At 74.4% G+C, this 115,343-nt stretch carries 90 protein-coding genes and 3 pseudogenes (1 of these 93 running past the window's edge); 61 read left to right on the top strand and 32 right to left on the bottom strand.

The annotated features are described in order from the left end of the window. Positions 1 to 902: 902 nt before the first annotated feature. The 3 genes from NX801_RS03180 to NX801_RS03190 all read left to right on the top strand — a co-directional run bounded on the left by NX801_RS03180 (position 903) and on the right by NX801_RS03190 (position 5,319). Complete coding sequence (locus NX801_RS03180) at positions 903 to 1,907, top strand: SCO0930 family lipoprotein (protein WP_258785262.1); 1,005 nt, start codon at positions 903 to 905, stop codon at positions 1,905 to 1,907. Between the two features lie 413 nt (positions 1,908 to 2,320). Further along, complete coding sequence (locus tag NX801_RS03185; protein ID WP_258785264.1) at positions 2,321 to 3,133, top strand: SAM-dependent methyltransferase; 813 nt, start codon at positions 2,321 to 2,323, stop codon at positions 3,131 to 3,133. Positions 3,134 to 3,162: 29 nt separating this feature from the next. Beyond that, positions 3,163 to 5,319, top strand: a complete 2,157-nt coding sequence (locus tag NX801_RS03190) for a putative bifunctional diguanylate cyclase/phosphodiesterase (RefSeq protein ID WP_258785643.1) — start codon at positions 3,163 to 3,165, stop codon at positions 5,317 to 5,319. Positions 5,320 to 5,429: 110 nt separating this feature from the next. Here the strand turns inward: NX801_RS03190 and NX801_RS03195 are convergent, their stop codons facing one another. After that, positions 5,430 to 6,368: a LysR family transcriptional regulator gene (locus NX801_RS03195; RefSeq protein WP_258785265.1), complete on the bottom strand. Its 939-nt coding sequence runs from the start codon at positions 6,366 to 6,368 to the stop codon at positions 5,430 to 5,432. Between the two features lie 88 nt (positions 6,369 to 6,456). Between NX801_RS03195 and NX801_RS03200 the strand changes: the two genes are divergently transcribed. The 5 genes from NX801_RS03200 to melC2 all read left to right on the top strand — a co-directional run bounded on the left by NX801_RS03200 (position 6,457) and on the right by melC2 (position 11,563). Next, positions 6,457 to 7,161: a succinate dehydrogenase cytochrome b subunit gene (locus NX801_RS03200; RefSeq protein WP_258785266.1), complete on the top strand. Its 705-nt coding sequence runs from the start codon at positions 6,457 to 6,459 to the stop codon at positions 7,159 to 7,161. Beyond that, complete coding sequence (locus NX801_RS03205) at positions 7,161 to 9,197, top strand: fumarate reductase/succinate dehydrogenase flavoprotein subunit (protein ID WP_258785267.1); 2,037 nt, start codon at positions 7,161 to 7,163, stop codon at positions 9,195 to 9,197. The genes NX801_RS03200 and NX801_RS03205 overlap by 1 nt, the downstream gene beginning before the upstream one ends. Beyond that, positions 9,194 to 9,940: a succinate dehydrogenase/fumarate reductase iron-sulfur subunit gene (locus NX801_RS03210; protein WP_258785270.1), complete on the top strand. Its 747-nt coding sequence runs from the start codon at positions 9,194 to 9,196 to the stop codon at positions 9,938 to 9,940. The genes NX801_RS03205 and NX801_RS03210 overlap by 4 nt, the downstream gene beginning before the upstream one ends. A gap of 343 nt (positions 9,941 to 10,283) precedes the next feature. After that, positions 10,284 to 10,718 (top strand): apotyrosinase chaperone MelC1, encoded by a 435-nt coding sequence (gene melC1 / locus NX801_RS03215; protein WP_258785272.1) that lies wholly within the window; start codon positions 10,284 to 10,286, stop codon positions 10,716 to 10,718. Between the two features lie 17 nt (positions 10,719 to 10,735). Continuing rightward, entirely contained in the window at positions 10,736 to 11,563 is an 828-nt protein-coding gene (melC2, locus tag NX801_RS03220) for a tyrosinase MelC2 (protein WP_258785274.1), read from the top strand. Positions 11,564 to 11,588: 25 nt separating this feature from the next. Here the strand turns inward: melC2 and NX801_RS03225 are convergent, their stop codons facing one another. Both NX801_RS03225 and NX801_RS03230 read right to left on the bottom strand, forming a co-directional pair. Beyond that, a complete protein-coding gene (locus tag NX801_RS03225) occupies positions 11,589 to 14,024 on the bottom strand; it encodes an excinuclease ABC subunit UvrA (RefSeq protein ID WP_258785276.1) in 2,436 nt (811 codons plus the stop codon). 264 nt (positions 14,025 to 14,288) lie between these two features. Then, complete coding sequence (locus tag NX801_RS03230) at positions 14,289 to 15,254, bottom strand: LysR family transcriptional regulator (protein WP_258785278.1); 966 nt, start codon at positions 15,252 to 15,254, stop codon at positions 14,289 to 14,291. A gap of 126 nt (positions 15,255 to 15,380) precedes the next feature. On the opposite strand from NX801_RS03230, the gene NX801_RS03235 reads away from it, so the two are divergent. From NX801_RS03235 to NX801_RS03245, 3 genes are all read left to right on the top strand, one after another. Further along, entirely contained in the window at positions 15,381 to 16,466 is a 1,086-nt protein-coding gene (locus NX801_RS03235) for a YncE family protein (RefSeq protein ID WP_258785280.1), read from the top strand. A gap of 307 nt (positions 16,467 to 16,773) precedes the next feature. Further along, positions 16,774 to 17,073, top strand: coding sequence for a hypothetical protein (locus tag NX801_RS03240; protein ID WP_258785282.1), 300 nt, complete (start codon positions 16,774 to 16,776; stop codon positions 17,071 to 17,073). 54 nt (positions 17,074 to 17,127) lie between these two features. After that, the gene (locus tag NX801_RS03245) at positions 17,128 to 17,532 is read left to right on the top strand and encodes a RidA family protein (RefSeq protein ID WP_258785283.1); all 405 of its coding nucleotides are present in this window, start codon (positions 17,128 to 17,130) and stop codon (positions 17,530 to 17,532) included. A 208-nt stretch (positions 17,533 to 17,740) separates the two neighbouring features. Here the strand turns inward: NX801_RS03245 and NX801_RS03250 are convergent, their stop codons facing one another. Further along, positions 17,741 to 18,772, bottom strand: coding sequence for an MsnO8 family LLM class oxidoreductase (locus tag NX801_RS03250; protein ID WP_258785285.1), 1,032 nt, complete (start codon positions 18,770 to 18,772; stop codon positions 17,741 to 17,743). A 175-nt stretch (positions 18,773 to 18,947) separates the two neighbouring features. Here NX801_RS03250 and NX801_RS03255 point away from each other — a divergent pair, with 175 nt between their 5' ends. Then, positions 18,948 to 19,163 (top strand): dodecin, encoded by a 216-nt coding sequence (locus tag NX801_RS03255; protein ID WP_258785287.1) that lies wholly within the window; start codon positions 18,948 to 18,950, stop codon positions 19,161 to 19,163. Between the two features lie 138 nt (positions 19,164 to 19,301). Further along, on the top strand, positions 19,302 to 19,958 hold the full coding sequence (locus NX801_RS03260; RefSeq protein WP_258785297.1) for a maleylpyruvate isomerase N-terminal domain-containing protein: 657 nt from the start codon (positions 19,302 to 19,304) through the stop codon (positions 19,956 to 19,958). A 70-nt stretch (positions 19,959 to 20,028) separates the two neighbouring features. On the opposite strand, the gene NX801_RS03265 is transcribed toward NX801_RS03260, so the two are convergent. From NX801_RS03265 to NX801_RS03290, 6 genes are all read right to left on the bottom strand, one after another. Next, on the bottom strand, positions 20,029 to 20,463 hold the full coding sequence (locus NX801_RS03265; RefSeq protein WP_258785300.1) for a VOC family protein: 435 nt from the start codon (positions 20,461 to 20,463) through the stop codon (positions 20,029 to 20,031). A gap of 416 nt (positions 20,464 to 20,879) precedes the next feature. Further along, positions 20,880 to 21,845 carry an L-histidine N(alpha)-methyltransferase gene (egtD, locus tag NX801_RS03270; RefSeq protein ID WP_258785309.1) on the bottom strand — a complete coding sequence of 322 codons (966 nt, stop codon included), beginning with the start codon at positions 21,843 to 21,845 and terminating at the stop codon, positions 20,880 to 20,882. Then, positions 21,842 to 22,597: an ergothioneine biosynthesis protein EgtC gene (egtC, locus tag NX801_RS03275; RefSeq protein ID WP_258785320.1), complete on the bottom strand. Its 756-nt coding sequence runs from the start codon at positions 22,595 to 22,597 to the stop codon at positions 21,842 to 21,844. Before egtC ends, egtD begins: the two co-directional genes overlap by 4 nt. After that, positions 22,597 to 23,922 carry an ergothioneine biosynthesis protein EgtB gene (egtB, locus tag NX801_RS03280; protein ID WP_258785322.1) on the bottom strand — a complete coding sequence of 442 codons (1,326 nt, stop codon included), beginning with the start codon at positions 23,920 to 23,922 and terminating at the stop codon, positions 22,597 to 22,599. Before egtB ends, egtC begins: the two co-directional genes overlap by 1 nt. Next, the gene (egtA, locus tag NX801_RS03285; RefSeq protein ID WP_258785324.1) at positions 23,919 to 25,274 is read right to left on the bottom strand and encodes an ergothioneine biosynthesis glutamate--cysteine ligase EgtA; all 1,356 of its coding nucleotides are present in this window, start codon (positions 25,272 to 25,274) and stop codon (positions 23,919 to 23,921) included. The genes egtB and egtA overlap by 4 nt, the downstream gene beginning before the upstream one ends. 968 nt (positions 25,275 to 26,242) lie before the next feature. Continuing rightward, a complete protein-coding gene (locus tag NX801_RS03290; protein WP_258785326.1) occupies positions 26,243 to 26,776 on the bottom strand; it encodes a type II toxin-antitoxin system PemK/MazF family toxin in 534 nt (177 codons plus the stop codon). Positions 26,777 to 26,924: 148 nt separating this feature from the next. Between NX801_RS03290 and NX801_RS03295 the strand changes: the two genes are divergently transcribed. The 4 genes from NX801_RS03295 to NX801_RS03310 all read left to right on the top strand — a co-directional run bounded on the left by NX801_RS03295 (position 26,925) and on the right by NX801_RS03310 (position 31,073). Further along, complete coding sequence (locus NX801_RS03295; RefSeq protein WP_258785327.1) at positions 26,925 to 27,725, top strand: VOC family protein; 801 nt, start codon at positions 26,925 to 26,927, stop codon at positions 27,723 to 27,725. A gap of 200 nt (positions 27,726 to 27,925) precedes the next feature. Then, positions 27,926 to 28,945, top strand: a complete 1,020-nt coding sequence (locus tag NX801_RS03300) for a LacI family DNA-binding transcriptional regulator (protein WP_258785336.1) — start codon at positions 27,926 to 27,928, stop codon at positions 28,943 to 28,945. 376 nt (positions 28,946 to 29,321) lie between these two features. Continuing rightward, positions 29,322 to 29,654 (top strand): hypothetical protein, encoded by a 333-nt coding sequence (locus tag NX801_RS03305; protein WP_309505773.1) that lies wholly within the window; start codon positions 29,322 to 29,324, stop codon positions 29,652 to 29,654. A 234-nt stretch (positions 29,655 to 29,888) separates the two neighbouring features. Beyond that, complete coding sequence (locus NX801_RS03310) at positions 29,889 to 31,073, top strand: thiolase family protein (protein ID WP_258785338.1); 1,185 nt, start codon at positions 29,889 to 29,891, stop codon at positions 31,071 to 31,073. A 282-nt stretch (positions 31,074 to 31,355) separates the two neighbouring features. On the opposite strand, the gene trxA is transcribed toward NX801_RS03310, so the two are convergent. After that, positions 31,356 to 31,724 (bottom strand): thioredoxin, encoded by a 369-nt coding sequence (gene trxA / locus NX801_RS03315; protein WP_258785340.1) that lies wholly within the window; start codon positions 31,722 to 31,724, stop codon positions 31,356 to 31,358. A 150-nt stretch (positions 31,725 to 31,874) separates the two neighbouring features. Between trxA and NX801_RS03320 the strand changes: the two genes are divergently transcribed. From NX801_RS03320 to NX801_RS03370, 11 genes are all read left to right on the top strand, one after another. After that, positions 31,875 to 33,359 (top strand): dihydrolipoyl dehydrogenase family protein, encoded by a 1,485-nt coding sequence (locus tag NX801_RS03320; RefSeq protein ID WP_258785341.1) that lies wholly within the window; start codon positions 31,875 to 31,877, stop codon positions 33,357 to 33,359. A 668-nt stretch (positions 33,360 to 34,027) separates the two neighbouring features. Further along, positions 34,028 to 35,158: a Rossmann-fold NAD(P)-binding domain-containing protein gene (locus NX801_RS03325; RefSeq protein ID WP_258785645.1), complete on the top strand. Its 1,131-nt coding sequence runs from the start codon at positions 34,028 to 34,030 to the stop codon at positions 35,156 to 35,158. Next, positions 35,151 to 36,332 (top strand): saccharopine dehydrogenase C-terminal domain-containing protein, encoded by a 1,182-nt coding sequence (locus NX801_RS03330; RefSeq protein ID WP_258785343.1) that lies wholly within the window; start codon positions 35,151 to 35,153, stop codon positions 36,330 to 36,332. The genes NX801_RS03325 and NX801_RS03330 overlap by 8 nt, the downstream gene beginning before the upstream one ends. Before the next feature lie 332 nt (positions 36,333 to 36,664). Further along, complete coding sequence (locus tag NX801_RS03335; RefSeq protein ID WP_258785344.1) at positions 36,665 to 42,049, top strand: DUF6603 domain-containing protein; 5,385 nt, start codon at positions 36,665 to 36,667, stop codon at positions 42,047 to 42,049. Beyond that, positions 42,046 to 44,445, top strand: coding sequence for a hypothetical protein (locus tag NX801_RS03340; protein WP_258785346.1), 2,400 nt, complete (start codon positions 42,046 to 42,048; stop codon positions 44,443 to 44,445). Before NX801_RS03335 ends, NX801_RS03340 begins: the two co-directional genes overlap by 4 nt. Beyond that, positions 44,442 to 48,446, top strand: a complete 4,005-nt coding sequence (locus NX801_RS03345) for a hypothetical protein (protein WP_258785347.1) — start codon at positions 44,442 to 44,444, stop codon at positions 48,444 to 48,446. The genes NX801_RS03340 and NX801_RS03345 overlap by 4 nt, the downstream gene beginning before the upstream one ends. Then, positions 48,443 to 49,522, top strand: a complete 1,080-nt coding sequence (locus NX801_RS03350; RefSeq protein WP_258785348.1) for a hypothetical protein — start codon at positions 48,443 to 48,445, stop codon at positions 49,520 to 49,522. The genes NX801_RS03345 and NX801_RS03350 overlap by 4 nt, the downstream gene beginning before the upstream one ends. 24 nt (positions 49,523 to 49,546) lie before the next feature. Next, entirely contained in the window at positions 49,547 to 50,698 is a 1,152-nt protein-coding gene (locus NX801_RS03355) for a hypothetical protein (protein WP_258785349.1), read from the top strand. A gap of 349 nt (positions 50,699 to 51,047) precedes the next feature. Then, positions 51,048 to 52,784 (top strand): PP2C family protein-serine/threonine phosphatase, encoded by a 1,737-nt coding sequence (locus NX801_RS03360; RefSeq protein ID WP_428986057.1) that lies wholly within the window; start codon positions 51,048 to 51,050, stop codon positions 52,782 to 52,784. A gap of 464 nt (positions 52,785 to 53,248) precedes the next feature. After that, the gene (locus NX801_RS03365) at positions 53,249 to 54,250 is read left to right on the top strand and encodes a cobalamin B12-binding domain-containing protein (protein WP_258785646.1); all 1,002 of its coding nucleotides are present in this window, start codon (positions 53,249 to 53,251) and stop codon (positions 54,248 to 54,250) included. A gap of 25 nt (positions 54,251 to 54,275) precedes the next feature. After that, positions 54,276 to 54,689: an STAS domain-containing protein gene (locus NX801_RS03370; protein WP_258785351.1), complete on the top strand. Its 414-nt coding sequence runs from the start codon at positions 54,276 to 54,278 to the stop codon at positions 54,687 to 54,689. 182 nt (positions 54,690 to 54,871) lie between these two features. Here the strand turns inward: NX801_RS03370 and NX801_RS03375 are convergent, their stop codons facing one another. From NX801_RS03375 to NX801_RS03390, 4 genes are all read right to left on the bottom strand, one after another. Continuing rightward, positions 54,872 to 55,270, bottom strand: a complete 399-nt coding sequence (locus NX801_RS03375; protein ID WP_258785352.1) for an ATP-binding protein — start codon at positions 55,268 to 55,270, stop codon at positions 54,872 to 54,874. Between the two features lie 101 nt (positions 55,271 to 55,371). Beyond that, positions 55,372 to 55,722 (bottom strand): STAS domain-containing protein, encoded by a 351-nt coding sequence (locus tag NX801_RS03380; RefSeq protein ID WP_258785353.1) that lies wholly within the window; start codon positions 55,720 to 55,722, stop codon positions 55,372 to 55,374. A 125-nt stretch (positions 55,723 to 55,847) separates the two neighbouring features. Beyond that, a complete protein-coding gene (locus tag NX801_RS03385; protein ID WP_258785354.1) occupies positions 55,848 to 56,321 on the bottom strand; it encodes a hypothetical protein in 474 nt (157 codons plus the stop codon). A gap of 124 nt (positions 56,322 to 56,445) precedes the next feature. Beyond that, positions 56,446 to 56,793 carry a tetratricopeptide repeat protein gene (locus tag NX801_RS03390; RefSeq protein WP_258785355.1) on the bottom strand — a complete coding sequence of 116 codons (348 nt, stop codon included), beginning with the start codon at positions 56,791 to 56,793 and terminating at the stop codon, positions 56,446 to 56,448. A gap of 169 nt (positions 56,794 to 56,962) precedes the next feature. Here NX801_RS03390 and NX801_RS03395 point away from each other — a divergent pair, with 169 nt between their 5' ends. Further along, positions 56,963 to 57,928 (top strand): pirin family protein, encoded by a 966-nt coding sequence (locus NX801_RS03395; RefSeq protein ID WP_258785357.1) that lies wholly within the window; start codon positions 56,963 to 56,965, stop codon positions 57,926 to 57,928. 197 nt (positions 57,929 to 58,125) lie between these two features. Here NX801_RS03395 and NX801_RS03400 read toward each other — a convergent pair whose 3' ends face one another. After that, entirely contained in the window at positions 58,126 to 58,947 is an 822-nt protein-coding gene (locus tag NX801_RS03400) for a PIN domain-containing protein (protein ID WP_258785360.1), read from the bottom strand. Between the two features lie 687 nt (positions 58,948 to 59,634). Next, positions 59,635 to 60,327 (bottom strand): class I SAM-dependent methyltransferase, encoded by a 693-nt coding sequence (locus NX801_RS03405; RefSeq protein WP_258785361.1) that lies wholly within the window; start codon positions 60,325 to 60,327, stop codon positions 59,635 to 59,637. 161 nt (positions 60,328 to 60,488) lie between these two features. Here NX801_RS03405 and NX801_RS03410 point away from each other — a divergent pair, with 161 nt between their 5' ends. From NX801_RS03410 to NX801_RS03425, 4 genes are all read left to right on the top strand, one after another. Continuing rightward, entirely contained in the window at positions 60,489 to 60,590 is a 102-nt protein-coding gene (locus NX801_RS03410; RefSeq protein ID WP_428986058.1) for a DUF5999 family protein, read from the top strand. Beyond that, positions 60,587 to 60,781, top strand: coding sequence for a hypothetical protein (locus NX801_RS03415; RefSeq protein WP_258785363.1), 195 nt, complete (start codon positions 60,587 to 60,589; stop codon positions 60,779 to 60,781). The genes NX801_RS03410 and NX801_RS03415 overlap by 4 nt, the downstream gene beginning before the upstream one ends. Positions 60,782 to 60,898: 117 nt before the next feature. Continuing rightward, positions 60,899 to 61,723, top strand: coding sequence for an endonuclease/exonuclease/phosphatase family protein (locus NX801_RS03420; RefSeq protein WP_258785364.1), 825 nt, complete (start codon positions 60,899 to 60,901; stop codon positions 61,721 to 61,723). Between the two features lie 28 nt (positions 61,724 to 61,751). Beyond that, complete coding sequence (locus tag NX801_RS03425) at positions 61,752 to 62,072, top strand: MazG-like family protein (protein ID WP_258785365.1); 321 nt, start codon at positions 61,752 to 61,754, stop codon at positions 62,070 to 62,072. Between the two features lie 611 nt (positions 62,073 to 62,683). Here the strand turns inward: NX801_RS03425 and NX801_RS03430 are convergent. The 3 genes from NX801_RS03430 to NX801_RS03440 all read right to left on the bottom strand — a co-directional run bounded on the left by NX801_RS03430 (position 62,684) and on the right by NX801_RS03440 (position 66,218). After that, the gene (locus NX801_RS03430; RefSeq protein WP_258785648.1) at positions 62,684 to 63,781 is read right to left on the bottom strand and encodes a zinc-dependent alcohol dehydrogenase; all 1,098 of its coding nucleotides are present in this window, start codon (positions 63,779 to 63,781) and stop codon (positions 62,684 to 62,686) included. 161 nt (positions 63,782 to 63,942) lie between these two features. Next, on the bottom strand, positions 63,943 to 64,947 hold the full coding sequence (locus NX801_RS03435) for a cupin domain-containing protein (protein ID WP_258785366.1): 1,005 nt from the start codon (positions 64,945 to 64,947) through the stop codon (positions 63,943 to 63,945). Positions 64,948 to 65,003: 56 nt separating this feature from the next. After that, positions 65,004 to 66,218, bottom strand: a complete 1,215-nt coding sequence (locus NX801_RS03440) for a multidrug effflux MFS transporter (protein WP_258785367.1) — start codon at positions 66,216 to 66,218, stop codon at positions 65,004 to 65,006. A gap of 87 nt (positions 66,219 to 66,305) precedes the next feature. Between NX801_RS03440 and NX801_RS03445 the strand changes: the two genes are divergently transcribed. Beyond that, the gene (locus NX801_RS03445) at positions 66,306 to 66,809 is read left to right on the top strand and encodes a MarR family winged helix-turn-helix transcriptional regulator (protein ID WP_258785369.1); all 504 of its coding nucleotides are present in this window, start codon (positions 66,306 to 66,308) and stop codon (positions 66,807 to 66,809) included. Positions 66,810 to 67,447: 638 nt separating this feature from the next. Here NX801_RS03445 and NX801_RS03450 read toward each other — a convergent pair. Then, positions 67,448 to 67,876: a hypothetical protein gene (locus NX801_RS03450; RefSeq protein ID WP_258785370.1), complete on the bottom strand. Its 429-nt coding sequence runs from the start codon at positions 67,874 to 67,876 to the stop codon at positions 67,448 to 67,450. Positions 67,877 to 68,142: 266 nt separating this feature from the next. Here NX801_RS03450 and NX801_RS03455 point away from each other — a divergent pair, with 266 nt between their 5' ends. Both NX801_RS03455 and NX801_RS03460 read left to right on the top strand, forming a co-directional pair. After that, entirely contained in the window at positions 68,143 to 69,072 is a 930-nt protein-coding gene (locus tag NX801_RS03455; RefSeq protein WP_258785375.1) for a helix-turn-helix domain-containing protein, read from the top strand. Then, positions 69,069 to 69,941, top strand: a complete 873-nt coding sequence (locus tag NX801_RS03460) for a helix-turn-helix domain-containing protein (RefSeq protein WP_258785376.1) — start codon at positions 69,069 to 69,071, stop codon at positions 69,939 to 69,941. The genes NX801_RS03455 and NX801_RS03460 overlap by 4 nt, the downstream gene beginning before the upstream one ends. Positions 69,942 to 71,262: 1,321 nt before the next feature. Here NX801_RS03460 and NX801_RS03465 read toward each other — a convergent pair. Beyond that, on the bottom strand, positions 71,263 to 71,823 hold the full coding sequence (locus NX801_RS03465; protein ID WP_258785377.1) for a hypothetical protein: 561 nt from the start codon (positions 71,821 to 71,823) through the stop codon (positions 71,263 to 71,265). A 132-nt stretch (positions 71,824 to 71,955) separates the two neighbouring features. Continuing rightward, positions 71,956 to 72,129, bottom strand: coding sequence for a hypothetical protein (locus NX801_RS03470; protein ID WP_258785378.1), 174 nt, complete (start codon positions 72,127 to 72,129; stop codon positions 71,956 to 71,958). A gap of 258 nt (positions 72,130 to 72,387) precedes the next feature. On the opposite strand from NX801_RS03470, the pseudogene NX801_RS03475 reads away from it, so the two are divergent. From NX801_RS03475 to NX801_RS03520, 10 genes and pseudogenes are all read left to right on the top strand, one after another. Then, a pseudogene (locus NX801_RS03475) lies at positions 72,388 to 72,492 on the top strand (SDR family NAD(P)-dependent oxidoreductase); the annotation flags it as partial. Beyond that, positions 72,483 to 72,796 (top strand): annotated as a pseudogene (locus tag NX801_RS03480) (MFS transporter); the annotation flags it as partial. The pseudogenes NX801_RS03475 and NX801_RS03480, both read left to right, overlap by 10 nt. Before the next feature lie 118 nt (positions 72,797 to 72,914). Then, positions 72,915 to 73,862: pseudogene (locus NX801_RS03485) on the top strand (helix-turn-helix domain-containing protein); the annotation flags it as partial. Between the two features lie 293 nt (positions 73,863 to 74,155). Next, positions 74,156 to 74,746 carry an RNA polymerase sigma factor gene (locus NX801_RS03490; RefSeq protein ID WP_258785649.1) on the top strand — a complete coding sequence of 197 codons (591 nt, stop codon included), beginning with the start codon at positions 74,156 to 74,158 and terminating at the stop codon, positions 74,744 to 74,746. Further along, positions 74,743 to 75,834, top strand: coding sequence for a CU044_5270 family protein (locus NX801_RS03495; RefSeq protein WP_258785379.1), 1,092 nt, complete (start codon positions 74,743 to 74,745; stop codon positions 75,832 to 75,834). The genes NX801_RS03490 and NX801_RS03495 overlap by 4 nt, the downstream gene beginning before the upstream one ends. Before the next feature lie 221 nt (positions 75,835 to 76,055). After that, on the top strand, positions 76,056 to 76,451 hold the full coding sequence (locus NX801_RS30970) for a hypothetical protein (RefSeq protein ID WP_428986050.1): 396 nt from the start codon (positions 76,056 to 76,058) through the stop codon (positions 76,449 to 76,451). A gap of 230 nt (positions 76,452 to 76,681) precedes the next feature. Then, positions 76,682 to 78,031 (top strand): NsdA family TPR-like regulatory protein, encoded by a 1,350-nt coding sequence (locus NX801_RS03505; RefSeq protein WP_258785380.1) that lies wholly within the window; start codon positions 76,682 to 76,684, stop codon positions 78,029 to 78,031. A 950-nt stretch (positions 78,032 to 78,981) separates the two neighbouring features. Beyond that, positions 78,982 to 80,412 (top strand): acyltransferase domain-containing protein, encoded by a 1,431-nt coding sequence (locus NX801_RS03510; RefSeq protein WP_258785381.1) that lies wholly within the window; start codon positions 78,982 to 78,984, stop codon positions 80,410 to 80,412. Between the two features lie 31 nt (positions 80,413 to 80,443). Continuing rightward, complete coding sequence (locus NX801_RS03515; protein WP_258785382.1) at positions 80,444 to 85,438, top strand: SDR family NAD(P)-dependent oxidoreductase; 4,995 nt, start codon at positions 80,444 to 80,446, stop codon at positions 85,436 to 85,438. Next, positions 85,435 to 86,235, top strand: coding sequence for a glucose 1-dehydrogenase (locus NX801_RS03520; protein WP_258785383.1), 801 nt, complete (start codon positions 85,435 to 85,437; stop codon positions 86,233 to 86,235). Before NX801_RS03515 ends, NX801_RS03520 begins: the two co-directional genes overlap by 4 nt. A gap of 283 nt (positions 86,236 to 86,518) precedes the next feature. Here the strand turns inward: NX801_RS03520 and NX801_RS03525 are convergent, their stop codons facing one another. Continuing rightward, positions 86,519 to 87,262, bottom strand: coding sequence for a glycoprotein (locus tag NX801_RS03525; RefSeq protein ID WP_258785384.1), 744 nt, complete (start codon positions 87,260 to 87,262; stop codon positions 86,519 to 86,521). After that, positions 87,262 to 87,789: a sigma factor-like helix-turn-helix DNA-binding protein gene (locus NX801_RS03530; RefSeq protein ID WP_258785385.1), complete on the bottom strand. Its 528-nt coding sequence runs from the start codon at positions 87,787 to 87,789 to the stop codon at positions 87,262 to 87,264. Before NX801_RS03530 ends, NX801_RS03525 begins: the two co-directional genes overlap by 1 nt. Before the next feature lie 839 nt (positions 87,790 to 88,628). On the opposite strand from NX801_RS03530, the gene NX801_RS03535 reads away from it, so the two are divergent. The 5 genes from NX801_RS03535 to NX801_RS03555 are packed head-to-tail and all read left to right on the top strand — an operon-like array spanning position 88,629 to position 95,203. Then, a complete protein-coding gene (locus tag NX801_RS03535) occupies positions 88,629 to 89,576 on the top strand; it encodes an AfsA-related hotdog domain-containing protein (protein WP_258785386.1) in 948 nt (315 codons plus the stop codon). Then, a complete protein-coding gene (locus NX801_RS03540) occupies positions 89,573 to 90,316 on the top strand; it encodes a methyltransferase family protein (protein ID WP_258785387.1) in 744 nt (247 codons plus the stop codon). Before NX801_RS03535 ends, NX801_RS03540 begins: the two co-directional genes overlap by 4 nt. A gap of 14 nt (positions 90,317 to 90,330) precedes the next feature. Continuing rightward, a complete protein-coding gene (locus NX801_RS03545; RefSeq protein WP_258785388.1) occupies positions 90,331 to 93,267 on the top strand; it encodes a PEP/pyruvate-binding domain-containing protein in 2,937 nt (978 codons plus the stop codon). Beyond that, positions 93,264 to 94,151, top strand: a complete 888-nt coding sequence (locus tag NX801_RS03550; RefSeq protein WP_258785389.1) for a hypothetical protein — start codon at positions 93,264 to 93,266, stop codon at positions 94,149 to 94,151. The genes NX801_RS03545 and NX801_RS03550 overlap by 4 nt, the downstream gene beginning before the upstream one ends. Then, positions 94,148 to 95,203, top strand: a complete 1,056-nt coding sequence (locus NX801_RS03555; protein ID WP_258785390.1) for an NAD-dependent epimerase/dehydratase family protein — start codon at positions 94,148 to 94,150, stop codon at positions 95,201 to 95,203. Before NX801_RS03550 ends, NX801_RS03555 begins: the two co-directional genes overlap by 4 nt. Positions 95,204 to 95,324: 121 nt before the next feature. Here NX801_RS03555 and NX801_RS31120 read toward each other — a convergent pair whose 3' ends face one another. From NX801_RS31120 to NX801_RS03575, 5 genes are all read right to left on the bottom strand, one after another. After that, a complete protein-coding gene (locus tag NX801_RS31120; RefSeq protein WP_486388547.1) occupies positions 95,325 to 95,402 on the bottom strand; it encodes a hypothetical protein in 78 nt (25 codons plus the stop codon). Positions 95,403 to 95,615: 213 nt separating this feature from the next. Next, complete coding sequence (gene argG / locus NX801_RS03560) at positions 95,616 to 97,040, bottom strand: argininosuccinate synthase (protein ID WP_258785391.1); 1,425 nt, start codon at positions 97,038 to 97,040, stop codon at positions 95,616 to 95,618. A gap of 250 nt (positions 97,041 to 97,290) precedes the next feature. Then, on the bottom strand, positions 97,291 to 98,595 hold the full coding sequence (locus NX801_RS03565) for a cysteine desulfurase (protein WP_258785392.1): 1,305 nt from the start codon (positions 98,593 to 98,595) through the stop codon (positions 97,291 to 97,293). Next, the gene (locus tag NX801_RS03570) at positions 98,582 to 99,988 is read right to left on the bottom strand and encodes a family 2B encapsulin nanocompartment shell protein (protein ID WP_258785393.1); all 1,407 of its coding nucleotides are present in this window, start codon (positions 99,986 to 99,988) and stop codon (positions 98,582 to 98,584) included. Before NX801_RS03570 ends, NX801_RS03565 begins: the two co-directional genes overlap by 14 nt. Before the next feature lie 382 nt (positions 99,989 to 100,370). Then, complete coding sequence (locus NX801_RS03575) at positions 100,371 to 102,581, bottom strand: MMPL family transporter (RefSeq protein ID WP_258785394.1); 2,211 nt, start codon at positions 102,579 to 102,581, stop codon at positions 100,371 to 100,373. Positions 102,582 to 102,656: 75 nt separating this feature from the next. Between NX801_RS03575 and NX801_RS03580 the strand changes: the two genes are divergently transcribed. The 8 genes from NX801_RS03580 to NX801_RS03615 all read left to right on the top strand — a co-directional run bounded on the left by NX801_RS03580 (position 102,657) and on the right by NX801_RS03615 (position 110,953). Beyond that, positions 102,657 to 103,265 (top strand): MarR family winged helix-turn-helix transcriptional regulator, encoded by a 609-nt coding sequence (locus NX801_RS03580; protein WP_258785395.1) that lies wholly within the window; start codon positions 102,657 to 102,659, stop codon positions 103,263 to 103,265. 53 nt (positions 103,266 to 103,318) lie between these two features. Beyond that, positions 103,319 to 104,509, top strand: coding sequence for an NAD(P)/FAD-dependent oxidoreductase (locus NX801_RS03585; protein ID WP_258785396.1), 1,191 nt, complete (start codon positions 103,319 to 103,321; stop codon positions 104,507 to 104,509). A gap of 218 nt (positions 104,510 to 104,727) precedes the next feature. Further along, positions 104,728 to 105,021: a (2Fe-2S)-binding protein gene (locus NX801_RS03590; RefSeq protein WP_258785650.1), complete on the top strand. Its 294-nt coding sequence runs from the start codon at positions 104,728 to 104,730 to the stop codon at positions 105,019 to 105,021. Then, positions 105,008 to 106,444 carry an FAD/NAD(P)-dependent oxidoreductase gene (locus tag NX801_RS03595; protein WP_258785397.1) on the top strand — a complete coding sequence of 479 codons (1,437 nt, stop codon included), beginning with the start codon at positions 105,008 to 105,010 and terminating at the stop codon, positions 106,442 to 106,444. Before NX801_RS03590 ends, NX801_RS03595 begins: the two co-directional genes overlap by 14 nt. Positions 106,445 to 106,611: 167 nt before the next feature. Then, entirely contained in the window at positions 106,612 to 107,517 is a 906-nt protein-coding gene (locus NX801_RS03600) for a dihydrodipicolinate synthase family protein (protein ID WP_258785398.1), read from the top strand. Between the two features lie 62 nt (positions 107,518 to 107,579). After that, positions 107,580 to 108,581 carry a proline racemase family protein gene (locus NX801_RS03605; protein WP_258785399.1) on the top strand — a complete coding sequence of 334 codons (1,002 nt, stop codon included), beginning with the start codon at positions 107,580 to 107,582 and terminating at the stop codon, positions 108,579 to 108,581. Between the two features lie 93 nt (positions 108,582 to 108,674). After that, a complete protein-coding gene (locus NX801_RS03610; RefSeq protein WP_258785400.1) occupies positions 108,675 to 110,069 on the top strand; it encodes an aldehyde dehydrogenase family protein in 1,395 nt (464 codons plus the stop codon). 185 nt (positions 110,070 to 110,254) lie between these two features. Continuing rightward, entirely contained in the window at positions 110,255 to 110,953 is a 699-nt protein-coding gene (locus NX801_RS03615; RefSeq protein WP_258785651.1) for a GntR family transcriptional regulator, read from the top strand. 25 nt (positions 110,954 to 110,978) lie between these two features. On the opposite strand, the gene NX801_RS03620 is transcribed toward NX801_RS03615, so the two are convergent. Both NX801_RS03620 and NX801_RS03625 read right to left on the bottom strand, forming a co-directional pair. After that, on the bottom strand, positions 110,979 to 112,526 hold the full coding sequence (locus tag NX801_RS03620; RefSeq protein WP_258785401.1) for an FAD-dependent monooxygenase: 1,548 nt from the start codon (positions 112,524 to 112,526) through the stop codon (positions 110,979 to 110,981). Positions 112,527 to 112,591: 65 nt separating this feature from the next. Beyond that, on the bottom strand, positions 112,592 to 113,233 hold the full coding sequence (locus NX801_RS03625) for a TetR/AcrR family transcriptional regulator (RefSeq protein ID WP_258785402.1): 642 nt from the start codon (positions 113,231 to 113,233) through the stop codon (positions 112,592 to 112,594). A gap of 243 nt (positions 113,234 to 113,476) precedes the next feature. On the opposite strand from NX801_RS03625, the gene NX801_RS03630 reads away from it, so the two are divergent. Further along, entirely contained in the window at positions 113,477 to 114,046 is a 570-nt protein-coding gene (locus NX801_RS03630; RefSeq protein ID WP_258785403.1) for a TetR/AcrR family transcriptional regulator, read from the top strand. A gap of 178 nt (positions 114,047 to 114,224) precedes the next feature. Next, positions 114,225 to 115,343 carry the 5' portion of a GDSL-type esterase/lipase family protein gene (locus NX801_RS03635; protein WP_258785652.1) on the top strand. Its footprint extends 108 nt past the window's final position, so only the first 1,119 of its 1,227 coding nucleotides appear in the window; its start codon is at positions 114,225 to 114,227; its stop codon lies beyond the right edge, outside the window.

Consider the following 115,343-nt stretch of genomic DNA (forward strand, 5'->3'; position numbering starts at 1 on the left):
GGCCGCCGGGCGGGCGGGGGGCACGGGGAGGGCGGGCGGCGGAGGCGGCGGGGGCGGGGGGGGGGGCGGGGGGGGCGGGGGGGGGGGGGGGGGGGTGGGGGGCGGGGTCGGGGTGGGGGTCGGAGTGGCTGTGGGCGTCGGTGTCGGAGTGGGCGTGGCGGTCGGAGTGGGCGTGACGGTCGGAGTGGGCGTGACGGTCGGTGTGGGCGTGGGTGTCGGGGTCGGCGTGGGCGTCGGTGTCGGGGTGGGGCACGGGTGGGTCGGCCGGTGGGTGGGGTGATGGGTCGGCCGGTGGGTGGGCCGTGGCCGGCAGCCTCCGGCGCCGGCCACCGCCACGGTGGTTCCCGGTCCGCCGGGCCCGGTGTGGGCGATGGCGCAGCTGTCGGGCGCCGCCTGCGTCGGGGCGGCCAGCAGCCAGGTGAGGGTGGCGGCTGCCAGCAGCCGCGCGACGCGCGTTCCGGACACGCCGACGAGCATGTTCGACCGGCCCGTCGGGCGGCCCGGGAACGGGCCGGATTCGCCTGATGGAGCGTTTCTCGGGCGATCCGTGTTTGACGGCGGCGTGTCCGTACCGACCGGTTCCTCCGTCGGTGTCCGTACCGCCCCAGAACGGTCGGCGCCCCCGCTCCACCGGCTCCCCGGTGACGCCGGGCAGCGCCCCGCCGGCTCCCCGGGGGCACCGGGCGCCACTCCGCCGGTTCCCCCGGGCGGTGCGGGGACATCGCGCGGCCGACTGCCCGGCGGTGCCGGGGCCGCTCCGGGGCGCCGCCCGGCGAAGGCCGCCGGGAAAAAGTCGGCGGCCGGTTGAACACGGGCTGCCCCCGGCGCCGTACCTAGGGCCGTGAAGCGACGCCGACGGGGCGTCCGGACACGCAACTGACATCGGTACCACGGGAGTTGACATGAACACCTGGCGCAACGCCTCGCTCGCGGTGACCGCCGCCGCCGTGCTCGCCCTGACGACGGCGTGTGGCCAGGACGCCGGCGGCGGAGCCGGCGGCACCCAGGCGGTGGGGGCGGCGGCCCCGGCCGGGGCGCCCGCCCGGGGCGGCTACGGGGACGGCTACGGTTCGGACACGAGCGCCGGCGCGGGAGCGGCGACCGCCAAGTCGGCCGGACAGCTGGCGGTCTGGGACAGCAAGGAACTCGGCAAGGTGGTCACCGACAGCGAGGGCTTCACGCTCTACCGCTTCGACAAGGACACCGCGAAGCCGCCGAAGTCCGCCTGCGAGGGCGAGTGCGCCACGGCGTGGCCGGTCGTCTCGGCCGACGGCGCCAAGCCGCCGGCCGGGGTGGACACCTCGCTGCTGGGCAAGGTCACCCGGGCCGACGGCACCGAGCAGCTGACCATCGGCGGCTGGCCGATGTACCGCTACGCCAAGGACACCAAGGCGGGCGACGCCAAGGGCCAGGGCGTGGGCGGCACCTGGCACGCGGCGGCGCCGGACGGCAAGAAGGCGGCCCCCGCCGGAGGCTCGGCCGAGGACGCCGCCGGCGGCGCCGGGGCGGGTACGGCCGAGGAGAGCGGCGGCGCGGCGGCGGATCTCGCCGGGCTCTCGGTGCGGGACGACGCCGCACTCGGCGAGATCGTCGTGGACAAGAACGGCATGACGGTCTACCGCTTCCAGAAGGACTCGGCCTGGCCGATGAAGACCGCCTGCACCGGCGACTGCCTGAAGAAGTGGCCGGTCGTCGAGCCGGTCGGCAAGAACGACACCGAGGGGATCACCACCAAGGGCTTCGTGACCTTCAACCGCCCCGACGGACTCAAGCAGCAGACCATCGACTGCTGGCCGCTCTACACCTTCGCCGGGGACAAGAAGGCCGGTGACACCAACGGGCAGGGCGTGGGCGGCACCTGGTACGCCGTCTCCCCCCAGGGCAAGCTGGTGAAGACCGCCGAGTAGCCCGAGCGGCCCGGGGTTCCGGCGCCGGCCCGGCCGCCCATGGGCGGAAGCCCCGCCCCACCCGCTCGTACGCCGGATCCCCGCCTCCGCGTACGGCGGAGCCCCCCGCCCCCGTCCCGTACGCCCAGGGCCCGTTTCCCCGTCTGACGGAGACCGCCGCCTCCCCGGGTACCGGCCGGAGCGTCCACCGTGTCCCCACCCGCTCCGGTCAGTCCGGCCCGCCGGTTCACGCGCCCGCGTGACCGGCGGGCCGGTTGCACGTGCCACCGGCGTGTGACCAAGAACGGACCGCAAATCTCCGTTTCCTCTCGCCCTCCCGGCGGGCGATCAGTAGCCTCGGCTCGAACACCGGCCACGAACATGGCCGTTTTCCCGTGTTCTCACCGTGTTCCCGTGGAAATGTGGAGTCTTCGATGGAGCGTCCCGCCTGGGCCCCGCCCGGCATCGACATCACGGTGCCGAGCGTGGCCCGCATCTACGACTACTACCTGGGCGGCTCGCACAACTTCGAGGTCGACCGCGAAGCGGCACGCCGGGCCATGGAGTTCATGCCGGGGCTCCCCAAGGTCATGCAGTCCAACCGGGCGTTCATGCGCCGCGCGGTGCGCCATGCCGTCGCCGAGGGCGTCACCCAGTTCCTGGACATCGGCTCCGGCATCCCCACCTTCGGCAATGTCCACGAGATCGCCAGGGCCGCCACCCCGGACGCCCGGGTCGTCTACGTCGACCACGACCCGGTCGCCGTCGAGCACAGCAGGGCCGTACTGGCGGACGACGAGCGCACCGGGGTGATCGCCGCCGATCTGCGCGAACCCGGGTCCGTCCTGACCGCGCCCGAGACCACGGAGCTGCTCGACCTGGACCGGCCGGTGGCGCTGCTGCTGATCGCCGTCCTCCACTTCCTGGAGGACCAGGACGAACCGCACCGGGCGGTGGCCGAGCTGCGGGACGCGCTGGCCCCCGGCAGCCTGCTGATCCTCACCCACGCCTCGTACGAGGGCATCCCGCTCACCGAGGAGCAGGCCGGCGGCACCGTCGGCGTCTACCGGGAGATCCGCAATCCGCTGGTGATGCGCTCCCGGGAGGAGGTGACCCGGTTCTTCGACGGTTTCGAACTGGTCGAGCCGGGGGTGGTCAATCTGGCGCGCTGGCGGCCCGAGGGCCCCGTCGAGCTGGAGGATCCCTACGCCTTCTCGGGCTTCGCCGGGGTGGGGCGCAAGGCGTGAGCGTGCCGCCCCACGATCCCGGCCCCGGCCTGCCCGCGGCGTCCGGGGAGCCCGCGGAGCCGGACGGCCCCGAGGACAGACTCCGCCGGTTCGCCACCATCTGGAGCCGGGCGATCTTTCCCGTCACGGCCACCTCCATGACCCGCCCGGAATTCGAACGGCATCTGCTGCCGCTCGCCCGGGAGCTGCGCGGCGCCCTGCACGCCCTGCCCTTCGACCCGGGGGCCGCCCAGCGCGCCGGGGAGGCGCTGGTGGCGGCCCACTGCACCGACCCGGACGCCCTCAGCCGCACCCTCGGGGTGATCGAGTCCTACCTCGTCCTCTACTGCGGCGGCGGCGAGCGGGCCGTCCCCGAGGAGCTGCGGGCCCGCTGCTCGCGGCTCCAGCACGCGCTGGCCGCCGGATTCGCCCGGGCGCTGCGCGAGCGCACCCGGACCGAGCAGGAGGCGATCGCCCGCTCCGCGCTGACCGCCCGCAGCTCGGCCGAGCAGGCGCTGCACGCCACCGAGGCCCGGTTCCGGGCGGTCTTCGACGGCGCCGCCATCGGGATCGGCATCGCCGCGCTCGACGGCACCATCCTGGAGGTCAACGACACCCTCACCCGGATGTTCGGCGGCCTGGAGCACCATCTGCGCGGCCACAGGGTCAGCGAGTGGGGCCACCCCGAGGACGCCCCGCACGTCTGGCGGCTCTACGAGGAGCTGGTGCGCGGCGAGCGCGAGCACTACCGGGTCGAGAAGCCCTTCTACCGGGGCGACGGCACCGTGCTCTGGACCAATCTGACGGTCTCCCTGCTCCGGGACACCGACGGCAACCCGCAGTACCAGCTGGCGCTGATGGAGGACACCACCGAGCGGCGGCTGCTCAATCTGCGGCTGCGGTACGAGGCCACCCACGACGCGCTCACCGGGCTGCCCAACCGGACGCTCTTCTTCGAGCGTCTCGACAAGGCGCTCGCGGCCGGTGAGGACGCCCGGTTCGGCCTCTGCTACCTGGATCTGGACGGCTTCAAGGCGATCAACGACAGCCTGGGCCACTCGGCCGGCGACCGGCTCCTCGTGGAGGTGGCCGACCGGCTGCAGAGCTGCGCCACCGCGCCCGGCGAGATGGTCGCCCGGCTGGGCGGCGACGAGTTCGTGGCGCTCACCACCGGGCCCGGCACCGCCCGCGCCGTGGAGGAGCTGGCCCACCGGATCCTGGCCGCGCTGGCCGTGCCGATCCGGCTGGACGGCCGCGAACTGACCGTACGGGGCAGCATCGGCATCGTCGAGGGCCCGGCCGGCGAGCGCGGCTCGGCCGAGGTGCTGCGCAGCGCCGACATCACCATGTACCGGGCCAAGGCGGCCGGCGGGAACCGCTTCGAGCGGGCCGACCCCGAGGCGGACGCCCGCGCCATCACCCGGCACGGGCTCACCAACGCGCTGCCCGCCGCGCTGGACCGGGGCGAGTTCTTCATCGAGTACCAGCCGCTGGTGCACCTCGGGGACGGCAGCGTGCACGGCGCCGAGGCGCTGGTGCGCTGGTGCCACCCGCAGCACGGGGTGCTCGGCCCCGACCGGTTCATCCCGCTCGCCGAGCACACCGGGCTGATCGTGCCGCTCGGCCGCTGGGTGCTCCAGGAGGCGGTGCGCCAGGCCCGGTTCTGGAGCAGCCGCCACGCGGACGGCGGGCCGCTGCGGATCAACGTCAACCTGTCCCCGACCCAGCTCCACCACCCGGGCCTGGTCGCGGACACCGTGGACGTGCTGGAGCGCTCCGGCCTGGAACCGGGCGCGCTCTGCCTGGAGGTCACCGAGTCCGCGCTGATCGGCGCCGACGACGACCTGCTCAAGCCGCTGCGCCAGCTCGCGGAGATGGGTGTGGACATCGCCCTGGACGACTTCGGCACCGGCTACTCCAACCTGGCGAACCTCCGCCGGCTGCCGGTGAGCGTGCTCAAGCTGGACCGTTCCTTCACCCGGGGCATGCAGACCGAGCCGGCCGACCCGGTGGACCTGAAGATCGTGGAGGGCATCGTCTCGCTGGCCCACAGCCTGGAGCTGGCCGTCACCGTGGAGGGAGTGGAGACCGGCGCCCAGGCGGAGCAGCTCCGCCGGATCGGCTGCGACACCGCCCAGGGCTGGTACTACGCCCGCCCCGGGGCCCCGGACCGGATCCACTCCCTGGCCCTCTCCGACGCGGTCTGAGGGACCGGTGCCGCCCGGCGGGCCCAGGGGGTCAGGGAGCGGCGGTACGGTCCTCCGGATGTACGGCGGCTCCCGGCGCGGTACGGCGGACCGGCCCGGTGCCGCCCGGCTCACCCTCCGGCCGGCTCCGCTCCCGGCCCCGGCTCGCCCCCGTCGTGCCGGGTGCGCAGCAGCGGGGAGCCGAGCAGCACCCGGCGGAGCTCCCGGGCGGCGCGGGGCGGGGCCACGTCGCTGCGGTGGGCCAGCGCGATGGTACGGCGCAGTCCGGGGCGGGCCAGCGCGGTGACCCGGAGGTCCCGGCCGGCCCGGGCGGCCACCATGCCCGGGACCACGGCCATCCCGAGCCCGGCGCGTACGAAGCCCAGCACCGCGTCCAGTTCGCCGCCCTCCACCGTGAAGGAGGGTTCGAAACCGGCCGCCCGGCAGGCGGCGACGGTCAGCTCCCGGAGGTCGTAGCCGTGCCGGAACATCACCAGCGGCTGCCCCTGGAGGTCCGCGATCCGCACCGGCCGGCGGGGCGCCGGGGCGGCGGCCGACGAGACCACCACCAGGTCCTCCCGGAGCAGCTCCACGGTGGTCAGCGCGGGCACCGGCGCGGGCAGCGGCAGCACCACCAGCGCCAGGTCGAGCGCCCCGCGCGCCAGCTCCCGCACCAAGTCGTGCGAGCCGCTCTCCTGGACGAGGAGCTGGATGCCCGGGTGCAGTTCGTGGAAGGCCCGCAGCACCTCGGGCAGCAGCCCGGTGCAGAGGCTGGGCGTCGCTCCGAGCCGCACCCGTCCGCGCCGCAGCTGGGCCAGCTCCTGCACCTCGTGGCGGGCGGTGTCGGCGTCCGCCAGGATCCGCCGGGCCAGCGGCAGCAGTGCCTCGCCCGCGTCGGTGAGCGTCACATTGCCCGGGGCCCGGCGGAACAGCTCGGCCCCCAGCTCCCGCTCCAGCGCCCGGATCTGCTGCGACAGCGACGGCTGCGCGACATGGACGCGCTCGGCGGCGCGGGTGAAGTGCCGGGTCTCGGCGACGGCCACGAAGTAGCGGAGCTGCTGGAACTGCACGGGACGATCTTCTCATAGGCTCTGCCTATCGGGATCAGCCGGTCCATGTCTTGGACCACTCGGGGGCGCCGGGCCTAGCGTGGCCGTCATGGCTCTGGCAACGCGGACGGACCGTCATCCGTCCCTCGTGCGCGTCTTCTGGGCTTCGACCGTCGGCAAGAAAGCGGTCATGGCCGTCAGCGGGCTGATCATGCTCGGCTACCTCGTCGCCCATGTGATGGGCAACCTCAAGATCTTCTTCGGGCCGGAGGAGTTCAACGCCTACGGCCACTGGCTGCGCACCATGGGCGGCCCCGTGCTCCACGAGAAGTGGGCGCTCTGGCTGGTCCGGGTGGCGCTACTCGCGGCGGTGCTGGCGCACGGTGTCTCGGCGTACCAGCTCAGCCGCCGCGATCTGCGCGCCCGTCCCGTCCGGTACGTCCACCGGCGGCGCCGGACGAGCTACGCCACCCGCACCATGCGCTGGGGCGGGGTGATCCTGGCGCTGTTCATCGTCTGGCACCTGCTCGACCTGACGACGCTGACCGTCAACCCGCGCGGCCAGGAGGGGCATCCGTACGAGAACGTGGTGGCGACCTTCTCCACCTGGTACGGCGATGTCATCTATCTGGTCGCCATGCTCGCCGTCGGGCTGCACGTCCGGCACGGCTTCTGGAGCGCCGCCCAGACCCTCGGCGCCGGCAACGCCGCCCGCGACCGGACGCTCAAGGTGCTCGCCAACGGGCTGGCACTGGTGCTGACCGCCGGTTTCGTCTCCGTACCCGTCGCCGTCATGACCGGAGTGGTCAGCTGATGAACGCCCCCGACCGACCCGCCCCCACCGACCGCCGGCCCGAACGCCCCGACGTCCTCCCGGACTTCACCGACCACCGCCCCGACGGGATCGACTTCACCGGTTACCGCACGGGCGAACCGCTCGGTGACACCCGGGCGCCGGACGGGCCGATCGCCGAGCGCTGGGACCGCCGCCGCTTCGAGGCGAGGCTGGTCAGCCCGGCCAACCGCCGCAAACACACCGTGCTGGTCGTCGGCACCGGTCTGGCCGGCGGCTCGGCCGGGGCGACACTGGCCGAACAGGGCTACCGGGTGGTCCAGTTCTGCTATCAGGACTCGCCCCGCCGGGCCCACTCGATCGCCGCCCAGGGCGGCATCAACGCCGCCAAGAACTACCGCAACGACGGCGACTCGGTGCACCGGCTCTTCTACGACACCGTCAAGGGCGGCGACTTCCGCGCCCGGGAGTCCAATGTGCACCGGCTGGCGCAGATCTCGGTGCAGATCATCGACCAGTGCGTCGCCCAGGGTGTGCCCTTCGCGCGGGAGTACGGCGGGCTGCTCGACACCCGCTCCTTCGGCGGCGTCCAGGTCTCCCGCACCTTCTACGCCCGGGGCCAGACCGGCCAGCAACTGCTGCTCGGCGCCTACCAGGCGCTCTCCCGGCAGATCGCGGCGGGCCGGGTGGAGATGCACCCGCGCACCGAGATGCTGGACCTGATCGTGGCGGACGGACGGGCCCGGGGCATCGTCGCCCGGAACCTGGTCACCGGGGAGATCTCCACCCACTTCGGGGACGCGGTGGTGCTCGCCACCGGCGGCTACGGCAATGTCTTCCACCTCTCCACCAACGCCATGAACTCCAACGCCACCGCCGTCTGGCGGGCGCACCGGCGCGGTGCCTGGTTCGCCAACCCCTGCTTCACCCAGATCCATCCCACCTGCATCCCGCGCACCGGCGACCACCAGTCCAAGCTGACCCTGATGAGCGAGTCGCTCCGCAACGACGGCCGCATCTGGGTGCCGAAGGCGCCCGGTGACGACCGGGCCCCGGCGGACATCCCGGAGGACGAGCGCGACTACTACCTGGAGCGGATCTACCCCTCCTTCGGCAATCTGGTGCCGCGCGACATCGCCTCCCGGGCCGCCAAGAACGTCTGCGACGAGGGGCGCGGCGTCGGCCCCGGCGGCCAGGGCGTCTACCTGGACTTCGCGGACGCCGTCCGGCGGATGGGCCGGCCGGCGGTGGAGCGGAGGTACGGCAACCTCTTCGAGATGTACGAGCGGATCACCGCCGAGGACCCGTACCGGGTGCCGATGCGGATCTACCCGGCCGTCCACTACACCATGGGCGGGCTCTGGGTGGACTACGACCTCCGCACCACCGTGCCGGGGCTGTTCGCGGTCGGGGAGGCCAACTTCTCCGACCACGGCGCCAACCGGCTGGGCGCCTCCGCGCTGATGCAGGGGCTCGCCGACGGCTACTTCGTGCTGCCGGCCACCCTCAACGACTATCTGGCCCGGGCTCCGCGCGCCGAGCCGCCCGCCCCGGACCACCCGGCCGTGCGGGAGGCGGTGACCGTCACCGAGGAGCGGCTGGCCCGGCTGCTGGCGGTCGGCGGGGACCGTACCCCGGACTCCTTCCACCGCGAACTGGGCGAGTTGATGTGGGAGTACTGCGGAATGGCCCGCTCCGAGGCGGGGTTGCGCACGGCGCTGGCACGCATCCCGGAGCTCCGGGCGGAGTTCTGGCGCCGGATCCGGGTGCCGGGCACCGGGGACGCCCTCAACCAGTCGCTGGAGAAGGCCAACCGGGTCGTCGACTATCTGGAGCTGGCCGAGCTGATGTGCCTCGACGCGCTGCACCGCACCGAGTCCTGCGGCGGCCACTTCCGCGAGGAGTCCCAGACACCGGACGGCGAGGCGGCCCGCGACGACGCGTCCTTCTCGTACGCCGCCGCCTGGGAGTTCACCGGCACCGGCGTCCCGCCCGTGCTGCACCGCGAAGACCTGGTCTTCGAGTACGTCCACCCCACCCAGCGGAGCTACGCATGAGGCTCACCCTGCGCGTCTGGCGCCAGCCGGGCGCGGACGCCCCCGGTGCCATGGCCACCTACGAGGTGGAGGACATCTCGCCGGACATGTCGTTCCTGGAGATGCTCGACACCCTCAACGAGGCGCTGATCCTCGGCGGCGAGGAGCCGGTCGCCTTCGACCACGACTGCCGGGAGGGCATCTGCGGGGCGTGCGGTCTGGTCATCAACGGCGAGGCGCACGGCCCCGAGCGCACCACCAGCTGCCAGCTGCACATGCGCTCCTTCCGGGACGGCGACACCATCGACGTGGAACCCTGGCGGGCGTCGGCCTTCCCGGTGGTCCGGGACCTGGTGGTGGACCGGTCGGCCTTCGACCGGATCATCCAGGCCGGCGGCTATGTCAGCGCCCCGACCGGCTCCGCCCCGGAGGCGCACGCCACTCCGGTGCCCAAGGCCGACGCCGACTCCGCCTTCGAGCACGCCGAGTGCATCGGCTGCGGCGCCTGCGTCGCCGCCTGTCCCAACGGCGCGGCGATGCTCTTCACCTCCGCCAAGATCAACCATCTCCGTGTGCTCCCGCAGGGCGTGCCCGAGCGGGAGACCCGGGTGCTGGACATGGTGGCCGCAATGGACGCCGAGGGCTTCGGCGGCTGCACCCTGGCGGGGGAGTGCGCCACGGCCTGCCCCAAGGGCATCCCGCTGCCGTCGATCGCCGCGATGAACAAGGAGTGGCTGCGGGCGGCCCGCAAGGCGCGCCGCTGAGACCGCCAAGACGACGGGGTGGGCGAAATGCCGGGATTCTCATGAGCGATTTCCGGCCGATTCGTTGGTGTGAGCGGCAACACGCCAAGGTCATCGAAACGCAAAAAATTTCACACGACTGTCACATGTCTCGGGAAAATTTCGTGCGGAGGCGGAACGTCGCGTTCCAACAGCAAGATCAACTTTGTTCAAGCCTGCACTTCATATGGCCGGTTGTCCGCTTCGCGGCCAACCCCCTCCCGGTGATTTCGCCCGTTCACCTCTCCCCAGTACATATGGGCGATGCCAGGGGCAACTGACCAGGCCCCTGGCATCCACACCATCACCACTTGGGGGGACAGTCATGTCCAGAATCACGCGCCGCCGCGCTCTCGGCGTCGCCGCCGGAGCCGTCGCGGGGCTCGCCGTCACCGGCACCGCCGTGGCCCGGACCGCCGGTACGGCAGGGGGAGCCGACCACACCGGACACGCGGGACACACCGGAAACTCCGGGAAGGCGCCCGCCGACCCCGCGCCCTTCGACGAGATGTACGAGGGCCGCCACATACAGGGCGGCCCCACCGACGGGCACGGGGGCCACGGCGGCCACGGCGGGGGCCACTCCACCGGCTACACGGTGCGGATCGACGGCGAGGAACTGCATGTGATGCGGAACGCCGACGGCACCTGGATCAGTGTGATCAACCACTACGAGCCGCTCGCCACCCCGCTCGCCACGGCCCGTGCGGCCGTCCGCGAGCTCCAGGGCGCCCCGCTCGTCCCGCTGACCCTCGTCTGAACCGGAGCCGGACCACCATGACCGTACGCAAGAACCAGGCCCAGCTCACCGCCGCCGAGAAGCGCCGCTTCGTCGACGCGCTGCTCGAACTCAAGCGCTCGGGGCAGTACGACACCTTCGTCACCACGCACAACGCCTTCATCATGAGCGACACCGACAACGGCGACCGCGTCGGCCACCGCTCCCCGTCCTTCCTGCCCTGGCACCGCAGGTTCCTCATCCAGTTCGAGCAGGCGCTCCAGTCGGTGGACTCCACCGTGACCCTGCCCTACTGGGACTGGACGGCCGACCGCACCCCCGCCGCCTCGCTCTGGGCGCCGGACTTCCTCGGCGGCACCGGCCGCAGCCGGGACGGCCAGGTGATGGACGGCCCGTTCGCCGCCTCCGGCAACCGCTGGCCGATCAACGTCCGGGTCGACGGCCGCTCCTTCCTCCGCCGCGACCTGGGCGCGGGCGGCCGGCAGCTGCCCACCCGGGCCGAGGCCGACTCGGTCCTCGCCATGGAGACGTACGACATGGCGCCCTGGAACAGCCTCTCGGACGGCTTCCGCAACCACCTGGAGGGCTGGCGGGGCGTCAACCTCCACAACCGCGTCCATGTCTGGGTCGGCGGTCAGATGGCCACCGGGGTCTCGCCCAACGACCCGGTCTTCTGGCTGCACCACGCCTTCGTGGACAAGCTCTGGGCCGACTGGCAGGCGCGCCACCCCAACTCCCGCTACCTGCCCGCCGCCGGGACCACCAATGTGGTGGACCTGAACGAGACCATGCGGCCGTGGAACGACGTCACCCCGGCCGACATGCTCGACCACACCCGCTACTACACCTTCGACCGGGCCGCCTGACCCCGGCTCCCGGCCGCCCGCCGGCTCAGGAACCGGCGGGCGGCCGGTCCCCGGCCAGCACCCGCGCCAGATAGGGCGCGGTACGGCTCTCCGCTGCCCCCGCCACCTCGGCGGGGGTACCGGCGGCCACGATCCGGCCGCCCGCGTCACCGCCGCCCGGACCCAGGTCCACCACCCAGTCGGCGCCGGCCACCACGCTCATGTCGTGCTCCACGACCACCACCGTGTGGCCGCCCGCCACCAGCCCGTGCAACTGGCGCATCAGCACCTCCACATCGGCCGGATGCAGCCCGGTCGTCGGCTCGTCCAGCACATAGAGGGTGTGCCCCCGGCGCGGCCGCTGGAGCTCGGCGGCCAGCTTGACGCGCTGGGCCTCGCCGCCCGACAGCTCCGTCGCCGGCTGGCCCAGCCGGAGATAGCCGAGCCCCACGTCCAGCAGGGTGCGCAGCGGCCGCGCGGCGGCCGGCACCGCCGCGAAGAACTCCGCCGCCGCCTCCACCGTCAGGTCCAGCACCTCGGCCACGGTCAGCCCGGCGTACCGCACCTCCAGCGTCCCGGCGTCGTACCGCGCGCCCCCGCACTCCGGGCAGGGCGCGTACGTGGTGGGCAGGAAGAGCAGTTCCACCGCGACGAACCCCTCGCCCTGGCAGGTCTCGCACCGGCCGCCCGCTACATTGAACGAGAACCGCCCCGCCCGCCAGCCGCGCGCCCGCGCCTCGTCGGTCTCCGCGAACAGCTTGCGCACCACGTCGAACAGGCCGGTGTAGGTGGCCAGGTTGGACCGGGGCGTCCGGCCGATCGGCCGCTGATCCACCGTCACCAGACGCCCCACGCCCGGCAGTTCGGCCGTCACCTCACCGACCAGGGTGGACTTGCCGGAGCCGGACACCCCGGTCACCGCGGTGAGCGCGCCGAGCGGCAGCCGGGCCCGCAGCCCGCGCAGATTGTGCCGGGTGACCGGCCCGAGCTCCAGCCACCCCGAGGGCTCCCGCACCGGGTTCCGGTCCGGCCGGGCATCCGCCGTCCCGTCCGGTCCGCCGTCCGCCGGGACCGGGCCGGCGGACACCCCGTCCCGGGCATCCGCGGTCCCGTCCGGGAACAGGAACCGGCGGGTCACCGACTCGGCCACGTCCGCGAGACCGGCCGGCGGACCGCTGTGCAGCACCCGGCCGCCATGCCGGCCCGCGCCCGGCCCCACGTCCACCAGCCAGTCCGCGTGCCGGACCACGTCCAGATGGTGTTCCACCACGAAGACCGAGTTGCCCGCGCTCTTCAGCCGGTCCAGCATCACCAGCAGCGCCTCGGTGTCGGCCGGGTGCAGCCCCGCCGACGGCTCGTCCAGCACATACACCACGCCGAACAGCCCGGACCGCAGCTGGGTGGCGAGCCGGAGCCGCTGGAGCTCCCCGTTGGAGAGCGTCGGTGTGGCGCGGTCCAGACTCAGATAGCCGAGCCCCAACTCGGTCACGGTGGCGATCCGGGCCGTCAGGTCGGCGGTGAGCACCCGGGCGGTCCCGTCGCCGCCGGCCGCCTCCAGCACCTCCGCCAGCTCGGTCAGCGGCAGCGCGGCCAGCTCCGCGATGCTCCGGCCGGAGACCGTCACCGCCAGCGCCTCCGGACGCAGCCGCCGCCCGCCGCACACCGGGCAGTCCGCGCTGGTCAGAAACCGCTCGGCCCGGGCCCGCAGCGCCGGGCTCCTCGACTCCGCGAAGGTACGCAGCACATACCGCCGGGCGCCGGTGTACGTCCCCTGGTACGGCCGCTGGATCCGGCCCGCCTCCCGCACCGGGTGGACCGTCACCACCGGCTGCTCGTCGGTGAAGAGGATCCACTCCCGGTCCTTCGCCGGCAGCTCCCGCCACGGCCGGTCCACGTCGTACCCGAGCGCGTCCAGCACGTCGCGGAGGTTCTTGCCCTGCCAGGCGCCCGGCCAGGCGGCGATGGCGCCCTCCCGGATCGACAGCCCCGGATCCGGCACCAGCAGCTCCTCCGAGGTGCGGTGCGTCCGGCCCAGGCCGTGGCACTCCGGGCACGCCCCGGCGGCGGTGTTCGGCGAGAAGGCGTCCGAGTCCAGCCGCTCGGCCCCCGGCGGGTAGTCGCCGGCCCGGGAGTAGAGCATCCGCAGTGAGTTGGAGAGCGTGGTGACCGTCCCCACCGAGGAGCGGGAGGTCGGTGCCGAGCGCCGCTGCTCCAGCGAGACGGCGGGCGGCAGCCCGGTCACCTCGCCCACCTCGGGCGCCCCCACCTGGTGGATCAGCCGCCGGGCATAGGGCGCCACCGACTCGAAGTACCGCCGCTGGGCCTCCGCGTAGAGGGTGCCGAAGGCGAGCGAGGACTTCCCGGAGCCGGAGACGCCGGTGAACACGGTGAGGGTGTCACGCGGTACGTCCACGTCGACCCCGCGCAGATTGTGCTCCCGGGCGCCGCGGACCCGAACGAAAGGATCATGAGGGCCAGACATGCGGTCGAGTCTAGGCTCGCCGCCCCGGCCGGGCCCGCCGGGGGAGCGGCGGCCGGAGCGGCTGTCCCCGCAGGTCGGCGGGGCGGCCCCGGGAGCCGGCCGCCCCGGAGGCGTACCGTCACCCGCCGGGCACCGGGGCGCGGCGGCTCCGGCGGGCCCGCACGCGTACCGTCACCGGCCGGGCCGGGGGATGAGGCGTCCCGTCACCCGGCAGGCACCGAGGCGCGGCGGCCCCGGGACACGGCCGGCCCCGGAGGCGTACCGTCACCCGGCGGTGTCCGGTTCCGGTTGCCAGGCCTCCCGGACCCGGTCCCGCAGCCACCGGTGGCCCGGGTCGGCGTCGTCGCGCGGGTGCCAGGCCATGGAGATCTCCAGGGACGGCAGTGGCAGCGGGACCTCGAAGGTGCGCAGCCCCAGCGCCGCCGGACCGTGCCCGGCGGTACCGGCCGGGGCGAGGCACACCAGATCGGTCTCCCGGCACAGGAACAGCGCGGCGGTGTAGCTCGGCAGCACCGCCACCACCCGCCGCCGCAGGCCCAGTTCGGCCAGTCGCTCGTCCACCGGGCCGCGCACCCGGCCCTTCCGGGACACCCCGATGTGATCGGCCGCGGCGAAGGCCCGCGCCCCGGCGCGCTTCCCCCGTCCGACCGCGTCCAGCAGCGGATGCCCGGGCCGGACCACTCCGAGCAGCCGCATCCCGCCGAGCGGCTCCACCAGGATCTCCGGCTCGGACCGGGCGATCACCCCGAGCTCCAGATCGAGACGGCCGTCCCGCAGCGCCGGGGTCTCCTCCACCGCCTCCGGCAGGAAGCGCAGGGTGACACCGGGCGCCTGGCGCGCGACGGCCGCCGTCAGCCGGGCCGCGAAGGAGGCCAGGACCATGTCGTTGGCCTGGAGCGCGAATCGCCGGGTCAGTTCGGCGGGGTCGGCGGCCGGCTGCGGCGCCAGCACCGCCACGGCCTGCTCCACCAGGGCGCGGACCCGGGGGCGCAGTTCCACGGCGTACGGGGTGGGCACCAGCCCCCGGCCGGCCCGGACCAGGACGGGATCGCCCAGGACGGTCCGGATCCGTCCGAGAGTGCGGCTCACGGCGGGCGCGGACAGCCGCAGCCGGGCGGCGGCCCCGGTGACGCTCTCCTCCTCCAGCAGCGCGTCCAGGGCGACCAGCAGATTCAGATCGAGGGCAGCCGGGGACGGCGGTTCGGGGGGCAGCCGGACAGGCGATTCCACGGTGTGACTCCGATCACGGGGAAGTCGGCCGGCATCGCCGCCGACCAGCTCGTTTACGCTTGGCGCAACCCATCCTTGCGTACCTTGCACTGGAGTCAACATCCGGGTCCCCGCAGGCTGTTCGCCATGACCGACAACGCACGTCACCCCCAGGACGCCCCCCGCCCCCCGGCCGCCGGCGCCGCTTCCCCGCGTACCGGGGACATGCTCGCGGTGGTGAGCCAGGGCGGCTCCACCGTCACCTTCTTCGACGCGCTCAGCCACGAACGGCTGGACGTGCTGCCGCTGCCCAGCCAGCCGCACGAGCTGTTCTTCGACCCGGCCCGGCGGCTGCTCTACGCCAGCATCACCTACCACTCCGGCTACTACCACGCGAACGCCGGCCGGGCCCGGGAGCTCGTGGTGATCGACCCGGACACCCGCCGGATCGTCGAATCCGTGGACCTCGCCCCCGACCACGCCCCGCACGACATCCTGCTGGACCCGGTCCGGGACCTGATCTGGGTGAGTGTCGAGGCCACCGAGGAGGAGACCGGCGGCCTGGTCGCCCTGGACGCCACCACCCGCGAGCGGGTCCGGCGGGTCCCGGTGCACGCGCCCGGACCCCACTGGTTCGCCCTCACCCCGGACGGCCGCCGGGCCTACTCCGCCAACAAGGAGGCGCCCTTCGTCTCCGTGGTGGACATGGAGACCGGCGAGGCGCTGGAACCGATCGAGGTCCCGGGCAGCGAGGGCATCGCCGTCTCGCCGGACGGCCGGTACGTGTACGTCGCCGCGCCCAAGGGGGACTACCACCCCGGCACGGTGCCCGGGGCCGGTGTGCGGATCATCTCCACGGCGACCGGCCGGACCGTGCGCACGCTCTCCACCGATAACGTGGTCTTCCCGGTGCACACCACCTCCCAGGGGCTGCTGCTGGCGGGCGAACTCCGGGTCTCCGCCGGGTCGGACGGTGCCTCCCTCGGCACCCAGCAGCCCGGGACACTGCACATCCACGACACCGAGGGCGAGCCGCTCGGCCGGGTCCCGGTGGGCGCCTTCCCGCTCACCATCACCTCCTCGCCGGACGGCCGGTACGGCTATGTCGCCGCCATCCTGGACAGCACGGTGACCGTGGTGGACCTGGCCGAGGCCCGGGTGGTCACGACCCTGGAGGTCGAGCACGAGGGGGAGTCGGGCGCCCACGGCCTGGCCTACATCCCGGCCCCCTGACCGCGGCCCGGGTGATCGGCATGATCGCCCGGGAGTACCGTGGCGAACCGCTCCGGGCAGGCACGTCCGGCCGGTTCGGTCCGTGGCGGGGCCCGAGCCGACCGTCCACCGCCGACCGGGACCCGGACCGGGCCGGGACGGTGGGCCCGGCCGGCCCGGCCCGCCGTGCCGGACCCGGGGAACAGCCCCGGTCCCGGCCGGCGGCGCCGGTCCCGGAGCGGGACGCCGGTCACCCCGGCGCCGTCCGAGCGGAATCACCCGGCGCGTCCCGTACGACTCGCCGCGCGGGCTGTTCACGAGGGGACTGATGACGAATCCGCTCGATCCGAAGACCGCCGTCAGGTGCCTCTCGCTCATTCCGCAGTTCATCGACCTGCGCGAGGGACACGTCCTGGCCCAGGGGCTCCTGCTCGGAGGGGCTCCTGCTCGGAGCGGTCCAGATCGTGGTGGCGTCGGCCTCGCCATCGTGCTCGCGGCCGGCGCCACAGCCGCCTTTCTCTCCCGCAGCCCGCCCTGGCTCAGGGCCCAGCGCTACCTGATGGGTACGGTCCTCGGCGGCCTCGCGGTCTCGCTGGCCGCCGGCACCTCCCGGCCGGGCGCCGCCTGAGCGGTTCGCACCCCGATGAGGAAATACCCCGCGAAACCGAGAGGTTGTCCCGTCATGACGAACGACCAGCGACACATCACCAACCCGGCCGGCCTCCACGACCCGGCGCCGTTCGGCTACAGCCACGCGGTCTCCGCACCCGGCGAACTCGTCTTCATCGGCGGCCAGTACGCCTCCGACGCCGACGGCGCCCCGGTGCCCGGTGACTTCGCGGCCCAGGTGGAGCTGGCCTTCGACCGGCTGCGCTCGGCGCTGGAGGGCATCGGCCTCGGCTACGAGCACGTGGTCCGGCTCGGCACCTTCGTGGTCGATCACGACCTCGACAAGCTGCGTGTCCTCGGCACGGCGCTGCACGCCCGGTTCGGCGACCGGCTGCCGGCCCAGACCCTGAGCGGGGTGGCCTCGCTCGCCCTGCCGGGGATGCTGTTCGAGGTGGACGCCGTGGCCGTACGGCCGTGACCGCTCGCCCGCGGGCGGCGGTGGCCCGGCTCCGCCGTCTCGTCCGGGGGCGGCAAGGGCCCGGCTCCGCCGTCACGGGTCCGGGCCGCCCGCCGCGCGACGCCCGCACCCGCGCGGGACCGCGCCTGCCGGGCCGTGTCGTTCCGTGGACGCCGTCCCAGCCGCCCTCCGGCCGCCCGGGAGCACGCTCCGGCGGGCCGGCCGGGTGCTACGCCGCCGACCGGGCGGGGGCGCCGGTCAGACCGGCGAGCCGGGCCAGCCGGCGGTACGAGTCCAGCAGCGCGGCCCGGTCGTAGGTGCTCGTGGTGACCAGGATCTCGTCCGCGCCGGTCTCCCGGACCACCTCGGCCAGCCGGGCCCGCACCTGCTCCTCGGTGCCGTGGACATGGCCGCGCAGTCCGGCCTCGTAGAACTCCCGCTCCTTGCCGCCCATCGGCAGCCCGGCGATCCGGCCGGCCGGGGCGAGCGGCGGAAAGGCGCCGCGCGTCCGGGCCCGGGCCATGGCGTACGCCTCCGGCACGAGCAGCCGGGCCGCCGCCTCCTCCGTCCCGGCGACCGCGACGGTGCCCGCCACCACGACATACGGCTCCGCCGCCCACTCCGAGGGCCGGAACCCGGCCCGGTAGCGCCCGATCGCGGCCGACAGCCGCTCCCGGTCCCGCAGGTCCCCGACGACCAGCGGCAGCCCGGCCGCCGCCGCGATGTCCGCGCCCCCGCCCGTCGCCAGCACGAAGGGCGGCACCCGCAGCCCCTCCGCCGGCCGGGCCCGCACCCCCGGGTGGGCCGCCCGGTCGCCGGTGAACCAGCCGAGCAGTTCGTCGAGCAGCCCGGCGAAGTCCGCCGCGTCGTCCTTGCCGTGGCCCAGCGCCTTGCGCACCCCGTCGGTGAACCCCACCGAGCGGCCCAGGCCCATGTCGATCCGCCCCGGGAACAGCGACTCCAGCACCCCGAACTGCTCGGCCACCACCATCGGCCGGTGGTTCGGCAGCATCACACCGCCGGTGCCCACCCGGATCCGGTCTGTCGCCCCCGCCACGGCCGCCGCCAGCACCGTCGGCGCCGAACCCGCCACCCCGGGCACCCCGTGGTGCTCCGCCACCCAGAAGCGGTGGAAGCCCAGTGCCTCCGCCTCCCGCGCCAGCCGCACGGTGTCCCGCAACGCCTCGGCGGCGCTCCCGCCCTCCCGGACCCGGGACCTGTCCAGTACCGAGAACCGCACCGCGCCGCCCGTTCCGCTCACTCCGCTCAGCCCACTCACCCCCCGTACAACAGCCGGGCCCGCGCGGCATTCCCCGCCCGCCCGGCGCGCACGGACCGCCGGGATCCGGCCGGCCCCACCGCCCCGGGCCGCCCGAGTCGCGGGTCCACCCGGCCCGGTGCAGGGTGGAGGGGACCGGAGCGAAGGAGAGGGCGGCATGGCAGATCACGTGTACCGCGTCACCGAGATCGTCGGTTCCTCCGGGGACGGCGTCGACCACGCCGTCCGGAACGGCATCGACCGGGCCTGTGAGACCCTCCGCCAGGTGGACTGGTTCGAGGTCACCGAGATCCGCGGCCATGTCGAGGGCGGCCGGATCGCCCACTACCAGGTGGGCATGAAGGTCGGCTTCCGGCTGGACGAACCGAGCTAGCGGCCGCCGCGAGCCGAGCGCCCGCCCGCCTCCCGCCGGCGGCCGGACGCCACAGGGATGTCCGGGAGTTCCCGTCCCCTCGCGGCCGGGCTCTCATGACGCTTGTCCATGGTCATGACCCCGCACTACCGTGCCTTCGTGGATCTCTTCTCACACACGTGGGCGGCGCTGCGCGCGGCGGTCGCCGGACTCCGCGACGAGGACTTCGAGCGGCCGTCGGGCTGCGCCGGCTGGCTGGTACGGGACCTGGTGTGCCATCTGGTCATCGACGCGCAGGACGTCCTGATCACCCTGGCGACCCCCACCGAGGCGGAGCCCACCGTCGACGCGGTGACCTACTGGGACGTCGGGGACCGGCCGCCGGCGGGTGAGGACTCGCTCGACGCGCTGACCGTCCGGCTGGCCGCCGCGTACCAGGACCCGGGGCTGCTCACGTTCCATCTGGACGACGTCGGTTCGGCGGCCGGCCGGGCCGCCGGACTCGCCGCCCCGGACACCCGGGTGAGCACCCGGGACCAGGTCCTCACCGTGGCGGACTATCTCTCCGCGTACGTCATGGAGTGGACGCTGCACCACCTCGATCTGATCGCCCACCTCCCGGACGCACCGGAACCGCCCGCCGAGGGCCTGGCCGGGGCCCGCGCCGCGCTGGAGCGGATCGCCGGCACCCCGTTCCCCGTGTCGTTCACCGACAAGGACGCTCTGCTGGTCGGCACCGGCCGCCGGGCACCCACCGACGTGGAGCGGGCCGCCCTCGGCCCGCCGGCGGCCCGGCTGCCGTTCGTCCTCGGCTGATACGCGTCAGGAGGCGGCGGACCCGGTGGACCGTGGCCCGGGTCGGCCCGGGCCACGGTGAGGGCGGCCGTCAGGGACGGACGTAGGGCCGGGTCATGATCTCCATGTTGTGGCCGTCCGGGTCCTCGAAGTACGCGCCCCGCCCGCCGAAGAGACGGTTGACCGCCCCCGGCTCGGTGTGACGGGGATCGGCGTAGTAGGTCACACCGAATGCCTCCAGCCGGCCGATCATCGCGTCGAACCGCTCCTCGGGGACGAGGAACGCGTAGTGCTGGGACTGGATCGGGGCGTCCCGGAGTTCGTAGTAGTCGAGGGTGACCCCGTTGCCCAGATCGATGGGGAGGAACGGACCGAAGGGGGCGCCGACGGCCAGCCCCAGCACACCGGCGAGGAACTCCGCCGACCGCCGGCGGTCGCGGGCGTAGACGGCGGTGTGGTTCAACTGGACGGTCGCGGTGGCCGCTTGTTCGGAAGCGGGGTGAGGGTGCGGCGGTGTGGAAGGCATGGCTGAGCTGTTCTCCGAATCGACAGATCGAGGGAGCTCCGGGCGCGGAAGCGGTCCGGTCCGGGACCCCGGGAAACCGGGCGCCGCACACGGCGAAACCGGTCGAGGAAGGCGAGAAGGAGAACAGCGAGGCGGGGCTCTGGCCCGCCCCGGGCTCACGCCGAGGCCGGGTGCCCCACTCGTGTATGGCCCATGGCCGACCCGGCAGTCACACCGTGGAGACTAGTGTCCCCGGGTGCCTGCCGCAAATGCGTTCGGCGTTCGGTGGGTTGGGGCGGGGCCGGGCCCGGGGGCGGGAGCCCCGGCGCGGCGTCCGGGCGGAGGGCCCGGTGCCGTCGCCCACCGGCCCCTTCCCGGGCGGGACGGGGCGGGTGACCGTACGGCACGGCCACCCGCCCGGCCTCCCCGGGGCGGGGTCAGACCGCCGTCGCCAGGGAGAGCGCGAAGCGGCCCGCCTCGTCCGTCCACCAGTGGGCCAACTCCAGCCCCGCCGCGTCCAGTTCCGCGCGGACGCCGTCCCGCCGGAACTTCGCCGACACCTCGGTGCGCAGCTCCTCGCCGGCCTCGAACGGCACCGCGAGATCCAGCTCCGGGAACTTCACGGTCAGGGCGTGCCGGGCGCGCAGCCGCATCTCGATCCACTCCCGCTCCGGGTCCCAGACCGCCACATGGTCGAAGTCGTCCGGGTCGGCGTCCGCGCCCAGTTCGCGGCGGAGCACCGACAGCACGTTCTTGTTGAACGCGGCCGTCACCCCGCTCGCATCGTCGTACGCGGCGACCAACGTGGCCTCGTCCTTCACGAGGTCGGTGCCGAGCAGCAGCGCGTCACCGGGCGCCAGCAGGGTCCGCACCGAGCGCAGGAAGAGCTCCCGCTCGGCCGGGAGCAGATTGCCGATGGTGCCGCCGAGGAACGCCACCAGCCGGGGGCCCGGGGTGCCGGGCAGCGCCAGCCCCCGGGTGAAGTCGGCCACCAGGGCGTGCACTTCCAGCTCCGGATGGGCGGCGGTCAGCGTCCCGGCCGCCCCGCTCAGCGCGCTCTCGCTCACATCGACCGGCACATAGCTCCGCAGCCCCGGCAGCAGCGCCTCGATCAGATGACGGGTCTTCTCGGAGGAGCCGGAGCCCAGCTCCACCAGGGTGCGGGCCCCGGTGGCCGCCGCTATCTCCGGCGCCCGGGCGATCAGGATCTCTCGCTCCGCCCGGGTCGGGTAGTACTCGGGCAGCCGGGTGATCTCCTCGAAGAGTTCGCTGCCCCGGGCGTCGTAGAACCACTTCGGCGGCAGCTCCTTGGGTGTGCGGGTGAGCCCGCTGCGCACATCGGCGCGCAGATCGGCACCGGTGGTGTCCTCGGGCAGGGTACGGGTCAGCAGGAACGGGCTCACGCGGATGGCTCCTTGAGGGGGGTGAGGAGGACGTCGGTGGCGGTGGCGGTCAGTACCGTGCGGTCCGGTACCTCGCACCAGTGGGGATCGTCGTCGTACGGCTCCGATGCCACCACCGTGCCCGCGCCCGGCAGGGAGCGGTACCAGAGGGTGTCGCCCCAGGTGTTGGCGGTGATGGTCGTGCCATCGGTGAGCAGCAGATTGAGCCGGGAGCCCGGCGCCGCCCCGGCCGCCTCCCGCACGGTCTCCGCGACCGCCCGGGCCGGCTCCTCGGCCCGCCGCAGCCGGTGCAGCAGCACCGCCCACACCAGCGCCGAGTCATTGCGTGCCTCCAGCGACAGCAGCTCCCCGGCGGGCAGTTCCCCGGCGAACCCGGCGAGCGAACCGGGCCAGCCGGCCACCGCCCCGTTGTGGCTGAACAGCCAGGGGCCGGCGGCGAACGGAGCGGCGGCCGCCTCGGCGTCGGCACCCGCCAGGGTGGCGTCCCGGACCGCGCCGAGCAGCGCCCCGGCGCGCACCACCCGGGCCAGGTCCGCGAAGGACCGGTCGGCCCAGATCGGCCCGGCGCGCCGGTAACGGGCCGGCACCGGGTCCGGCGGGGCGTACCAGCCGACCCCGAAACCGTCCGCGTTGACCGTGCCGTACCGCTGCCGGCGCGGCGCCCAGGACTGCCGGTACAGCCCGTGCTCCGGTTCCACCAGCACCGCTCCGAGCGTCACCGGCGGCCCCACATAGGCGAGATGACGGCACATCAGGCGGCCACCGGACCCGGACCAGTGGTGGCGTCCCGCGCGGTGCGGAACCCGGCGAAGATCTGCCGCCGCACCGGCAGGTCCCAGTTGCGGAAGGTGCCCCGGCAGGCCACCGGGTCGACGGCGAACGAACCGCCGCGCAGCACCTTGTGGCCCGGGCCGAAGAAGACCTCCGAGTACTCCTTGTACGGGAAGGCGGTGAAGCCCGGGTAGGGCAGGAAGTCGCTCGCCGTCCACTCCCAGACGTCCCCGATCAGCTGGCGCACCCCGAGCGGCGAACTCCCCGCCGGATAGCTGCCCGCCGCCGCCGGGCGCAGATGGCGCTGGCCCAGGTTGGCGTGCTCCTCGGCCGGGTCCTCGTCGCCCCAGGGGTAGCGCAGCGAGCGGCCGGTGGCCGGGTCGTACCGCGCGGCCTTCTCCCACTCCTCCTCGGTGGGCAGCCGGCGGCCCGCCCACCGGGCGTAGGCGTCCGCCTCGTACCAGCTCACATGGAGCACCGGCTCGTCCGCCGGCACCGGCTCCACCACCCCGAACCGGCGGCGCAGCCACTGCCCGCCCTCCCGGAACCAGAACAGCGGGGCGCCGATGGAGTGGCGGCGTATCTGCTCCCACCCCTCCGGAGCCCACCAGCGCTCCTCGCCGTACCCGTTCTCCGCGATGAACCGCTGGTAGTCGCCGTTGGTGACCGGCACGGTGTCGAGGTGGAAGCCGGGCACCACCCGGGTGTGCGCCGGGCGTTCGTTGTCCAGCGCCCAGGGCTCGTCGGAGGTCCCCATGGTGAACGGCCCGCCCGGCACGTACACCTCGGCGGGCAGCCCGGTGGTGTCACCGGACGGCGGGGCCGGGGCGTGCAGCGCGGCCGGACCCCTGCGCAGTTGATGGGTGATGAGCATGGTCTCGTCGTGCTGCTGCTCGTGCTGGGCGACCATGCCGAAGGCGAAGGCCGCGTCCACCAGCGGCCGGCCCTCCAGCGCCGTCCGGTCCAGCACGTCCAGCACCCGTCCGCGTACGTCGGAGGCGTAGAGCCGGGCCTCGGCCGGGGCCAGCAGCGGCAGCGTCGGCCGGCTGGCCCGGGGGTGCTCGAAGGCGTCGTAGATCGAGTCGATCTCCGGGCGCAGCCCCGGATGACCGGCGACCGCCCGGAGCAGCCACTGCTCCTCCTGGTTGGAGATGTGCGCCAGGTCCCAGACGAGCGGGGACATCAGCGGGGAGTGCTGCGCGGTCAGATCGCCGTCGTCCACGCAGGAGGTGAGCAGTGCGGTGCGCGCCCGGGCGGTGGTGAGCGCGTCGAGCGCGCGCCGCCGGAGCGCTTCGGGGTCGGTCATGCGGGGGCGTCCTTCCCGGAGACAACGGTCCTTCCGGGGGCGGAACCCCTCCCGGAGGCGGCATGCCCGGTGCCGGGACGCGCCCCGGCCGTGGGCGGGAGCAACTCGTCGGCGGGACATCGGCCCCGCAGGACGAAGCGCTCTTCGAAGGCGGCCACGGCGTCCTGGACGGCCGTGGGGGCACCGCCCCGGGCCAGCGCGGCGCGCGCCAGGCCGAAGCAGGAGACGGCCGCCTCACGGAGCGCGGGCACGGCCAGCCCGTCCCGCGCGGCGGCGGTCCAGAGCCGGTCGCGCGGCGGCGGCTGGGGGCCCGGCGGTCCGAACCCCTCGGTGAGGGACTCCGCCAGCCGGTACGCCGCCTCCGCCGCCTCCGGGTCGTCGAAGAGCGCGGAGACCACGGCCAGCGGCACCAGCCAGCCGTCCTCGCCGGGCTGGGCGTCCAGCATCCGCAGCTCCAGGTGACCGCGCGGCCGGACCGGCGGGAACAGGGTGCTGATGTGGTAGTCCAGATCCGCCCGGGTGGCGGGCCGGGGCCGGCCGTGGCGCAGCCAGTCGCGGAAGGTCAGGCCGTCCGGGACCAGCCAGGGACCGTCCGGCCGCCGGACGCACATCACCGGCGCGTCCAGCACATGGTCGGCCCAGGCCCCGCGCGGCTCCCGGTCCAGCCGCGGGGCCAGGCTCCGCACCGGGTCCAGCTCCGCCCAGAGCGACTGCCGTGCCGAGCGGTGCGTGGCGGGCCGGCCCTGGAGCACCGGCGAGGCCGCGAAGACGGCCACCAGCACCGGGCCCAGCAGATGCGCCAGCCGCCACCGGCGCTCCAGGCCGAGCGGCCCCGGCTCCTCGTACCCGGCGTCCAGGCAGACCTGCACCGAGGCCGAGTCGCGCATCATGGCCCGGCCGGCCGGGCCCGTCCGGTCGAGCCAGGTCTCCATGGCGTCGTAGCGCGGCTCCCGCAGCAACCGCTCGCGCGGCCCCTGCCAGGGGTCCGTGCCGCCGCCGGTGAGGACGAGCCCATCCGCGCGCAGGGCGTCCCGCACCACGTCCAGGTCGGCCGCGGTGACGGCGACGCATTCGGCGAGGGAGGAAGCGGGCGGCGAGCTGAGCTCCAGCTGCCCGCCCGGCTCGAAGGTCAGGGCCGATTTCAGCGGCAGCGACCCGAGCCCGGCGAAGACGGTGCGCAGCCGGTCGACGGGGACCGGCAGACGGGGGGCGTGTGCGTCGTGGACGAACCACTCCAGTTCGACGCCGACGGTTCCGGGCGGACCCGTCTTGAAACAGATACAGCGGAGGAGGTCCTCCGCCTGGTGCTCGGAGAGCGGATCGCCGCTGTCCGGGCCGTCGCTGAGTGACATGGTGAATCCTCCGGTGGAAGAGTGTCGCCCTCTCACCTAAGCCACCACCGCCCCTTCGCACAAGAGCGCGTGCGCCGGACGGTCGCCGCCGGAACATCTGTGGTCGCGGCCGCGATTGATCATGGATGTTCGGGGTATGAGCGCCCGTTCTCGGGTCAATTGCCAGGAGCACCGGCGAACTTGTCGAACGGGGCCGGTACGCGCTCCCGGCGACGCCGTCCGAGCCTCCCCCGGAGCGCTCCCGGCGCCGTCGAAGCCCCCGCCGGCCCCCGGACCGCCGGCCGGTACGGCCCCGGCAGCCGCCCCCGGACGGACCTCGGACCGGCCCTGACCGGGGCTTTCACCGGCACCCGGCGGTATGTTCCCGAGGGGTCCCCGGGCCCGCCGCCGTCACCAGGACACCGGGCGGGGCACCGGACCGCCGTCACCGCGCGTGTCACCGCGGGGTCCGGCCGCCGGGCGGCCCGGTGGCTCACCGGGGCGGCGGGCGGACCGATGGCGGTGCTGACCTTCCGTCTCCGCCGGGTCCCCGCCGGTTGCCGGCTCCCCGGTGGTGTCCGGGCCCCGGGGAGGAGCCCGGCCGGGGGCCCCGCCCGGTCCCGGTCCCGGTGCCCCGGCCTTCTCCGCCCCGCTCCCGGTCCCGGTGTCCCCGCCTTTTCCGCCCACCACCGGGCGGGACGGGCCGCCGGGTCCACCGACCGGGTGATCCTCCCGCCCGGCGTACCGGGCGTCCGGGACGGTCCGTGCGGCCGGGTGGCGGCCCCCGGCCCGGGCCGCCGACTTTCCCGCCGTGTCGCCTTTCTCACGTCGCCCGCCCCGGCGCGGGCGGGTTGCGCCGCAGTGACCCGGGGGTTGCTCCGCGATGACCCGGGAGTTGCGGAGTCGACGACCGGACACCCGCCGCGCCGCCCGACCGGGCCGGAGGGGTGGGGGAGTCCGCCGTCGCCGCCGACTCCCGGCCCCGCCGCTCAGCGCCAGCCGTACCGTTCCGCCAGCCGGGTGACCACCCGGTCGAAGCGCGGCCGGTCCAGGGCGCACGCCTCCCGGCGCATGCCCTCCTCGTGGACCCGCAGCACCCGGTCCAGGTCCGCCCAGGATTCGCGCCCGGCGTCGTCCCAGGGACCGGAGCCGACCGCCACCCACTCCCGGTCCCCGTCGTGCGGGCGGCTGGACAGCTGTACGGCCAGCAGGGTGCCGGCCTCCTCCCGGGCCACCACCAGGACCGGGCGGTCCTTGCCGCGCCCGTCCTTCTCCTCGTACGGCACCCAGGTCCAGACGATCTCGCCCGGATCGGGCGCCCCGTCGCGGTCGGGCGCGTACGAGGTGCGGACCGGGCCCACCTCCCGGGGCTCGGCCTCGGTGGTCGCGGCGGGCCCGAACCGGCCGGGGCGGTCGGCGAAGCCGTCGAGATCGCCGTTGGCGCTGGTGATGCCGGCGGGGGCGGCGGAGCCGGCGGGCCCCCGGGGCTCCGAGGACTCTGAGAACGCTGAGAATTCCGTCATCCCACCCACCGTAGGAGGCGGGCCGCCGCCGGCGCGAATCCGCCCCGGGCGCGGTCGCGGGGCGGTTGTCAGTGGCCGCTGCCATTCTGGGACTGCGGGCAGATCCGGCCGTCCGGCCGGGGAGACGCGAGCGCCCGCGGAGGTCACCATGCTGACGACGCATTACGTCCCGGGGACACCCAACTGGCTCGACCTGGGCGCTCCCGATGTCGACGCGGCCGCCGACTTCTACCGGTCCGTGTTCGGCTGGACCTTCCACCGGGCGGGCCCGGAGGAGTCCGGTGAGTACGGCTTCTTCCGGCTGGGCGACCGGACCGTGGCCGCCGCCGGGCCGCTCACCGGGGAAGCCGTCCGCTCCGCCTGGACGCCGTACTTCGCCACGGCCGACGCCGAGGCCACCGCCGCCGCGGTCGAGCGCGCGGGCGGCTCGGTCCGGGTCGCCCCGGACGACGTCGGCACGGCCGGCCGGCTGGCCGCCTTCACCGATCCGGCGGGCGCCGAGTTCGCCGTCTGGCAGCCGGGGGACATCGCCGGACTCGATGTGGTGATGGAGCCGGACACCCTCTGCTGGACCGAGCTGTACACCACGGACCGGGCCGCCGCGAAGGACTTCTACACCGCGGTCTTCTCCTGGAGCTACGACGACATGACGGCCGGCGACACGGTCTACAGCGTCGCCTCGTCGCCGGGCGGCGGCAAGGACGGCGACAGCGGCCAGAGCGGCATCCTGGAGCTGGCCGGGGAGCACCTGGCGGCGGGCTCCCGGCCCGAATGGCATCCCTACTTCGGGGTCACCGACTGCGACACCGCCTTCGCACGGGCCACCGGCCACGGCGCCACGGTCCTGATCCCGCCCATGGACGCGCCCGGCGTCGGGCGCGTCGCCATGGTGGCGGACCCGGCGGGCGCGCCCTTCGCGCTGATCAAGGGAGATCCGGAGACGACCTGACGGCCGCCGCGGGGGGAGCCGGCGCCGGGGCGGTACCGGACCCCGGCGGCCCTCGCGCACCCGCCCGCCGCCGGGAGGTCCGTACCGGTACGGCGCACGCACATTCCGAACACCACGGACACTCCGGACCCGGGCGACGGCGAGAACCGGCCACTCGCCGTCACCGGACCCCCGGCGGTTCTGCGAGGATGCCGGGCGCGATGAGCCAGTTACCCCAGCAGCCCGCAGAGCCCCCGGTCCCGACCAGCGCCGATGTCGCGCGCCTGGCCGGCGTGTCCCGGGCGACCGTCTCGTACGTGCTCAATGACACCGCCGCCGTCCGGATCAGCGACGCCACCCGCCGGCGGGTCCGGCAGGCCGCCGACGACCTGGGATACGTCCCGCACGCCGCCGCCCGCAGCCTGCGGGCCGGACACACCAGGACCGTGCTGCTGCCCACCGTCCACATCCCGGCCGGACCGCTCTACCGCCGGTTTCACGACGAGTTCCAGTGGACGCTGCGCGAGCTCGGCTACACGGTCGTGCAGTACGGCAGCGCCGGCATGGACGGGGACGAGGCGGCCCGCGCCTGGGCCGAGCTGCGCCCGGTGGCGGTGGTCTCACTGAGCGGGACGCTCACCGCGCGGGGCGTCGCCGTGCTCAAGCGCGCCGGGGCCAAGGCGGTGATCACGCTCGGCTCGCGGCCGGTCCCGGGCGCCCACACCGTGGTCATGGACCAGCGGGAGGTGGGCCGTCGTGCCGCCGCCCATCTGCTGGAGCGCGGCTACCGCCGGATCGGGGTGGTGCTGCCCGGCGAGCCGGGTCTCGATCTGCTCTCCGGCCCGCGGCTCGACGGCGTGCGCGAGACGGTGGCGGGCACCGGGACGCCGGTCGTGCCGCTGCCGCTGGACCCCTCCGAGGAGGCCGCCGCGCGCACCGCCGCCCGCTGCCGCCGGGAGCGGCTGGACGCCGTCTTCGCCTACAACGACGAGTACGCCATGCTGCTGATGCGGGCCCTCCAGGACGCGGGCACCGCCGTCCCGGGCGAGGTGGCGGTCATGGGCGCCGACGACCTGTTCCTCGGCCGGCTGCTGCGGCCCCGGCTCAGCACCGTCCGGATCGATATGGAGACCGGCCAGCGGCTGGCCGAGCTGGTCGACCGGGCGGTCCGCGAGCCGCGCTCCCTGCCGGAGCGGCAGGACCTGATGGCCGCCCGGACGGTCCCCCGGGACTCCACCTGAGCCCTCCGCGCCGCCCGCCGCCCACGGTCCCGGCCCCCGGGCCTCCGGAACCGGCCCCCGGGCCTCCGGAACCGGCCCCCGGGCCTCCGGAGCCGGCGCCGTACGCCCGCCGGGAACGCGCCGGCGGCCGGGGCCGTATCGCCGGAAGCCGTGCCGGGACCCGGGCCGTCGCACCCGGCGGAGGCACACCGGGAGTCGGGCACGGGGAGGCGTGCCTGACCCATGCCCTGCGGGCCGCTCGCCGTGCGCGCCGGAGCCGTACGCCCGCCGGGCACGCTCCCGGGGACCGGACCGGTCCCCGGGAGCGTGCGGAACCGGGGCCGGCCGGCCCGCCGCCGGAGGTGCGGCGGGGCCGGATCCTCCCTACCGTCGCCCCATGAGCACAGACAGCACCCACGGCGGACCGGGCGGCGAGCGGCCCCCGGCCGGAACCGGCCCCGGCCCGGCGGCCCGGCGCTTCGAGATCCTGGTGGTACCCGAGCACGCCGCCGGCCATGACGCGGCACACCTGGCGGAGGCCGCGATCCGCTCGGGTGTGGTGACCGCCACCGGGGCGACCGGGGCCTCCGGCTATCCGCGCTACGCCGGGGACGGGATGGAGGCGGACATCGACCCGGAGACCCGCACGGTGGAGGCGCTGCTGGTCGACGGCGCGGAGCTGGACTACGGGCTGTCCGCCCGGGTCTCGGGCCGTACGCCCCCGGGGTGATCACCCCCAGCGGCCGTCCGCGCGGCCCGCGAGCCGGACCGGGAACCGGACCTGGGGACGGCCCCGGGACGGACCCGCGGCCGTTGACAGGCCCGGGGCGGGGAACGGAGACTCGGCGCGGACCGGACGAACGTTCGTTCAGCGACGCGGGGTTCGCGGCTGTTCCCCCGCCGGCGCTCCGTTCGCCGGAGCCGGTCCACCGGAGCGGGCCGAGGCAGCTGGGAGAGAAGACCGATGACCATCCGCGACGTCTATGTGGTCGACGCCGTCCGCACCCCGGTCGGCAAGTTCGGCGGCGCCCTCTCCGGTGTGCGCCCCGACGACCTGGCCGCCCATGTGGTGCGCTCCCTGGTCGCCCGCACCCCCGCGCTGGATCCGGCCAGGATCGACGACGTCTACTTCGGGGACGCCAACGGCGCCGGGGAGGACAACCGGGACGTGGCCCGGATGGCGGTGCTGCTGGCGGGGCTGCCGGTCACCGTGCCGGGCGTCACCGTCAACCGGCTCTGCGGCTCCGGTCTGGAGGCCGTCGTCCAGGCCGCCCGGGCCGTCGCCCTCGGGGACGCCTCGGTGGTGCTGGCCGGCGGCGTCGAGTCGATGTCCCGCGCCCCCTGGGTGGTGCAGAAGCCGGAGCGCCCGTTCCCTGCGGCCCACCAGCAGCTCTGGTCCACCACACTCGGCTGGCGGATGACCAACCCGGCGATGCCCCCGGAGTGGACGGTCTCGCTCGGTGAGGGCGCCGAGCTGGTGGCGGACAAGCACGCCCTGACCCGGGAGCGGCAGGACGCCTTCGCCCTGGCCAGCCACCGCGGGGCCGCGGCCGCCTGGGCGGCGGGGGAGTACGACGCCGAGGTGGTCCCGTACCCCGGCACCGCGCTCGCCCGGGACGAGAGCGTCCGCGACACCACCTCGATGGAGGCGCTGGCGAAGCTGAAGCCGGCGTTCCGGGACGGCGGCACCGTCACGGCGGGCAACTCCTCGCCGCTCAGCGACGGGGCCGCCGCACTGCTCCTGGTGGACGAGGAGGGGCTGCGCGCCTGCGGCCGGGAGCCGCTCGCCCGGATCGGCGCCTCGGCGGTGACCGGGGTCGAGCCGCGGCTCTTCGGGCTCGGTCCGGTGGAGGCGGTCCAGCGGGCGCTGACCCGGGCCGGACGCGCCTTCGGCGACCTGGCGGTCTTCGAGCTCAACGAGGCGTTCGCCGCCCAGTCCCTGGGCTGCCTCGCGGAGTGGCCGGAGCTGGACCCGGCCGTGGTCAATCCGCGCGGCGGGGCCATCGCGATCGGCCACCCGCTGGGGGCCTCGGGCGCCCGGCTGGCCGGCGCGGTCGCCCATCAGCTCGCCGCCGCCGGCTCGGGCACCGGTCTGGCGGCGCTGTGCATCGGTGTGGGCCAGGGGCTGGCCCTCGTCCTCGAACGCTGAGCCGCAATCCCTGAGCTCCGGTCCCCGGGGCTCCTGGGTCCGGGGTTCCCGAGGGCCAGCTCGGGGGCTCCTGAGCTCCGGGGGGCCCGGGGCCGGGGATTTCCGGAGGCCCGGGGGCGTTCGTACGCCCCTGCCCCTGGAGGACCGGAGCCCCCTGGTACGGCCGGGGCACCCCGGGCCCCTGGAGGACCGGAGCCCCCCGGGACGGCGGGAGCACCCCGGTGTGACCGGAGCGCCCCGGCCGCCTCCGCCCGTGCGCGGTACGGCGGCGGGGCCGCTCGCTCAGCCCTGCGGGCCGGCCTCCTCGATCGACTTCCGGACCTCGTCCATGTCCAGCTGCCTGGCCTGCCCGATGACATCCTCCAGCGCGCTCTCGGGCAGGGCCCCCGGCTGCGCGAAGACCGCCACGTTCTCCCGCACGATCATCAGGGTGGGGATGGACTGGATGTCGAAGGCCGCGGCCAGCTCCGTCTGCGCCTCGGTGTCCACCTTGGCGAAGACCAGATCGGGATGCCGCTCGGACGCGCCCTCGAAGACGGGGGCGAACTGACGGCACGGCCCGCACCAGGAAGCCCAGAAGTCGATCAGCACGAAGTCGTTGTCGTTGACGATCTGGTCGAAGTTTTCCTTGGTGAGCTCTACCGTGCTCATGCTCTGTGTACCTCTTCCCGGTGGATGCACCGTCGGGGCGGGTGGCCGTACGTGATGAATGGCGCTCCGGGCACAACCGTGCGCGCGGGCAACGCTATTCCACCCCTGCCCATGTGGCCTGGGCGCACACGTACCAGCAGACTGTGCCCCATGAGCGAATCGAGCGCGGTGAGCGGGACGGCGGCAGAGGGCTCCGGACGGCACGGCGGCGGGGACGCCCTCGTCTTCGACGTCGTGGTGGTGGGCGCGGGACCGGTCGGTGAGAACGTGGCGGACCGGGCGGCGGCCGCGGGGCTGAGCGTGGCGGTGGTGGAGAGCGAACTGGTCGGCGGCGAATGCTCCTACTGGGCGTGCATGCCCAGCAAGGCGCTGCTGCGGCCGGTCATCGCCCGCGCCGACGCGGGCAGGCTGCCGGGGCTCGCCGGGGCGGTGCGGGAACCACTGGACACGGACGCGGTGCTGGCCCGGCGGGACGAGTTCGCCTCGCACTGGAAGGACGACGGCCAGCTCGGCTGGCTCGACTCGATCGGGGTCTCCCTGTACCGGGGCCACGGGCGGCTGGACGGCGAGCGGCGGGTGACGGTCGAGGGCCCGGACGGCGGGCGCACCGCGCTGACCGCCCGGCACGCGGTCGCGGTGTGCACCGGCAGCCGGGCCGTGGTCCCCGGGCTGCCGGGCATCGAGGACGCCCGGCCCTGGACCAGCCGCGAGGCGACCAGCGCCAAGGCAGCCCCGGGCCGGCTGGCCGTGGTCGGCGGGGGCGTGGTCGGGGTCGAGATGGCCACCGCCTGGGCGGCCCTCGGCTCCCGGGTCACCCTGCTGGTCCGGGGCGACGGACTGCTGCCCCGGATGGAGCCGTTCGCCGGGGAACTGGTGGCCGAGGCACTGGCCGGGGCGGGCGCCGAGGTCCGTACCGGCGCCTCGGTCGCCGCCGTGGAGCGCTCCCGCCCCGACGGACCGGTCACCGTGGTGCTGGAGGGCGGCGAGCGGTTGGAGGCCGACGAGATCCTCTTCGCCACCGGCCGGGCGCCGCGCACCGGCGACCTGGGCCTGGAGACGGTCGGGCTGGAGCCCGGCAGCTGGCTCTCCGTGGACGACAGCTGCCGGGTGCGGGACAGCGAGTGGCTCTATGCCGTCGGGGACGTCAACCACCGGGCGCTCCTCACCCACCAGGGCAAGTACCAGGCCCGGATCGCCGGGGCCGCCATCGCCGCCCGGGCCGCCGGTGACACCCCGGACACCCGGGCCTGGGGCGCCCACGCCGCCACCGCCGACCACGCGGCCGTGCCGCAGGTCGTCTTCACCGACCCCGAGGTGGCGGCGGTGGGGCTGAGCCTCGCGGAGGCCGAGCGCGCCGGGCACCGGGTCCGGGCGGTCGACTACGACCTGTCCTCGGTGGCGGGCGCGAGCCTGTACGCCGACGGCTACCGGGGCCGGGCGCGCATGGTGGTCGATCTGGAGCGCGAGATCCTGCTGGGCGTCACCCTGGCGGGCCCGGGCGTCGGGGAGCTGATCCACGCGGCGACCGTCGCCGTGGTGGGCGAGGTCCCGATCTCCCGGCTCTGGCACGCGGTCCCCTCCTACCCGACCATCAGCGAGGTCTGGCTGCGGCTGCTGGAGACCTACCGGGGCTGAGCCGGCCCCGTGGACCGGGCCCGGGTCCCTCCGGCAGGGCCGTCCGGTACGGCTCCGGGCTCCGCGGTACGGGACCGGAGCGCCGGACGCCGCTGGTCGGCAACCGGCTGGCGGACCGGCGGGACCCGGCCCCGCCGGCTGCCGGGGGCGTACCCGGTACGGCGCCGGGGGCGTACCCGGTGGGGCTCCGGGGGCGGCCGGGTCCCGTCGGCGGCCCGCGCCCCTCGGCTCGGTGGCCCGCGCCCCTCGGCCCGGCGGCCCGCGCCGCCGGGCCCGGCCCGGGCGCGCCGCCGGGCCCGCGCGTGCCGGGCACGGGCGGTGTCCGGGTTCCGGCACCCTGGCCGGAAAGAGCGGTAACCGGCGGCGCCGCACCGGGTTACCGTATGCGCGCCTTCCGGGTGAAGATCGACGACCGCCGCCGAGCACCGATGACCACCGACGAGCACTGTCGAGCACCGACGACCACCGCCGAGCCCGGTACGACCTGCGCGACCGAGGACGCGGCCCCGTCCGTGCCGTTCCGCCGGAGCGGGGACGGGGGCGGGACTCGTGGGGCCGGGCGGGCCGGACCGGGCGCCCCGGCTCGCCCGGCCCCTCCGGCGAGGGCGGTCCGGGGCGGGCGCGCGGCCGTTCCGTCACCGCCGACCGAAGGGGAGCCCGTGCCCGACATGCCCCAGCTGTGGATCCGTCACGAGACCCGGCCGACCGAGCGGCGCGCGCCGGTCGTCCCCCGGGACGCCGCCGTCCTCACCGGGCTCGGCGTCCGGATCACCGTGGAGGAGTCGCCCCGGCGCGTCTTCTCCGCCGAGGAGTACGCGGCCGCCGGCTGCGCCCTCGCGCCCGCCGGCTCCTGGCCCGGCGCCCCGGGGGACGCGTACGTCCTCGGGCTCAAGGAACTGCCCGGCCGGCCGGAGCGGCTGCGCCACCGGCACATCTTCTTCGGCCACGCCTACAAGGGGCAGCCCGGCGCCGGGGAACTGCTGGACCGCTTCACGGCGGGCGGGGGCACCCTGCTCGACCTGGAGTACCTCACCGACGCCCAGGGGGCCCGGCGTGTCGCCTTCGGTTACTGGGCCGGTTATGCGGGGGCGGCCCTGGCCCTGCTGACGGCCCGCGGCCGGCTCACCGCGCCGCTGCGGCCCCTCGACCGGGCCTCGCTCGACGCGGAGCTGCGCGGCTCCCGGGAGGCGGCGGCCCCGGCGGCCGGGCCCCTCTCGGCCGTGGTGATCGGGGCGCTCGGGCGCAGCGGGCGGGGTGCCTGCGACGCCCTCCGGGCCGGTGGCGTCGAGCCGACGCGCTGGGACCTGGCGGAGACCCGGGAGCTGGACCGGGAGGCGCTGCTGAGCCACGACATCCTGGTCAGCACGGTGCTGGTCACCCGGCCCGTTCCGCCCTTTCTGACCACCGCCGGACTCGGCGTCCCGGGCCGGCTGTCGGTCGTTGCCGACATCACCTGCGACATCGGTTCCGGGCTGAGCGTGCTGCCGTTCAACGACCGGCTGACGGACTGGCGGAACCCGGTCCGCCGGGTTCCGGCCGCCGGCCGGGAGGTCCGGGTGATCGCCATCGACAACCTGCCCTCGCTGTTGCCCGCCGAGGCGAGCACGGACTTCTCGGCGGATCTGGCCCGGCTGCTGCCCGCTCTGGACACCGGCCCGGACGACCCCGTCGGGCCGGACTCCGGCCCGGCGGCCGGCCGGGGCAGCGACGGCGGTGACTGGGCGCGCTGCCGTGCCGCGTTCACCGCCGCGACCGAGGCGCGTGCCGCCGCACACCACTCCGGGAGGACCGATGTCTGACCCCGCTCCGGCGGCCACCGCCGGTTCCGCCCCCGCCGACCGCACCGTGCACTGGATCGGCACCGGTCTGTCCGTCGGCCCGACCGCGCTGCGCACGCTCTGCGAGCAGCCGGAGCGGCTGGTGCTCTGGGGACGCCGCCGGGAGCGCGCCACGGAGACCCTGCGGCGGTTCGGACTGGAGGGGCGGGCCGTGGCGGCCGGACTCGACCGGGACGAGCCGGCCGCCGCCCTGCGACCGGGCGACGTGCTGGTGTCCATGCTGCCCGCGAGCGAGCACCCGGGGCTGCTGCGGACCGCGATCGACCGGGGCGCCCACTTCGCCTGCGCGAGCTACGCCTCGGACGAGGTCGCCGCGCTGGCACCGGCCGCCGCCCGGGCGGGGACCGTGGTGCTCACCGACACCGGCCTGGACCCCGGTCTCGACCATCTGATGGCGCACCGGCTGGTGGCCGACGCCCGGCGGGCGGTCGGGGACACCGCCGAGGACGTGCGTTTCACCTCGTACTGCGGCGGCCTCCCGGCCGAGGTCAATGAGTTCCGCTACCGCTTCAGCTGGGCGCCGTACGGAGTGCTGGCCGCCCTGGGCACGCCCGCCCGGTTCGTGGCGGACGGGGCGGAGCGCCGCGCTCCCCGCCCTTGGGAGGCCACCCGGACCCTGCGGAGGGCCGGCGAGGCCTTCGAGGCGTACCCCAACCGCGACAGCCTGCCCTTCGTCGGGGAGTACGGGTTTCCGGAAGGATGGCGGCTCGCGGAGTTCGTGCGCGGCACCCTGCGCAACACCGGCTGGCGGGCGGCCTGGGCGCCGGTGTTCGAGGCGGTCGCGTCCGGTGACCCGGCGCGCCTCCGGGACCTCGCCGGCGAACTGGCCCGGCGCTACCCGGCCACGGCGGAGGACCGGGACCGGGTCGTCCTCGCGGTCACCCTGGCCCTGCGCGCCCCGGGCGGCGGAGGCTGGCGGGGCGAGTACCTGCTCGACCTGACCGGCGGTGCCGAGGAGAGCGCCATGGCCCTCTGTGTCTCGCTGCCGCTGGCCCACGGTGTCGTCCGCGTCCTGCGCGGCGCCCTCCCGGCGGGGCTGCACCGCGCGGTGGCCGGGACCGAGGCCGACGACTGGATGGCCTTCTTCGGCCGGCACGGCATCCACGCCACCTACCGGCAGGACGACCTGCCCTGACGGCCGGTCCGGTCCGACGCCCGGCCTGTCCTGACGCTCGCCCCCGGCCCGGCGGCCACCCCTACCGGGGGTCACCGGCGGACTTTGAGACGTGCTCCGCGCACTTCACGCCAGTAGAGCGGTCCTGGTGTGGGGCGCCGTTGAGGCGGGGCAGGGGAAAAGCTACGTTCGATCACCTGATCATCGGGATTCGACTCCGCGCGGCATCCGCGGCCTTTTTCCGGTGTGCCCGCGTGTCCGTGTAACTGTGTGTCCGTGTGTCCGTGGGTCCGTGCGCTGTGCCCAGCTGTGTCCATGCGTCGTCTCTCGGCTTTTCGGCGGAAGGGAACTTCATGTCGGGTCCGGAAAAAGCGAAGCCCGTCAATCTGCTGATCGGGAACAACCGGCCGGACCAGCCGTACACGGAGCGCCTGGTCAACCGCGATCCCGACAACCTCGACACCCAGGTCCCGAGCGGCGGAGTGGAGCTGGCCCGGCATCATGTCGTCCCTTTCAGTCTGTTGGCCCAGTTCTGGGACAAGGTCGTCGCGGAGGAATGGAACGAACCGAGCCGGTACCGGATCAAGGAGGGGCTTCAGGAACTCGTCCGGAGCCTCGCCGGAATGGCGCCGCGCGAAGGGATGCGCCCGCCCTCCGAACAGTTCAAGGAATTCGCCGAAGCGTTCGCCGGCAATGAATTCACCGAGGACCCCGGGGCTCGCCCGCCGGACGGCAAGGACGAGGCCCTCTCCTTTTACGCATGGGTGGCGGGAAACCTCTTCGTCGGGCCCTCCGGTGCCTTCCGGTCCGACGATCCGCATGACGCATTCGAATCGGGCTGCGCCCCGGTCATCGGCGCCGAACCATTCCGGACGCGCAGCAAGGCTTTCGAGAGCCTGAACCGCTATCTGAAGGGCGGGACGGGCAGCAGGGCCCTGCACGGCGAGGGCCGGGAGTTCGTGAAGAGGTACCGCGACATCGTGCTGCGGACACAGGAGGGTCCCTGGCGGCTCCGCGCGGCGGACTGGGAGAAGGACGCGCGCCGCACCCGCTACCGCATCAGGGGCTCGACCGCCCCGGAGGTGACGTCCGGCAGCCCGGCGCGGACCACGGAGGACTGGGCCGCATCACCCTCCGGCGCTCCCCGGGACGGCGACGGGCCCACACCGGACGGGGGCCCGGTGACCATCGGCGGAACCACGATCGAGTTCACGCTCTGGTACGACCAGGACGGCTACCGGCGCCTGGTCGGCAGCACCCGGGCGGTGGACATCGGTGCCCTCGCGGACTGGGTCGTCGCACAGTGGGGCCCGGGGGCCGAGCCACCGGCGGCGCTCCGCGACCTGACCGTGGACAACCTCACCCTGGAGGTGGCCGAGGGGCCGGCCGGCGCCGCCGACTGGGAGTTCACCGTCGCCACGACCGGCCGCTTCGACTCCTTCGCGGTGGACCTGCTGATCTCGCTGCGGCGGCGGACCGGCGGCGCGTCCGGCCCGCAGGGCCCGGGCGACGGCGAGATCACCCTCACCGCACAGGCCGGTCTGGTCCTCGACCCCGACGAGGACCGGCGGCTCTGGTTCAGCGGCGGGATCGCCGGGGGTACCGGGAGCGGCACCGGCTGGTGGCGGCTGACCGGCGAATGGCGGGCAGGGGAGGAGGACACGGGCCTGACGCTCACGGACCTCGGGGCGGCGCTCGGCTGGTCCGGAGCGGGGGAGATCGAGCAGGCGCTGCCGCCGGCACTCCGGCCGGAGGTGCGGGAGCTGACCCTGCTGTACGACTCCCGCACCGGCCCCGTGCTGGGGGTGGAACTGGCGCGGTCCTCGGTGGTCCTGGCGCCGGTCCGGCTGCCCGGCCGGGGCACGGCCTGGTGCGCCCGGTTCACGTACCGGGTGGACGCCGGCCTCGGCGACCTCCCGCTGCTGGCCGGTCAGGTGCCGCGCGAGGCCGACCTGCGGGTGACCGGGGTGGCGGTGACCCACGCGTCGGCGGCACTGACCCCCGGGCAACTGGCACAGCTCGACGCGGTCCTCACGGACGCCGGTCTGCCGCCCATCGGCCCGCCCGCCGGACCGGACGGCGGAGGTCTGCCGGCCGGCACCCTGCTCGCCGTCGGCCACACCCTGCCGGGACAGCCGGAACACACCCTCTCCGTCCCCCTGGGCACCGCCTCCGGGACCCCCGGCGCCCCCGGCCGGGAAACCCCGGAGACCGGCCTCCCTCCCGCCCGGGCGGTCACCGGCCCGGTCGCCCCCGCCGCCCCCGCCGCCCCCGTCGGCCCGGCCGCACCGGGCGCCGTCGTCCGGCCGGGGCGCGACGCCGTCCGGACGGAACCGTCCGGCCCGGACGCCCCCGACCGGGCAGACGTCGGCCGGGAGTGCGGGCCGCTGTCGGTGTACCGGATCGCGCTCTCCTACGCGGACCACCACCTCTGGCTGGCGGTCGACGGCTCCCTCGGGGCCGCCGGGCTCACCCTGTCGGTGACGGGCCTCGCGCTCGGGTTCGACCTCGGCGCCGCCACCCCGGAGCTCCGCACCCGGCTGGACGGGATCGGCGTGGAGTTCGACCGCCCGCCGCTGACCGTCGCCGGGACCCTCGCCCGGCGCGACCGGCCCGGCTACGCCCTGGTGGTCGAGGGCGGTCTCACGGTGGCCACCCCCTCCTTCGGCGTCCTCGCGGTCGGCGCCTACCAGCGCCCGGAGGACGACCGCACGGGACCGTCGCTGTTCGTCTTCGGCCGTGCCACCGCGGCCTTCGGCGGCCCGCCGCCCTTCCGGGTGACCGGGGCGGCCCTGGGCTTCGGCTACAACAGCGCCGTACGGGTGCCCGAACAGGACGAGGTCGGCACCTTCCCGCTGGTCGCCGGGCTCGACGGGGACGACCCCGACGGCTCGGCCGACCCGCTGGCGGAGCTCACCACGCTCACCGGCGGCGACCACCCCTGGGTGACTCCCGCCGAGGGCGGCCTCTGGCTGGCCGGCGGGCTCGACTTCACCTCCTTCGAGTTCCTGCGCGGCCGGGTGCTGCTCCTGCTGGAGGCCGGGCCCGAGCTGACCGTGGCCCTGATCGGCCGCGCCGCCGCCGACTTCCCGAAGAACGGGCGCACCCGCTACGCCCGGATCGGCGTCGACCTGCGGGTGGTCTTCCGGGCGGCCCGGGGCGAACTGACCGCCACCGCCCAGCTCGCCGACTCCTATGTCATCGACCCCGCCTGCGTCCTCACCGGCGGCGCCGCCTTCTCCTCCTGGTTCGACCCCAGCCCGTACGCGGGCGACTTCGTGCTGACGGTGGGCGGCTACCACCCGCACTACAACCCGCCCGACCACTACCCCGCCGTCCCCCGGCTGGGCTTCCGCTGGTCGGTCGGCTCCGGCGTCTCGGTCACCGGCACCTCCTACTTCGCCCTCACCCCGAACGCCGTCATGGCGGGCGGCTCGCTCGACGTCCGGTACGCCTCGGGACCCGTCGAAGCCTGGCTGACCGCGCAGGCCGACATCCTGGTTCAGTGGGCGCCGCTGCACTTCGACGCGGGCTTCTCGGTACGGGTCGGGGCGCGGGTCACCCTGCTCTTCCCGGTCAGCGGCGAACTCGGCGCCACCCTCCGGCTATGGGGCCCGCCCACCGGCGGAACGGTGTCGGTGGACTTCTGGTTCCTCACCCTGACCGTCTCCTTCGGCGCCGGTGCCACCCGGCCGCCCGCGCTGACCTGGCCGGAGTTCCGCGACCAACTGCTGCCGCCGGACGCCCCGGTGACCGTACGGGCACTCGCCGGGCTGCTCCCGGACGCCGACGCCGACCCCGCGCTGCGGGCCGCCCGGGTGGCGGCGGGCGAGGAACCCTGGCAGGCCGACCCGAACGGCTTCGTCTTCGTGGCGGCCACCGTCGTCCCGGCCGCCGCGCTCTCCTTCGACGGCACCGGGAAGGCACACGACGACCGGGGTACCGACATCCGGCCCATGGGCCTCGCGGGGCTGGGCGGAAATCTCGATGTCACCGTCTCCTACGCCGACCCGGGAGCCGTTTCCGGCCGCCCGGGCCGCGGGCCCGGCTGGCGAGCGCTGCCGGACGCGCACCGGTGGCTCGCCGAACCGGTCCGTACCGCCGTGCCGTTCGCGCTCTGGGGCGACCCGGCCGTCCCGGCCGACCGGGTCCTGGAGCAGGAGGGGCTGGACGACGCGCTGACCGGGCTGCGGGTGACCGTCCCGCCCCCGGCCGACGCCGGGCAGGAGCTGGGCCCGGTCGCCGAGCAGGACGTGGCCTTCGAGGACCTCACCCCGGACGGCCCCCTGCCGCTCGACCCGGGGGCCCCGCCCGTCGAGCCGGAGCCCCGGGAGCCGGAGAGCGCCGGCGCCGGAGTGGCGGCCGTCGCCGGACAGATCGCCACCCTCGCCACCGGCCTGGCCCGGCGCGGCCTGCGGGACGCGCTGCACGAGCTGACCGGGACGCCGCCACCGGACGGCCCGCTGGAGCAGTACGCCCGGCTGGCGGCCACCGACGGGCTCGACGGCGATCCGCTGCTGCTGGCGGAGGAGCCCCCCGAGCCGGTCGTCCAGCCCGCCGTGCTGGCCCTGGACGGCGCGGGCCGGCAGCTCCTCGCCCTGCACGCCGACACCGGGGCGGTGCTGAACCGGCTGGTCCTCGACGGGCCGGGGCCGTATCTCGCGGCCCTCACCCCGGACGGCGCCCTGCTCTGTGCGGCGGACTCCGACGGCCAGACCCTGGAACGGGCCGACCTGGCGGCCTGGCGGCTGCTGCCGGGGATCGGCGGGATCGGTCTCGGCGCCCCGCCCGCGGCGCTCGCACTGGACGCCACCGGTGAGCACGCGGCCGTCGTCAGCCCGGCCGTCCGGGCCGGCGCCTGGGCGGACCTCGGCGGAGCCGCCCCGGTGGTGCGGACGGTGCTCGGGGACAGCCCGGGCAGCCTCGCCGGCGCCGCGCTCGACCCGGACGCGGCCCAGGGATATGTGACCGCCCAGGACACCGGCAAGCTGTTCACCCTCGACCTCGCCCGGGGCGAGACCCGCCCGGCGGTCGCCGGGCCCGCCTCGCCCACCCTGGTCGCGCCGCTGGACGCCGGTCTGGTGTACGTGTACGGGGCCCACGCGGGCGGCCACGGAGGCGTACAGGTCGTCAGCACCCGGCCGGACGGCCCGTACTACGCCCCGTACGTCTTCGCCGAGCCCGGCGAGGCCCTGGCCCTCCGGGCGGCGCCCGGCCGCCGGGCCGTCCTGCTCCGCCGCTCCGCGGACGGCACCGGGTGCGTGGTGACCCTGGGGTGCGCGGAGGACGGGCGGTCGTCCACCACCTGGGTGGCGAGCGCCCCGGTGGCGGCGGAGCCCCGCACCCTCGCCCTCGACCCGCTGGGCCGGGTTTGGGTGCTGCACGAGCGGGCGGTGACGCTCGTACGGAACGGCGACAACGGCACCGACGGCGGCACCGGCACCGATGGCGGCACCGGCACCGATGGCGGCACCGGCACCGACGGCGGCGGCACGGTGTCCGTCCCGGTCCCGGCGGAGGGCGGCCCGCTGGCCGTCGCCTTCTCGCCGGACGCCACCCGCGCCTTCGTCGTCTGCGCGGACGCCACCGTGCTCCCGCTGAGCGCCGACGAACGGGGAACCGTCCTGCCCGGTACGCCCTGGCCGCTGCCGCCCGGTACCGAGGCCGGCACCGCCCTGTACGCCCTCGTCCCGGCCGCCACCACACTCGCCACCGGCTCCGAAGGGACCGCGCCGTGACCTCCCCGACCAGCCCGCACACCACCCCGTCCGGGCCCGGCTACCGCATCCGCCTGCTCGACGCCCGCCTGCCCGCGGTGGACGCGGGGCGCTATCTCATCACCGCCACCCAGCATGTCGAGAGCCTGGACACCGGCGACTACCTGCACCCCGTCGAGCAGCGCTTCGACGTCCGGGCACCCCAGTTCGCCCTGGCGCCCGAGCGGGTGCACGCGGTCGGTCCGGCGCCCGGGTCCCGCGCCGACCACTCGTCCACCCTCGCCCATCTCACCCTCGCGGACCCGCTGTTGCCCTGGCTGCGGGCCCCGGCGGCGCCGGGCGGCTTCCGGGCCGGGCGCCCGGACGACGAGGCCCCCTGGCTCGCCCTGCTGGTCCTGGCCGCCGGCGAACTCCCGGACGACCCCCGGGCCGACGCCCTCACCACCGGGCGCACCGCCGGAGAACTGCTCGCCGACGAGAACGGCGTACGCCACCCGCTGATCGATCCGGGCCAGATCGAGGGGGATGCGACCGCCCCCTGCCGGACCGTCGACATCCCCGGGGACGTCTTCCAGCGGCTCGTCCCGCGCACCGACGAACTGCGCCAGCTCGTCCATGTCCGCCGGGTGGAGACCGACACCGGACTGCGCGGCGAGCGACTGGCCGAGGGCTCCTACGCGGTGGTGCTCTCCGCCCGGCTGCCCGACCCGGCCGCCGAGACCCGCTACTGCGCGCACCTCGTCGCGCTGGAGGGGTGCGCGGGCATCCTGGCCGACGCCGACGCGGGCACCCTCACCGGGGACGTACGGATCCGGCTGGCCGCGCTGCACAGCTGGTCCTTCACCAGTGTGCCCGCCCCCGGCGGCGGTTTCCCCGGGCGGGTACGGCACTTCCTCTTCGACGAACGCGACCAGCCGCGCGACCTGGCGCTCCGGCTCCCCGTCCCCGCCCCGGCCCCCGGCCCGGAGGCCGCCGTCCCCCGCCCGGACCCGGACACCACCGGCGCTCCCGCTCCCGGCCCGGACTCCGCGACCCGCGCCACCGCCCTGACCCGGCTGCGCTCCGGCCGGCTGCCGCTCGCCCACGAGGTGGAGACCGGCGAGGAGACCTTCGCCTGGTACCGGGGGCCGCTCACCGCCGAACCCGCCCGCCCGCTGCCCGCCGCCCCGGACACCGGATGGCGCGGCGCCGACCAGCTGCTGGTGTACGAACCGGCCTGGGGCGTGTACGACGCGAGCCGGGCGGCGGCCTGGAGCACCGGCCGGGCGCTGGCCCTGGCGGACGCCGACTTCACCGCCGTCCTCACCGCCTGGCACACCAGGGCCCGGGCCCACACCGCCCGCCTGGCACAGCGGCTGGCCACCGCCCCCGCCCCGGCTCGCGCGGCCGCCCCCGGCGGGGTGCCGGGGCCGCGACCGCTGGGCGCCCTGCTGGAGGGGTACGCCGCCGACGGCTCGGCCGCCCGGCTGCTGGACGCCGCCACCCGTACCGGCCCGGCGGCCGCCCGCCCGGCGCCCGCCGCCCGGCGGCGGGCACGGGACCGGGACCGCACCGGCCGGCTCACCGCCCTGCTGGCCGACCCGCCGCCCGCCCTGCGCGCGGCGGTGGCGGACCGGCTCGCCCCGGAGGCGGCCGCCGCCGGCGCCTGGCTGGCCCGGCTCAAGCTGCTGCACGGGGTGCCGTTCCCCTGCCTGGTACCCGACGAACGGATGCTGCCCGAGGAGTCTTTGCGCACCTTCTACGTCGATCCCGGCTGGCTCGACGCCCTCGCCGCCGGCGCCGCGGGTGTCGCCGTCACCGGCGAGAGCGACGCGGCCCTGGCCCGTGCCCTCGCACCCTGGGCCGGTGACACGGACCCGGTGCCCCGGGCCGGGGTGCTGATCCGCTCGGCACTGGTGCACGAGTGCCCCGGGCTGCTGGTCCGGCCCTGGCGCGGGCACGGCGAGGACCGGCACCCGCTCGCCGTGCTCCGCCAGGAGGCCCTCGCCGCCGATGTGCTGCTGGTCCTCTTCGACGAGGTGCCCGACGAGGTCGAACTCGCCGAGCCGCCCGAGGGGTTGTCCTTCGGTGTCGACACCGGTCCGTCCGGCGAACGGGTCATCACCCTGCGCCGGACGGACGCGCCCGCCGGCCGGGAACTGGACGGCCAGGCGTTTCCCGCCGGCGGCGACCTCACCCCCTGGCTGCGGGCCGACCCGGCCGGCCGCCCCGCCGTGCTGGACCTGCGGCCCGCCGAGGACTCGGGGCTGCTGGCCGGACTGCGCGAGCGGCTCACCGGACTGGGCCAGACGGCCGCCGCCGAACTCGGCCCGGCGGGCCTGGCCCTCCAACTCGTCAACGCCCCGCGCCGCCAGCTCCTCACCCGGGCGGCCGCCGGGGACCGGCACACTCCCACCGAAGGGCGGACCGCTCCGTGACCCACCCGTACCCGGCGTCCGCCGGACCGGTCCCGCTGATCGTGCCGGTGCGCGTGGAGGCACTCGCCGTCAACGAACGCGTCCGGCAGGCCGAGGTCTTCCAGCGCTGGGAGGCCAACTACGCCCTCACCCGGCTCCATCTCTCGCCCGAGCCGCCGCCGTTCTCCAACACCGACACCGCCTTCACCGGCGACCCCGACCGGGAAGGGGTCTACCTCCACTGGCAGTTGCCCCGCGCCCTCACCCACGGCACCGGCGGCGGCCCGGTCGCCCGTGAGCCCGGCCCCGGCGGCGCGGCCACCCCCGGCACCGGTGCGGAAGCCGCCGGGGCCCCGGTCTTCCCGCTGGTGCCCAACCGCTGGCTGGTCGTCCGCCAGGCCGTCGCCGCCTCCGGCGAACGCCGCGAGACCGGCTGGGTGGTGGAGAGCGACCACCTCGACCCGGCCGGCGGCACCAGTCCCTATCTCCACCCCGGGGACGGCAGCCTCACCCGCATCGGCCGCCGCGTGGACCTGGCGGACGGCGCCTGGACGGAACCGGGCACCCCCGGCGGCCTGTTCCTCACCGCCGTCGGCCCCGGGCTGCCCACGTTCGCCGCCTACCAGCCGTACAACGCCGATGTGTTCTCGGTGCACGACCGGACGGACGACCTGGACCCGTTGACCGCCTGGCGGCTGAACTACCTGGTGGCCGGCTGGTACGGCGATCCCGCCGCCGACCCGCTCGCCGGGGACGCCGCCGCCCGGATGGCGGCCCTCGCCTGGACCGCAGGCGGCCCCGTGCCGCCCGGCGCCCGCACCCTCTGCCACGGCACCGTGATCGACCTCGCCTGGCAGCGCCGGGGCGGCCCGCTGCCCGCCTCCGACCAGCCCGACTACCTCACTGTCGGCATCGGCAACACCACCGAGCACGCCACCGGGGCCCTTCTCGACCCGGGCGCCGCCTTCGACCCCGCGGGCCCGGAGGACCCGGCCCCGCTCGCCCGGCTGCTGGCGGCGGCCCACCACGGGCTGCTCGACACCCTGGACGCCCCCGACGGCGAGCACCGCGCCCAACGAGCCGAGCACACCTCCTGGTTCACCCCCGACCCGGCCGGTCACACCTGGGTCCTGGAGGACGCCGGGCAGCGGAACGACGGCGCCCCGGCCACGCCCCGGGCGCCGCGCGCGGTGCGGGAGACCCGGGCGGCCGTCCTCGCCGGGCTCAACGCGGACCAGGCCGCCCACGACCGGGCCGAGCGGGAACTGGCGTCGGCGCGGCGGCGGTTGTACGACCTCTGGTGGGCGGCCGGCCTGCCGAAGGTGCCCGACGCCCCCGGCGAGCGGGCCGGCGCCTACCGGGAGGATCTCCGGGCGCGGCTGGCGGACGCCACCGACCTGGCCGCCCGGCTGCGGGAGCGGGTGGCCGAGCTGCGCCGGCGGATCCCCTGGGGCAACACACCGGAGGAACTGGCCGCCGCCATCACCGCGTACCAGGAACAGCACTCCCTCGACCCGGCCACCACCGTGCTGAAGCGCTCGGTCCTGCCCCCGTACCAGCTGCCCAACGACCCGGTCGTCGTCCTGAAGGCCACCAAGGCACAACCGGCCCCGCCGCCGCCCGAGGGGTCCGGAGCGACCCCGGAGCCGTACCCGGACGAGCCGGACGCCTCCGCCGGCGACGGGCCGGACGAGGAGCCGCTGCTCTGCCGGTGGCCGGACCAGCTGGTCACCGGTGTCCGGGTCGCCGGGACCGAGGTCTCCGCACCTCCCGCCGCCCTGCCGCAGCCGCCGAACCTGCCGGAGCCGGCCGGGCTCGGAGCCGTACTCCTGTCCCTGCTGGGGGAGTTGTGCCACCTCGCCCCGTCCGACGCCCCCACCCTCGCCCGGGCGGCGGGCTACCAGGGCGACCTCGGGGCCCTGGCCGGCGCCATGGGCGACCCGGCGGCCAACGCGGTCGGCACCCCCGGCGCGTACACCGCCGCCTGGCGGCAGCCCTGGTCGCCGCTCTTCTTCGAGTGGCAGGCCGAATACCACCCGATCGACTGGCGGGACGACGACCCGCGAGCCGAAGACACCGCGGCGCACTGGGAGTTCGACGGTTACGAGTACCACTGGCGCGGCACCGGCGCGCACTCCGTGCCACTGACCCTCAGCGGCCGGCAGTTCCTCACCCCGGCCGCCGGGACCACCCTCGCCGGAGCGCTGCGGCAGTACGCCCGCACCCACCCGGGGCCGCACACCCCGGCCCTGCGCGCCCTGGCCCGCCGGGCCGAGGACTCCGGGCTCTTCTCCCAGCAGCTCACCGGCTTCACCGCGCAACTCGCGGCCCGGAGCACCACACCCGCCGCGCTCACCCCCTTCACCGTCCCGGAGGACGACCTGCGCACCGCGCTCACCGAGGCCGCCGCCCGGGCCCTGCCGCCCGACCCCGGACCGCGCCCCCGGCCCTTCACCGGCTGGGCGGCACCGCTCTTCCAGCAGTTGCGCGCGGGGCAGTTCGCCGTCGCCCGGCTCGCCGTCGTCGACCGGTTCGGCCACACCCTGCCCGCCGTCAAGCCCGACCCCCGGGCCGTTCAGCGCGCCCGGTACGCGGCCACCACCGACGTCACCGGGGTCGGCACCCCGGCCAGGGCCTTCGCCCCCCGGCTGCCGCCCGAACTCACCCCCTCGCTCAGGGATCCCGACCACCCGGACCGGGGCCATCACACCGTCAACCCGCCCACCTGGTACCGCTTCGTCCAGCTCACCCCCCGGCTGCCGCAGCCCGCCCGGGTCCACTTCACCCTGCTCGACGCCCGGGACGACACCACCGAACTGCCCACCGCCGCCGACCCCGCCACCACCCCGGTCGCCGCCTGGCTGGTGCCCGGCCACCTGGACCGCACCCTCTCCTGCTACGCCCCCGACGGCCGGCCGCTCGGGCAACTGCGCACCACCCTGCCGCCCGACGGCCGCCCCCGGGTGACCTGGCAGGCCCTGCCGTACTCCGGCCACACCGACCTGGAGAGCCTGCGCGCCGACCACGCCCAGCTGTACGCCTTTCTCACCGGGCTGACCGACCCGGCCCGGGGGCGCGGGGTGCTGGGCGGCTTCCTCGACGCCATCGGCCTGGTGCTGGACACCGTCGCGCCCACCGGCGACGCCGGGCCCGCCCACACCACGGCCCCGCTGGTCGGCCGCCCGCTGGCGCTCTGCCGGGCCCGCCTCGACCTCGATCTGGACGGTCCGCCGTACACCGACCCGTCCTGGCGCAACCTCCGGGAGAACGCCCCGCCCGCCTACCCGGACTACCGCTGGCCGGTACGGCTCGGCGAACGCTCCGAACTGGGCGACGGCCTCGTCGGCTACTTCGGCGGCGTCCACCGGGACACCGACTACTCCCGGCTGTACACCGTGCTGGCCGACTCCGAACTGCCCGACGCGGGGCGGCAGTACCTCACCCCGATCGGGACGGGCGCCTCGCTCGCCCTGGCCGCCCGGGTCCCCGCCGACGACCCCGATCACCTGCGCGCCGCCCACCTCACCCTGCTCCTCGACCCGCGCTCCACCGTGCACGCCACATCGGACGTGCTCCCGGCGGCCGAACTCACCCTGCCCGCCCGGCTGGTGGAACCGCCACTGGCCCGACTGCCGGTCTCCTTCCGGCTGGGGCCGCTGCCCACCGTCCCGTACTCCGCCGGACCACCGGACGGCACCCGCGCCGCCGCTCCGCCCGCGCTGGAGCTGCCCCGGCCCTCCGACCGGCTCGGCACCTGGGAGTGGGTCCAGCGCGACTCCGCCGGGGGGTGGGCCACCACCGCCACCCGGCCCGCCGACGACCGGGCGCGCCACCCCCGCCCCGTACCCGTCCTCCGCACCGGCCGGATCTCCCTGCGGCCGGGCGACGACGACACCCCGGACGCCCCACCGGACGGGCCGGCGGCATTGACGGACCCGGCGGACCCGATGGACCCGATGGAGCCGGCGGACCCGGCGGACCCGATGGACCCGATGGACCCGACGGAAGGACATCCCGCGTGACCACCCCGACCGAGCGGGCCTGCCTGCTGAGTTACGCCCTCACCACCGCCCCCGCCCCCCTCACCGCGGGTCCGGCCGGCCCGGCCCCCGGCGAGCAGAACGAACCGGCCTTCGCGGAACTCGCGCTGGTCGTCTCCAACAGCGGGACGGAGCCGGTGCGCTGTGCCCGGATCGCCCTCGTCCTGCCCGTCGGCACCCTCGCCCAGGACCTGACGGAGAACGGCGGATCCATCGCCCCGGCCGTCGAGCCCGCCGGCGCCTGGACGGTCGTCCCCGTGCAGTCCGATGTGCTGGTCGCCGTGCCCAAGGCGGACACCGCCCTGTTCCCCGCCGCCGGTGACACCCGTGCGCGCGGCACCGGGGACGCCGGCAGCGCGCGGTTCGAGGTCACTCCCCGGGACGGCACCACCGCCGTGGTGACCACCGACGGCCTCTGTCTCACCCTGCGGGACCTCATGGTCAGCCCCAGGGCGGGAGTCGCCGGGATCGAGATCGAGGAGTGGTCGAGCCCCGGGGACGAGGCACTCCCGGACACCCCCGCCACCCTGCGGCTGGACGTCCCCAAGTTCCCCTTCCGCCCCGGCACCCCGGACCCGGGCACCGGCCGGGCGCTGGCCGCCTTCACCGCCCAGGGCGGCCCGCCCGCCACCGAGGTCCCGGCGGGCACCCCCGTACGGCTGGAGTGGAACCATCTGCGGGGCGACACCCATGAGTTGTACGCCCATGGGCAGCGGCTGGGCGACGGCCCGGAGCAGCAGGAACAGATCGCCGGGGGCAGCGCCTTCGACCTCCCCGGCGGCCTGACCCGTGACACCGCCTTCGCCCTCAAGACCGTGCTGCCCACCCCGGACGGCGGAAGCGTCGCGGGCTGGGACCACCTGACCGTGTGCGTCACCGACCAGACCCTGGAGACGCTCACCGTCGAGGGGGACACCGCCGTCGGCGGCGATCTCGTGATCGGCCGGGACATGCGGGTCACCGGCGACCTGGACGCGACCGGGGACATCGCCACGGACGCGCACTTCCTGGACCCCACCGGAAAGCCGCCCTGGCGGGGCGCGCCGGCCACCGACTGACCTTCCCGGAAGGAGAGCGCCACCATGACCACCAGTCGTGTCACCGTCCGGGGCCGTGTCACCGCGACGGGCACCGTTCGCGCGGCCGGCCACTACCTGCTGCGCAACCCGGACGGCTCGGCCGCCTTCGGCCTCACCGGCGGCGCCGAGCAGTCGTTCACCGTCCCGGCCGGGGTCACCCTGCTGGACCTGCGGCTGCGCGGGTCGGCCGGGCGTGATGCCGGCCCGGTGTCCGGCGGCTCCGGCGCGGATGTCCAGGCGCTGCTGTACGTCACCCCGGGCGAGCGGTTCACGGTCCGGCTCGCCGCGGCGGGGGACGGCGCGCCGGCCGCCGCTCTGCTGCGCGCGGACGGTACGGGCCTCGCCGGCGCCGGGGGCGGCGGCGACGCGGGCGGGCCGGGTGCCGGGGGGACCTCCGGTGGCCGGGGGAACAACGGAAACCAGGGCAGCGCGAGTGGCGTGGCGGGCGGCGGCGGAGGGGGTGCCGCCGGGTCCGGCGGCTCCGGCGGACCCGGCGGGAACGCCGGGCTGGTCACCGACGGTGGCGGCGGCGCCCCGGGCTCGGGCGGCAAGGAAGGGGCCCTTGGTTCGGGCGGGAAGGCCGGGGGAGGGGGCGGCAAGGGCTGGGGCTGGGGCGCGTACGAGGGCGGTGGCGGTGGTGGCGGAGGCGGGGGCGGCGCCCCGGACCGGGACGGTTCCGGAGGAGGCGGCGGCGACGGCCACCGGGAGGGAAACGGCTCGGCCGCCGGAGGGCAGAGCGGCGGGGCCGGCGGCAAGCCCAAGGACGACGGCGACTCCAACGGCGGCGGCCGGGGCGGTACCGGCGGCACCGGAGGCGACGGCGGCGGCGGAGGACCCGGCGGCACCCATGCCACGGACCTGACCGCCGCGGGCGCGACCGGACAGGGCGGCGCACCCGGCCACGGCGGTGGCGGCGGTGGAGGCGGCGGCGCCGGCAGCGGACTGTGGGGGGTCTACGCGGGCGGTGGTGGCGGGGGAGGAGGTGGCGGCGGGGCCGGTGGCCAGGGCGGCCAGGGCGGGACCGGGGGCAACAGCTTCCTGGACGGCGGCCGGGTGACCCTCACCCACGCCACCGCCGGCCACACCGGGGACGCCGATGTGACCCTCACCTGGGGGCCGCACCGCTTCCCCGTCGGCCCCGGCCGACCCGGCTGATCCCGGCTGGCCCGTCCGGCCGCGGCCGGACCGGCTGATTCCGTCCGGCCCCGGTCCGGAGTGACCCGGCGTCGAGGGAGACCGGTGACGGAGCTGTTCTCGGGCCCCACGGGCGGGGTGGCCGCCGAACCTCTATGCGGCTTGCCCGAAGCGGAGGGATGCGAGACAGTCGGTGACTGGCGACCTTTCTCCGGCCGGAGCTTCTCCGGCTGGAACTCCTCCGGCCGGATCTTCTCCGGTCGGCTCTTCTTCGGTCTGTGAGGTGGACGACCCGCACGAACGCGGGCTCTGTGCAGTGGGCTTCCCATCCGAACCCTCCCGGACGGCCGTCCGCCCCGTGCCGGGCGCCATGGCGGCCGCGCCGTACCCCGTGGTCGTCGTCGGCGCCGAGGGCCGCGTCCAGGAGCTGAACGACGCGGCCGGGCTGCTGATGCCCTCGCTCCGGCCGGACGACGCCCTGGAAACCACCCCGCTGGCCTGGCTCCTGGACGGCCGCGAGGACCCCGGGGACCCCGGGGACCGCCGGGGACCCGAGGACCGCCTGAACCGGCAGGACCGCCGGGACGATCCGGACCGCGTCGCGGCCGCCGGCGCGCCCGCCGGGGAAGCCGGGGAAGGCGCGGGCCCGCCACGGAGCGCCGGCGAGGCCGTACCCGCCGGGCTCGCCGGTACCGTCGGGCTCGCCGGCACCGTCGGCGGACGGTCCTTCTCGGCCCGTCCGACCCCGCTGGACGACGGGGCCACCGCCTGGTGGCTGGTGGAGGACACCGATCTGCGCCGGGCCACCGACGACCTCCGGCTGGAGCGGGAGCGCACCCGGCTGCTGGTCGAGGCGTCCAGCCGGCTGCTCTCCTCGCTCAACCCGGAACGCTGTACGCGGCTTACCGCCGAGCTCGCCGCCCAGTACCTGGCCGACGCGGCGATCGTGGTGGCGCCCGTCTCCGGCCGGCGGCTGCCGGTCACGGTGTGCGATCACGAGGGGCGGGTCACCACCACGGCGGTCCGGGCCGTGCCGGAGGCCGTACCGGGCCTGGCGGAGGCCCTGCGGGGCTTCCCGCCCATGCCGTCCCGCTGGCTGGACCCGGAGAGCGCGCCGGACTGGCTGGTCCCCGAGGGGTTCGGCCGGGTGGGTTCGCTGGTGGTGACCTCGCTGCCCGGACACGGGGTGGCCGCCGGGGCGCTGATCCTGCTGCGCCGCCGGGGCGCGGCCTTCACCGAGAGCGAGGAGTCGTTCGCCGGGCTCTTCGCCGGACGGGCGGGGACCGCGCTGGCGGCGGCCCGGCTGTACGCGGAGCAGTCCGCGCTCGCGGACACCCTGATGCGGGAGCTGCTGCCGCCCGTGCTGCACCAGGTGGAGGGCGTCGAGTTCGCCGGCGCCTACCGCCCCTCGGGGGACGCCGAACGGATCGGCGGCGACTTCTACGACGTCCACCCCGCCGCCGGGCCCGACGAGGACGAGACCCTCGCGGTACTGGGCGACGTCTGCGGCAAGGGCCTGGAGGCCGCCGTGCTCACCGGCCGGATCCGCAACACCCTGCATGCCCTGCTGCCGCTCGCGGACGACCACGGCCGGGTGGTGAAGCTGCTCAACAACGCCATGCTCAGCAGCCATCACACCCGCTTCGCGACCCTGGTGCTGGCCTCCGTCCGGCGGCGCGGCGCGCACCTGGCGCTCCGGCTCACCTCGGCGGGACATCCGCCGCCGCTCATCGTCCGCCGGGACGGCTCGGTGGAGGAGGCGGACACCCGGGGCTCGATCGTCGGCGCGCTGCACGAGGTGCACACCCGTACGGTGACCGCCACCCTGGCGCCCGGCGAGACCTGCCTGCTCTACACCGACGGCATCACCGAGGCCAAGGGCGGCCCGCTGGGCGGCGTCATGTTCGGTGAGGAGCGGCTGAAACGGGCCCTGGGGGAGTGCCGGGGCATGCCCGCCGAGGCGGTGATCGAGCGCGTCCAGGTGCTGGCCTCCGACTGGGTGGGCGACGGCCGCCACGACGACATGGCCCTGGTCGCCATCACCGCGCCGCGCGGCGCCCATCTGACCGCCGTCGACGGCACCGGCCCGGGAAGGTACACCCCTTGACCGCACACTCCGAGCCGCGGCCCGGGGAGGCACACCCCTTGACCGCGCACTCCGAGCCGCCGGACGACTCCCCGCCGTCCCCGTGTCCCTGGCCGGGCCCCGGGGTGGACACCGAGGCCGCCCCGGGCGGCGCCGCCTGTCCTCCCGGGACCGCCGGGGCCGGTCGGGGCGGTGGTCCAGGAGCGGACCGGTTCGCCCCGGGCGGTGGGTCCGGGGGCGCCGGGGCGACCGTGTGCGGGGGTTCCGAGCCGGTCGCGGGCGCCCCGGGCGGCGGTGCAAGGGCGGACGGACTCGCCCCGGGCAGCGCTGTCGGGTCCGCCGGCGCCGTCCTGACGGACGGGCCCGGGCCGGACACCGGCACCGCCCGGGACCGCGGCACGGCGCCGCCCGCCCCCTTCCGGCCCGGAGCGCCGCCCCTCGGTCAGGATCACTCCGACGGCCCGGCCCGCTCCTGGGCGGACCGGCTGTGGAAGGCGGTCGAGGCGGCCGACGAGTACGCCGCGCTCGACCTGGTCGCCCAGGCGCTGGAGGCCGGTCTCGACGCCGAGACCGTCCTGCTGGAAATGATCGGCCCGGTCCAGCAGCGGGTGGGCACGGAGTGGGCCGCGAACCGGATGAGCGTCGCGGACGAGCACGCGGCCACCGCCATCAACGACCGGGCCATCTCCGCGCTGCCTCGCCCCCCGCGCACCGGGCGGACCCTCGGCCGGGTGACGGTGGCCTGCGTGGACGGCGAGTGGCACGCCCTGCCCGCCCGGCTGCTCGCCGAGACGCTCCGGCTGCGCGGCTGGCAGGTCGACTACCTCGGCGCGCATGTGCCCGGCCCGCACCTGGTCGCGCACATCCACCGCACCGGCCCCGACACCGTGGCGCTCTCCAGCTCCCTGCCGACCCGCCTCCCCACGGCCCACGCGGCGATCACCGCCTGCCAGGGCGCCGGTGTCCCGGTGATGGCGGGCGGCGCCGCCTTCGGCCCCGACGGCCGGTACGCACGGCTGCTCGGCGCCGACGCCTGGGCCCCCGACGCGCGCGCCGCCGCCGAGCGGCTGCTCCACCGGCCGCCGGCCAGACCCCGCCGGGACCACCGGCCCGGCGACGACCTGCCGCATCTGAAGGACCAGGAGTACACGCTGGTCGCCCGGGCCCACCGGCAGCTGGTGCGAGCGGTCTTCCACGGCCTGGAGGAGCGCTTTCCGGCCATGCGGGAATACCGGGAGGCCCAGCGGGAACGTACGGCGGAGGACATCGACCACATCGTCGGTTTCCTCGTCGCGGCCCTGTATGTGGACGACCCCCTGCTGTTCACCGGGTTCCTCACCTGGACTGCGGAGATCCTGACCGCCCGGGGGGTGCCGGCCCGCTCCCTGCCGCCCGCCCTGGACCTGCTGGAGGAGCAACTGCGCGACTTCCCCCGGACGTCCGCCCTGCTGCGGGACGGACGCGCCGCCCTCCTGACCTGTTCCTGACCCCCGCCCGTCCCGGAAAGCGCTGATGAGTACCCTCCCCCCTTCCCATGGCAACGACCTGGTCCTGCACGCGAGCGAACTCGGACCGGGCGCCGTGACCATCGCCGTGGCCGGCGATCTGGACTACGACACCAGCGACGGCCTGCTGGCGTGCGTCAAGGACGTGCTCGACGAGCGGAGCGGGCTCGCGGAGCTGCATCTGGACTGCCGGCGGCTGGAGGCGGTCGACTCCATGGGCCTCTCCGCGCTGCTCCAGGTCCACCGCTCCCTGAGCGGTCGGCGGATCGCGCTGCACCTCGACCGCCGGACGCCGTCCCTGGACCGGCTGCTGCGGATCACCGGCACGTACGAGCACTTCACCACGGGCGCCGGGGCCGGGAACCGGACCGGCGGCAGACCCGGGACCAGGGCCGACACCGCCCCCATACCCGAGACGTAGACCGGTCGGCGGCGGCGCCCGGAGGACCGCCCGAGGTCTCCGCGTCACGGCCGACCGGGGTTTCGGCGTCACGACGACCGGGGCCTCCGCGTCACGGCGACCAGGGTTTCGGCGTCAAGGCCGCCCGGGGTCTCCGCGTCAAGGCCGCCCGGGGTCTCCGCTTCTCGGCCGGGGTCTCCGCGTCACGGCCGGGGGAGAGGCAGCACCAGGGTGATGCTCTTGCCGCCCCCCTCGTCCCGGGTGACGGCGATGTGCGAGGCCAGCCGCTGGATCATCGGCCAGCCGAAGCCGCCCGGAGCCGTGGGGTCGCCGGCGCCGGAGCTGTCCGGCTCCCGGGGACTGCTGTCGGAGATCCGCAGCACCAGCCCCTCGGCGGTGATGTCCGTACGGAAGCCGCTGATGCCCCCGCCGTGCCGGATCGCGTTGGTCGCCAGCTCCGACGTGGCCAGCAGGGCGTCACCCACCAGGGGGTGCTCCCGCAGCTCGGCTCCCCGGAGGCCGAGGTGGCCGGCCAGGACGAGCGCGACCGCGTTCCTGGCGCCCGCCGCGCTGCTCGGCAGCGCGATCCGCGTCTCATCCACCCATGCCACCGTTTCTGGCGCCGACCCTGGCCCGCTCACTGCCGCCGTCATGACGGGCGCCTGCCCACCCTGGTGCGCCTCATGTGGAGGGATCGGTCTGCTCATCGGTCCCGAGTCGCCTCGGTGCTGTCCACGAGGGAGAACTGGTCCGCGGTTCCGCTGATCTCGAAGAGCCGCGCCACATGGGCGCGCAGGGGCCCCGTCACCACGAGCTCGCGCCGCTGCGGTGCCAGCAGCCGCTGGGCGCTGAGCAGCCCGTGCAGCGCGGTGGAGTCCGCGAACTCCAGCCCCGAGAAGTCGACCACCAGCCGGCCGGAGCCCCCCTGGACGGCGACCGTCAGCGCGTCGCGGAACTCCGCCTCGTCCTCGTGGTCCAGCTCGCCCGCCACCGTGAGCACGTAGGCGTCGCCCTCCATACCGCCGGTGATCCGCACCGCCGCGTCCTCCCACATGCCCACAGGCTCCCATGGCCGCCCGTCCAGGCAAAGTCCGGGTCACCGGGCCCACCGTTCCGACGGGTCACCGGGGCCGTCCCGCCCGGCGCCTACCGGTCCCGCAGGGACGCCGCCGGCCGCCGTCAGCAGCGTACCGACGCCTGGGAGCCGGCTATCGCCCGGTCCAGCGCCTCCAGCCGCGGCATCAGCCGCCGGGCGGCCCGGTCGGCGGTGATGTCGTGCGGCAGCTGGTCCACGGCCGTGTGCAGGCCGTCGTACGCCTCCGAGACCGCGCGTACGCCCGACCTGTCGTTGCCCCGGGCGCTCGTCCGCAGCACCTCCAGGTCGTCGGCCACCACCTGCCGCAGGTCCCGGACGTCGTACACCCCCGAGCGGCGCGAGTCCAGACCCGCCAGCCGGCCGGTATCCGCGCGCAGGGTGCCGAGGTCCTCGCAGAGCGACAGCACGGCCGCGGCCGCCGCCTCCCGGGGCGACCGCTCGGCGCCGGCGCAGCCGGCCAGCGGCAGCGCGCCGGTGGCCAGCAGACCGGCGGACAGGAACAGACGGCGGATCGCGCGGCGCGAACGCCGCGCCGGCCGGAGCAGGGGAGGGCGCATGCCTCCATGCAAGGCCGGTACCGGACCGGCTGCCCCGTGGGCAGAGCCGTACGGGTGACACCACCGGCCTTCCCGCCCACACCCCGGGCGGCTCCCCGGGGTGTGGGAACGGCCCGGTCTCCGGTCAGCCGGTCCGGTACGCGTCCGACATGGCCGCCGCCATCCGCAGCTGCGCCGCCGCCTCGGCCGGCCGGCCCTGCCGCTCCAGCGTGCGGCCCAGCATCAGCCGGGCGTACGACTCCGCCGGGTCCCGCTCCAGCACGGCGCGCAGCTCCGCCTCGGCCCTGCTCAGCCGCGCCGAGTGGTAGTAGGCGCGGGCCAGCAGCAGCCGGGGCGCCACCTGCTCCGGCGCCTCCGCCACCAGACCGGCCAGGACGCGGGCCGCGACGCCGTACTCCTTGGCGTCGAAGAACAGCCGCGCCCGGTCCCAGCGCTCCGCCGCCGTCCCGGACTCGTAGTAGGTCTCGCTCATTCCCTCGCCTCCGGCAATCCGTGGCCCGGGTGCTCCGCGGCCCCCGGTGGGTGGTCGGCACCCGGGCCTCCCGGGGTGCTCGGCACCCGCACCCCGCACCAACCCCACTAGGTGGTTGAAAATTCCACCATGGCCCTGAAGATCCCCCGGAGGCCGCTAGGTTGACCCCATGAGCAATCTTGACCGTCAGGCCGAGCCCGCCGTCTGCGGCGGCCGGGGCTTCGTGGTGGCCGAGCCGGTGCGGGAACTGCTGAGCCCGCGCCGGGTCCCGCTGGGCGAGTCCACCGAGGTACGCCGGCTGCTGCCCAACCTGGGCCGCCGCATGGTCGGCGCCTGGGCGTTCGTGGACCACTACGGGCCCGACGACATCGCGGGCGAGCCCGGCATGCAGGTGCCGCCGCACCCCCACATGGGGCTCCAGACCGTGAGCTGGCTGCACGAGGGCGAGATCCTGCACCGGGACAGCACCGGAAGCCGCCAGACCGTACGCCCCCGGGAACTGGGCCTGATGACCTCCGGGCAGGCCATCTCACACTCGGAGGAGAGCCCCCGGAACCACGCCCGCCTCCTGCACGGCGCCCAGCTCTGGGTCGCCCTCCCCGACGAACACCGGCATGTGGCACCGCACTTCGAGCACCACGCCCAACTGCCGCTCGTCACCGCCCCGGGCCTCACCGCCACGGTGCTCCTCGGCACCCTGGACGGCGCCACCTCGCCCGGAACCACCTACACCCCGCTGACCGGTGCCGACCTGGCCCTCACCGCCGGCACCGAGACCCGCCTCCCGCTCGACCCGGACTTCGAGTACGCCGTCCTCGCCATGTCCGGCGAGGCCCGGGTGGACGGCGTCCCGGTGCTGCCCGGCTCCATGCTCTACCTCGGCTGCGGCCGCACCCGACTGCCCCTGCGCGCCGAGTCGGACGCCGGCCTCATGCTGCTGGGCGGTGAACCCTTCGCCGAGGAGATCGTCATGTGGTGGAACTTCGTCGGCCGGTCCAGCGAGGAGATCGCCCGGGCCCGCGAGGACTGGACGACCGGCACCCGCTTCGGCGAGGTCCACGGCTACGACGGGGGTCGGTTGCCGGCCCCGGCGCTGCCTCCGGTGCCGCTGAAACCGCGTGGTCGGGTGCGCTGACCTGCGAAGGCGGCGCCCGAGGGGCATCGTGGCCCCGAGTGAGGAGACCGCCGGCTGGACGCGGGGCGGGGTCGACACCGAGGTTGCGCTCCCGACCGAGCCGGGGCGCCTCGGTGCCGGCGGGCCGTCCGGGCTGTCCGGGCCGTTCGCCGGCCGCCGGGGAAGGCAAGGGCAGCGCACGGGGCGGCCGCGTTCGGCTACTTCTTCTCCGGCTCCGGCCCCGGGTCCTTCCGCAGCTTCAAGCACGGCATACCGGCCATCTTCGACCGCAGAGCCATCCCTGTGTCGTAGGTCACCAGTTGGACCGGGCCGGCCGCCAGTGCGTGCAGCGCCAGGGCCCGGTCCACGATCTCGTCGTCCTCGTCGGGCAGCCGTATGTGCCCCGGAGGGTCCGGCAGGACCTCGACCTCCACAAAGCCCAGCTTGGCCTGCTCCTCGCCCAGAAGCCGGTCCAGCACCGCCAGCCCCAACCTCGCCCGCCACCGGACGTGCGCGGCCGCCTTGGCCTCCTTCAGCTGGTCCAGCTCGTCCACCACCGTCATCGGAACAGCGATCCGAACACCACCGTCCTGCCCGGCGAGCGCCGAGAAGTCGGCGTCCTCCAGCTTCTGTTCGTGTTCGATGAAGAAGCTCGTGTCGAGAACCAGCGTCGAGACCTTCTCCGGCCACCTGCGGATCGTGTCCCGTGTCGACTTGATTGCCCGGTCCAGGTCGGCCAGTCGCTGCCGGACCTCTTGGTCGATCAGCTGGTTGGCGACCTTCGGCACCAGCGTGCCGCCCACCTGCCCAGCCCCGTTCAGCAGCGCCCAGTAGACCGGGGTGAAGAACAACGCCTCGACGTCCCTCGCACGCACCTGGGACCCGAGCAGCCGCGACTGCTCCGTCGCCCATGTCAGGTACGTGAGCAGATGCTCCTCCGGGGAGGAGTAGTTGCTCAGGTCCCAGGCTTTGGCGTGGGCAGACTGCAGAAGCTGGAGCACGAGCTCCAGCCTGGCACCGGGTACAGGAGTGACGATCATTCGCGGATCATGCCAGGTCCCGCCCCTCTTCCGCCGGGGTTTGCCCACGCCGGCCCGTCATGCTCAGAAGACGCTCGACTTCGGCCCACCCGTCGGTCTCCACTCCTCCTCCCACTGGCCGCGCAGGAGGAATAAAACGGTTCCGACGCGCTCCTGGATGATCCGCTCTCGGGCTGCCCGATCAGCACGTACCGGCCGTGCGAGGCGGACTTGACGACGGGTCCACACGCGACAGTTCCTCCGGGCGAGCGATGGTCGCCTCGCGTTCCTCAGTGCGCGCCGCGGCAAGAGCCACGTCCGACACACCGTCCGGCCCGCTGATGAACCCGGCGCCGGTCTCGGAGGCGCGGCGCCGGGCGCCGGCCCACCGCAGCCCGGTGGAGGCCGTGCCGGCCTTCCGCAGCTCCCGCCTTCGCCAGCGCGTCCCGGCCACCGAGCCCTGGGCCATCCCGGACGCGATGTGGGGCGAGTTCTTCGCCGCCATGAGCCACGACCGGGACCACCGACCTCGGCATTCCCCGCCCACGCCCCGAGGAGAGCCAGTGATCCCCAACCAACCACGATCTGGGGCGCGGCGAAGCGTCAAGCAGCCCAACCGCCACTTCGACGGCCCGGGTATCGGACCAGGGACTCCCAAGGCCCGAACTCGTCTCTCATGCCGGACAGGGCTTGACCAGTCACCCGCGCCTACGCCGCGAGACTCGACCGCGCCCATGTCCCGTCCTCCGTGAGGTACGTGTCCACCTGCAGACCCACCTCTGCGAGAGCACCCTCGAACTGCTCCTTCGTCAGCGGCCGGGACACGAACGTCTGGGTCCATGTGGCGTCCGGAAATTCATACTCCGCATGCACCGAGTTCGCCCCATCACCAGTCGGCTCCGCCGACACAATCCGCATCGTCAAACCGCTGGGGTCGACACGCTCACGCGGCACGTTCGTGTGCCAGTCCTCACCCTCCCGTTGGATCAGCACGCAGCCGCCCGCCGCGAGGTGCCGGACGCAGGCACGCAACAGCGCACGCCGCACTTCGACCTCTCCGGCGTGCACGAGGAACGACGCGAGCATCACCACATCGAACGTCTCGCCCAGGTCGAGGTCCTCAATCGCGCTGCGTACCGCACGTGCCCCGCGAATGCGATCGAGCATCTCCTGGGACTCGTCCACAGCAGTCACCGTAAAACCCCGCTCCAGGAGCGGGTGGGTCACGCGCCCCACACCACAACCCAGCTCCAGGATGTGCGCACCCGGCGACACGGCACCGGCGACGATGTCCGGCTCGGCCCCGACCGGCAGCCGCGAGTACAACTCGACCGCGCAGCCGTCCGGCGTGATCACTCCGGGCCCGGTCCCCTGATGTCCCGCTCGCCTATTCAGCTCCATGCCCGTCCAACGGCCCGGGCCACACCGCGGTTTCCCCACCCCGCCTGTTTCCGCATCGGACTCGAAGCGGGAAACACCTCCGCAGAACGCACCCGTGCGGAGGAGGCCCGCAGCGAGAGGGAGAGGCCGCACACCCATCTGGGTGAAGTGCAGGGAAGAGCCTGCTGTGCAACGGCGTCGTCGGTCTCGAGGACACGGGACAGCCGTTGCCCGAAGGCGTCGTGGTTTCTCCGCACCGGCCTGCGGTCCGGGCGGCGTCGTGACCATCCGGCAGTTCCACCACAGTGGCTCGCACGTGCCGTTCATCGCCTCCCGGAGCGGGGAGTCCCCCGGCTCGATGCCGCTGATCCATCGGCACGGCCGGGACGGCAGCGGGCTCGGCCACCAGGACGAGGACACCCGGACCGACCGGCAGCAGCGAGCGCGAATGCGCCGCCTTCCGCGAAGCCGCTAGGTTCCTCCTGGCCGCCGGCGTTCATGTACTGCGACTCGACGCGAGCACCGCGGGGCCGCAGGAGGTCGCCCGCTCCATCGTCGCGGCGATCCAGGGGCGGCAGATGCGAGGCAGTCGATGACCAGCGCGGGCACGCTCGGCGTGCTGACCTTCAACCTCAACAACCCCAGCCGGGGACAGGCCGAACGACAACTCGCCTACCTGGCCGCCCGACCCGAGCAGATCCTCGTCCTCACCGAGACCGCCGACAGCGCCGGGTGCGCCCTGCTGGAGAGGCGGTTCACCGACGCCGGATACTCGGTCGCCTTCCCCGGGCCCGAGCCGCGCGGGGAGCGCGGCGTGATGATCGTCAGCCGTCTGGCGACCCGGCCCTCACCCAGCGGCGTGAACTACCTGCCCCACCGGGCAGTCGCCGTGACGGCGGACACGACGACCGGTCCGCTGGAAGTCTTCGGCATCTACGTGCCCTCCCGGGATGCCACCCCGGCCAAGATCACCCGGAAGCAGACGTTCCTCACGGACCTGGCTGCTGCGCTGCACGGGGGAGACGACCGGGCGCGGCTGCTGATCGGGGACTTCAACCTCCTGGAGCCGGACCACAGCCCCAGATACCGGTTCTTCCAGCCGTGGGAGTACGCCTTCTACACCGGCCTGGGCGCCCAGGGGTACGTGGACGCCTTCCGCACGGCACACCCGCAGGCACGCGCATACTCCTGGGTCGGCAAGACCGGCGACGGATACCGCTACGACCACGCCCACCTCTCCGGCCGGCTCACCGACCGTCTCCTCGGCGCCGCGTACGCCCACGAGCCGCGCACCATGCCGGAACGGCTGACCGACCACTCCGCCCTCTCGGTAGAACTCACCCTCACTCCAGCGCGGACGCTGGCCGTCGTCCCTCCGGCCCGGACCGAGCAACAGCCCGCACCCGCCCTCTTCTGAACCCCCGCACGACCGAAGGAGAAACCCGATGGACACGATCACCTGGGAGCGGATCGACCGGCTGCGCGCTTGGCTGGACGACAATGCCGGCGACCGGACCGAGACGGAGCAGCGCCTGCTGCGGGTGCTCAAGATCGGAGAAGAGTTCGGAGAGGCCAGCGAGGCACTGCACGGCGCCCTCGCCGCCAACCCCCGCAAAGGAGCCTCCCACGACTGGGACGACGTACGGAAGGAACTGAGCGACGTCATCGTGACCGCCATGGTCGCCCTCGCCACCGTCAGCGACGACCCGGCAAAGGCGCTCGACGACCGCCTCCGGCACCTCGTGGAACGCGTACACCGGAACTGACCGCCGAAGGGCCAAGCGCGCATGTCGGCAGCCCGGATCCGCGGGGCGCAAGGGCGGGCGCGCCGTACGTGCGGGGCGACCGCCGGTGGAGGCGCCCCGATCGCCGGGGCCCTCGACTCCGCCGCCGCCCCCACGCCGTACGGGCGGTGATCTGCGCGGCGGGCCGGTCGCGTACGCGCAGCGCCGGGTGGTGCCGGCCATCCGCGCGCGGATCACGGTCGGGATTGCGGTACGCAGGGTTCCCATTCCCGGCGGCGTGGTCGTGGCAGTCTTCGTGCCAGGCTGGTGCGGCAGAGCCGGGGTGCCGGACGCTTCGGGTTGGTCGTGCCCTGCCTCGCCCTGGTCACGGCCGACCTCTACGCGCTGATGGATGCGGACCGGGCGACGGAGATCGCCGCCCCCGCAGGGCCACCGGTTCGGTGGCGTACCGGAAGGGTGCCGTGCCGACGGGAAGAGCCGTACCTCGGCGGGTCCTCGAACAGCACTGCGGCGCGATCCCGGGTCGGCGCGGGCCGGGCCGGGACGTCGGAGCGCCGCTGGAGCGGGTGGAGGCGGGTGGGGTGCCCGCCTCCACCTGGGAGACGACCGGGGCCTTGGTTCCGGTCGCGGGGTCAGGGGTTGATGACGGCCATCCACAGGGGTTCGGTGCGGGTCCGTAGCAGGTGCAGGGCGGTCCGGGCTTCGGTGAGCGGGGAGCGGTGGGTGATCAGGTCCTCGGCGTGGAGGAGGCTGGTCTCCAGCAGGCGCAGGATCTCGTGGACGTCGGAGCGGGTGCAGGCGCGGGTGCCGATGAGGCGCCAGCAGTTGGCCATCAGGGTGATGGCGGGGAACGGGGGCGGGGTGGGGTTTCCGCCCATGTGGACCATGGTCGCGCCGGTGGCGAGAGCGGCGGTGGCCTGCCAGGTGGCGGGGCCGTCGGGTGTGTAGTCGATGACGGCGTCCGCGCCTTGCGGCAGCAGGTGGCGCAGCCGGGTGGTGAGGCCGGAGGTGGTGGCCCAGTCGGTGCCCAGCTCCTCCAGGGCGACGGTGTCGGTGGGCAGGCTGCCGGCGAGCCGGCGTACGGCGTCCAGGCGTTCACGGGAGCGGGCGACGAGGATCAGCCGGCCTATGCCGAAGTGGGGGGCGAGCTTGACGGTGGCGGTGCCCATGGTGCCGGTGGCGGCGGTGACGATCACGGTGGAACCCGGGCGCAGGGCGGCGGTCTTGAGGGCGCGCAGGGCGTTGGCGAGGTCGTGGATCTTGGCGCCGAGGTCGAAGGAGACATTGTCCGGCAGCGGGTCGAGCAACCAGTGGGGCACGCGGAGGTATTCGGCGAGCCCGCCGTCGTGATAGCGCGCGTACAGGGGCATGGGGGCCGGACCGAAGGCGGCGTGGCCGATCATGGCCTGCTGGGCGCAGAGCATGTCGCGGTCGCTGGTGCAGGCCGCGCAGGTACGGCAGTTGAGCTGGGGGTGGACGCGGATCCGCTGTCCTGGTGTCCAGCCGTGGGCCTGCGCCTCGGGGCCGGCGACGGCGACGGTGCCGGCGGCCTCGTGGCCCAGGACGGTGGGCAGATGGCGGAAGGCCCCGCGGGCCAGGAGCGCCAGCATGCCCGGGGCGAGTCCGGCGGCGGCGACGCGGACCAGGACGTCCTGCGGCCCGGGTTCGGGGATGGGGACGGTGTCCAGGTGGACCTGGTCGGAGCCGGCGTGGGCGGTGACGGCCTGCATGGTGGGCACGGGGTCTGTCTCCCGGTTTCTCGGTGGTCGGTGCGGTGGTGCGGTGGTGCGGTAGTGCGGTGGTGGTGGGGCTGTGGGGCGGCGCGGTGAGGCGGTGCCTGAGGGCGGTGTTCGAAGGCCCTGGGGCGGCGGTGGCGGTGGTGGCCGGTGGGTCAGTGGGCGATGAGTTCGCGCAGCAGCCTGGGGGTGACGGGGTCGGCGGTGCGGGCGGCGGGGGCGACGCGCGGGGCCGGGCGGTGGGAGAGGAGGGTGAGGTGGCGGGCCGGCTCCCCGGTGATGCTGGTGTGGGCGACGCCCAGGGGGATGCGGACGAAGTCGCCCGGGGTCAGTTCGAGGGCGCCGCGCTGGGTGAGCAGGACGCGCCGCCCGCTGATCTGGTACTGGATCTCGTCGGCGTCCAGGGTGCGGGTGTAGGTCCGCCGGCCGGGCGTGCCGGCCGGGTGGACGATGCCGAGCCGGAAGCCGTCGGCCCGGTAGAGCCAGGTGGTCGTGGCGGGGGCCGGGTCCGGGCGGAGCAGGGTCAGCCGGCCGGGCTCGTGGTGGGCCTGTTCCAACAGCAGCCGTTCGTCGCCGCGGTGGGCGGCCACGTCATGACCGGGGGTGCCCAGGCACTGGGTGGTGACTTCGGTGACGGTGCCGGCCTCCCAGCCGTCGAAGGGCGGGAAGAGAGGCTGGGCGATCTGGTCGGCGGTGTGCTCCTCGGTGACGGGCGCGGGGGTGTAGAAGAGCAGATGGCTTTCCTCGCGGCCGTAGTTGTCGTGGGCGACGCCGCGCGGGATGCGGGAGAAGTCACCGGGGCGGTGCTCGACGGTGCCCAGCTCCGTCATCAGGGTGCGCTCGCCCGCGATCTGGTACGACATCTCGTCCACGTCGCAGTTGCGGTGGTAGAAGGGCTGCCGGTTGTCCATGGTCTGCCACTCGACGCGCAGTTGGTCGTTCTCGTAGAGCCCGCGCGGCGGGGCGAACGGCTGGGCCGCGTACCGCTGGGGAAAGTGCACGGCTTCCAGCGGGGGCTGGTCGGCCCACAACTTCATCGGTCCCGGTCCCGGTCCCGGTCCCGGGGTCGGTTCGGCGAGCAGCAGCTCCTCGTCGCGCCGGACGGTGCGCAGGGGCTGCTCGTGGCCGAGCAGCAGCAGGGTTTCGGTGACGATGGCCATGACGGGCTCCTCTGTCGAAAGGTGTCGAAAGAAGGGAGGGGAGGGTGCGGGGGTGTTCAGTGGGTCCGGTCGGCAGGCCCGGGGTGCCCGGGTGTGGCCACGCGCCGGGCGAGGCGGGCGCCGGTCGCGGCGAGGACAGCCGCGCCGGTCATGACGCAGGCCATGGCCAGGGCCGGGTCGGCGCCGCCGAGGCCGACCAGGGGGGTGACCAGGGCGCCGGTCGTGAACTGGGTGACACCCAGCAGCGCCGATGCCGAACCGGTGGCACCGGACTGGCCGGACATGGCCAGCGTGGTGCAGCAGGGCACCGCGAAGCCGAAGGCGGCGATCTGCGCCAGGAGCGGGACCAGGAGCACCGCGAGGGGCGCCGCTGCCCAGGCGGCCGCCAGCACGCCGGCGCCGGCCACGACGAGGACGGCGGTGGCCCCGGCGAGGATGCGCCGGGGGGTGGTGCGGCGGGCCAGTCGGCCGGTGGCCGCACCGCCCGCCACCATGCCCGCCGCGACCAGGGCGAAGACGGCGCTGGCGGCGGTGGGCGTGAGGCCGTAGCCGTTCTGGAGGACGAAGGAGGCGCCGGCGACGTAGGCGAAGAGAACGGCGAAGAGCGCGCCGAGCGTCAGCGCGTACGCCCGGAAGGTGCGGTTGCCCAGCAGCCGGCCGTAGGCGCGGAAGACATCGGACGGGCCGGTACTGGTCCGCTGCCCGGGCGGCAGGGTCTCCGGCATCGAGCGCGCGGACCACAGGGCCAGCACGGCGCCGACGACCGCGAGCGCGGTGAACAGGCCGTGCCAGGAGGAGACGCGCAGCAGGCCGCCGCCCAGAACGGGGGCACAGACCGGGGCGATGCCCATGACCAGGGAGAGCGTGCCGAAGAGCTGGGCCAGTCTGCTGCCGGAGTACAGGTCGCGGGCGATGGCCCGGCCCAGCACCGGCCCGGCCGCGCCGGCGAGGCCCTGGAGGAACCGCAGGACGGTCAGTACTGCCAGCGAGGAGGCCAGAGCACAGCCGAGGGAGGCCAGTGCGAAGACGAACAGGCCGGCGAGCAGGGGCCGTCGGCGCCCCAGGACGTCGGAGAGCGAGCCCATGAGCAGTTGTCCCACCGCCAGCCCGGCGACGTTCGCGGACAGGGTGATGCCCACCGCCGCCGGAGTGGTCTCCAGCGAGGACGCGATGGCGGGGAGGGCGGGGACGTACAGATCGATCGCCATGGGAGCCATGGCGCACAACAGGCCGAGCAGCAGGATGGGCGGCGCCTGAGGGCGGGAGGTCACGGGAGAGGACACCGGAAGAACCACCAAACTTGTAAGGTGGCTTACAAGCTAGCAGAGTTTATAAGCTGACTGACAAGTGGTGTGACCATGAACAAGCCCGCCGTCTCCTCTTCCGCCTCTTCCTCCCCTCCCGCCGAAGCCGCCGACGCGGCTTTCGAGCCGTCCACCGGCTACCTCGTCTGGCAGCTCGGGCGCGCCCTCGGTGCCCAGCTCGAACGGGCCCTGCGCGCGCTGGACCTCACGCTCGCCCAGCACAACGCCCTTCAGCACGCCGTCCACCGCCCCGGTGTCACCAGTGCCGATTCCGCCCGGCGGACGGGCGTCACCGCTCAATCCATGGGCACCGCGGTCACCGATCTGGTCGAACGGGGACTTCTGGAACGACGCCCGCACCCCACCAACCGGCGCATGCTCGGCCTGCACCCCACCCCGGCCGGCACCCTGCTCGCCGCCCACGCCCAGACGGTGGTCGAGAACGTCAACGCCGAGGCGCTCGCCGTCCTGACACCCCCGGAACAGGCCACCACCCACCGGTTCCTGCACCGCCTGGTCGCCCACCTCAACCCCGACGCCCTGCGCCCGCCCTCCTGACCGCCACCACCTCGGGTGACTTCCCCGACGGGCTGCCCCTGGCGAGCGGGGCGATGCCCGTGGACCGGGTGCCGCCGTCGTCCGCGCCCTGCGGATCCTGGCGCCCGGTGGTCGACCGCGTGGACCGGTGCGGTCGATCGATGCCGACGCGGCACCTGTCGCCCCGTGTGTTCACCGCCCGTCTACAGTGTCTGGCCGGCCTCGGGCATCGCGACCTCGGCGGTGCTCGGTGGGGGAGACATGAGCGGTGGCGCCGTGTACGGCGTCGGCCCGGCCCGGATCACCCTGCCCGCCGCGACAGAGCCCGGCATGGTGGGACGGCCATGGCAGATGGCGGGGCGGGTGCCGCAGCCGGCCCGTACTGCCGTACGACGGGCGTGAGGCGACGGGCCTCGCAGCCGCGATCGGGGCGCCGGTCATCGAGACGGACGGAGGGCTTCCGGCCACCGGTGATCGACGCGGCCGTCACGCTCCCGGCGTGGGCGAGTGGGCGGATGCGCGCTGCGGAACAGCCGGCCCCCGGCCGCACGTGACCCCGCGGCCCGTTCCCGGCCATGAGCCGGGAACGGGCCACCCCCGTGTGGCTGCTGCCTACCGGTCGCCGGCTACCGGTCCCCGGCTGCCGGTCACCCGCTGGGTCAGCGGCCGGCCCAGGCCTCCAGGCGGGTGTTCTTCGACCCGTTGAGGACGAGCTTGACGGTCTGGCCACGCTTGTACGCGATGGTCGCGTAGTGCTTCTTGCCGTTGCACTGGTGCTGCTTGGTGACGGACTTGCCGGTGTCCAGGATCAGCACCTTGAGCTTGGCGTTGCCGCCGCCCCAGCAGGTGAAGACGCCGCGCGCCATGTTGGTGCCGCGGGGCAGCTTGTAGCCCTGCGAGACCCACTTCTTGCCGTGGCTCTTGAGGTAGTCCCCGCTGATGGTGGCGTTCCAGGCATTGGTCCAGCTCGCCTGGGCGGCGGCCGGGGCCGCGGGGGCGGCGGAGACGGCCGGGGCGGCGCCCAGAGCGAGACCGCCGCCGAGCATCACGGTCGCCGTGGAGAGCGCGAGGCTCCTGTGCAGATTCATGGTCGTGTTCCCTCCGTTGGTGAGCCGGGGGGCGGTGCCGCCCGGCTTCGTGGCAACGACTTTCCCGCGTCAGGTTCGGCCGGTCCAGACATGGCTGCCGGGAGGGGGCAGGGTGGGACGTTGCCCGGTCTGACCTGCTGGGATACCGCGTCCCACGCGATGACGGTGGGACGGCCGGCCTGTCCGGATCACGCCGTGGGACGCGCCGGACGGGAACCGCTGCCCTTGATTCGCGGTCCTCGCAGTCGACGAAGGGGGACGGGGGCATGGCCCGATGGAAGGAATTGCCGACCGGGCTCGGCGAACGTGAACGTCAACTGCTCGTACAGTTGCGCCGGTTGAAGGACCACAGCGGACTGAGCCTGGCCGCGCTCGCGGGCCGCACCGGCTACAGCCGCTCTTCCTGGGAGCGCTACCTCAACGGCAAGCAGCCGGTGCCGCGCCGGGCGGTGGAGGAGCTCGCCCGAGTGTGCGGGAGCGACGCGACGCGGCTGGTCGTGCTTCACGAGGTGGCGGTGGGCGACCGGTTGGGGGCACCGGCGACACCGCCCGGCCCGCGTAGGGAGCCGGATGCCCCGGACGCGGCGGGCGCCGGACCGGCCGGCTCTCGGGGCCCCGGCACCGCGGCCGGGAGCCCCGGTTCCGGCCCTGGCCCCGCGCGGGAAACCGCTCCGACCGGTCTCGACAGCGTCGCGGCGGCGGAAGCGGGACAGGAAGCGGCGGGGGATGTCGTACCGCCGGACGAGGCCTCTGGCAACGGACCGGGCGGCCGGTGGACGAGACGGCCCCTGCCGCTGGGGCGCGTGCTCGTGTCGGCCGCGCTCGCCGTCGCCGTCGCTTTCGTCGCCGGCCTGCTCGTCGCCGGCGCGTGGCGGGACGAAGGCTCCGGCGCGACCGACCCCTCCGCGACGGGGTACCGCCGGGGGCAGACGTACGCCTGCCAGGTGCGCCGGGAGGACGGCGAGCTGCGCGCGGGGCACAGCCCCACCCGGGAGATGCTGCTGGACATCAACAGCACCGGCTTCGACGTGGTCGAGACCCAGTGCCTGCTCCGGGAGCACGGCATCGACCCCGGGGCGGCCGACGGGCTGTACAGCGAGGGTACGAAGGAGGCGGTCACGCGCTTCCAGAAGGAGCGCCGTCTCGTCGTCGACGGCATCGTCGGGCCCGACACCTGGCGGGAATTACGGCGGTGAGTGAGGTGACCGACGTGGCGGCCGAGTGCAGCCGGCTCGCCGCCGCGCTGCGCGAGCTGCGGCAGTCCACCGGGCTGAGCCTGGCCGCGCTCGCCGCGCGTACGCCGTACAGCAAGTCGTCCTGGGAGCGTTACCTCAACGGGAAGAAGCCGGTGCCGCGCCGGGCCGTCGAGTCGCTGTGCGCGATGGCGGGGGAATCACCCGGCCGGCTCCTGGTGCTGTGGGAACTGGCCGACGCGGCCTGGAGCGGCCGGTCCGCGCCGCCCGGACCCGCCCCGGGGACGCCCACCGCACCCGGCAGCGGCCCACCGGCGGCCTGGCACCCGGCGCGCGCGGGACCGGTACCGCGGCGCCCGCACCGGTGGGCTGCGGGCGCCGCGGCCGGCGCGGTGGTGCTGCTCGGCCTGGGCGGGCTGGTCATGGCGCCCCGGGGTGCCGGCTCCCCCGCGGGCGCCGGCGAGCCGGCGATCCGCAACCCCGGCTGCACGGGCATGACGTGCGAGGGCAAGGACCCAAGGACGATGGGGTGCGGCGGCGCCGGGATGGTCTCCACCGTCGCGGAGCGCACCGGCAGGGCCGGACAGCGCTTGGAACTGCGGCAGGGTGAGGACTGCCGGGCGGTGTGGGCGCGGGCCACGGCCCTCAAGCCGGGCGACCGTGTGGAGATGCGGATGCCGGACGGCCGGACGCAGTACCTCGCCGCGACCGGCCGGCAGGGCGTGGAGACGTACATCGTCACGCCGATGGCCGCCGCCGACGGCCCCGGCGCCCAGCGCGCGCGGGTCTGCCTGATGCCGGAGCACGGGGAGGCGGAGTGCTTCGGCCCACCAGCCCCGGGCCCGGCCGGGCCAGGCCGCGAACCACGGTGACCGGGCCCCGGGTCCCACCGGCGCGGGGGCCGGTCGGACCCGGGGGCACCGCGCACCGAACCGGTGGCCGGCGGACATGTCGCCCGGGGCAGTAACCCGAGGCCACCAGCACGCCTCGTGCGAGGGACACTCAGGCCCGGACGGCCCGATCCGCGACATCCGGGCCCCGTGGCTGACCGTCTGCGACACCGCCGACCGCCTGCGCTCATTCCACCCCGGCGGCAAGGCCCGGGGCCCCGGCTCCCAGGCCGGCCTCCGCGCGAGCGGAGGTGTTCCGCACGGGGCGAGGTGGTGGGGGTGAACACGGTGGTCGGCCCCGCGCCAGCGGTGGTGATCCGGGGCGGTCCGGCGTGGCCGCGCCGGAGCTCCCCGCGTACGACCGGCCACTGGCCTCGGACATCGTCATCGTGCGCCGTGGCCGCCCATAGGAGACCCGGCCGACCCCGGCGCCGCGGCTGTCCCGGAGCTCGTACGACCTCTTCCGGGCCAGGCCCCGGGAGACAGTGGCGTCGGCGGGGGAGCGTGCCCGCTGGGGCGGGAAGTGGAAGGAGGGACAGCGGAAGCAGCGCCGGTACGACGCGTCGTGGTGGCATCCGCCCGGCGCGGACTGGAACCGGGACGGGGGAGTTCACGCCATCCTTCGCCAGGAGCCAGGAGCCAGGAGCCAGGAGCCAGGAGCCAGGAGCCAGGAGCCAGGAGCCAGGAGCCAGGAGCCAGGAGCCAGGAGCCAGGAGCCAGGAGCCAGCGAGGCGGTGAGCCGGTGAGGCCGACCCGGACGCCGTGCGCCGAGGTGTCCTCGCGCCGGCCCCGTTGTGATCCGGTCGCCGTCCTGGATGTGCACACCGCGCCCGAACGGCCGGGGACCCCACGCGAGTCCGGCCAACTCCCATGACCTTTTGGCGGCTTGCCCTTGCCCGAGGCCACGGGAGTACAGTCGTCGGGGGACGGAGGGTAACGGGGGTGTCTGTGCGGCGGGAGTCCATCGCGCGACACGGCAACGGGACTTACGCCGCCCTGGCCGTCGGGCTGCTCGCCGCGTGGATACCTCTCACCAGTCTGACCGCGATGGCTCACACGATGCCGGAGAAGACCGACAGCCGGGCCGCCCGCCCGCGCCTAGGGTCACGCGGCGGACGACCACCCGGCTTCGATCAGGTAGCGGTACGACAAGCCCGACACCGGCGAACGCGCGATCAACCGGCTCGTCGAGCACGCCAGAGCAGTGGGCGCCCGCTACGACGAACACGGCCGCGCCCAACTCGGCGCCGCGACCACCGCAGCCCGCATCACCCGGCCGCGAACATGATCGGCCGGACAAGCCCTAGTTGTCGGGGAAGGGGACGGGGATCGGGTCGGGGATCACTCCGATCAGCACGACTGAGCCGTTCACCTGGCTGACGGCTTCGATCGCGGACCCCTCGGCGTAGACGGCGGCGAGCAGCGGGATGAACATGGCCTCGAGCTCCGGGAACGCCTCGACAGCGTCACCGAGGACCTTTTCGAGCGCCGAGGCAGCGCTGGTGACCATGGCGACGGCGTAGGGATTCATGTGGATCTTGTACCCCAGGTCCAGGAATCCGTAGAGCTCGCACCAGATCTCCGGGCCGGAATCGTCCGGGGACTGCGGATCCGACGCACGCAGCTTGGCCAGGATCGCTTCCTCCGCGACCACGGCCGGCCGCGCCCTCGCCTCCATGGCCTGGCGTGCTGACGCCGCCAGGTCGAGCTCCGCCTCCAAACCCCTGCTCTCCGCCTGCTTGCGCGCGAAGACATCCTGAATCTCTCGGACTCTGGCCTGAACCTCCGCCTCTTCGGGCCTCTCGGTCTTTTCGGCGGTTTGAGTGTTTTCGGTGGTCTCAGCGTTTCCGGCGGTTTCGGCCATGACTCCCCTCGAACCCGCGTGGTCCGGCGATGGACGACATCTATTCAGCCCAATCCGTACGTCGCCGTCCACTCCCCGATCCGGCCATTCCCGCACGCCGTGGCGCGAGGGGCGGCCGGTGCCCGCGGTGTCTCAGCGGCGGCGGCCGGAGCGCCAGGCGGTGCCGACTCCCGCGACGTGCAGCGCCAGAAGCGTCAGTCCCAGCAGCATGACATTGGTCGAGGAGAACACGTCGTTCGTGCCGATCTCGGCGGCGTTGATCAGAAAGGCGATGAAGAACAGAACGGCGGCGGCGATGCCCAGCATGGGTCAACTCCCGTGTGTGAAAGGGACGGACGAGGTCGGTGCAGCAGTTCGTGTGCCCTCCGCGGCGGCGCATAGACGCGAGAACAGGCGTATGGACGCGCGAACAACCGGACATGGCTCCGGCACCCATGGGGCGAGCGCCCGGTGTGGTGCCTCACCACATGGACGGCACAGCCTGGGCTCCCTGGTGTTTCCGGTCATGAACCATGACGCGCCCCACCCCGGCGTGTCCTCGGCGCCCCGGGCACCGGCGCGGATCTGAGCGCCCGAACCGCCCTGGTGACCGGCGCGGGCAGCGGCATCGGCCGGGCCTGCGCCACGGCGCTGGCGGCGGCCGGAGCGCTGGTGCACGTGGTCGACAGGCCGCGTTCATCTCCGAGATGTTCGACACCGGGGTCCGCTACTCCGCTACTCCGGTGCTTCCCTGGGCTCCCAGCTCGCCTCCGTCGCCGCCGGCGCGCTCGCCCCGGTCATCGCCGTGGCACTGCTGCGGGACCACGACTCCGGCACCCCTGTGGCCCTCTGTCTGAGCGCCGCCGCGATGATCACCACCGTCACCGTCGCCGTCGCCGTCGTCAGGGATACCCGCGGCCGCGACCTCGCCCGACCCGCCGGCGATAGCATGCCGCACGACCGCCACCCGTTCGCCGCCGCCGAACGGGCGTGAACCGCCATCTCCGCGCCGCGCTCCCACGGCGGGAGGGCACCCACCCGGGACCGGCCGTGCCCCGCCCGGCCGCGCGGGCGCGCCCGGGCCCCCGCCACCACCCGGGAGGAAGCCGCCCATGGCCACCCGGCCCGGCCCAGCCGACCCGGCGCTGCGGCAGTTGCTCGACCTGCTCGCCGCCGACGCGCCCGCCGAACACCTGGACAGGCCCCTGGCCGAGGCCCGGGCCACCGGGGCCGGCCCGGGGGAGCCGGCCGGGCTCGCCGAGGCGACCGGGGTGGCCCGGGCCGTCCACCGCACCCTGACCCAGCGACGGCGCCGGGAGGCCGAACTCGTCGCGCTGTTCGACACCGCGAGCGACCTGGCCGCCCTGCGCGACCCGGACGCCGTGCTGCGCGCCATCGTCCACCGGGCCCGCACCCTGCTGGGCACCGACATCGCCTACCTCACGCTCAACGACCCGGTCGCCGGGGACACCTTCATGCGGGTCACCGACGGCTCGGTCTCCGTCCGTTTCCAGCAGCTCCGCCTCGGCATGGGCGAGGGTCTCGGCGGTCTGGTCGCCCAGATCGCCCGCCCCGTCCTGCTGACCCCACCGGTACGCCGGGTCCACTCGCCCGTGACCTCGCTCCGCGACTCTCCGGCCTGCTGGAAACACCCGTCACCATCGGCGCCGCCGGCGCCGGCACCGGCTCCGAGGCCCTGCCCGACACCTACGACGAGGCACGCCGCTGCCTGGCGGCGCTTCGGGCCCTCGGCCGAACCGGCGACGGTGCGGGCCTGTCCGAACTTGGCTTCCTCGGCAGCCTCCTCGGTGACCGCACCGACGTCACCGGATGCGTCGACCGGGTCCTCGGCCCGGTCCTCGCCCATGACGCCCGGCGCGGCACCCGGCTCACCGCACACTGGAGGCCTACTACGCCCACGGCGCCGGCCTCACCAGAGCCGCGGACACCCCCCCCACATCCACGTCAACACCGTGGTCCGGCGCCCCGACCGCATCGCCCGACTCCTCGGCCCCGGCTGGAACACCCTCGGCCGGGCGGTCGAAATCCACGTCGCGCTGCGACTGCACCGGCGCGCCGGCCGGCGCCCAGCCGTCCCACGACGGGGCCGATGGCGGCCCTTGAGAGGCCGTCACCAGTCCCCACACCGACCGGACCACCCGGCCCTCCGGTCCTTCCGGCCGGACCGGCGCCCGGAGGTTCCGCGAGCCACCGGCCCCGGTCGTGTCCCCGTGACCGGGACGCCGGAGGGCGCGTGTGGCGTGGATCACCGGAACCCCGCCCGGGCGGCGGAGAGAGCACAGATGTGAGCCACACGGAACAAGACGACGGCAGCGGCCTGCGCGCCCGCGTCATGGCCGGGGAACGCGCCGCGTTCGCCGAGCTGTACGAGGAGAACGCCCGGGCCGTCTACCACTACGCCCTGCGCCTGACCGGCGACTGGTCGAGCGCCGAGGAGGTCATGTCGGACACCTTCCTGGCCGCCTGGCGCGGCCGGGAACGACTGCGTCCCGACGGCGGGCCCCTGCTGCCCTGGCTGCTCGGTATCGCCACGCACAAGGCCCGCAACGCCAACCGCGGCCTGCGCAGACGGCTCGGCTTCCTGTCCCGCCAGCCCCCGCCGCCCCCGGTGGCCGACTTCGCCGCCGAGGCCGCCGGGCGGCTGGACGACGAGCGGCGCCTCGCCGCCGTGCGCCGGGCCCTGGACCGGCTGCGCCCGGCCGAGCGCGAGGTGCTGGTGCTGTGCGTCTGGTCCGGACTGGACTACCGGCAGGCCGCCGAGGCGCTGGACGTCCCGGTGGGCACGGTGCGCTCCCGGCTGTCCCGCGCCCGGGCCCGGCTGCGGAAACTCGCCGACGAACCGGTGGAACCGGGCCGGGCCCGCGGAGAGGACATCGACAGGACCGCGACCGCGGCCCTGTCCGTACGGGAGGAACCCGCGTGAACGACATCCCCGATATCCCCGACGTCGAGGAACTGGCCCGGCTGCTGCCCGAGCCGGTCGCGCCGGAGCTTCCCCGGCGGGCTCACGACCTGCACAGGGAACGTCTGATGCGACTGATCGACCAGGACGGCCGGGACCACCGGGCCCACCAGGACAGCCAGGACCGCCGGGACAGGCAGGACAGCCAGGGCCGCCGGGGTCGCCGGGGTTCGGCGGCGCCCGCCGCGGTCCGGTGGCCGGTGCTGCGCCGCCCCGCCGTGCTGCTGCCCGCCGCCGGTGTCGCCGTGGCGGGGGCGCTGACCGCCGCCCTCGCCCTCGGCCCGCCCCCCGTCCGGTCCGGCACCGCGGAGGCCGGGACCCCCGCCGGGCCACCGGCCGCCGAGGTGGTGCTGGACCGCGCCTCCACCGTGGCCCTCGCCACCGACACCGACCCGGTAGGGGAGGACAGCTTCGTCTATGTCCGCAGCATGGTCCGCGAGGCGGATCTGACCAGCGGCAAGCCGGTTCTCGGTCCGCTGCACCAGCGGGAGGTGTGGCGCTCCCAGCGGCCAGGCCGGGTCACGGTGCCCGGCCACATCCGTGAGAACGGCGAGATGAGCCGGATGAACGCCGAGTTCGGTGACACCGGAGGCACCCCGGTCGGAGTGAACCGCCCCACCTACCGCTGGCTCGCCGAGCTGCCCCGCGAACCGGCGGCGCTGCTGCGGCGGCTGCGCGAGCTGACCCCGGTGGAGGACGGCCAAGAGCAGGACCAGGCCGTCTTCGAGCAGATCGGCTACCTGGTCGGCGAGCAGGTCATGCCGCCTGAGACGGCCGCCGCCCTCTACCGGGCCGCCGCCCGCATCCCCGGGGTGCGCTCGGCGGCGGACGCCTCCGACGCCACCGGCCGGCACGGCGTCGGCATCGTCCGCGACGACACCCGCAGCGGTGAGCGCTCGGAGTGGGTCTTCGGCAAGGACTCCTCCTTCCTCGGTTCGCGCACCTATCTGAGCCGGGACACCGCCCTGGGCCCGGCCGGCACCCTGCTGTCGGCCGACGCCGTCCAGGAGCGCGGCGTCGTCGCCGAGGCGGGTGACCGCCCCAGCTGACCCCGGCCGCCGGTGCCACGTGAGCGGCCCGGCCCCGGGGAGCCGGCCCCGGGGCCGGGCCCTCGCGGTGTGCGCCCGCCCGCCGCCCGCGCGCGGAGCCCGCCGGGGGCTCAGGGCGTCACGGGCCCAGGGGCCTGATCATGATGCGATTCGGGGCGTCGGCGGAGTCACCGATCGATTCGTTCAACAGGCCTCCTCACCATGGGGGCTTCGGGCTTCGAGTGCCTCCCTCACGGGCGGCGGTGATGGAGTTCTTCTCCCGCTGGCGCGAGCAGTTACCGCATGCCCGGACGTACGTGGTGGCCTGCCGCGACTGCGTCAAGACGGACATCGCATACGTCTCCGGTGCACGGGCTGCCGAGCTGTGCCCGGTGACGATCGGCGACATCCACCGGGAACACGGCCGGTGGGGCCGGTTCGCCGTGATCGCCCGCAAGGGCACCGTCCACGGTCCCGGACTGGGCAAGTCCGGCTGGGGCGTCGAGCGGACCTTCGCCCGGGCCCACCGGTTCAAACGACTACGAATCCGCTACGAGATACGCGCCGACCCCCACCTCACGCTGCTCCAACTCGCCTGCATCATCATCTGCTGGGGACGACTCCGGACGTCATTTTGAAACGTTCAGTTGCAACGGTAGTCCTGCGCGCCAATCCAGACGGCATATGCAATCCATCACTCATGGCGTAAAGCATTCGGAAAATGGCCAATAAGAGAGCGTCATGGCTTTGCGCACAGGGAACCTTGTGTAAAGCAGGGCGAATGTCGATCGGTTGGCGCAAGGCGAAATGAATGCTTCAACGTGCGGTCGGGTGACGTCCGGGTCAGGTGTGGGAAGTTGAGGGTCACATGCCGGAGCGGACGCGGAATGAGGCTCTGGCGGCACTGCTGGCCGAGGCGCAGTGGAGCGCCGCCCAATTGGCGAAGGCTGTCAACACGCTGGGCGCGGCGCAGGGATTGAGTCTTCGGTACGATCGTTCCTCCGTCGCGCATTGGCTGGCCGGGGCGCGCCCTCGTCGCCCCGTTCCCGATATCGTTGCTGCTGCCCTGTCTCGCCGCATCGGCCGTTTAATCTCTTCTCGGGCCACCGGCATGCTGCAGTCGTCGCACAGCACTGCCATTCCCGCATTCGGGGTGAGGTGGGCGTCTCCGGTTGAGCAGATACTTGACCTGCTGCGGCAGGACGGCGACTCGAACCTGCGGATTCCGCTTTCCCGGACGCCCTACAGCGTGGCGTCCCTTGCCGTGCTGCCCTGGTCCGCCGCCGAGCAGGCGCCGACCCCAGTGGATGGCGACTTGGTCACGGCAGCGCAACTGGAGACGCACAGCGACATGATCGCGTCGTTCACGAAGCTGGCTGACTGGCACGGGGGGAGGCTCGTCCGGCCGCTCGTCGTCGCCCACCTGCGCGACAACGCGGTGCCGGCCTTGGTGAAACCGCGCCCTGCCACCAGAATGGATCGCGAGGTGTTCACTGCCGTCGCGCAGTTCGTACACATCCTGGCCGGCATGAGCGACGACAGTGGTCATCACGGGCTGACGCAGCTGTATTACCTGTCCGCTCTCGAACTGGCCCGTGCCGCGGGGAACGCGCGGCAGTTCGCGATCGGGCTACGCGCGATGAGTACCCACGCGCTTCGGCTGCGCCTGCCGCGCCAGGCGCTCGATCTCGCCGATATGGCTGTGGCTGTGCTGGGCGGCCGCGGCGATGGGGCGGCTCAGGCCTTCCTGCTCAGCCAGCGCGCGCACGCTCATGCCTGTGCCGGCCGATTCCGCGAGGCCCGGGCCGACTTGATCGCTGCCGAACGCCAGCACGACCGCGCGTCCAGCTCGGCGGGTCCCTTCTTCGTGTACCCGCGGGCGGCATTGAACTACCAGCGCTATCAGACCCTTGGCGCGATGCGGGAGAGCGCGGAGGCCCTTTCGGCTTTGCACGCGTCAGCGCACGACCGCGCGCAGACTGACCGCAGGCGTACCGCGCTGACCCTCGCGCGCCTTGCCGAGGTGTACTTGGCCGTCGGCCGGCTCGACGAGGGGCTGCGCTACGCCCGCAGCTTTCTGCGCGCTTACCCGCATATGCATTCCGCGCACGTTGACACTGCGCGTCAGCGGCTCGGACACGCCCTCGCTCGCTACCCCTCGGAGCCGCAAGCCCGCGCCCTGGCGGAGCAGATGAGCTCAACACGCAACCCGGGATAGAGAACGGGGCCTGCCCGTCACGCACGCTCAGCCGACTACCGGCCTGCTGGGGCACCCCCTCCGCGTACGGGTAAGGGCGCCCCGCACGCTTTCACAAGTGCGCAATCGTTCAGCGCGTGCACGCCTTGACTGCTTTGAATCTGCGTTCTTCGGATATGCGCGGGCACCCGTTCTCTACCACTGATACGGCGATCACGCGATCCAAGGACCGACTTCGGGATGGGCAACTCCATGGGCAGGAAAGAACACATCATCGGTCGCTCCGCTCAGCACAGTGGGCGACTCGCATCCAGAACGCGAGAGAGGGGCGCCGAGACGCCGGCCGGACGGCCGGAAATGCCGACGCGCCACATCTGCGGAACTGGACGAAAGCCGGTCCTCGTCGCGGTCTGTTCTCCCGGCGGGTGAGGCGCGGGACGAACCCGATCCAGGTATCTGTCGTGGCCTCGACCGAACCGTCCGGCCCCCGGCGCTCCCCGGTGCATCGCCACATCGATCCTTCGTCCGTGAGGCCCGGGCCCAGTCACCAAGCCGTACACCAGGAACTGCGCGACGAAGCCATGGCGGAGTCGTGTGTCAACCCGTCCCTGGCAGCCCCCATGGCCTTCTCATACGGCCTGCGCCCCGGCTTGCACCAAGTCGAACAAGCCGGATCAACCGTCAGCGTGCCTGAACAACTGCAGAATATCCTGCGGTTCGCTTTGTCCGGCCTGCGGAGTGCAACCGTGCGCCAGGCGTGATCGCCGTTCACCGATCGCCCCCGCTGAGTCCGAGCCTGCGCGGACGCGGACAGTCACCTGCCCGGTGAATCGGATCAGCGCACCGGTGGCGTCGCGCTGCGACAGGCACCAGCGGCACCAACCAGCAGACCGTCGTGTGCCGTTGAGTGCGCCCGCAGATGTGCACAAGTGCGCTGCCTGACAGGGTGCGTCGAAAGGATGGAACACCGCATGGACCACCAGGTTGCTTTTCTCTTTCCGGGTGTGACGCAGTACGCACCGCAAGGGTTCGCCGACCTGTGCCGCACCCGCTCCGAGGCCATGGATGTGCTGCGCCGCGTCGACGCCGTCGCACGCTCCTGCGACCTGCCATCTCTGGAGAACGTAGCCCTCTGCGACCCGCCGACCACCCTGGCGCAACTGGAGGACAAGGAGCCGGCCGTGCTGCCGCTCCTGCAGTACGCACTGGCCCTCGCCACCGCCGATGGCTTGCGTTCTGCCGGAATAGAGCCGCACGCAGTGGCCGGCCACAGCTTCGGAGAGCTCTCGGCCTTCGTCTGCGCGGGAATCCTGAGCGTGGAGGACGGAGTGCGCGTGATCTGCCTGCGCATGCGCGCCATCGGAACGACGAGGGGCCGCGGCGGCATGCTCGCCGTGCAGGCCGCACCGCCGCGGGTGGAGCACCTGCTGCGGGCCGTCGCGTCGCCCACGCTGGCCGTCGCGTGCGTCAACACCCCCCGTCAAAGCGTGGTCAGCGGAACCTCGTCCGAACTCGACCACGTCGAAAGACTCGCCGCGGCCCTCGACTGGCAGACCGTCCGCCTGAGTTCGCCCTATCCCTACCACAGCCGTCTGCTGGCGGGGCTGGTCACTCCGCTGCGCGAAGCGCTGCAGGAGGCAGGGGTCAGGGCTCAGGCCCTCACGACGCCCACGCGATGCGTGTTCCACGACCGGTGGCACGACGACTCCGACGACCTGCTGACCCACATCGCCGAGATGCTGATCCGCCCGGTCCGCTTCGTCGACTGCGTGCGGTCCCTGTACGACGAGGGCATCACCCACGTCGTCGAGTGTGGTACCGGCGACACCTTGACGCGCTTCGTCGAGGCGAACATCCCGCGTGTCCAGGTCGTCGTCCCGTTGCCGGACAACACCGCCACGCCAGACTTCGCCCGGCTCGCAGCCGGTCTGCGGACCCCGGGCGGCGGTGCGGCCACGGCCCGGCTCCCCCCAGTCCCGGCCCGCGACTCCGTCACCGGTCCGGCACCTTCGGCGCCCACATCGCAGCGGAAGAGCTCCGCCGATGAGCCGGCCGCCGCCCCCACCCCGGCACCGGGGCCGACACCGCGGAACGCCCCCGAAGGCGCGGCTCCGTCGGGTGCCGCGGCCGAGGGGAAGCAGGACCGCCAGAGGGTGGTGGCCGTCCTCGGGGACCTGTACGCGGAGATCACCGGCTATCCCGCGGACGTGTTCACCGAAGACGCGCACGTCGAGGTCGAGCTGGGTATCGACTCGCTGCGCCAGACCCGCATGCTGGCCGCGGTAGCCGAGAAGTTCGCTGTGCCGCTACTGGCATCCGGGGTTCGTATCAAGGACTTCCCCACGATCGGCCACATCGCCGACGCCGTCGTCGAGCACACGTCCCCCGCAGCCGCTTCCTGAACCCCGGCCCCCATCAGAAAAGGCTTCCGCGATGTCACAAAGCCGTAAGCCGACGCAGGCCAGACCCCCGGTCGCCCTCGTCGGCATGGGCCTGGCGCTGCCCAACGCCAGCAGTCCCGTCGAACTGTGGGACCTGCTGCACACCACGCGAGCCACGGTCAGTGAACCGACCCCACTGCGCATGAACCTCGACCACTTTCTGTCCTCGACACCCGCGGACGACAAACTGGGCGAACGCGTGGCCAGCTTCCTCAACGCCTTCACACCACACCCGCGGCTCATCGACGACGTCAGGTCCGGTCGCTGGAGCCCGGCCTCCTCTGCCCCCGCGTCCTGGCTGCGCCACTGTGCCTTCCAGGCGCTCGACGGCGTATACGTCGGCACCGGGGACCGTTCCCTTGCCGCCATCGCCCTTTCCGCGGACACCGTGCAGGACTTCGAGCGGGACTCCATCGCCATCGGCATGCGTGAACGCATGGCCGAGGCGGTCGAGAAGCAGGGTTCGCCCGCCGCCGAGCGGGCGATCTGGACACTGGGCGAGGAACTGGATCGCCGCTACGCACAGGCGGACAGGACCGGCATCGGCCGTACCCCCGACGCGCTGTGCCGCCAGGCCCTGTCCGGGGTGATACCCCACATCGACGAGCTCGCCGTCGTCACGGCAACCTGCGCCTCCGGGCTGGCCACCGTGAACCTGGCCGTACGCCAACTGCGCGACGGGGTCTGCGACGTGGCCCTGTGCGCGGCGCTGCACGAGCTGACCCCGCGGCTCATGGTGACCCTGCGGCAGGCCGGAGTGCTCTCACCGTCGCACCAGGTGCGTCCCTTCGACCAGAACGCCGACGGCACCGTGTTCGGTGACGGTGCCGTCGTTCTGGTTCTGAAGACGCTGGAGCGCGCCCAGCAAGACCGGGACACTGTTCTGGCCGTGGTCGCCGGCTACGGCGAGGCGTCCGACGGCCGCGGCAAGTCCATCAGCGCCCCCAACCCGCTGGGTCAGCGGCGCGCGGTGGAACGGGCCTGGCGGACCGCCGGCATCTCCGGCTCCGACCTCGGGCTACTGATCGCGCACGGGACCGGAACCCGCACGGGAGACCCGGTGGAGCTCGGAGCTCTGGAGATGGCGCTCGACGGGGGAGCCTGGCCGCCGATCGTCACGAACAAGGCGTGGACCGGTCACACCGGTACCACCAGTGGTTTGGTGTCCGTCGTGCATGCGGCACTCGCCCTGCGGCAGGAGGAGATACCCGCCCAGCGCTTCTTCGGCGGGCTGGCCGACGATCTCGAGCTCGACACCAGGCCCGAGGTTCCCACCGGCGACACCCCCTGGCCCGCGGGCGCCGATCCGCGCCTGGTGGGCATCTCCTCCTTCGGCATGGGAGGCGCGAACGCCCATCTGGTACTGACGGACTCCACCACGCCTGCCGAGGACAGCGATCCGGCCCCCACCGAAGACGTCGTCCTGGTCGGTTGGAGCAGCGCGTTTCCCGGTGACTTCGGTCACCAGAGCGCCACGGACTGGATCGCCCACGGAGGCAAACCTCCGGCCCCCCGCTTCGGTGACGACTTCCCCATGCCCGACTTCCGCGAGCTGCGGATCCCGCCGTCCATCCTCGACACGATGGACCGCACCGAGATCATGGCCCTGCGCATGGTGCGCGACCTCATGAATCGGCTCGGCACCGACGGCGAGGATCTGCGTGAGCGCACCGGGGTTCTCATCGCGCACGTCGGCCACACCCAGGCCGCCGCGAACCACATGCTGCGCTGCTATGTGGACGACAGCGCACAGGCGTTCACCCACCGCGACGACGACGCGGACGTCACCGCCGCCATCCGCGACGCGCATGCCTCCGTCGCTGAAACTCTGCGCACCACGGTCGCTCCGGCCAGCAGTGACACCATCGGCACCAGTGTCATCGCGAGCCTCATCGCCGGCTGGACCACGAACTATTTCGACCTGCATGGACCGCATCTGGCCGTCGAAACCGGTGTCGACGCCGGACTGTCCGCCCTGCATGTCGCGGAACAGTATCTGCGCCACAACGACGCGGACCTGCTGTTCGTGGCCGGCCTCAACGCCCACTCCGGCCTACGGATGGACCACAGCACCGGCACCGCGAAGGCCGGCCGACGCGCAGCGGACGGCGGCATCACCGTCGCCCTTGCCCGCCGCTCCGTCGCCGAACGCGAAAACCTGCCCGTCCTCGCCACACTGAGCGCCGGCCCCAGCAGCCGGAGTCCCGTGTCCGCCACCCCCGCCTGGCAAACGGCGCCACTGGCCGGCAGCGAGCTGACCTACCTCGGTGCCGACGGCCTGCTGGCCTGCCTCAACGCAGCCCTCACAGCCAGCACTCCCGCGCACATCGCTCCCCAGTTCTCCAGCGGCCCCTACGCCACCATCAGCCCCTCCGGCGACGAACCCGACGCCGCAGACACCGACAGCGACGAACAGGAGACAGCCCCCGGCCGCCCGCGCCCCGAAGGCTCATCGGCAGTACTGCACTGCGACAGCGTCATCGTCTCGCGCCAGCACCCTCAGTGGACCGAGGTTCCCGTTCTCGACCAGGGCGCCGCAGCACGCACGCAGCAGCCGATACCGCCCGACACCCTCATCGTCACCGACATCCCGCAGACCGTCATCGAGCTGGACCTGCCCGACTCCGCCCGGATCTGGAGCACCACCGACCTCACGGGCAACCACCCGCACCTGCACGTCGTCGACCCGGCAGACCTCGACGCCGCACGCGCCGCACTGCCCGCCGGCATCCGGCACCTGCGCGTCATCACCACCCTGACCGACCTCGACCCCGCCTCGGAAGCAGACCGGCTCGAACGCGTACTGACGCTGCACGACCTCACCTTCGGCGCCCTGCAGACCCTCAACGACATGCTGACTGCCGGCGCGACCGCGGCGGCGCTCCTTCTCAACGCCGTGCGCCACGACATCCCTCACCCCGCTGCGCACCTGTTCAACGGCCTGTTGAAAACCCTGGCCGTCGAAGCGCCCGCAGCCTCCGCCTGGACGGTGGCCACCCACAGTCAGAACCTGCCCGAAGCCCTCACCCAGCTCAATGAAGAGGCACAGGCGGATCACCCGTTGGGCATCACGGTGCGCGCCCCGCACGGACGGCGTTTCTGCTACGCGCTCCAGCCACTGGACCCCGAACCCCCGCACACCCCGGCCTCCGCCGCCGTGGACGACACCCTCGGCACCGACAGCGTCGTCGTCGTGTGCGGCGGAGCCACCGGCATCACCGGTGAGATCATGACCGCGGTGGCCCGGCACTGCTCTCCCACGATCTACCTGCTGGGCCGCACCCCCGCACCGGCCGGCGGCAGCGCCGACCTCCTGGTCGCCCCACCGGACAAGCCGACCTTCCTCGCCCAGCAGCGCGCCGAACGCCCCGGGGCGACAATGGCCGGGTTGCTGCGCGACCACAGCCGGCTGTCCAAGCAGTACGACATCGCCCTCCAACTGGCCGGACTGCGCGACCACAGCGGCAGCGACCGGGTGCACTACCTGGCCTGCGACCTCACCGACGCGGCATCGGTGAATGACACCATCGCCACCATCCAGCGCCGGCACGGCGGCATCGACCTCCTCATCCACGCTGCCTCCGCCGCCCGGCCCGGATCACTCGCCAACAAACGGCTCACGGACTTCCGGCGAGGTCGCGACACCAAGGTCCGCGGCTACCTGAACCTCCGGGCGGCCACCGCGGACAACCCCCCACGCCTGTGGTGCAACTTCGGCTCTTTCATCGGCTTCGCTGGCTGGCCCGGAGAAGCCGACTACGCCTCCGCCAACGACTTCCTCTCCGGAGCCGCCCGCTGGTCCCGCGCCATCGAAGACCGCAGTGAATACACCATCAACTGGACCGCCTGGGCAGAAGTCGGTATCGCCGCCGACAACGACGTTCGCACAGCCATGCAACAGCTCGGCATCGACGAGTTCATGACACCCGATGAAGGCGTGCTGTGGTTCTTCCGGGCCCTGCAGGACGGCAGCCGGCCACCCGTGATCGTGCACCTGCCCGCCTCCGAAATGCGCTGGCTCCTGCGCGAAGCCCCCACCCTGTCGTCCACCCGCGCCGACGCGAATGTTCCCGCCACCCCGGCGACACCCGTCACCGCCACGCGGACCTTCGCCCTCGACCGCGACCGAGACCTCGCCCACCACATGATCCGCGGCCGCCCGCTGGCCCCCTCCACCGTCGTCATGGACATGGCCTTTCGGGCCGCCCGGGAAGCCATCCCCGACCTCAGACCCACCGGTCTGCGCGACCTTGAACTGGACGAACCCGTCATCGTGCTGCCCCACCGCACAAAAATCCTCAACTCGACGATCACCCGCGTCCAACGCGATCACGACCAAGCCACCCTCCACTTCGAAGTGACCTCCGACCTGACCCATCCCGCCACCGGCCGGCCACTGCGCCGGCAGACCCACGGCACCGGCACCGTCGTGATGTCCGCCGACCCACCCCCGCCGCCCGCCTGGCAGCCCCCCGACCCGGCGCCACAACAGCCCGTGCCCAACCCCATCCACACGCCCAACCCCGTCTCCTACGTCAGCGGTCCCTTCGTCTGCACCTCCGATCACCGCTCCGACACCCACGGAGCCTCCTCCACCATCAACGCCCCCCAACCCCAGTGGAAGGACTCCTTCGCCAGCTATACCGTGCCGGTCCGCCTGCTCCAGGGCTTGCTGGAGATGACCTACCTCGCCCGGGCAACCGCGAGCGACATCCCCCTGCTCCTCCTGCAGCACATCCAGCACATCGACTTCTACACCGACGCCGGCGAGGACGCCCTCCTGGAATCCAACGCCACGGGACTGCGCGTCTTCGCCACACCCGGGGGCGACACCATCACCGTCGTCAGCGAAACCGGCACCGTCCTGGCACAAGTACGCGGTGCGGGAGGCACACACATAGGCGACTTCAGCCGCGACACCACCGCCATCACCGAACACCACGGACACCGCGCCGACACCTCCTCGTCCGCCAAGGCCGCACCATGACACGGCGACTGGCGGACAAGGTCGCCGTCGTCACCGGCGCCGCCCGCGGCATCGGGCGTGCCATCGCCCTCAGATTCACCGACGAAGGAGCCCACGTAGTCCTCGCCGACCGCGACGAGGACGCCGGCGCGCACACCGCCGCCGAAGCAGCGGGACTCTTCATCCCCACCGACGTCACCGACCCACAGGCCGTCGAGCGCCTCTACACGCTCACCACCCGGAACTACGGACGCCTGGACATCGCCGTCAACAACGCGGGCATCTGCCGGGCCGATGACGGCGACATCCTCGAGACCACCCTCGCGGCATGGGACGCGACCCTTGAGGTGAACCTGCGCTCCATGTTCCTGTGCTGCCGTTTCGCGCTGATGCACATGCGCCCCCGTGGCAGCGGAAACATCATCAACATGTCCTCTGCCGTCGCCTTGACCGGAACACCCGCCGCACCTGTCGCCTACACGGCCGGCAAAGGAGCACTCGTCGCCCTCACGCGACAGATGGCGGCGCGGTACGCGGGCGAAGGCATACGCGTCAACGCCCTCTGCCCCGGCCCGGTCGACACCGCCCTGTTGGACGACCTCTTCGCCACCGACCCCCGGCGAGCCGTCGACCGCCTCATCGTCACCCCCATGCGCGGAGCGACCACCCCCGACGACATCGCCGCCGCGGCGGCATTCCTCGCCAGTGATGACGCCGCACGTATCACCGGCACAGCCCTCCCCGTCGACGGCGGACTGACCACGACACACGTCACAGGTCTGCCCGGGCCGCACCCCGCACCCGCACCACACCGGTGACGCGCACGTCTCCGGAGAGCCGGAAGGGCATGGCCGGATCCTGTCGGTTCGCCGCGCCCCGGGCCACGCCGGATTACGTCGACTTTCCAGCCGCGGAACGAGCCCGGCGGCGCCCGCGGCCGGGTGGTTCGGCACCGGTGCGCATAGCCGTCGCCGGACCGGGCAGAAGCTGAGCAGACCCCGCCGTGGCTCCCCCGTCCGCGGCGGGGTCGTACGCGTCCGTCACCGGCCCCCGAGGACCGGGGCCTTCGCCGGTCCTCGGGGGCGGGCGAGTGGTGCGGGGTCAGCAGGGGGTGGAGCCGAGCCGGGTCAGCCGGCTGTCCGGCTGCGGGATCTCTCCGAAGTCCTCGTCCGCCCGGTCCACCGTCAGGCTGTTGATGACCGCCTCCAGCCGGGGTGGCAGCCCGAGCGGGCGGCCCTGCTGGCAGCGGCTGATCAGATCGTGCCGGACGTGCTCCGGAAGGAGCGGGTGCCGTCCGGTGGCGCGGTTCGCGCACGATCCGGGCAGCCGGCGGGCCTGGACCCGCCAGTGCCGGGCGTCGCGGTACTCGGCCTGCCGCTGGTGGATCAGGAAGCAGCAGAAGGCGGCGGTACGGCTGCCGGCTCCGGCGGCGAACTCGAACCAGAAGCGCGCCTCCTGCCCGTACCCGGCCAGATGCAGCAGAGCGGCGAAGACCAGGGCGCCCTCGGGCTGGATGTCGTCGTGGTCGAGCAGTCCGGCCAGGCTGACGTGCGCCTGCTGGGCGTCCACGATGAGCGCGACGGCCAGGTCCAGATCGTGCGCGGCCTGCTCATGGGCCGAGAAGAAGGGCGGCCGGGGAGCCGGCGGCCGCTCCGGCGCGCGCGGCTCCTGGAACTCCCGGGACTCTCCGGAGCTTTCGCGTTCCCCGGCCTCCTCGGCCTCAGCCAGCCGGTACACCCGCTCAAGGGCCGCCTCGGTGTCGTAGTCGTCGTAGGTGTCGGCGAGGATCTCGGAATCGCCGAGCACGAGGTCGATCTGCTCGGGTCGGTCGTCGGTCGGGCGCACTACTGCTCCGCGTCGTGGTCGGGGTCGTGGTGGGGAAGGCCGAGCTCGGCGGCGATCTGGCGCCGCGCGTGCCGGACGTGGCTGCGGACGGTGGCCTTGTCGCAGCCGAGGTAGTCGGCGGTGGCGTCCTCCTCCATGCCGAGCATGAAGCGGAGGACGATGACGTCGTACCGGCGGTCCGGGAGCTTCGCGATGGCGGCGTACAGGCCGATCTCCTGGGGGAGTACGGTGAGGGCGTCCCGCATCTCGTGGATCCAGAGCCGCTGGAGCGCCTTGGTGAAGGCACCGGTGCCCACCACCTGCGGGGGAAGGCCCCGCTCGTCCAGCCACCGCTGCACCTCCTCCCGGAGCGTCTTCCAGGCGTAGTCGGGCACCGAGGGCTGTTCCTGGACGTGTCCCCACCGGCGCTTCAGATCGGCGAAGACCCGGTCGACGACCTTCTCGGCCTCGCGCCCGGTGCCCATCTGAATGTGGGCGTACCGCATGTAGAGCTTGCGGTGGAACTCGTGGAACGCCTTGAAGGTCACGGTGTGATACGGCACCGTCCCGGGGCCGGCATGACCCCGCGGCCGGTTCGTTCGTGGTGCCATCACCGGAGCTCACCCTCCCGGGCGGGTGAGGGCGAGCCGGCCGGCGTGCGCGGGGGTGCCGGGGGCGGTTGCCGGAGGTACGGGACCGGGCGCGGGTCCAGGTTCACAAGTGCTGTCCTTGCTGAGCGCGCACCGCACCGCGCCACAATGGGCGGTGTCGGTGGGGAAGTTGAGAACTCCCCATGCGTCAAGCGAAGCCGATGACCCGGGTTTCTGTGCAACCCGCGCCCGCTCTTTTTTGCTGAAAGTAATAATATGACTACCGATTGGTAGCTTCCGTGAGGAAGCCATGACGTGGCTCATGCGGGGGCCCGGCGGGGGTCTTGCGGCATATTCAGGCCAGGTATTGGCGTACCGGCGGGGGACGTACGGCGCGCCGGTCGGGCCGGTCGGCCCGGTGCGGGGGGCCGCTTCACCTGCCCATGTGGTCCCGGTGCGCCGGGGGTGCGGCGCGGGCGGGCGCGGGGTGGCATGATCAGCGAGTCGGCCGCCGATCGGTGAGTGACACGCCGGACCGGAACGCCGTCCTGTGCCCGGCCGGGTGGCGCAACGACGCCTGGAGATGGCTCAGTTCAGCCCTTCGGTGTTCGCCAATGCCGAACGGAGAACGTTAACTTGCTGATCACTCACCCGGCAGGCGGTGGAGTGGTCGGCCATGCCGACCCGGGGGAATTCCCACCTGCCCGACATGTCGCCGCCACGCCGGCGGGACAGCCACCGGGTGTCCTCTGTGACGACACATCGAACGCGGTGCACGGAACCAAGGGGAGGCGTCCATGACCACTTCGGCGGCGCGGACAGCGCACACACAGTCAGCGCGCACACAGGCAGCGCAGGCAGCGCGGACGACTCGGACGGCTCAGCCGGTCCGGGGCGATCTGGCTTATGAATACCGGCTGGTCTGGGAGGCCAGCCTGCTGGTGGATCCGGAGGACCCCGTGTTCTTCGACCATCCGCTCGACCATGTGCCCGCGATGATGCTGGTCGAGGGGGCGCTGCGGCTGGCCGAGCGGGCTGTGACGGTGGTCGGGAGCGGGCGGCGGATGTACACCGGTCGGGCCGCGTTCCGCTTCGGGCGCTTCTGCGAGCTGGCGCCGGATCCGGTGGTGCGGGTGTGGTCGGCCGACGAGGGGGTCGGCACCTGGGATGTCGAGTTCCGGCAGGGCGAGACGGTGCTCGGCGGCGGCGAGGTGGAGTGGCGCGCGGTCCCGGGCGGGACGGCAGGGGACGCGGTGCGAGCGGCGGACGGCCCGGAGGCGGAGCCCGTACCGCCGGCGCTGGTGCACCGCGCTCACCCGGAGAATGTGCTCATCGGCGGCTTCGAGGACGGACCCGAGCGCGCGGGCTCCGGGGGCCACCGGGTCCGGATGCTGTCACCGGGGCCCGGGCACTACTACCGGCGGCAGAGCCCGGAGACCCGCTCCCTCGGAGAACTGATGGAGGGGATACGGCAGTTCGGCATACTGCTGGCCCATGAGGCCCGCGAGGTGGAGCTGGGGCGGCACTTCGTCGTCAAGGGCGTCGAGGTGGACATGGAGCGCCCGGTCGGCCGGTCGGAACCACTGGTGCTGCGCTCCACGAGCCTGCCGCGACAGCGCGGCCGGGGCACGGGCCGGCTGGGCTTCACGATCGAGGCGGGGGACCGGCCGGTCGGAGCCGCGCTGGTCAGCGGCACCGTGGTGTCGTCGGAGGCGTACCAGCGCATCCGGGGAGCCGCCCGATGACCCCGGAGCCCACCGGCACCGGCCGGCCGTACGCCGGGCGCCGGACGCCGGAGGCGGAAGCGGGAGCGGGGGCCAAGACCGGGGCCGGGGCGGAGCCGGACGGGCGGTCCTGGGCCCGGCGCCCGGAGAGCTGGTTCCCGCCGCTGCTGTTCACCGCCGGACTGGCGGCGCTGGCGTACGGCCTCTGGCACCACACCGGCATCGCCCGGATCGTCGTGGCGCTCTATCTCCTCTGGGTGCTGGCCGAGTTGCGGATCACCTTTCGCGGCGACCCCGGTGAGACCGGCGGGGCGGACCGGGGCAGCATGCCGCTGTACGGGATGGCCCGCGGCCTCGTGGTGGCGACGGCGCTGTTCGTGCCGGACGGCTGGCCGGGGCGCCCGCCGGCGGTGACGGCGCTGCTGGTCGCGGTGTTCGCCGGCGGTGTGGCGCTGCGCCTGACGGCGATCTGGCAACTGGGGCGCTTCTACTCGCACAAGGTGCGCACCCTCTCCGACCACCGGATCGTCCGCACCGGCCCCTACCGGTTCGTCCGCCACCCGGCGTACTCCGGAATGATCCTCGCCCACCTGGGCTTCACCGGCCTGTTCCTCAACCCGGCGAGCGCCGCCGTGACCCTGTTCCTGCTGGTCCCGGCCGTGATGCACCGGATACGCGTGGAGGAGCGCACCCTGATGCGACTCGATGGATACCCGGCCTACGCACACGGCCGCAAGCGGCTGATCCCGGCGGTGTGGTGACCATGGCCACGAGCGTGACCCGCACAGCCGACCGCCACGACAACCACGACCGCCACGACCGGACCGGTCGTCATGAGCGGAGTGCCGGGAGCGCCGGGGACGCCGGGACCGGTACGCGCTCCGCCGCCGCGCACCCCTGGGCGTACGCGCCCGGCGACCCCGCCCAGGTGGGCCAGAAGTTCGCCCGGCTGCACCGGATGCGCGAGGCGGGGCTGCCGGTGCCCCCGCTGTTCTGCCTGCCCGCCTCCGCCTTCCGGGAGGCCGCCCGGCCGCTGCTGCCCGGCATCGAACAGGCCCTGGCCGGTATCGACTACGCCGATCCGGAGAGCGTCGAGGAGGGCGCGGCCCGCGTTCGGGCGCTCTTCCTGGCGGCGCCGCTGCCGGCGGGGCTCACCGACCGGATCTCGGCCGCCTGCGACGAGCGCTTCGAGCCCGGCGCCCTGGTCGCCGTACGCGCCTGCGCCCTGGACGGCGAGGACTCGGCGGACGACCCCTACGCCGGGATGAGCGACAGCTTTCTGTACGTCCCGCGCGACGAGGTGCCCGACCGGGTGCGCCGCTGCTGGGCGTCCGGCTTCACGGCGGCCTCGCTGCTCTACCGCCACACCCGGGGCCGCGATCCCCTGGGCGCCGAAGTGGCCGTCGGAGTCCAGGAGATGGCGCTCGGCGAGCGGTCCTTCGTCCTGTTCACCCGCGATCCCCGCACCGGCGACCGGACGACCGTCGTCGCGGCCGGCCACGGCATCGGTGAGGGGGTGGTCCAGGAACGGGTGGGCGTCGACCACTACTTCCTGCCGGCCGGCACGGAGGACGGTGCGGGGGAGAGCGCCGTGGGCGGACCGGTCGAGCGCCGGATCGCCGCCAAGCCCGAGATGCTCGGCCTCGATCCCGCGCAACCCGGGGCCGGGCCGGTACCGCTCCCGGTGCCCGAGGCGCTGCGCGAGCGCCCGGTGCTCGACGACGCCGAGTTGCGGCGGCTCGCGGCGACCGGCGCCGAGGTGGAGCGCCTGTTCGGCGGCGTACCGCAGGACATCGAGGGCACCTTCACCCCCGACGGCCGGCTGCACCTGGTCCAGGCCCGGCCCATCGCGATCGACCTCGGGCTGCGGGTGCAGTGGAGCAACGCCAATGTCACCGAGAGCTTTCCGGGCGTCACCACGGCCCTGACCTACACCTTCGCCCAGCGCTTCTACCGGATGATCTTCCACGACCTCTACCACCGGCTGGGCGTGGATGCCCGCACCCTGCACGGCGACGAGGCCGACCTGGAGCGCATGATCGGCTGGCACCGGGGCCGGATCTACTACCGCCTCGACGCCTGGTACCGGCTGCACAGCCGGCTCGCCGTCTTCCCGCTGTTCCAGGCGTCCTGGGAACGGATGATGGGACTCGACCCGGCGCCCCCGGCCGCCCGCCCCGGGCCGCTGCGGCTGGCCCGGCCCCTGGCCGGGGTGGTGCGCCGGTTCGCCGTCCACGACACCGCCATGCGCGACTTCGAGTCCTGGTGGGAAGCGCTGATCGCACCGCACCGGGGCCGCGACTGGGGAGCCCTCGACCCGCTGGCCCGCGTCCGCGAACTCCGGGCCGTCTGGCGGGAGGCGGGCGAGCACTGGGGCGTCACCCTGATGAACGACTCCGTGCTCAGCACCTACGCGGGCCTCGCCCAGCGCCTGCTCGACCGCTGGGCCCCGGGCGTCCCGCTCAACGACCTGCTGTGCGGGGAGGAGCGCAACCACAGCACGGCGGCGCTGCTCTCCGCCGTCCGGCTGGCCGAACGGCTGCGTGAGCGACCAGAGGTGATGGACACGCTCGCCGCCGCTCCGGCCGAGGAGGTGTGGCCCGCCGTCCGGGACGGCGCGTTCGGCACGGAGTTGGCGGCGGCCTTCGCCGAGCATCTGCGGCGCTACGGCGACCGGGGGGTGCAGGAGCTGAAGATGGAGCAGCCCAATCTGCGCCGTACCCCCTGGCTGCTCCTCGATCTCGCCGCCGACTACGCCCGCGCCGGGCTGGACGCCGACACCCTGCGCCGGCGTGAACTCCGCGTCCGGGCCGAGGCCGAACGGCGCCTGGCCGCCTCCGGGATGGGCGCGACACGGCTCCGTGCCCTCCGCGCCCTGCTGGCCCGGCTGCGCCGTTGCGTCGGCCACCGGGAGAACTCCCGTTACCGGCGCAGCGAGTTGTTCGGCATGGCCAAGGAGATCTTCCACTCCCTCGGTGCCGACCTGGTCGCGGAGGGGGTGCTCACCGCTCCGGAGGACGCCTGCCACCTCACCCAGGACGAGCTGCTCGGCTGGTTCGAGGGCACCGGCCCGGCCGAGGCGGAGGCCCTGCGGGCCCTGGCCGCCGCGCGCCGCGCCGAGTACGAGCGGCCGGGGCCCGAACTGCCCATGCGCTTCGCGACACTGGGCGCGGTACGCCGCACCCGGGCCGTCGCCGGGGGGCAGGACCCGGGCGGCCGGGGTGCGGAAGACCCGGGAGCCGGTCCCGACGCCCCCGCGGCCGGTGCCGCCGCTCCCGGTGTACTGCGCGGCCTGGGCTCCAGCGCCGGCACGGTGCGCGGCCGGGCCCGGGCGGTGCTCGATCCGCGCGAGCCGGTGGAGCCGGGCTCGATCCTGGTGGCCCGGGAGACCGACCCGGGATGGCTGTTCCTGATGCTGCGGTCGGCGGGGATCGTGGTGGAGCGGGGCACCATGCTCTCGCACACCGCCATCACCGGACGGAAGTTCGGCATCCCGGCGATCGTGGCGCTGCCCGGGGCCACCACCGCCATCCCGGACGGCGCGCTGGTCGAGATGGACGGGGCGACCGGCGTCGTCACCGTACTGGAGCACCCGGAACCGGGTCCGGACGGATTTTCGGAACCAGGCCCGGCCGGCCGGCCGGAGCCCGGGCCAGGGCCGGACCGGGAGCCGGCGGTCCGGGGCCGTACGGAGCCGGGAGGCGCCGCGTGAACCAACCGCGTCGTGTGAACCATCCGACCAGGCTCGCCCGCTTCACCCTGGTGATGTTCAAACCGCAGGTCTACGTCACCTATGCCGTGCTGTGGGTGCTGGCGCTGGAGGGCTCGGCCGCGCTGCTGGCCGGCCGGCCCTGGCACCCCGGTGCCGGAACCGCGGTCCGGGCGGTGAGTGTGCTGCTCGCGCTGCTCTTCCTGCGCATGGCCGACGAGCAGAAGGACCTGGAGTACGACCGGGTCCACCACCCGGACCGCCCCCTGGTGCGCGGGGACATCACCACCGCCGAGCTGCGTGCCGGGATGGCTGGGACTGCCCTGGTGCTCCTGGTGCTCAACCTCGCCTCGGGACCGCCGGCCGCGGTCCTGGTTCTGGCGCTCGACCTGGCCTACGCGGTCCTGCTGATGGGCCTGGAGCGACGGTCGGCGGCGGTCCGGGACGGCCTGTTCGTCAACCTGGCCGTCACCTATCCCGTACAACTCCTGCTCAGCGTCTATGTGTACGTCTCCGCCGGCGGCGGGGCCGGCTGGCGGGCGGTGCCGCTGCTCGCCGTCTTCGTCTGTGTCTTCCTGCACTTCGAGTTCGCCCGGAAGACCTCCTGGCGCGACGATCCGGGGGCCCGGATGTACTCCGGCCCGCTCGGCCCGCTGCCCAGCGCCCGGCTGGCGGCCGGCTTCGCGGTGGCGGCGGTCGCGCTCGCCCTCCTCCTGCTGCCCGGCCGGCCGGTGGTGCTGGCCCTGGTCGCCGCGACCCTGCTGCTGCCGGCGGCCGGGTGGTGGCGCTTCCGGCGCCGCCGGGTCACCGGCTGGCCGGTGCCGCTGGCCATGGGGTTCGTGGTCGCGGGCTATCTGGCCCTGGCCGTCCAGGCGGGAGTGTCATGATCCTCGTGACCGGCGCGGCCGGCTTCACCGGTGGCGCGACGGTGGCCGCGCTGGTGCGCCGGGGCGCCCGGGTCCGGGCCGTCGTCCACCACCGCCCGGCGGCGTGGGCGCGTACCCCGGACACCGCCGAACCGGAGGCCGCCGGGCCGGACACCGCCGGTCCGGAGAGTGTCTCGGGTGTTTCGGGTGTCCCCGCCGTGCCCGCCGTCTCAGCCGTTCCCGGCGTTGCCGCTGCTCCCGCCGAGACGGTGACCGCCGATCTCACCGACCCGTCCTCGCTCGCCGGGCTCTGCGACGGGGTCTCGGCCGTCGTCCATCTCGCCGCGTACATCGGGGAGGACCCGGAGCGCTGCGCGGCCGTCAACGTCGATGGCACCCTGGCCCTGCTCGCGGAGGCCCGGCGGGCCGGCGTACGGCGGTTCGTCCAGCTCAGCACCGCGGCCGTGTACGGCGACGGGGCACACACCGGGCCCGACGAGGACGCCCTCACCCCGGACCCGGTGTCGGTGCTCAGCCGCTCCCGGCTGCTGGCCGAACACGCGGTGCTCGCCGGGGGCGGCACGGTGCTGCGGCCGATGTTCGTGTACGGGCCCGGCGACCGCTGGTTCGTACCGCCGCTGGCCCAGGCCCTCACCGCTCTGCCGGTCCGGGTGAACGGCGGCGCGGCGCGGCTCTCGCTGCTGGACGTGGCCGATCTGGCGGAGGCGTTCGCGGTGCTGGCGACGACGGACGGGCCCGGCGGGCCGGACACCGACCGGGGCCGGATCTACCACGCGGCCCACCCCGAGCCCGTCACACTCGACCGGCTCATGGGCGCGTTCACGGCCCACCTGGGGGTGCCGGAGCCGACGGCCGACATCGGCTTCGAGGAGGCGCTGGCCTTCCTGGCCGACGCTCCCGACCTGGCCCGGCGGCTGCGGCTGATCGCCTTCGACCACTACTACGACGCCTCCCGGCTCTGGCGGCGCACCGGGCTGGTGCCGGGGATGTTCGACGACCGGTTCGCCGCCCGCGCGCCCTGGTACCGCGCCCGGCTGGACGCCTCCGGCTGAACCGGGCGCCCGGGGGCGGACGTGCCGCAGGGCGGACGTGCCTCGGGGCGGTACCGTGCGGTACCGCCCCGAGGGCTTGCCGGTGGCGCCGACGCCGTCCGGTTCGATCAGAACTGGCTGATCAGGACTGGGGGCGGCTGCCGTGGTTGGCCGCGTTGCCGCGGCGGGCCTTCTTCTTGCGGCGGCGCTTGGACGACATGGGTACCTCCGTAGTGCTGGTGTCACTTTCCACGCGCCGGGCGGCCCGCTACGGACCCCTCGGGCGGCGTCCCCGACGCGTACCCCGGCCGGCACATTTCATGGCGTGCGCCAGGTCCCCCCGGCAGCCGGTGACGACCGGCCCGACCGGCGGCCCCGCCCCGGCGGGCCCGCTCCCGGCCGCCGGAGGCGAGGCGGGCGGGCCGGGGGCCGGTCAGTCGGTACCCGACTCGATCGCCGCGTGGTCGAGCGCGTCGGAGTCCACCGGCACGCCCTCGCCCTCGTGGCCGGCCGCCGCGATGGTCTCGGCGCCGCCCGGGCGCAGCTCGCCCACGAGCCCGCTCCACGCGGTGAGCCGGCCCTGCGCGGCGTACTGCTCCAGCTTGGCGCGCGAGTCGGCGATGTCCAGGTTGCGCATGGTCAGCTGGCCGATGCGGTCGTCCGGGAAGAACGCCGGGTCCTGGCTGCGCTCCATCGACAGCTTCTCGGGGTGGTAGCTGAGGTGCGGGCCCTGGGTGTCCAGGACGGTGTGGTCCTGGCCCCGGCGCAGCCGTACCGTCACACTGCCGGTGACCGGCTCGCCGACCCAGCGCTCCAGGCCCTCCCGCAGCATCAGCGCCTGCGGGTCGAACCAGCGGCCCTCGTAGAGCAGCCGCCCGAGCCGCCGGCCCTCCCCGTGGTACATCGCGATGGTGTCCTCGTTGTGGATGGCGTTGACCAGCCGCTCGTACGCCAGGTGCAGCAGCGCCATACCGGGGGCCTCGTACACCCCGCGGCTCTTGGCCTCGATGATCCGGTTCTCGATCTGGTCCGACATCCCGAGCCCGTGCCGGCCGCCGATCGCGTTGGCCTCCCGCACCAGCTCCACCGGGGAGTCGAACGCCCGCCCGTTGATCCGCACCGGCCGGCCCCGCTCGAACTCCACCGTGACGTCCTCGGCCGGGATCCCGACCGACTCGTCCCAGAACCGGACGCCCATGATCGGCGTCACGATCTCCAGCGAGGTGTCCAGGTACTCCAGGCGCTTGGCCTCATGGGTGGCGCCCCAGATGTTGGCGTCGGTGGAGTACGCCTTCTCCGCGGAGTCCCGGTAGGGGAGGTTCCGCTCGGCCAGCCAGGCCGACATCTCGTGCCGCCCGCCGAGCTCCTCCACGAACGCCCGGTCGAGCCAGGGCTTGTAGATGCGCAGGGCGGGATTGGCGAGCAGCCCGTAGCGGTAGAACCGCTCGATGTCATTGCCCTTGTACGTGGAGCCGTCGCCCCAGATGGAGACGGAGTCCTCGCGCATCGAGCGCACCAGCAGGGTGCCCACCACGGCCCGGCCGAGCGGAGTGGTGTTGAAGTACGCCTGCCCGCCCGAGCGGATGTGGAAGGCGCCGCAGGCGAGCGCGGCCAGACCCTCCTCCACCAGGGCCTCCCGGCAGTCGACCAGCCGCGCCCGCTCGGCGCCGTAGGCACGGCCGCGCTCGGGCACGGCGCTCAGATCGGGCTCGTCGTACTGGCCGATGTCGGCCGTATAGGCATACGGGACGGCGCCGCGCTCGCGCATCCACGCCACCGCGACCGATGTGTCCAGCCCGCCCGAGAACGCGATACCCACGCGCTCGCCCACTGGAAGCTTATTCAGAACCTTGGACATGTATGTATCGTAGGGCCAAGCCTCGGATTGGTCACATGTGCCCTCTGATCAGGCGTGAAATGGACTCGCCGGGCGGCTTGCGGTGGCCTTCCCGTCCCGGTGTGTGCTGCATGAACATGCTGTCGAGTCCCCGGGCCCTTGAGCCTCCAGGGCCGGGGGACCGGCCGGCCGGCCGGGGGCGGCCGACCGGTGGCTGGCCGACCCGGCCGACCGATGGCTGGCCGACCCGGCCGACCGGTGGACGGGGAGGTCAGCCCGGCGGTGCGTGCGGACCGGACCGCCGCAGCCGCGTCAGCGACTCGGCCAGCCGGTCCACCTCGCCGGGCGTGTTGTAGAGCGCCAGGGAGGCGCGTACGGCCGAGGTGAGGCCGTAGTGCGCGAGTGCGGGCTGGGCGCAGTGGTGGCCGGCGCGTACGGCGATGCCGTCCCGGTCCAGCCAGTCGGCGACCGCCAGCGGGTCCCGGCCGGCGAGGGTGAAGGTGAGCACCGCGATCCGGTGGGCCGCCGTGCCCACGAGGCGCAGTCCGTCCACCGCCGACAGGGCGTCCTCGGCGTGGCGCAGCAGTCCCGCCTCGTACGCGGCGACGGCGTCCCGGTCGAGGGCGGAGAGCCACCGCAGCGCGGCCAGCAGCCCGACCGCCCCGGCGATGTTCCCGGTGCCGGCCTCCAGCAGCTGGGGAGGGGGAGCGAAGGTGGAGCCGTCGAAGCCGACGGACTCGATCATGCTGCCGCCGCCCTGCCACGGCCCCATCCCGGCCAGCACCTCCGGCTTCACATAGAGGGCCCCGATGCCGGTCGGGGCGAAGACCTTGTGCCCGGAGAACGCGTAGAAGTCCGCGTCGAGTTCCCTTACGTCCACCGGGAAGTGGGCGACCGCCTGGGCGCCGTCGACCAGCACCCGGGCCCGGTACCGGTGGGCGAGCGCGATCATCTCCCGTACGGGCGGTACGGTGCCCAGCACATTGGAGGCGTGGCTGAGGGCGACCAGCCGGGTGCGCGAGGAGAGCCGGTCGGCGTAGGCGGCGGGATCGATGTCCCCGTCCGGGGTCAGCGGAAGGGGGACGAGCCGGGCCCGAGTCTCCCGGGCGATCAGCTGCCAGGGCACGATGTCCGAGTGGTGCTCCAGCACCGGTACGAGCACGTCGTCCCCGGGGCCGAGGTGGGCCCGGCCCCAGCTCTGGGCGACGAGGTTGACCGCCTCGGTCGTGCCCCGCACGAAGACGACGCTCTCCGGCTCCGGTGCGCCCAGGAACCGGGCCACCGCCGCCCGTGCCGCCTCGTACGCCTCCGTCGCCTCGCGCGCCATGGTGTGCGCGCCCCGGTGCACATTGGAGTTGGCCAGGCCGTAGTAGGCGGTGAGCGCCTCGATGACCTGGCGGGGCTTCTGGGTGGTGGCCGCGTTGTCCAACCAGACCAGCGGGTGCCCGTTGACCGTACGGTGGAGGACCGGGAAGTCGTGGCGGACCGCCTCGGCGGAGAAGCCGCCCGGGGCGCCGGGCGGTGCCGGGGGCCGGCCGAAGCCACGGAACGCCGGGAAGGTGTCAGGAGTAGTCATGGTAGTGGGACACCTCGACGTTCCGCAGGACGGCGAGCGCGTCCTCCACGAGCACGGCGGTGTTGAAGTAGGCGGTCATCAGATAGGAGGTGATGCCCTGCCGGCTGACCCCCATGTTCCGCATGGACAGGCCGGGTTCGATCTCGTCAGGGACCTTCTCCGGCCGCAGCCCCACCACACCCTGGTCCGCCTCGCCGGTCCGCATCAGCAGGATGTCGGTGGTGCCGGCCGCCGTTCCGCCGTGGAGGCGGAGCTTGTCGGAGGGCAGCAGCGGCACCCCGCGCCAGGTGAGCAGCGGGCTGCCGAAGCGGTTGTCGGTCACCGGGGGCACACCCCGGCGCGTACACTCCCGGCCGAACGCGGCGATCGCCCGGGGGTGCGCCACGAAGAAACCGGGCTGCTTCCACACCCGGGCCAGCAACTCGTCCAGGTCGTCGGGGGTGGGCGGGCCGGTGCGGGTCTGGATGTGCTGCCCGGGCGCGACCTTGTGGAGCAGGCCGTGCTCGGGGTGGTTGAGCAGAGTGTTCTCCTGCCGCTCCCGCAGCACCTGGACGGTCAGGCCGGACTGCGCCCGGGTCTGGTCGATCGGCCCGTTGTAGAGGTCCGCGACCCGGGTGTGGACGCGCAGCACGGTCTGCGCGAGCGTCATGTGGTATTCCTGCGGCTCGTCGTAGTCCGGGTAGGTGCCCGGGAGTTCGGGCTCGCCCTCATGACCGGAGAGCAGGTCGACGGGGACCTCGGTGCCCGGCCGGGGGCGGTCGCCCGCGGTGTATTCCGCGAGCGCCGCGCGTACGGCCCCGTCCCGGTCGGCCAGGGCCGCCAGCGCCTCCCGGGGAGCCACCAGGGCCACCCCGGGGGCGGACGCCCGGACGGTGTAGGGCACCAGCTCGGACCGGGCCCAGCACTCGGCGTCGAAGTACTCGCCGTCACCGATGACATCGAGCAGGGCCTCCTCGCCGTACCGGCCGGTGCCCCGCTTCTCGGCCCGGCCGCGCACGATCACCCACAGCCGGCCGGCCGGCTCGTCGTCACCGGCCAGCACCTGGCCCGGTGTGAAGTCCACCGGGGTGAAGGCGTCGGCCAGTTCGGCGAGCAGAGCGTCGTCGGCGTCGCGCAGGAAGGGTAGTTCGCGCAGGTCGTCCGGGACGATTCGCGGTCCGTCCGCGCCGTCCCAGGTGCTGATCCGGTCGTCGCCCAGGAGGTAGGAGCGCCTGCGGTTGACCCGGTAGACACCCGACGGGATGTCCACCCAGGGCAGGGCGCGCAGCAGATAGCGCGGAGTGAGGCCGCGCATCATCGGCGGGGTCTTGGTCGCGGTCGCGAGCTGGCGCGCCGAACCCGGCGCGAGAGCCGTCGGGTTGGCGGGGGTGTTCGGGGCGCTCGGGGGAACCACGGAAGCCTCCTCGAAGAGGGGAAGTGGAGAGGGGGAGGGAAGCCGGGCGCCGCGTGCCCTCGGCCGGGGGAGCGGCAGTGGCGGCGGCGCACCGGCGGACGAGGAGGATCCTGCGGTGCCGCCGGAGGAGTGGGAAGGGCGTGCGAACCGGGCGCGCGGGGCGTTTGGCCGGACAGAGGGGGCGTGCGCGGCGGGGCGGGTACCCGGTAACTCCGGTACGTGCCAGGGTGGTTCCGCCGGGCCGGCCGGAGTACCGCCGCCTCACGGTGCCGGTGGTCGGTCCGGTCGGTCCGGGCGCCACGGGGCAGCGAGGGGCGGCACGTGGCGCGAAGTCGCCCCGTGCGGACGGGCGCCGACGGACCGGGCGCCGGGGCGCGGCCGGCTACCGGGGTGCGGGAGCCTTCCCGGAGGCGGCCCCGGGGGCCTTCCCGGGTGCCTCGTCGTGGCGGAGCCGTCCCGGCCACCACACGGCGGGGCCGGCGTCCAGGACGAGCGCGGGGACCAGCAGGGAGCGCACCACGACGGTGTCGAGCAGAACGCCGAAGGCGACGATGAAGGCGATCTGGGCGAGGAAGGCGAGCGGAATGACGGTGAGGGCGGCGAAGGTGGCCGCGAGCACGACACCCGCCGAGGTGATGACCCCGCCCGTGGAGACCAGGCCGGTGAGCATGCCCTGCCGGGTGCCGTGCGCGAGCGTCTCCTCCCGGGCGCGGGACATCAGGAAGATGTTGTAGTCGACCCCCAGGGCGACCAGGAAGACGAAGCCGTACAACGGGACCGAGGCGTCGGTGCCCGAGAAGCCGAGGAGGTCCTGGAAGACGATGCCGGTGACGCCCAGGGTGGCGGCGTAACTGAGGGCGACGGTGCCGACCAGCAGCACGGGCAGCACCAGGGCGCGGAGCAGCGCGATGAGGATGACCAGGACGATGGCCAGGACGACCGGGACGATGAGCGACCGGTCGTGTTCGGCGGTCCGCTGGGTGTCGTACTGCTGGGCGGTGTAGCCGCCGACCAGGGCGGTGGGGTCGGCGTCCCGCCGGATCCGCTCCCGCAGTTCCCGGACGGTCCGTTCGGCCCGGTCGCTGTCGGGGAGGTCGGTGAGGGTGGCGTCGATACGGACGCGGCCCCCGATCTCGCGCGGCGGTGCGTCCGGGCGGCTGCCGGGGGTCCATGGCCGGGCCTGGGCGACCCCGTCGGTCCCGGCGGCGACCCGGAGGACCTCCGCGCTCCTGGCGGCGTCGGCGACGATGACGGCCGGCTGGCCCTCGCCACCGGGGAAGTGCCGGCCGAGGGTCCGCTCGGCGGCGACCGAGGGAGCGTCTCCGGTGAACAACTCGTCCAGCGGGATGCCGCGCGCGTTGAGCGCGGGGAGGAAGGCGGCGCACACCGCCAGCGCGGCGGCGGTCAGCGCCCACACCCGCCGGGGACGGCGGTCCACCAGGCCGGCCACCCGCTGCCACAGCACACCGCGCCCGGCGCTGTCTTCCTCCCCGTCCTCCCCGTCCTCCCCGTCCTCCCCGTTCACCCTGTCCGTCCCGCCCGTCCCGGGCCGAGCGGGCCAGAACGCGGCCCGGCCCAGCAGGGCGAGGGCGGCGGGCAGAAAGGTGAGGGCGGAGGCCAGGGCGCAGACGATGCCGATGGCGCCGACCGGCCCGAGCGCGCGGTTGTTGCTCAGATCGCTCAGCAGCAGCGCGAGCAGCCCCAGGGCGACGGTGGCGGCGCTGGCGGTGATGGCCCCGGCGGAGTTCCGCAGGGCCACCCGGGCCGCCTCCGTCCGGTCGCCGGCACGGGCGATCTCCTCCCGGAAGCGCGCGGTGAGCAGCAGCGCGTAATCGGTGGCCGCGCCGATCACCAGGATCGACAGAATGCCCTGGACCTGGCCGTCCACCCGGACGACGCCGTGGTCGGCCAGTACATAGACCACCGCGCAGGCCACGCCGAGCGCGAAGAGCGAGCTCAGGATGATCAGGAAGGGCAGGACCACGCTGCGGTAGACCGCCAGCAGAATGAGCAGCACGGCGGCGAGCGCCACCCCGAGCAGGACGCCGTCGACACCGGCGAAGGCACCGGACAGATCGGCCTGCTTGGCCGCCGGTCCCGCGATCCGCACCTCCGTGCCCGGCACCCGCCGCGCCGCCGAGGCGATCCCGTCCAGCGCCCCGGGGAGGCGGTCGCCCAGCGCCGGGCCGAGCTGGACCACGCCTTGGAGGGCCTCGCGGTCCCGGGACGGAACGGCCGGGGACGGGGTGCCCCGGACGGCGTCGCTCCCGGCGAGACCGCGCAGGGCCTCGGTGGCCGCCCGCACCTCGCCGGGGGAGAAGCCGGCGCCGTCCTCCCGGGTCCAGACCACGACGGCCGGCAGGGTCGCCTCCCGGCTGAACGCCCGCTGGGCGTCGATGACCCGGGTGGACTCCGCGCCGCGCGGCAGAAACGCGGCCTGGTCATGAGTGGAGACGTCCTTCAGCTTCCCGGTGTACGAGCCGAAGACCGCGCCCAGGCCGAGCCAGACGACGACCAGGACCAGCGGGACCAGCCGGCGGGCGAGCCCGGTCCGGCGGGGCGGCGTGGGGGCGGCCGGGGTGCCTGTGAGCATGCGCTGTCTCTTCCCGTGGATTGATTACTCAATCATCGAGTAACTCAATGACAGGGCCACCTTAGGATGCTCCTCATGCCTCGCCCGCCCTACCCGTCACCGCCCGACCCGTCGCCGGACCCCTCGGTGCCCGCCCCGCCGCCGCCCGGCCCCTTGCCGCCCGCCCCGCCGCCGCCCGGCCCGTCGGGGGACGACCCGCCGCCGTCCGGCCCCGGCCGGGATCCACGGACCTTCGCCCGGCTGCTGCGCCGGCTGCTCGCGGAGTTCAACCGGATCGCCCACGGCTACGCCCAGGACAACGGTCTGCACGCCACCGATGTGCACGCGCTCGCCGCGATCATGGACGCCCGGGCCGAGGACGGCGAGCCCATGACCCCCACCCGGCTCCGCCGGCGCCTGGCGCTGACCTCCGGGGCCGTGACCGCCTGTCTGGACCGGCTCGAACAGGCGGGCCACATCTCCCGGGTGCGGGACGCGCGGGACCGCCGGGTCATCCATCTGCACTACCGGACACCCGCCGAGGACAGCGCCCAGCGCCGGCACTTCGCCCCGCTGGCGGGGAGCACCAGGCGGGCCCTGGAACGCTTCACCGAGGAGGAGATCGCGGTGGTCACCCGCTTTCTGACCGTCCTCGGCGAGGAGGTCCGGCACGAGTGCCGCGACGACCCTCCTCCCGGCCGGTGACCGCCGACTGCCGTACTCTTGGCGGGAGTTGCGTCGTGTGACATATTACTGGCGTGGCCAGGCAACCGACGTGTGACGTTGTGGTGGTCGGCGCCGGGACGGTCGGCGCCGCATGTGCCTTCTACGCGGCCGGCGAGGGCCTCCGGGTCGCCCTGGTGGACCGGGGCCCGGTGGCCGGCGGTACGACGGGCGCCGGGGAGGGCAATCTGCTGGTGTCCGACAAGGAACCCGGCCCCGAGCTGGAACTCGCCCTGCTGTCCACCCGGTTGTGGGCGGAGCTGGGTGCCGGGACCGGCTTCGGCACGGCTGTCGAGTACGAGTCCAAGGGCGGTGTCGTCGTCGCCTCCACTACGGAGGGGTTCGCCGGTCTGGAGCGGCTCGCGGCCGGCCAGCGCGCCGCCGGAGTGGCGGCCCGGCCGGTGGCGGCGGACCAACTGCGCGAGCTCGAACCGAGGTTGGCCCCGGGGCTGGCCGGTGGGGTCCACTATCCCCAGGACGCCCAGGTGATGCCCGCGCTGGCCGCGGCACAACTGGTCCGGGCGGCCCGCGCGGCCGGGGCCCGGCTGCACACCGGCCGGACGGTCACCGGGGTGCTGCGGGACGCCGCCGGGGCCGTACGCGGGGTCCGTACCGACCGGGGCGAGCTGCACGCCCCGGCCGTGGTCAACGCCGCCGGGTGCTGGGGCGGTGAGCTGGCCGGCCTCGCCGGGGTACGCCTTCCCGTGGCGCCGCGCCGGGGCTTCGTCCTGGTCACCGAGCCCCTGCCACCGGTGATCCGGCACAAGGTGTACGCCGCCGACTACCTGGCCGGAGTGGCGGGCGGCTCGGCGGCCCTGACGACCTCACCGGTGGTCGAGGGCACCGCCGCCGGCCCGGTGCTGATCGGTGCCAGCCGGGAACGGGTCGGCTTCGACCGCTCGTTCCCGGTGCCCGCCCTGCGGGCCCTGGCGGCGGGCGCGATCCGGCTCTTCCCCTTTCTGGAACGGGTCCGGGCGATCCGCTCCTACCTCGGTTTCCGTCCCTGGACACCCGACCGGCTGCCGGTCGTGGGGCCCGATCCGCGCGTGCCGGGGCTCGTCCATGCCTGCGGGCACGAGGGCGCGGGTATCGGCCTGGCCACCGGTACGGGCCGGCTGGTCGCCCAGGTGCTCGCCGGCCGGGTGCCGGATCTCGACCTCACCCCCTTCCGGCCCGACCGCTTCCGGGAGCCCACCGGTTCGCGCGCCACCGGGGAGGCCCGATGAGCGAAGCCGCCTCCCGCCCGCGCCGGGACGCCGACGTGCCGCGCCGGGACGCCGCCGCGCGATCCCGCCGGAGCGCCGTCGCGTCCGTCCACCGGGAACTGGGCGCGTCCGTGCGCCTGTTCGCCGTGGCGTCCGTCTGCCGGGAACTCGCCACGTTCGTCCGCCTGTTCGCCGTCGCGTCCGTCCGCCGGAGGCCCGCCGCGGGTGCCCGCGCTCCGCTGGAACTGGTCCGGGCCGCGCCCGGACCGGCCTTCACCCTGACCTTCGACGGTCGTGACATCCCCGCCCTGCCGGGACAGACGGTGGCCGCCGCCCTCTGGTCGGCCGGTGCCACCTCCTGGCGGAGCACCCGGGAGAGCGCCCGGCCGCGCGGGCTCTTCTGCGGCATCGGTGTCTGCTTCGACTGCCTGGTGACCGTCAACGACCGCCCCAATCAGCGCGCCTGCCTGGTCGCCGCCGAGCCCGGTGATGCCGTCCGTACCCAGGAGGGGACCGGCCATGACGACCGCTGAACCCCGGCTCGCGGTGATCGGAGCGGGCCCCGCCGGACTCGCCGCCGCGCTGGCCGCCGCCGACCGGGGCCTCGGTGTCACCCTGCTCGACGCCGCCGACGGGCCCGGCGGCCAGTTCTACCGGCAGCCCGCCCCCGCACTCGGTGCCCGCCGGCCCGAGGCGCTGCATCACCGGTGGTCCGCGTGGCGGCGGCTGCGGGCCCGGCTGGCCGGCCACCTCGCCACCGGACAGGTACGGCAGTTGACCGCGCATCATGTGTGGTGCGCCGAGCGGAGTCCCGGTGGATTTCTGGTACACGCCCTGTACGGCCCCGGGCAGGACCGGCCGGTCACGGTGCGCGCCGCCGGGCTGGTGCTGGCGACCGGCGGATACGAACAGGTGCTGCCGTTTCCCGGCTGGACCCTGCCCGGTGTGGTCACCGCGGGCGGAGCGCAGGCCCTGCTGAAGGGAAACCTGGTACGGGCCGGACACCGGGCCGTGGTGGCCGGTACCGGGCCGCTGCTGCTGCCGGTGGCCGCCGGTCTCGCCGCCACCGGCACCCGGGTCGCCGCGCTCGTGGAGGCCGCCGATCCCCGGGAGTTCACCCGGTGCGCGGCGGTACTCGCCGGATATCCGGCCCAGTTGGCGGAAGCGGCCGGATACGCCGCCGCACTGCTGCGCCACCGCGTTCCGGTACGTCCCCGGCACACCGTGGTCCGGGCTCATGGCACCGTACGGCTGGAGGCCGTGACCGTCGCCGCGCTCGACGGCCGGGGCCGGGTGAGGTCCGGCACCGGGCGCCGAATCGCCTGCGACACCCTCGCCGTCGGCCACGGCCTGCTGCCGAGCACCGAACTCGCCCGGGTGCTCGGCTGCCGCACCGAGGACCGAGGAGTGACGGTCGATCCCGAGCAGCGCACCGATGTACCGGGAATCTGGGCCGCCGGGGAGACCACCGGCGGCGGCGGGGCGGCCCTGGCGCTGGCCGAGGGGCACATCGCCGGCTGCTCCGCCGCCGCCCGGCTGGCGGGCCGGGCGCCCGACTCCGCCGGGTGGGCCGGCGCGGCACGGACCAGAGGCCGGCTGCGCCGCTTCGCCGCCGTACTGGAGCCGCTGTACGGTCCGCCCGCCCACTGGGACGAGCAGCTGACCGACGACACCCCGGTGTGCCGCTGCGAGGAGGTGGACGCCGGTACCGTCCGCGCCGCCGTCCGCGATCTGGGGGCGGGTGACGCGCGTACCGCGAAACTGCTGACCCGCGCCGGGATGGGCTGGTGCCAGGGGCGGATGTGCGGCCCGGCGGTCGCCGCGCTGGCCGGGGGCGGCGCCCGCCCCACGCCGGGGCCGTTCGCCCGCCCCGTACCGCTCGGGGTGCTCGCCCGCGCCGGGGAGGAGCCGGAGGAGGCCGTCCCGGGCCACCGAGCCACCCCGCCCGGCCCCTGAGCCACGCCGCCCCCGCCGCACCCACGACAAGACACGGGCAACCCACGACAACCCCCGGGCGAGCCACACACCACCCACAGGCAACCCACGGACAGCGCAGGACAACGCAGGGCAACGCACAGACAACTCAGGACAACACACGACCTCATGAAGGGGACTGAGCCCCGATGACCGCTGCCACGAAACGACCGGCCCGGCCCTGGCACGGCGTTCTCGTCGCCACCGCCCTGCCGTTCCGGGAGGACCTGTCCCCCGACTACGACGCCTACGCCGAGCACTGTGCCTGGCTGGTGGACGGCGGCTGCGACGGTGTCGTCCCCAATGGCTCGCTCGGTGAGTACCAGGTGCTCACCGAGCGGGAGCGTGCCAGGGTGGTGGAGACCGCCGTCACCGCGATCGGCGGCCATCGGGTGGTGCCCGGTGTCGCCGCCTACGGCAGTACGGAGGCGCGCCGCTGGGCCGAACACGCCGCCGGGGCCGGCTGCGGCGCCGTGCTGCTGCTGCCGCCCACCTCCCACCGCGCCGAGGCGCGGTCCGTCGTCGCGCACTACGCGGAGGCCGCAGCGGCGGGCCTGCCGGTGGTCGCGTACAACAACCCCGTCGACACCAGGGTCGACCTGACCCCGGAGCTGCTGGCCGTCCTGCACGCCGAGGGACACATCCACGCCGTCAAGGAGTTCAGCGGGGATGTGCGCCGCGCCTATGAGATCGCCGAACGGGCCCCCGGTCTCGACCTGCTGGCCGGCGCCGACGACGTACTGCTGGAACTCGCGGTCGCGGGGGCGAAGGGCTGGGTGGCCGGCTTCCCCAACGCCCTGCCGGGCGCCACCACCGAGCTGTACCGCGCCGCCACCGCCGGCGACCTCGCCACCGCCGTCCCGCTCTACCGCCGGCTGCACCCCTTGCTGCGCTGGGACTCCCGGACCGAGTTCGTCCAGGCGGTCAAGGCGTCCATGGACCTCGTCGGCCGGTACGGCGGCCCCTGCCGGCCGCCCCGGGCGTCGCTCCGGCCCGAGCAGGAGACGGCGGTCCGCGCCGCCACCGAGCAGGCGCTCGCCACCGGCCTCGACTGACCCGCGCCCCGACCGACCCGCGCCACCGGCTCCGCGACCCGTCTCACAGAAAGGTTCGCCCCATGCGCAGCGGAATCGTCCTCCACACGGTGGAATCGCACACCGAGGGCATGCCCACCCGCGTCGTCACCGGCGGGGTCGGCACCCTGCCCGGCGCCACCATGGCCGAGCGCCGCGTCCACTTCATGGAGCACCGGGACCACCTCCGTACGCTGCTGATGTACGAGCCGCGCGGTCATGCCGCCATGAGCGGTGCCATTCTCCAGCCTCCCACCCGGCCCGACGCCGACCACGGGGTGCTGTTCATCGAGGTGTCCGGCTGCCTGCCGATGTGCGGGCACGGCACCATCGGTGTGGCGACGGTCCTGGTCGAGACCGGGATGGTGCCCGTCACCGAACCGGTGACCACCATCCGGCTCGACACCCCCGCCGGACTCGTCGTCGCCGAGGTCGCCGTCGACCGGGGCGCCGCCCGGGCCGTCACCGTACGCAATGTGCCCGCCTTCTGCGCCGGGCTGGACCACCGGGCCACCCTCCCCGACGGGCGCACCATCAGCTACGACCTGGCCTACGGCGGCAACTTCTACGCGATCCTGCCGCTCGACCGGCTCGGTCTTCCTTTCGACCGGGCCCGGAAGGACGACATCCTCGCCGCCGGGCTCACCCTGATGGCCGCGATCAACGCAGGCGGGCCGCCGGTCCATCCGGAGGACCCCGCCATCCGTGGTGTCCAGCATGTGCAGTTGCTCGCCCCCGGCTCCACCGCCGCGCACTCCCGCCACGCCATGGTGATCCACCCGGGCTGGTACGACCGCTCGCCCTGCGGCACCGGAACCAGCGCCCGGATGGCGCAACTTCACGCCCGGGGTGAGCTTCAGGTGGGCCACGACTTCGTCAACGAGTCCTTCATCGGTGGCCGCTTCACCGGCCGGCTGCTGGAGGAGACCCGGGTCGCCGGCCGGCCCGCCGTGGTACCGGCCGTCACCGGCCGGGCCTGGATCACCGGCACCGCCCAGTACCTCCTGGACCCCACCGACCCCTTCCCGGCCGGCTTTCTGCTCTGACCGCCCGTCCGTCCGGCCCTGACCGTTCCGCCTGCTCCCCCTGTCATATGTGTTCCCTCTCCCACGACCCGCGACGTCCAGGAGCGCCCCGCCATGACCACCGCCCCCGGCCCGGACACCGTCGTCAGCCGCAACCCGGCCGACCCGGCCGACCTCGTGCTCACCGTCCCCTCCGCCGGAGCCGACGGGGTACGCGCGGCGGTGGCGGCCGCCCGTACCGCCGCGGGGCCCTGGGCCCGGGCCGGAGCCGCCGCCCGGGCCACCGCCCTGCACACCGCCGCCCGGCGCCTGGAGGACGCGGCGGAGGAACTGGCCGCGCTGGTCCGCCGCGAGGTCGGCAAGCCGGTCACCGAGGCACGTGGCGAGGTGGCCCGGACCGTCGCCGTACTGCGGTACTACGCGCAGGCGCCCTACGAGCCGGTCGGCGCGGTGCACGAACCGGCGGCGGGGGAGGGGCTGTTGCTCACCCGGCGCACGCCGTACGGAGTCGCCGGACTGGTCACTCCCTGGAACTTCCCCCTCGCCGTGCCGGTCTGGAAGGCCGCCCCGGCGCTCGCGACCGGGAACGCCGTGGTGCTCAAGCCGGCGCCGCCCGCCACCGCCTGCGCGCTGCGTCTCGCCGAACTCCTCGGCGGTGCGCTGCCGGACGGCCTGTTCACGGTCGTACCGGGCGGTGCCGGGGAGGGGGCGGCCCTGGTGGGTGCCGCCGATGTCGTCTCCTTCACCGGCTCGACGGCCGCCGGGCGCACGGTCGTCCGGGCCGCCACCGACCGGGGCCTGCCCGTCCAGGCCGAGATGGGCGGCCAGAACGCCGCCCTGGTGCTCCCCGACGCCGACCCCGGGGCGGCCGCCGACCAGATCGCCCTGGCACTGGCCGGGTACGCGGGCCAGAAGTGCACCGCGACCCGGCGGATCATCGTGGTCGGGGACGGCGCACCACTGGCCGAGGCGCTGGTCGCCCGGCTGGCCGCACTCCGCACCGGCGACCCGGGGGATCCGGAGACGGTGTGCGGTCCGCTGATCTCGGCCGGTGCCCGCGACCGCGTACTGGCGGCGCCGAGCGGTGGCCGGGTGCTGTCCGGCGGCGCCGCTCCGGCCGGGCTCGACGGCTGGTACGCCCTGCCCACCCTGGTCGACCGGCTCCCCGCAGGCCATCGCCTCGCCACTGAGGAGGTGTTCGGACCCGTCGCGGCGCTGTTCCCGGTGCCCGACCCGGAGGCCGCCGTCGCCCTGGCCAACGCCGTACCGTACGGACTGGTCGCCTCGGTGCACACCACCGACCTCGACGCTGCGCTGCGCTGCGCCGACCGGCTCGACACCGGCCTGGTGCGGATCAATGCCCCCACCACCGGAGTCGACTTCCATCTGCCCTTCGGCGGTGCGAAGGCGTCCGGCCACGGCCCCCGTGAACAGGGCAAGGCCGCCCTGGAGTTCTATACCCGCACCAGAACCGTCAGCCTCATGTCATCGGGCCACCAGGCCGGTTGACGCAGCACGGCACGGAACGTCGCCGCTCCGCCGCGTCCGCCGCACAAGGCACCCGCGTCCGCCGCACACCCGGTCGGCCGCGGTGCGCCGGACCGGTCGGCCGCGGGACACACCGCGGACACCGGACCGTAGATACTGGTGGACATGTGACATCGTTTGGAACCGTGTGCGAGAGGACCGCCCCGATGGCCGCCGCCAAGCCGACCGCCCCCGTTCTGCCCGTGCTGGGCGGCACCCGCAGCAGCTACCGGGAGCGGGTGGCCGACGCCCTGCGCGCCGCGCTGGTCGCCGGTGAACTGCGCCCGGGCCAGGTCTACTCGGCGCCCGCCCTCGCCACGCGGTTCGGGGTGTCCGCCACACCGGTCCGCGAGGCCATGCTCGACCTCGCCAAGGAGGGGCTCGTCGACACCGTGCCCAACAAGGGCTTCCGGGTGACCGAGGTCTCCGAGCGGCAACTGGACGAGTACACCCGCGTTCGCGCGCTGATCGAGATCCCGACCACGGCGGAACTCGCCGTGACGGCCGACCCCGCCGCGCTGGAGGCACTGCGGCCGGCCGCCCTGGAGATCGTCACCGCTGCCGAGGCCGGCGACCTCGTCGCGTATGTCGCGGCGGATCTCCGCTTCCACCTCGGTCTGCTCCAGCTCGCGGGCAACCACCACCTGGTGCGGGTGGTCCGCGACCTGCGGGAGCGTTCCCGGCTCTACGGGCTCACCGCCCTGGTGGAACAGGGCCGGTTGCGGGACTCGGCGGAGGAGCACCTGGAGATCCTGGACGCCCTGCTCACCGGCGACCCGGAGCCCGTACGCGCGGTCATGACCCGCCACCTGGGACATGTCCGGGGCATCTGGGCGGCGGAGCGGAACAGCGAGGCGGCCGGCTGAGCCGGGGCATCGGCCGTCCGGCTGCTCAGGCCGCGAACCAGCGCTCGACGGAAGCCCGCAGGGCGGCCAGTTCGGCCGCGTCCGGACGGGGTGAGCCCCCTGCCCAGGCCACATAGCCGTCGGGGCGGATCAACAGGCCGGTAAGGCCGGCCGGACCGCCCCGCGCGGTCACGAGCTCGACGGTCTCCTGTCCTTCGGCCAGTGCGGTCACCAGAGCGTGTTCCTCGGTCAGATCTATCAGCAACGGCCGCGCGGTCCGGGCGAGTTCCGTGATCCGTACCTTTCCCGCTCCGGTGTCCAGCTCCAGATCCGGCGTGAAGCGGCCGACCGCGGGGTGCGGGTCGGTGACGCCCATCTCGTACCGTACGTCGGTGCCCGTGGTCAGGTCCGCGAGGTGCCGTACGACCTCCTGGTGGATGAGCAGCTCCGCGAAGAGTTCACGCAGCGCGGTGATGTCGCTCCCCGGGGCGGTGAGCGCCGACTGCGCCTCGGAGTTGAGCACCATCCGGCGGGCGGCCCGGCGGCGCTCGGTGTCATAGCTGTCGAGCAGGCCGGGCCGGGCGGTGCCGCGCACCGCCGCGGCGAGCTTCCAGCCGAGGTTGACGGCGTCCTGGAGGCCCAGATTCAGCCCGGGTCCGCCGCCGGAGGCGTAGACATGGGCGGCGTCGCCGATGAGGAAGACCCGGCGGTCACGGAACCGTTCCGCGACCCTGGTGTGACCGCCGGCCAGTCGCCGCAGCACAGACGGACCGTCACCGTCCGGAGGACCGAGCGGCAACTCGGCGCCGAGGACCCGGCGGACACTCGACTCCAGCTCGGCCAGGGTCATCGGTCCGTCCGCCGGTGGCTGGTCCCACTCGGTGGTGCTGATCAGGGGTGGCAGGCCGGGGAACGGCGCGTAGGAGAAGCCGCCGCGGTCGGTGCGGTGGGGCAGGAAGGGAAGCACCTGTCCGTATCCGGGAACACTGAGGGTGCCGTCGGCCGGCTCCACCCACTCCGGCGGGACGGAGGCATGGGCGGTGCGAGTGGTGCGGCGGTCGTGGCTGGCGCCGGGAAAGACGATCCCGGAGAGCTTGCGCACCGCACTGTGCGCGCCGTCCGCGCCGACCACCCAGCGGGCACGGAGCCGCTGTTCGCCGCCCGGTCCGATGACAGCGAGGGTGACGGCATCCTCCTCCTGGGCGAGGGCGTCGACCCGGTGTCCGCGCCGCAGTTCGACGCCGAGCGCCCGGGCGCGCTCCTCCAGCACCTCGACGATCCGGTGCTGCGGGACGGCCAGGCTGAAGACCGGACTGGCGTCGAGCAGGCCGAGGTCGAGACCCATGGCGGCGAACATGAAGTAGGCGGAATTCGGCCGCGGGGGCGCCGGGCTGCCGCTGAGCGGCTCGTGCAGGCCCCGGTGGTCGACCAGGCGCACGACCTGGCCGAGCAGGCCGTTGGCTTTGGGCTCGGTACTCGGGCGCGGGAGCTGCTCCAGGACGACCGGGCGGACGCCGGCCAGGGCCAGCTCGCAGGCGAGCATCAGCCCGTTCGGGCCGCCCCCCACGATGATCACGTCAGCTGTCACGGTCATGGTCTGCGGATCTCCTCGGTGTGGACGGGGAGGGGCGGCACGGGCGTAGGGGTCCGCCGCACCTGTCAGGGGACGGGCAGGCCGGCGGCGAGCCGTTCGAAGACCTGGGTGAGGGCCATGCCGAGCGGCACGGGGTGGTCGGAGCGCAGGCTGTGCTCGACGGCCACCGCACAACCCGCCGCGACCACGGCCGCGACCAGGTTCGGGTAGACGTCGCCTCCGGTGTCGGTGCCGGTGCGCCGTGCGACGGCCTCGGCCAGGTCCTGCTGGGCGGCGGCATTGGCCTTGGCGACCTCACCGGCCAGTGCGGGTTCGGCCAGCATGAGCCGTACCCCCTCGTACCACCGCTCGTTCCCTTCGTTCTGCGGCGCGAAGGCGTCCGGCGGTACGAACTGTCCCAGCACGGCATGGCGCAGTGAGTCCCAGAGTGGCTCACCGGCCGGGCGGGCGAGCAGGTCGTCCGCCACCCGGAGCATCCGCTCCACGTGGCCGGCGGCGATCGCCTCCGCTTTGCCGGAGAAATAGTTGCGGAAGGTGCGGACGGAGACATCGGCCTCGGCGGCGATCCGATCGATGGTCACGCGGGCCCAGCCGTGCTGGACGCAGAGGCGGATCGCCGCCTGGCTCAGCGCCGCCCGGGTCTCCCGCTTCTTGCGCTCGCGGAGTCCGGGGGAGCCGCTGGGGCGGCCTTCGGCTGCGGGGGTCATGGAAGCACCCTAGGGTGATGGTTGCCGAATCGGCAAGATTGCTTCACCGGCAAATTCACGGGGGGAGTGGCGGATGGGGTCTGTCGTCTGACTGCTCGGGTGCCGTCTTGCCTAAAGGCTTTAGGTAATTCCATAATGGCTTTGGGGGTGTCTCACAAAGGGTGTCCCCCGGGACGCCCCCCCGGTGTCCCGGGGCTGTGCCGAGCTGTCGCAGGGGCGGTCCGGAAGAAGGGAGAGAGCGGCATGGCTCACGTGGGGCTCACGGTGGAACGGCTGACGCGGGCGGGGGCGGAGCTGGCCGATGAGATCGGCTTCGACCAGGTGACCGTCTCCGCTGTCGCCCGGCGGTTCGGTGTGAAGGTCCCGAGCCTGTACTCGCATCTGAAGAACTCCCAGGACCTCCGGACCAGAATCGCCCTGTACGCGCTGGAGGAACTGGCCGACCGGGCCGCCGAGGCGCTGGCCGGGCGGTCCGGCAAGGATGCCCTGACCGCCTTCGCGGACGTCTACCGCGACTACGCCGGGGAACACCCGGGCCGCTATGCCGCGGCGCGCCTCCGGCTCGACCCGGAGACGGCGGCCGGCAGCGCCGGTGTCCGGCACGCCCGGATGACCCGGGCGATCCTGCGTGGCTACGACCTGACGGAGCCGGACCAGACCCACGCCGTCCGGATGCTCGGCAGTGTCTTCCACGGCTACGTCAGCCTGGAACTGAGCGGGGGCTTCAGCCACAGCGCCCCCGACAGCCAGGAGAGCTGGTCACGGATCCTGGACGCCCTCGACGCGCTGCTGCGGAACTGGCCCGCGCGCTGAGCGCCCGGGCGCGGCCCGTGAGCGACAGGGCGTCACCGGAACACCGCCACCGAAGCGCCGTCGCCGGAACACCGCCGCCGAAGCGCCGCCGCAGAAGAAACTCACCGAAGAAGCGTCACCGAAACACCGCCTCCGGGAGGCCGTCACGATGCCCACCGACCCCTACGACCACGGCGGCATGCCCGCCCGCGCCGACGGCCGACACCAGGACGGCACCGGCGGGCTGATCACCACACCCATCACCGCCGCCATCCTGCGCGGCGCCCTCGACCTCGAGCACACCGCACGGGGGATCCTGCCGCACCGGCTGCCCGCGTGGGCCCGCGCCCAGTGCCCGGACGGTCTGCTCGCGCTCGCGGAGTCCCAGCCCTCCGGTGTGCGGCTGGTCTTCCGCAGCCGGGCCACCCGCGTCGAGCTGGACACCCTGCCCACCAAGCGCGTCTACCCCGGCGCCCCCGCCCGTCCCGACGGGGTCTACGAGCTGCTCGTCGACGGCCGTCCGGCCGGCCGGGCCGTCGTGCCCGGGGGCGACACCCTGACCGTCGACATGACCACCGGGGCCGCCGAGCACCGGCCCGGTGAGCCCGGCACTCTCCGCTTCACCGGCCTGTCCGGCGGCACCAAGGACATCGAGATCTGGCTGCCGCACAACGAGACCACCGAACTGATCGCCCTGCGCACCGACGCCCCCGTCGAGCCCGCGCCCGACCGGGGGCGCAAGGTCTGGCTGCACCACGGCAGTTCGATCAGCCATGGCTCGGACGCCGCCGGCCCCACCACCACCTGGCCCGCGCTCGCCGCCTCGCTCGGCGGGGTCGAGCTGATCAACCTCGGTCTGAGCGGCAGCGCCCTGCTCGATCCGTTCACCGCCCGGACCCTCCGGGACACCCCGGCGGACCTGATCAGTGTCAAGATCGGCATCAATCTGGTCAACGCCGACCTGATGCGGCTGCGTGCCTTCACCCCCGCCGTCCACGGTTTTCTCGACACCGTCCGGGAGGGGCACCCGACCGTACCGCTGCTCGTCGTCTCGCCCATCCTCTGCCCCGTCCACGAGGAGACACCCGGCCCCAGCGTGCCGGACTACTCCGATCTCGCCGCCGGCCGGCTGCGTTTCCGGGCCGCCGGGGACCCGGCGCAGCGGGCGGAGGGCAAACTGACCCTGGAGGTCATTCGCGCGGAGCTGGCCCGGATCGTCGCCCAGCGTGCCGCCACCGACCCCCGGCTGCACTACCTGGACGGCCGGGAGCTCTACGGCCCCGCCGACTCCGCCGAGTTGCCGCTCCCGGACGACCTG

This window comes from Streptomyces pyxinae (assembly GCF_024756275.1).
In the GTDB taxonomy this organism is placed as follows: domain Bacteria; phylum Actinomycetota; class Actinomycetes; order Streptomycetales; family Streptomycetaceae; genus Streptomyces; species Streptomyces pyxinae.

What these genes read in the sequence shown, in the direction of transcription:
- NX801_RS03400 (WP_258785360.1), bottom strand. Translation starts at nt 58,947, where the DNA reads ATGATCGTCACTCCTGTACCCGGTGCCAGGCTGGAGCTCGTGCTCCAG.
- NX801_RS03605 (WP_258785399.1), top strand. Translation starts at nt 107,580, where the DNA reads ATGCGCAGCGGAATCGTCCTCCACACGGTGGAATCGCACACCGAGGGC.
- NX801_RS03610 (WP_258785400.1), top strand. Translation starts at nt 108,675, where the DNA reads ATGACCACCGCCCCCGGCCCGGACACCGTCGTCAGCCGCAACCCGGCC.
- NX801_RS03295 (WP_258785327.1), top strand. Translation starts at nt 26,925, where the DNA reads ATGCTGACGACGCATTACGTCCCGGGGACACCCAACTGGCTCGACCTG.
- NX801_RS03595 (WP_258785397.1), top strand. Translation starts at nt 105,008, where the DNA reads ATGACGACCGCTGAACCCCGGCTCGCGGTGATCGGAGCGGGCCCCGCC.
- NX801_RS03630 (WP_258785403.1), top strand. Translation starts at nt 113,477, where the DNA reads ATGGCTCACGTGGGGCTCACGGTGGAACGGCTGACGCGGGCGGGGGCG.
- NX801_RS03435 (WP_258785366.1), bottom strand. Translation starts at nt 64,947, where the DNA reads ATGGCCATCGTCACCGAAACCCTGCTGCTGCTCGGCCACGAGCAGCCC.
- NX801_RS03555 (WP_258785390.1), top strand. Translation starts at nt 94,148, where the DNA reads ATGATCCTCGTGACCGGCGCGGCCGGCTTCACCGGTGGCGCGACGGTG.
- NX801_RS03395 (WP_258785357.1), top strand. Translation starts at nt 56,963, where the DNA reads ATGAGCAATCTTGACCGTCAGGCCGAGCCCGCCGTCTGCGGCGGCCGG.
- NX801_RS03205 (WP_258785267.1), top strand. Translation starts at nt 7,161, where the DNA reads ATGAACGCCCCCGACCGACCCGCCCCCACCGACCGCCGGCCCGAACGC.
- NX801_RS03370 (WP_258785351.1), top strand. Translation starts at nt 54,276, where the DNA reads ATGAGTACCCTCCCCCCTTCCCATGGCAACGACCTGGTCCTGCACGCG.
- NX801_RS03325 (WP_258785645.1), top strand. Translation starts at nt 34,028, where the DNA reads ATGCCCCAGCTGTGGATCCGTCACGAGACCCGGCCGACCGAGCGGCGC.
- NX801_RS03310 (WP_258785338.1), top strand. Translation starts at nt 29,889, where the DNA reads ATGACCATCCGCGACGTCTATGTGGTCGACGCCGTCCGCACCCCGGTC.
- NX801_RS03405 (WP_258785361.1), bottom strand. Translation starts at nt 60,327, where the DNA reads ATGGAGCTGAATAGGCGAGCGGGACATCAGGGGACCGGGCCCGGAGTG.
- NX801_RS03355 (WP_258785349.1), top strand. Translation starts at nt 49,547, where the DNA reads ATGACCACCAGTCGTGTCACCGTCCGGGGCCGTGTCACCGCGACGGGC.
- NX801_RS03600 (WP_258785398.1), top strand. Translation starts at nt 106,612, where the DNA reads ATGACCGCTGCCACGAAACGACCGGCCCGGCCCTGGCACGGCGTTCTC.
- NX801_RS03235 (WP_258785280.1), top strand. Translation starts at nt 15,381, where the DNA reads ATGACCGACAACGCACGTCACCCCCAGGACGCCCCCCGCCCCCCGGCC.
- NX801_RS03465 (WP_258785377.1), bottom strand. Translation starts at nt 71,823, where the DNA reads ATGGCCGAAACCGCCGGAAACGCTGAGACCACCGAAAACACTCAAACC.
- NX801_RS03390 (WP_258785355.1), bottom strand. Translation starts at nt 56,793, where the DNA reads ATGAGCGAGACCTACTACGAGTCCGGGACGGCGGCGGAGCGCTGGGAC.
- NX801_RS03540 (WP_258785387.1), top strand. Translation starts at nt 89,573, where the DNA reads ATGACCCCGGAGCCCACCGGCACCGGCCGGCCGTACGCCGGGCGCCGG.
- NX801_RS03615 (WP_258785651.1), top strand. Translation starts at nt 110,255, where the DNA reads ATGGCCGCCGCCAAGCCGACCGCCCCCGTTCTGCCCGTGCTGGGCGGC.
- NX801_RS03455 (WP_258785375.1), top strand. Translation starts at nt 68,143, where the DNA reads ATGGCCCGATGGAAGGAATTGCCGACCGGGCTCGGCGAACGTGAACGT.
- NX801_RS03290 (WP_258785326.1), bottom strand. Translation starts at nt 26,776, where the DNA reads ATGACGGAATTCTCAGCGTTCTCAGAGTCCTCGGAGCCCCGGGGGCCC.
- NX801_RS03200 (WP_258785266.1), top strand. Translation starts at nt 6,457, where the DNA reads ATGGCTCTGGCAACGCGGACGGACCGTCATCCGTCCCTCGTGCGCGTC.
- NX801_RS03265 (WP_258785300.1), bottom strand. Translation starts at nt 20,463, where the DNA reads ATGCCTTCCACACCGCCGCACCCTCACCCCGCTTCCGAACAAGCGGCC.
- NX801_RS03320 (WP_258785341.1), top strand. Translation starts at nt 31,875, where the DNA reads ATGAGCGAATCGAGCGCGGTGAGCGGGACGGCGGCAGAGGGCTCCGGA.
- NX801_RS03505 (WP_258785380.1), top strand. Translation starts at nt 76,682, where the DNA reads ATGCCGGAGCGGACGCGGAATGAGGCTCTGGCGGCACTGCTGGCCGAG.
- NX801_RS03380 (WP_258785353.1), bottom strand. Translation starts at nt 55,722, where the DNA reads ATGTGGGAGGACGCGGCGGTGCGGATCACCGGCGGTATGGAGGGCGAC.
- NX801_RS03385 (WP_258785354.1), bottom strand. Translation starts at nt 56,321, where the DNA reads ATGCGCCCTCCCCTGCTCCGGCCGGCGCGGCGTTCGCGCCGCGCGATC.
- NX801_RS03180 (WP_258785262.1), top strand. Translation starts at nt 903, where the DNA reads ATGAACACCTGGCGCAACGCCTCGCTCGCGGTGACCGCCGCCGCCGTG.
- egtA (WP_258785324.1), bottom strand. Translation starts at nt 25,274, where the DNA reads ATGTCACTCAGCGACGGCCCGGACAGCGGCGATCCGCTCTCCGAGCAC.
- NX801_RS03245 (WP_258785283.1), top strand. Translation starts at nt 17,128, where the DNA reads ATGACGAACGACCAGCGACACATCACCAACCCGGCCGGCCTCCACGAC.
- NX801_RS03330 (WP_258785343.1), top strand. Translation starts at nt 35,151, where the DNA reads ATGTCTGACCCCGCTCCGGCGGCCACCGCCGGTTCCGCCCCCGCCGAC.
- NX801_RS03450 (WP_258785370.1), bottom strand. Translation starts at nt 67,876, where the DNA reads ATGAATCTGCACAGGAGCCTCGCGCTCTCCACGGCGACCGTGATGCTC.
- NX801_RS03515 (WP_258785382.1), top strand. Translation starts at nt 80,444, where the DNA reads ATGTCACAAAGCCGTAAGCCGACGCAGGCCAGACCCCCGGTCGCCCTC.
- NX801_RS03565 (WP_258785392.1), bottom strand. Translation starts at nt 98,595, where the DNA reads ATGACTACTCCTGACACCTTCCCGGCGTTCCGTGGCTTCGGCCGGCCC.
- NX801_RS03225 (WP_258785276.1), bottom strand. Translation starts at nt 14,024, where the DNA reads ATGTCTGGCCCTCATGATCCTTTCGTTCGGGTCCGCGGCGCCCGGGAG.
- NX801_RS03240 (WP_258785282.1), top strand. Translation starts at nt 16,774, where the DNA reads ATGACGAATCCGCTCGATCCGAAGACCGCCGTCAGGTGCCTCTCGCTC.
- NX801_RS03445 (WP_258785369.1), top strand. Translation starts at nt 66,306, where the DNA reads ATGAACAAGCCCGCCGTCTCCTCTTCCGCCTCTTCCTCCCCTCCCGCC.
- NX801_RS03335 (WP_258785344.1), top strand. Translation starts at nt 36,665, where the DNA reads ATGTCGGGTCCGGAAAAAGCGAAGCCCGTCAATCTGCTGATCGGGAAC.
- NX801_RS03520 (WP_258785383.1), top strand. Translation starts at nt 85,435, where the DNA reads ATGACACGGCGACTGGCGGACAAGGTCGCCGTCGTCACCGGCGCCGCC.
- NX801_RS03425 (WP_258785365.1), top strand. Translation starts at nt 61,752, where the DNA reads ATGGACACGATCACCTGGGAGCGGATCGACCGGCTGCGCGCTTGGCTG.
- melC2 (WP_258785274.1), top strand. Translation starts at nt 10,736, where the DNA reads ATGACCGTACGCAAGAACCAGGCCCAGCTCACCGCCGCCGAGAAGCGC.
- NX801_RS03620 (WP_258785401.1), bottom strand. Translation starts at nt 112,526, where the DNA reads ATGACCGTGACAGCTGACGTGATCATCGTGGGGGGCGGCCCGAACGGG.
- NX801_RS03300 (WP_258785336.1), top strand. Translation starts at nt 27,926, where the DNA reads ATGAGCCAGTTACCCCAGCAGCCCGCAGAGCCCCCGGTCCCGACCAGC.
- argG (WP_258785391.1), bottom strand. Translation starts at nt 97,040, where the DNA reads ATGTCCAAGGTTCTGAATAAGCTTCCAGTGGGCGAGCGCGTGGGTATC.
- NX801_RS03255 (WP_258785287.1), top strand. Translation starts at nt 18,948, where the DNA reads ATGGCAGATCACGTGTACCGCGTCACCGAGATCGTCGGTTCCTCCGGG.
- NX801_RS03575 (WP_258785394.1), bottom strand. Translation starts at nt 102,581, where the DNA reads ATGCTCACAGGCACCCCGGCCGCCCCCACGCCGCCCCGCCGGACCGGG.
- NX801_RS03510 (WP_258785381.1), top strand. Translation starts at nt 78,982, where the DNA reads ATGGACCACCAGGTTGCTTTTCTCTTTCCGGGTGTGACGCAGTACGCA.
- NX801_RS03470 (WP_258785378.1), bottom strand. Translation starts at nt 72,129, where the DNA reads ATGCTGGGCATCGCCGCCGCCGTTCTGTTCTTCATCGCCTTTCTGATC.
- melC1 (WP_258785272.1), top strand. Translation starts at nt 10,284, where the DNA reads ATGTCCAGAATCACGCGCCGCCGCGCTCTCGGCGTCGCCGCCGGAGCC.
- NX801_RS03625 (WP_258785402.1), bottom strand. Translation starts at nt 113,233, where the DNA reads ATGACCCCCGCAGCCGAAGGCCGCCCCAGCGGCTCCCCCGGACTCCGC.
- NX801_RS03210 (WP_258785270.1), top strand. Translation starts at nt 9,194, where the DNA reads ATGAGGCTCACCCTGCGCGTCTGGCGCCAGCCGGGCGCGGACGCCCCC.
- NX801_RS03305 (WP_309505773.1), top strand. Translation starts at nt 29,322, where the DNA reads ATGAGCACAGACAGCACCCACGGCGGACCGGGCGGCGAGCGGCCCCCG.
- NX801_RS03490 (WP_258785649.1), top strand. Translation starts at nt 74,156, where the DNA reads ATGGCCGGGGAACGCGCCGCGTTCGCCGAGCTGTACGAGGAGAACGCC.
- NX801_RS03185 (WP_258785264.1), top strand. Translation starts at nt 2,321, where the DNA reads ATGGAGCGTCCCGCCTGGGCCCCGCCCGGCATCGACATCACGGTGCCG.
- NX801_RS03535 (WP_258785386.1), top strand. Translation starts at nt 88,629, where the DNA reads ATGACCACTTCGGCGGCGCGGACAGCGCACACACAGTCAGCGCGCACA.
- NX801_RS03580 (WP_258785395.1), top strand. Translation starts at nt 102,657, where the DNA reads ATGCCTCGCCCGCCCTACCCGTCACCGCCCGACCCGTCGCCGGACCCC.
- NX801_RS03420 (WP_258785364.1), top strand. Translation starts at nt 60,899, where the DNA reads ATGACCAGCGCGGGCACGCTCGGCGTGCTGACCTTCAACCTCAACAAC.
- NX801_RS31120 (WP_486388547.1), bottom strand. Translation starts at nt 95,402, where the DNA reads ATGTCGTCCAAGCGCCGCCGCAAGAAGAAGGCCCGCCGCGGCAACGCG.
- egtC (WP_258785320.1), bottom strand. Translation starts at nt 22,597, where the DNA reads ATGTGCCGTCATCTCGCCTATGTGGGGCCGCCGGTGACGCTCGGAGCG.
- egtB (WP_258785322.1), bottom strand. Translation starts at nt 23,922, where the DNA reads ATGACCGACCCCGAAGCGCTCCGGCGGCGCGCGCTCGACGCGCTCACC.
- trxA (WP_258785340.1), bottom strand. Translation starts at nt 31,724, where the DNA reads ATGAGCACGGTAGAGCTCACCAAGGAAAACTTCGACCAGATCGTCAAC.
- NX801_RS03360 (WP_428986057.1), top strand. Translation starts at nt 51,048, where the DNA reads ATGGCGGCCGCGCCGTACCCCGTGGTCGTCGTCGGCGCCGAGGGCCGC.
- NX801_RS03430 (WP_258785648.1), bottom strand. Translation starts at nt 63,781, where the DNA reads ATGCAGGCCGTCACCGCCCACGCCGGCTCCGACCAGGTCCACCTGGAC.